Source organism: Paraburkholderia rhynchosiae (assembly GCF_002879865.1).
Taxonomy (GTDB): domain Bacteria; phylum Pseudomonadota; class Gammaproteobacteria; order Burkholderiales; family Burkholderiaceae; genus Paraburkholderia; species Paraburkholderia rhynchosiae.
In genome coordinates, this window is record NZ_PNXY01000010.1 from 56,534 (window position 1) to 171,641 (window position 115,108).

Sequence of the window (115,108 nt, forward strand, 5' to 3'; positions counted from 1 at the left end):
CGGCTGCCGTCTGCGCGCCGCGCAGCAGCAAGGTTGTGAGCAATGCAGCGGATTGGCTGGGCAAACCCAGCACGCGATTCATGTTGTGCTCGAAGCGCGGCACACGGCTGCTGCTGCCTTCCATCACGAGGCTTAGCCGTTTCAGACCGTCGACGGCGGTCAGCACTTCGGCCTCCGTTGCGTTGATGACCGGCGAGCGGCCGGTTTTCTGGTTACAGCCGAGGGTCAGCGCGTTCAACGAAAGCGGATAACTGTCCGGCACGGTGTGCTGCTTTTCGACGAGCACGCCAAGCACGCGCCCTTCAAGCAGCGTCAATGCACGGATGGAAGGACGGGACGGAGCGTCGGGAGTGGAGTTCATGTGATGTAGCGGTATGGGTCGCCGTGGTCGTGGATAACACGCCTTACCCTTGTTCGGCGAGGCGGCACGTTTGTGGTTATAGGCACTATGATAAACGGCCCGAGCCATCGCGGCGTGTGCATCGCGGCGACGCGCGCCGCACGCGAGCTTGCCGAGCGCATGTGGCCTGCCTGCGCGGCTGCTTTTCTACAAGGAGCAATTCAATGCTCGCGCGTATCAATCGGTCTTGCGCATAACGCAGCACGGCTAGCGTGCCAGAGAAAACACTTGCTGTAAAAATTGATGACCGGTATCGTCGTGGCGTTCTGCAAAGCAGCGCGGGAGAGATCGTCAGCCATTCGACGACGCCGACGGAGCAACCGCCCCGGAAACTCTCAGGCAAAAGGACCGCGCAGCAGGAACATCTGGAGAGCGGCGCCGCGCGCGCCCACCGAAGGGGATTCCCGCATACGGCCGCCACTTACGCCTCGCGCCGGGAAGAAACTCTCAGGTACATGGACAGATGGGGCATCGGCACCGGTTTCGCACGAAATCGAACCCGGTGATGCTCAACCTCTCTGGACCATGTCATGTCACGAATCGCCATTATCGGCGCCGGCATTACCGGCGTCACGACTGCTCACGCCCTCGCGCAACGCGGCCACCATGTCACGGTGTTCGAACGCCACCGTTATGCCGCGATGGAAACGTCGTTCGCCAACGGCGGCCAGCTTTCCGCCAGCAACGCAGAAGTCTGGAACAGCGCGGCCACCGTGCTGAAAGGCCTGCGCTGGATGCTCACGCGCGACGCGCCGCTGCTGCTCAATCCCCTGCCTACGTGGCACAAGTATTCGTGGATGGGCGAATTCCTGCGGCAGATTCCGCACTATCGTGCGAATACCGTCGAGACGGTGCGGCTTGCAATTGCCGCGCGGGAGCACTTGTTTTCGATTGCCGAGCGCGAGGCAATCGACTTCGATCTCGAACGGCGCGGCATCCTGCACGTCTACCCAACGCGCAAGGAGTTCGACGCGGCCAGCAAGGTCAACGAATTGCTGCGTGCAGGCGGACTCGACCGCAACCCGGTGACGTCGAGTGAAGTGCATCGCATCGAGCCCACGTTGCAGGGCGAGTTTTACGGCGGTTTCTTCACGCCGTCCGACTCGACCGGCGACATCCACAAGTTCACGCGCGGTCTCGCCGATGCATGCATGCGCCACGGCGTCGAGTTTCACTACGATGCGCAGATCACGTCCATCGAGCAACCGGCCGAAGGACGCTTCTCGCTAATGGTCAACCTCGAAGGCGAGACGCAACGTTTCGCCTTCGAGCGAATTGTCACTTGCGCCGGTGTGAAAAGCCGCGACTTTGCGGCAATGCTCGGCGATCACGTGAACGTCTATCCGGTGAAGGGCTATTCGATCACCGTCTGTCTCGACGATGAAATCAGCCGACAGCGCGCGCCGTGGGTGAGTCTGCTCGACGACAGCGCGAAGATCGTGACGAGCCGGCTCGGCGCCGACCGTTTCCGCGTGGCCGGCACCGCGGAAATCAACGGCTTCAATCGCGATATCCGTTCGGATCGGATCGCTCCGCTGGTGGACTGGACGCGACGGCATTTCCCCGATGTCTCGACCGCGCGCGTGATTCCCTGGGCGGGTTTGCGGCCAATGCTGCCAAGCATGCTGCCGAAGGTGGGCCGCGGAAAACGGCGCGGCGTGTTCTATAACACGGGACACGGGCACCTGGGTTGGACGCTGTCGGCGGCAACGGCGCAGGCGGTAGCGGCTGCAATTCAGTAGCCTGCCGCTACGAGGACGCGGCATCTGCTACTGTTGTGCAATCCGCGTCCTTCCTCCCGAACCATCATGGCTCAGTCGCGTTTCGCCAAGCCGGACACGGCGGTCTTGCACGACGCGGACAGCACACGTCTGAGCGATGCGCAAATTGCGGACGAAGCGACGCGGCGTCTAGCGTGGGATGCCGCGGTTCCCGAACACACGCTCACCGTAGAAGTCCACGACGGCCGCATCACGCTGCACGGCGAACTTCAATGCGATGCCCAAAGAATCGCGACGCTTGAAGACGTCACGCGCCTGTTCGGCGTGGCCGGCGTATCCGATCAACTGGTTGTCAAGGCAATGTGAGCGTCAGGCGCCGCCCGCACGCAACAACGCGCGGCAATGCCTCGCGATCTGCTTTTCCTCTTCCGTATGAAGCGCCCTCACCTTGCCCGCAGCGTCGCCTTCGTTGAGCCCAAGAAAGCCCAGCCCCTCGCAGACACGTTTGCGAATTTCCGCGCTGTGTTCGCCGATGCCGCCGGTAAATACCAGTAGATCGATGCCGCCCAGCAAAGCCGCATAACCGCCGATCGTTTTGCGCACGGCGGTGGCGAACGCGTCGAGCGCGAGCGACGCATTGGCATCGCCCGCTGCGGCGCGTTGTTCGAGCGCCTGCATGTCGCTCTCGCCATCTGCGTAACCGGCAAGGCCGCTGTGCCGGTTCAGGAGCGTCTCCAGTGCGTCGGCATCGAGCTTATCCACGCGCATCAGATAGAGCAGCACGCCCGGATCGAGGTCGCCGCAGCGGGTTCCCATTAGGACGCCGCCGGTAGGCGTCAGACCCATCGACGTATCGACGGATTGGCCGTCGCGCAAAGCGCAGACGCTCGAACCGTTGCCGAGATGCGCAAACACCGCGCGCGACGGCAGCTTTGCGCCGAGTTGCGCCACTAGCGATTCGTACGACAGTCCGTGAAATCCATAGCGAATCACGCCGGCGTCTGCATAGCGTCGCGGCAACGCGAACTGAGCTGCGCGCGGCGGCAGCGTCCCATGAAACGCGGTATCGAAGCAGGCGAAGTGCTGCGCGCCGCCGAAAATCTTCTGCGCTTCGTCGATCAATGCAAGCGCCGGCGGGATATGCAAGGGCGCGAAATGCACGGCATCCTGCAAGTGGCGGCGCACTTCGGGCGTCAAGCGCTGATGCGTGCGCAAATGCGGCCCCCCATGCACCACGCGATGCCCTACCGCCGCGGGCTGTGCATGATGCTGCTGCGGGAGTATCGCGCAGAGCTTCCGCAATGCATCGGTCTGCGACTCCAGCACGTGCGCCTGCTGTATCAGCACACGGCCGTCCGGCGACGCGATGCGCAAGCTGCCGTCGCCGCGGCCGATGCCTTGCGCGCTGCCTTCCAGCAGCAGCGCTTCGTCATCGACCGAATGCGTGAAGAGCCCAAACTTCAGCGACGACGACCCGCTGTTCAGCACGAAGATGGTTTGCGGCGAAGCGCCGTTCTGAGTGTTCATGAGCCACCTCGCTCAGCTTTTCCACGTCCAGTTGCGGATTTCTTCCTTGTCGATGCCCTCGGCATGCGCATAAGCCAGATGCTCGATAACCTGGCCGCGCAACCATTCCTTCGCGTGATCGCCGACACCGCGCAGCTTCGGCACGCGATCGATCACGTCGATAGCCAGCGAAAAACGGTCCACCTCATTGATGATTGCGAGTTCGAGCGGCGTGTTGATGTTGCCCTTCTCGTGGTAGCCGTGCACATGCAGATTGTCGTGATTGGTCCGGTTATAGGTCAGCTTGTGCACCAGCGACGCATACGAATGGAAGTTGAAAATCACCGGCTTGCTCGTCGTAAACAGCGAATCGAAGTCGCGACTCGACAGGCCATGCGGATGCGCGTGCTCGGGCATCAGCCGGAACAGATCGACCACATTGACGAAGCGGATCTTCAGATCGGCGAAACACTCCTTCAGAATCTGCACGGCGGCGAGCGCCTCCATGGTCGCAATGTCGCCCGCGCACGCGATCACCACGTCCGGCTCGGCGCCCTGATCGGTGGACGCCCAGTCCCAGATGCCGATGCCCTTGGTGCAATGCGTGACGGCCGCATCCATCTCGAGATACTGCAAATGCGGCTGCTTGTCGGCGACGATCACATTGACGTAGTCGCGCGAACGCAGGCAATGATCGGCCACGCTCAACAGACAGTTCGCGTCGGGCGGCAAATAAATGCGCACCACGTCAGGGCTCTTGTTGGTGACCACGTCGAGAAAACCGGGGTCCTGATGCGTGAAGCCGTTGTGATCCTGACGCCACACGAGCGAGGTGATCAGCAGATTGATCGACGGCACCGGCTGGCGCCAGCCCAGTTCGCGCTTCGCTTTTTCGAGCCACTTCGCGTGCTGGTTGAACATGGAATCGATCACGTGCACGAACGCTTCGTACGTGGCGAACAGACCATGGCGGCCAGTGAGCACATAACCTTCGAACCAGCCTTCGAGCGTGTGTTCGCTGAGCATTTCCATCACGCGGCCGTCGGATGAAAGCGCGCCGCCGTCCGCGTCGTTGGGCTCGGCTTGCGCGACCCAGGTTTTCGCCGATGCTTCATATACGGCGGTCAGTTTGTTGCTCGCCGTTTCGTCGGGGCCGAACACGCGAAAGTTGCTCATGTTGTTGCGCATCACATCGCGAAGGAATTTGCCGAGCACTTCGGTGGGCGACGTGTATGTGGCAGCCGGCTTTTTGATTTCGACCGCGTAGTTGCGAAACGGTGGCATGTCGAGCATCTTGCACAGCACACCGCCATTCGCATGCGGATTCGCGCTGATGCGGCGAGTGCCCTTCGGCGCAAGTTCGCGCAATTCTTCGACAAGCCGCCCCGCTTCGTCGAACAGCGACTCAGGCGCATAACTGCGCAGCCAGCCCTCGACGAGTTGCAAGCTCTTGCTGTTCGTCACTGGGTCGAGAACCGGCACCTGATGCGCGCGCCATGAGCCTTCCACCTTGTGACCCTCCACTTCCTTCGGACCGGTCCAGCCTTTCGGCGAACGCAGCACAATCATTGGCCAGCGCGGCCGCGACGTGTCGTTGTTCTCGCGCGCATGCTGCTGGATCGCGCGAATTTCGCCGACGCATTGTTCGAGCGTGGCGGCCATCTGCTGATGCATGGTCTCCGGATCGTCGCCTTCGACGAAATACGGCTTGTGGCCATAGCCGGTCAGCAGCGCTTCGAGTTCCTCGCGTGGAATTCGCGCGAGCACGGTCGGGTTCGCGATCTTGTAGCCGTTCAGATGCAGAACCGGCAGCACCGCGCCGTCGCGAATCGGATTCAGAAACTTGTTCGAGTGCCACGAGGTGGCGAGCGGGCCGGTTTCGGCTTCGCCGTCGCCGATCATCACCGCAACGATCAGGTCCGGGTTGTCGAACGCGGCGCCGTAGCCGTGCGACAGGCTGTAGCCGAGTTCGCCGCCTTCGTGAATCGAGCCGGGCGTTTCGGGCGTGCAATGCGAACCGACGCCGCCGGGAAACGAAAACTGGCGGAAGAAGCGCTGCATGCCGGCTTCGTCTTCACTGCGATCCGGATAGATTTCCGAGTAATGGCCTTCCAGATAACAATTGGCGAGCGTCGCGGGCGCACCGTGACCGGGGCCGGCAATGTAGATCACGTTCAGATCGAGCTTCTTGATCAGCCGGTTCAGATGCACGAGCAGGAAGCTCTGCCCAGGGTCCGAGCCCCAATGTCCGAGCAGACGATTCTTGATGTGCTCGGGTTTCAGCGGTTCGCGCAACAGCGGGTTGTCGCGCAGATAGATCATGCCGGCGGAAAGATAATTGCACGCGCGCCAGTAGCGGTCCATTTTGCGCAACGTGTCCGGGTCTAATGTTTGCGGCGGCGTGGGACGGGAGATTGCTTCAGCCATGGCGTCACTCCTCGTAAGGACTGTCAGGCGGGTTGACGGGTGTTGCGAAGGCGATGCGCGCATCAGGGTTCGAAAGCATCGACGAAGACTTGATCCTGCTCGCGACGATCCACGATCGCCGCGGCTGCGCTGCAAGTCTTACGCCAGGCTTCCAGCGGATATCGAGCGAAACGCTTAAGCTGTGAACAGCCGATGCGCGTACCGTCGTGCTCGCTCTTAACCATACACATTCATCATGTCGACATCCAACCGTCTGAAAGCGCCTCTTGTTCTTCTTCTCACGCTCGTGCTGTTGTGCGCGGGCGTCGCCGTTCTGGTTGGCGTGTTCGGCTTGCTGGTAAAAATCTTTGGCCACGTTTAGTGAGCCGCCCGCGCGGGCGTCGGCGGCTCAAACTGTGTACGCTGACCGAAGTTCAGGCGCCCCGCCGCCGTGCTTCATTGCAAGGAGATTTCATTGACGAACCCAGCCGATCATCAACCACCTTCTCAAGAGCAAATCGACCCGCAGTTGCTCGAACTCGCGCAGCAGGTGTTCGATCTTGCGCGCCGCGGCGACGCCGCGATGCTTGCCGCGGTGATCGAAAAAGGCGTGCCGCCCAATCTGCGCAACGACAACGGCGACAGCCTTCTGATGCTAGCCAGTTATCACGGACACGTGGATGCGGTGCGCACGCTGCTCGAACGCGGCGCCGATCCGGACCTGCGCAACAATAACGGCCAAACGCCTCTCGCGGGCGCTGCATTCAAGGGTTTCGACGCCGTTGTCGAGACCTTGCTCGCGCATGGGGCGGATGTGGAAGGCGCGTCGCCGGACGGACGCACGGCGCTGATGGTGGCCGCGATGTTCAACCGCACGGCGATCATGGACTTGCTGATTGCGCACGGCGCGAACCCGAATGCTCGCGATGCCAGCGGCGCAAGCGCCATGGATGCCGCCGGCCGAATGGGTGCCGCCGACGCGCAAGCCCGATTGAAAGCGCAAGACTCGTGACGGACGTCATTGCGTGGGCAGCGGCGCATTGCAGTATGCGCCGGGTCCTGACCACAACGCACCCGCAACGCATCGGCAATGCATCCGCAACGCACCGACAACGTCTACGGTTTTTCGACCAGCAGCGTTTCCACATCGAACTGCGCGAGCTCACCAATCCGTTCGATACTCACGTCCGCCGGCGGATTGCTCAGAATCTCCTTGGGGTCCAACGCGTAATGCCCCTGGCGCGGAAATACAGTGGTCAGCTTGCCGCCCCAGGCTTTCTTCATGGCCGTCAGAATCCGCAATTTGTCGTCGACCATCACATAGTGGCGCGCCGGGTAGCACTCCATCACCTGATCGAGCATGAGTTCCTTGTGGATGTAGATCAGCACCCGGCCCTCGACCTCTTCCCACAAGCCGGAGCGCGCGATCTTGCGCGGCTGGAACACCACGTCGCCATCCGACAGAATGACCGTGGGTCCATGTCTGGCCACGTGCCGCAGCGCGTCCAACGCGCCCGGATAGAGCCGGTTCGCGAACGGATAATCGATCAGGAACGACGACATCAACAACAGACGTGTGTCCCGCGGATGCTCCGTGCGATAGCGCTGCAACGCGCCGAGGTAGTCCGCATAGCCGAGTTCACTGCGCAACTGCTCGAAAATCTGCCAATAGCGTGTGCTGTTGTCCGTGCCGAACTCGCGCATCATGTGGGCGCGCAAATCCGATAGCACATGATCGTTGTCGAGCAAGGTGTTGTCGCAATCGAACAGGAAGACCACATCGTGCGGGGCGGTTTTAGCGGGTTGCGTGGCTTGCATATGCGGCTCCCTGGAATCAGCTCTGCTATCAGCCCTGCTGGCTGCCGGACGGCGCGGCCGGTTTTTCGACGTGACCGCCGAAGTCATGCCGCATCGCGGACATCACACGGTTCGCAAAGTCCGCTTCGCCGCGCGAACTGAAACGCTCAAACAGCGCCGCGCTCAGCACGGGCGTGGGCACGCCTTCGTCGATGGCCGCGGCCACTGTCCAGCGTCCTTCGCCTGAATCCGATACGCGTCCTGCGTAGTTTTTCAGATCGGCGTCGCTGACGAGCGAGCCCGCTATCAGGTCGAGCAGCCACGAGCCGATCACACTGCCGCGCCGCCATACTTCGGCGATATCGGCCAGATTCAGATCGTATTGATAGAACTCCGGACGGCGCAGCGGCGACGTTTCGGCATCGGCATCGCGGGCATGTTTGCCGGCGTCGGCGTGACGCAGAACATTAAGGCCCTCGGCATAGGCGGCCATCAAGCCGTATTCGATGCCGTTATGGACCATCTTCACGAAGTGCCCCGCGCCGAGCGGCCCGCAATGCAGAAAGCCCTGCTCGGCGGTGCTCTTGTCCGCTGTGCGGCCAGGCGTGGCGGGCGCGGCGGCCGCGCCTGGCGCGAGCGTCGAGAAGATCGGTTCCAGCCGCTTTACGATCTCCGCCTCGCCGCCGATCATCAGGCAATAGCCGCGCTCGCGCCCCGCTACGCCGCCGCTCGTGCCGACGTCGACATAGTGCAGCTTGCGCACAGCCAGCTCCGTGCCGCGGCGGATGTCGTCGTGGTAATAGGAATTTCCGCCGTCGATCACGACATCGCCCGGTTCAAGCAAGGGCACGAGCTTTTCGAGCGTGCCGTCGACCACGGCGGCGGGCACCATCAGCCACACCGCGCGCGGCTTGTCGAGTTGCGCGACGAGGTCTTCGAGCGAAGATGCGCCCGTCACGCCTTCCTGCTCGAGCCGCTCGACGGCTGCGGGCTGGACGTCGTAGACGATGCACTGCTGACCGCCCTTCGTCAGGCGCCGTACCATGTCGGCGCCCATGCGTCCCAATCCAATCATGCCTAGCTGCATTTCACCGCTCCCGAAAGTGCCTCGTGACGATGGTTCGCTCAGTTCGATGTTCAGGCTGCGTTCGTGGCGTTCGTTGCATTTGCCTCCACTGCCACGATCGCCGCGATCGCCGCTATTGCTCAACGCATTGCTCAACGCATTGCTCAACGCATTGCTCAACGCATTGCTCAACGCATTGCAAGAACGATACGCCTCATTGCAGAGGTTTTGTACGGCGTAAAGTTCCCGGCGTTCAGTTCAACGCAAGCTCTTGCCGTGCCGATTCAATGCGCCCAACCATCGCCTTACAGCTCGCGTCCACCGCGCAGCGAACGCCTTGCCTGAAGCTTGCCGTACTGCGTGCGAGCGAAACGCCGCATGGCTCGCCACATCAGCGGATAGCGATAGCCCGGCACGGCAAACAGCACGAGCGCGCACAGCGCCAGCAAGCCGCAGAAGAGAAAGGTGCCACGATAGCTGAACGCCTGCACGAGCAAACCGGATAACACGCCGGACAGAATCGAGCCGACGCGCGCCGCGTTGAAGAATAGCGCCGTGGCGCGCCCAGGCGAATGCGGCATCAGGTCCTGCACGTAGGTCATGCCGAGGCACGAGGTCACGGCAACCACGAATGCGTTCAGAATCTGCATTGGGATCAGCACGTGCACGGTTCCCGCCATCGACATCGCGACAAAATACACAGCGTGAACCGCCGCGCATGCCGCGAGCCAGTTCGGCTTGTGCAAGCTGGAAGATTTGGCGCCGAGCGCGAGCATCATCGGAATCTCGGTCAATGCGCCGAGGCCGAGCATGACCGACACATCCAGATGCGTCCCGTTCAGACCATGCACGATGTAAAGCGGCAACACGATCATCGTGGCGTTGGCGGCGAGCCCGAGCAAGGTCAGCGCGGCCACCGCGCGGCCGATATCGTTGGCCGATGCAACGCCCGGCAAATCCTCGTGCGCGTCTTCGCCGGGCTCTCTCAGCGGCGGCACGGTGATCGACGACGACGGCTCCGATGCCGTGTCCTGCACCGTATGGTCGCCGAGATGCCCCTGCGGCTCGCGCATGCGCCAGACAATGGCCGCGCACGCCGCGAAGCTCGCCGCGGCGAACAGGAAGAGCCCGTAGAAACTGCTCGCGGCCAGCACCAGGGCGCCCACCGACGGCCCGAACACCCACGCCGCCGACAGAATGGTCCGCAAGGTCGCGCTCGCAAACACACGCTCCGCCGGGTCGGGCACCGGCAGCGCGGCGCGGCTGAACGAAAACACCATCGAAATAGCAGAGCCGCCCGCGCCGATAAAGACGATGCCAATCACGAGCAACAGCCGGTAATCACGCACGACGCATAAACATAAGTAGCCGAGCGCGGCGAGCACCAGCGCGAGCAGCAGCAACGGCCGATGCCGGCCGCTTGCATCGCTCCAGCGGCCGGCAAACGTGCTGGCAAGCACGCCGCTTGCGGCAATCAGCGTCATGAACACGCCCAGCCGGAACGGCGTCATGCCGGCGCGTTCGACGCCGAACAGCGACAGATACGGAGCGGTGAACGACATTGCCACACCGAGCATCAGGGTGGCGGCGGCGAGCGGCTTGAAGCCGGGAATGTGCAACAGGCCAAAAAAACGTGAGTTTTTCAACACGGGCGGCTGTGGGCTCAGGAGAAGCGAGTCTGCCGTGCGCGACGCGAGCGGCATACTTCATGGCGGGAACGACGGGGCATTATCGGCCGCACGGGCGGGCGCGTAAACCCGCAGAGGTGCGTCCCAAAATTGTTGGGCGCGGGTTTGGCGACCGGGAGTGGGAATGAAGTGGCGAGCAGAGCGCCTTAGCCAAGCACGCTAGTTGCGCTCCGTCGAACGCATCTGCTGCGCCTGCACCCTCGTCACAGGGGCGATAGAACCCGGCTCCGGATGGATGCAGCAATCTCTGCTACCGCGCATGGTCGGAATCGTCCTCACAGCACGACGTAACCGCGTCTTTCGAGCGTCCGCCGATGCCACTCATTGCCGTACTTGCCGCAAACGATCCCAAACAGCGTCGACAGGATCAGGCCGACTATGCCGCGGTCATCGAACCAGAGGTCGGGCAAGCACAGCAGCAAGTCAACGGCCACCATCGCAAACGCGGCAAACCACATTCGCTTCGACAAAGCCCAGATGAAGCCGAGCAGCAGTGCGCCCCAACTGAAACCGGTGGCGACGCCGACGGTCTCGTCTGCGCCGGGACGGCTGAGATAGATCCTTTCCCCCATTTTCTTTCCTGGTATGCAGTCCGCCGCCATCTGATCGACGGCAAACGACAATGTTTAACACAGCCATCCTGCAACACTATGCTTTTGTGTGAAATCCCCCTCACTGACGATCCACGTCATAGCTGATACTCTTACCAGAACCACGTGCAGCGGGTTTCCACGGCAGCGGACCCCGCGTGCGCAAGTGCTTAGGACATAACTAAACCCGCAGCGGAGCATGCATGGCAACCCGGACAGCTTATTCCACCAAAGCCCCGTCACGAGCCGAGGTCGACGCCCTGCCGGGCGCTACCGTGATCGAATTCGGCACGGACTGGTGCGGCTATTGCCAGGGCGCGCAGGCGTCGATTGCACAGGCTTTTAACGCGCATTCCGGCGTCAGGCACCTGAAAATCGAAGACGGCCCCGGCCGGCCGTTAGGCCGCTCGTTCAGGATCAAGCTATGGCCCACGCTGATTTTCATGCGCGACGGCGCCGAAGTGGCGCGCGTGGTGCGCCCCACCAGCGCGCAGGAAATCGTGGACGCGTTCGCGTCGCTCTGAACCTACACGGGCGCTCCCCCTCATGCGGCAAGCCATCCACCATCTGAGCGTCAAGGCCCGCACTCGCGGACTGGTCGAATTCACCGACGAAGCACGCCGCTTCGTCGCGGCGCAGCAGATCGACACCGGAGTGCTGACGCTGTTTTGCCGTCACACGTCCGCGTCGTTGCTGATTCAGGAGAATGCCGACCCGTCGGTGCAGCGCGATCTGGAGCGCTACTTCGCGAGCCTCGCGCCCGAGGACGAGCAGCGCTACGAACACGACGCCGAAGGCCCGGACGACATGCCCGCGCATCTGCGCACAGCACTGACGCAAGTGCAGCTGAGTGTGCCGGTCGAGCATGGGCAGATGGTGCTCGGCACATGGCAAGGGCTGTATCTGTTCGAGCATCGACGTCATACGCAGCCTCGCGACATCGTGCTGCATCTGATCGGCGAATGAGCGGCGAAACATTGGCAAATGAGCAGCCAATGAGCGCCGCGTGTTGAAGTCGCTGCAGATTTTCTTCCGCAACCGGATCAAAGGGAGCACATCTCATGGACACCCGTAGCGAACTGCAAGCCACCGTCGACGCGATGGTTCTGCCCGGCAAGGGCCTACTCGCCGCCGACGAAAGCGGTCCGACCATCGCCAAACGCTTCAAGACGATCGGAGTCGAGTCCAGCGAGGAAAACCGCCGCGCGTATCGCAATCTGCTGCTCACCACGCCGGGCCTCGGCGAATTCGTGAGCGGCGTGATTCTCTATCAGGAAACGCTCGGCCAGAAAGCCGACGACGGTACGCCGTTTCCACAGCTCGCCGCTAAAAACGGCATCGTGCCGGGCATCAAGGTCGATCTCGGCAAGATTCCCCTCGCGCACGCTCCCGGCGATGAAATCACCGAAGGCCTCGACGGTCTCGCGCGGCGTTTCGTCGATTACAAACAGCGAGGCGCGCGTTTTGCCAAATGGCGCGCGGTCTACAACATCGCGGCCAATCTGCCGAGCCGTCTCGCGATCGAGGCGAACGCCGACTCGCTCGCACGCTATGCGGCGATCTCGCAGGAAGCGGGCATCGTGCCGATTGTCGAACCCGAAGTGCTGATGGACGGCGATCATTCGATCGAGCGCAGCGCCGAAGTCACCGAGGCCGTTCTGCACGAGGTGTTCAATGCACTGCACCGGCATCACGTGGTGCTCGAACATATTCTGCTGAAGCCGAGCATGGTGCTCGCCGGTTCTGAACACGCGCGGCAATCGTCGACGGCGGATATCGCCGCTTACACGGTGCGGATATTGAAGCGCACGGTGCCGTCGGCCGTGCCGGGCATCGTGTTTCTATCCGGCGGGCAATCGCCCGAGGATGCAACCGCGAACCTCGATGCAATGAATCGCCTCGGGCCTTTGCCCTGGAACCTGAGCTTCTCGTATGGGCGCGCGTTGCAGGAGCCGCCGCTGCAAGCATGGAAAGGCAATGCAGGCAACGTCGAAGACGCGCAGCAGGCGTTGCTCAAGCGCGCGCGTCTGAATAGCGCCGCCGCACTCGGCAAATACGACGCAGCGCAGGAAAAGAGCTAGGCGGCGTCGCGCAATGATTGCGCATCCGTGAGGCGCCTACAGCGCCTCCGGATGAAGGTGCGCGTTATTTGCCCTTCGTATCGCTGCTCGCGTCGGCGCCCGGCATATTCGTGGTATCGGTCGCGGGCTTCATGGTCTTCGACGACTTCATCGAGTGCTTCTTCGACTTCGAATGCGACATCGCGCCGGATGCCTGCATATCGCCGCCTTCGCGCGTGGAAGCATTCGCGCCGGTGTTCGGATCGTTACCGGCCGGCCCACCGCCCGCGCCGCCGGTGCCCTGCGCCATGGCAAGCGAGGAAGCCGCAAGCAGCGTGGAAATGAGCAATGCGTTCTTGACCTTCATAACTGTTCTCCTGTCGGGATGGAAGCGAAATAGAAGCGGATTGCGCACGCAAGCCAGCCACGCGCGCATGCCTCGTCAGAAGTTCAGCAAGGGGTGTGCCTCAGTGCCTGGGTGCCGCCGCTTCTCGGCCTCTCAGGATTCGCATGCCACGAGCGCGTGCAATTCCTCGATGTTGAACGGCTTGGCCAGTATTGCGACGCCGAGCCGTCGCGCGCGCTCGAGTTCATCGGCATAGCCAGTCATCAAGGCGATTTTCTGCGAAGGCCACGTACTGCGCACCCTTTCCGCAAGGTCGATGCCGTTAAGCTTGCCCGGCATCTGGATGTCGGAGAGCACGAGTTCGAAGCGCTCGCCGCCGGTGAGCACGTCGAACGCCTGATCGGCGGTTGGCTCGTGCCGCACTTCGCAACCGAAGGTCTCCAGCACGGCCGCTACGCCCGCCGCCACATCCTCGTTGTCTTCCACCAGCAGCACCATGCCGGCGTGCCGCAGCGCGGGCTGCTCCGCCGCTTCGGCGCTGGCGGGGCGCGCCTGGCGATGTTCACGATAGCGCGGCAAGTAAAGCCGTACCGTTGTGCCGCTGCCGGGCACGCTGTCGATTTTCGCGGTGCCGCCGGCCTGTTCGCACATCGACAGAACCTGCGCGAGGCCGAGGCCCGCGCCCGAGCCGCTGAGCTTCGTAGTAAAGAGCGGTTCAAAGGCGCGCCGCGCGACCGTTTCGGGCATGCCTTCGCCGTCGTCGGAACACGCGATCAAGACGTATTCCCCGTCGGGCAGCAAGGTATCGCTGCTGACCAGCCGGTTGTTCTGACAACGGATCACGAACCGTCCGCCGCGCGGCATTGCATCCCGCGCATTGACCGCGAGGTTCATGACCGCGAGTTCGAGATCGGTTGGATCGGCGAGCACCTGCCAGACATCGTCGACGATGCTCAACGCCAGCTCGATGTGATCGCCGAGCGCGGCCTCGAGGAGCGGCGCCGCGCCGGGCATCCACTTCTTGAGGTCGATCGGCTCCTGTTTCAGCGGCTGTTTCTTTGCAACGCTCAGTAGCCGCCGCGTCAGCGATTCGGCCGTCGCGGTGGCGCGCTGCACCGCGTGCATTTCCTTCTCGAGGTTGTTGTAGCGCTTCACGCGCGCAAGCTCGATATTCGCGGAGACGACCATCAGCAGATTGTTGAAATCGTGCGCTACATTGGCGACGAGATTGCCGAGCGCGCCCATGCGCTGCAATTGCCGGCTCGATGCTTCCGCCGAAAGCCGCATCGCTACCTCGCCTTGCCAGCGCTCCCATGCAATGCGCTCGCCGTCGAGTTGACGCAGCGAGTAAAGCACCAGTATCCAGATCGCGACGCACGGCACCGCGGTTAGCGCGGCGATCACCATGAAGTGCCGGCGCCACGCGTCGACAATCGTGCCGGTCCCATAAGCGCCCGACACGTATACCGGATAATCGCCGACGCGGCGAAACGCAACCAGCCGTTCTCCACCGTCCACCGCCGATTTGATCCGCACGTGGCCCGACAACTGCTTGTCGCGCAACGCCGCGGCAAAGGCGTCCGGCACAGCTGGCCTCGCTCCCGCGGGCCACGCTGGATAGCGCACCATCAGATTGCCGTCCTGGCGATACAGCGCCAACGCGAGCGAAGGGTCGCCGTTCGTCAGCTCACGATAAAAGCGTGAGAAGTACTCATTGCGCAACGCGACCGACACGGCGCCGAGGAACCGGCCGTCCACGTCCGAGCGCCCTAACGTCGTGTTGAAAACGTCGGTTTGCGAGAGCGGGCCGAGCATCGGCAGCGAGAAATAAGGCTGTGGGCGCATTGCTCGCGCGGCAACGAAATCCTCGCGCTGACCGATCGACAGACGGGGGCCGGGATAACTGCGGCTCGACACGAGCAGATCACCGTTCACGCCTAGCAGGTAGATGGACGCCACTTGCGGAAAGTCTCCGCCGATTTCACGCAGACGCTCGTGCAATTCGGCCTCACGCTCGCGAATTTGCGCGTCGCTCTGCGTACCGATCATCTCGACGATGCGTGAGGCCATCTGCTGATTCAGATCGAGCACCTTGACGGCCTGCTCTTCCGTCACGCGTACGAGCCGGTCGATCACGTCGTTTGAATCGGCAATGCGGCGCTGGTAATCGAAGTAGCCGTAACCCGCGAGACAGGCCAGTGGAAACAGAATGGACACGGCAAGAACGACGAGAAGCACACGCCGCGTCGCCGTAAAGTTGCGCGACGGCATAAGAAAATCGACTGCGACTCGCTCCGCACGCTGCACGGCCTACGTCTCCATAGAAAGTCACGAGAGGTAAGGGGAATGGATCGCACGTATCGTGCCTCGCGTGTTCGTGCGCTATTTCTACTGGCAATCTACCGCACTTTCCGGCCATTCACATAGCGACGCGTGAAGAACCGGCCTTGTCTGGCCGGGTCTTTGCGGGCGCGGGCTGGGCACACCAATTGCTGGTCCCCTTTCATCCACTGACCTCTTTGACATGCTGCACTGCGCCGTCATTCGCCGCTCGCAGCCTGCGTCCACCCCTGAGGAAAGATCATGCCCCCGACCGCGCGTCACGTCGCCCAGCTTTCACAACTGCGCGAGGACCGGGCGGTGCGTGTTGTCGTCGACGACGAGAAGATTCTGCTGGTCCGCGACGGCGACACCGTGCGCGCGTATTCCGCCGACTGTCCGCACGCGGGCGGTCCACTTGAGCAAGGCGCGCTGTGCCACGGCAGGATCATCTGCCCATGGCACAAAGGCACGTTCGACGTCTCCACCGGCAACGTGCTCGAACCGCCGCCGCTCGTGCCGCTTGAACGCTATACAGTGATCGTTGATGGCGACGACGTTATGGTGACGCCCGACAAGCTGCCGGGCGAAACTGAGCCTGCCCGCACGCAGGAGCCGCACTTCGCGGTGATCGGCGCAGGCGCGGCAGGCGCCGCGGCTTGTGCGGCGCTGCGCGAATCCGGCTTCACGGGCCACATCACGCTGATCGGCGACGAACCGCACGCGCCCTACGACCGTACTTCGCTCAGCAAGTTTGTACCGTCCGCTGAAATGGCGCCTGCCGACGTGCCGCCGCTGCTGGCACCCGAGTGGTTCGAGCAGCATGGCGTGGAGCGGATCGTGGCGAAGGTCGCACGCCTCGATGTGCCGAAGCGCACGATCCATTTCGAAACCGGCGGCGAGCTGACTTACGACACCGCATTGCTCGCCACGGGCAGCGTGCCGAAAGTACCTCCTATTCCCGGCTGCGAACTCGGCGGCGTATATGTGCTGCGCCATCTCGACGACGCGGCCGCGATTGTCGACGCGCTTGGCGAAGAAGCAGCCGCTACTGAAGTGGCCATTCTCGGCAGCAGTTTCATCGGACTCGAGACCGCTGCCGCGCTGCGCAAACGCGGCGTGCAAGTCACCGTGATTTCGCCGGATAAAGTCCCATTCGCGAAGCAGTTCGGCGAGCGCGTGGGCGCGATGTTTCGCGAGCTGCATGAACGCAACGGCGTGAAATTCCACCTGCAAGCAAAGGTCGTTTCGCTCGAAGGCGAAGAAGGTAATGTGCACGAAGTGATGCTGGAAAGCGGCGAGCACATTGCCGCCGATGTCGTGCTGTTAGGCACAGGCGTTGCGCCTGCTACCGGTTTTGTCGAAGGACTGCCGCTGCAAAAGGATGGTGGCGTGATCGTGAATGCAGGCATGCAGGCCGCGCCCGGTCTCTATGCCGCCGGCGATATCGCAGTATTTCCGTTATACGAGGACCAGGAACCGTTGCGCATCGAACATTGGCGTGTCGCGCAGCAACATGCGCGAATCGCGGCTGAAAACATGTGCGGCGCACGCAATCGCTATAGCGGTGTGCCGTTTTTCTGGACCTATCACTTCGGCAAGAACTTCGAATATCTCGGTCATGCGAGCGAGTGGGACGATCTGGTTGTCGATGGCGATCTCGATCGTCACGAGTTTGTTGCGTTGTATGTGAAGGACGACAAGGTTGTCGCTGTGCTTGCCTGCGAACGCGACGCGCAAACCGCGCACCTGATCGATGCAATGCGCCGCGGCCCCCTGTCGCCGGCCGAGGCATTGAAGATCGTCGCGAGAGAGTCGTGCGGGCTCGGCTGACCCAGGCTGACGGAAAACGATGGGACGTATCGTTCAACTCTACATGTCTATGTAAAAACCACCCCATGTGGGCCGCGTGAATCGCGCGCTTTTGGCATCACATTCATTCGCTCAAGGAGAAACGCCATGCCAGAACCCAAGGAACAACATCCGAACGCCGACAAGACCGAGAAGCAGATCGACAAGGAAGTTGAAGACACGTTTCCGGCGAGCGATCCGCCCTCCACCGGCGGCACTACGAAGATCGTCACCGACGACGAAGAGACTTCATCAGATGACGGGGCCACCGGCAAATAAGACCTGCCCATTATGAACACCGCCCGCACGCGCAAGCGTCGGGCGGTTTTTTTCGCTAGGCATTGACCACTGTGAGCGCTTCATCAGTTCTCTTGCTGCGCGGCATCCGGCAAGCGGCCAGCATCTCCTGCAACGAAGAGACATAGCACTCCGCGCCCATGGCGTTTTGCAGATCGACGCTCCACTTCTGAAGGTCTTCAGGCGTCCACAACCCGACCACAATCGACACGTTCGGCAAGCGCGCGCGAATGCGCCTGACCATATAGCGCAAATGCGAAGGAATTCCGTCGATCTGCAAATAGACGATGCAGACAATGCCCACGTCGTCGGCATCGAGTTGATCGATCGACGCGCGCGATGCCGCTTCGTGCGGCAGTGCGCGTGCCGCAAAGCCGTGCTTGCCGAGCAACTGCAACAGGATCGTCGTCGCAAGCGGATCAAGCGGCCCGCGTCCGGGAATGCACAAGACTCGCTGACTGGCGGCGGCGTGCGTGGAGGTTTCGCGAGCACGCTGCACCGAGTTTTCCGCGGCGTTTTCAGCCATGTTTTCAGGGGTTTTCTCCACCTCTTCAACGGCGTTGCGTGAATCGCGGGTCGCAAACACAGCATGTGTTTCCGTCGATCTGGCCGGCGCATGGCTCGACGGCGCCACCGGCCCCACATCGCTGCTGTTGTCCTGCAGTACGCGCCGCGCCGGTTCCTCGTCCGGATAGGCGTCGAGGCCATCGACGAGATCGTTGGTCGTCGACTCGATGCGCGCAAGCTGCGCCGCGGTAACGCTGCCGCGGATGACATCGTTCGCGGCGAGTTGGAGGCCCTTGATCGTGACCTCGTCGTAGTAAGCCGATAGCGAACGTTCGCGCAACAGCAACTCGGCTTGCTCGATCGCTTCGTCCGGATCGCCGGCCAGCGCGCGCTGATAAAAGTTTTCGACCGGTGTAAGCGCGGGCTGGTCGCCCAACATCACGTCGAGAAATTCCAGACGTCTGATATGCCGGCCGAGCACCAGCAGGCAGAGCGTCAACGGCGTCGACAGGATCAGGCCGATTGGCCCCCAGATCCAGCTCCAGAAGATCGCCGCGACCACCACGGAAAACGGCGAGAGTCCGGTACTGCGTCCATAAAGCAGCGGCTCCACGACCTGGCCCACCAGCAACTCGACCGTGACGAAGAGCGCGATAGACCAGATCGCCATGCTCCAGCCGGGACTCACCGCGGCGGCAAGCGCGGTGGCAAGCGCGCCGGCGATCCAGATGCCGACATACGGCACGAGCCGCAGCAAGGCCGCGAGAATGCCCCACAGAATTGGGCTTGGCACGCCGATGAAAAAGAGCCCCGCGCCTATCGCGACACCGAGCCCCGCGTTCATCCCAAGCTGGGAAACGAAGTAGCGGCTCAGGCGCCGCGCCGCTTCATCGATTACCGTGGTCGTGCGATGCAGGTCGCGCGAGCCGAACAGGCGAATCGCGCGGTCGCGCAGATCGTCGCGTTGCAGCAGGATCACCACCATCACGACGAACACGATGAACGCCGTCTCCAACGGACTGATTGCCGGCGACAACACACGGCGCGCGAGCTCCAACGGAGTCGGCACCGGCTCACGCACTTCGACGGGCACGGCAGCGGGTGCACGACCGCCGCCAGGAGAGGACGCGTCATGCTGCGGCGCAGGTTGCGTCGGTTCGACGGTGGCGCGTTGCAGGGCCTGCCCCGCGGCTTTGGCGAAGCGGTCGAGCTTGCCCACGGTCAGCGTATGCGCGGCTTCCATCTTCCGCTCGATGGTCGCCTGATAGCGCGGCATGCCCGCAGCCAGGTCGCTCAACTGCATCGCGATCACCGCGCCGAGCACACCGATCACCGATACGGAAATCATCACCGCCGCGAAAACCGACGCGACATGGCCAAGCTTGAGGCGGCCCAGCGATTTCACGAGCGGCGCGACAAGAAAGCTCAGCAGGATCGCAAGCGTGATAGGAATCAGAACGGCCCGCGCAAAGTACAGGCACGTGACGAGACCGGCGCCGACGGCGAGCGCGATCAGCGCATCGAGACCGAACGCGGCAGGCGGCGCATCGATGCGCGTGGGCGGCCTGCCGCTCGACGGTTCAGAATAGTCCTTCATCGCGCTGCGCGCTGCTCGTCGCTATTTATTGTCGTGCTCCCTGTCATACGCTTATTTTTTCGGTTCCTCAGCGATCGGCCCGCTCTCCACAGGCGGCGCTTCCTTTTCGATCTCACTGCGCGCCTGGTCCCAATACTCATCGGGCGTGCCTTTGGGCTCGGGCGCGTGCTCCCACAGGTAGTAAGCGCGCATGCGAATCTGATCCTCCTGAGAGGTTTGCTCCTGTTCCATTTGATCACCCATGGTTAAGGTCTTGCGGATGCCGGCATGGCAAAGGCCACGCGCGTCGCCAAAGCGAATGCGCGCGGCCATCAGCGAAAGAGCAAGCCATATTCCTGCTCACGTGGCTGGCGGAGCTTCGCTTTCGTCGGAGGTAAGTTGCTCTTCCAGCCGGTCAAACACGCGTTGCGTTGCGCGGCTCGGTGCTTCGAGCGCGAACAGCAGCAGTGAGCGCGCCGTGACCTGGTAGTCGTCGCCGGCGCTGAACTGAGGCAGCTCGGCGCGCACCGGCATGTTGGTATCGAGCAGGCAGGTCCACTGCCCGCCCTCCGGCACATCAGGCAACGTGAAATTGACGACGTCGTGATACGCGTTCAGCACCAGCAGCAACGTCGCGTCCGACGCCGGACGGCGAATGCCGCTCGCCTGCGCGCGGCCGTCGATCACGAGGCCGAAGCAGCGCATCGACGGATCGGCCCACTGCTCCGACGTGAGATCGGCGCCGTCAGGCGAGAGCCAGCGTGCGTCGGTGACGTCGAGCGCCTCGTTGTATTCGCCCGTGAGAAAGCGGCTGCGCCGCAGCACCGGCAAACGGTGGCGCAACGTCGTCAGATTTCTCACGAACTCGGTCAGCGCGCGGCCCTCGTCGTCGATACCTTGCCAATCGACCCAGCTAATCTCGTTGTCCTGGCAATACGCGTTGTTGTTGCCCTTCTGCGTGCGGCCGAATTCGTCGCCCGCGAGAATCATCGGTGTGCCTTGCGAAAGCAGCAACGTTGCCAGCAGATTGCGTTTTTGACGCTCGCGTTGCTGACGGATCTCGGGATCGTCGGTTGGACCTTCGACGCCCATATTCCACGACTTGTTGTCCGAGTGGCCGTCGTTGTTGTCCTCGCCGTTGGCCTCGTTGTGCTTGTCGTTGTAGGAGACGAGATCGTTTAGCGTAAAGCCGTCGTGCGCGGCGATAAAATTCACGCTGGCCCACGGGCGCCGTCCGCGATGATTGAACTTGTCGCCCGACCCGGTGAGACGTGCGGCGAGATCGGCGACCATGCCTTCATCACCCTTCCAGTAGGCGCGCACGGTGTCGCGGAAGCGGTCATTCCACTCGGCCCAGCCGGGCGGAAAGCCGCCGACCTGATAACCGCCGGGCCCGCAGTCCCACGGTTCCGCGATCAGCCGCACGCTGGAGAGAACCGGATCTTGCCGGCAACTGTCGAGGAAACCGCCGCCTTCGTCGAAGCCGTGCGGCTCGCGGCCGAGAATGGTCGCGAGATCGAAACGGAAACCGTCGACCTTCATCTCCGTCACCCAGTAGCGCAGGCTGTCGGTCACCATCTGCAGCACCCGTGGATGCGAGAGATTCAGCGTATTGCCGGTGCCGGTATCGTTGATGTAATAGCGCGGCTCATCGGGCATGAGGCGATAGTACGACGCGTTGTCGATGCCCTTGAACGAGAGCGTCGGCCCCCGTTCGTTGCCTTCGGCGGTGTGGTTATAGACCACGTCGAGAAGGACTTCGAGGTTCGCGTTGTGAAAGCCGTCCACCATTTCCTTGAACTCGCTCACGGACTCGGTCGGTGAAGCGAAGAAGCGTGGGTCCGCCGCGAAAAATCCGATAGTGTTGTAGCCCCAGTAGTTGGTGAGACCTTTTTCGAGCAGATAGCTGTCGTTGACGAAAGTCTGGATCGGCATCAGTTCAACGGAGGTTACGCCGAGGCTTTTGATGTAGTCGATCACCGCTTTCTGTCCGAGCCCCGCGAAAGTGCCGCGCAAAGTCTCCGGCACTTCCGGATGACGCTTCGTAAAACCGCGCACATGCGTTTCGTAGAAGATCACGCGGTCCCACGGCAGCGGATTGCGCTCGGGATGCGTCCATGAAAACGTGGCATCCACGACCTTGCACTTGGGCACGAAAGCGGCGCTGTCGCGCTCGTCGAATGACAGGTCCGCTTCTTCGGAATCCAGCGTATAGCCGAAAATTTCGGGCGCCCATTTCAATTCGCCGATATGCGCCTTCGCATAAGGGTCGAGCAACAGTTTGTTCGGATTGAAGCGGTGTCCGTTCTCGGGCTCGTACGGACCATGAACGCGATAGCCATAGACGGCGCCCGGTTTCAGATTCGGCACGAATACGTGCCAGACCTCGTCGGTATATTCCGGCAGTTCGATGCGCTCGATTTCATGCTGACCGGTTTCATCGAATAGACACAGTTCGACTTTCGTCGCGTGCGCCGAGAACAGCGCGAAGTTTACGCCGTTTCCATTCCATGTCGCGCCGAGCGGAAAAGGCGTGCCTTCCGCGATGCGCGTGGAGTAACTGGGCGGGGATGACATAGCGGTTCCTGTGAGGAGCAAGGGCGCTCACGCGCACTTCCAGTGTAGGCAATATGACTAGCGGGCTCGCTGCTGTAGCAATCAACGGACCCGAACTTCGCCACCGGGAGCCATGTACGCGGCACGGATTTTGCGGCAACGGGCTTGAAAGCTGGCCGGATGCGCCGCGACCGGCGCTACATAACAAGGAGAAACCATCATGCGAAGCACGCAAACCAGACCGCTGCTTGCGGCAGCACTGCTCGTCGGTACGTTCGTGTCGTACAGCAACGCTTATGCGCAAGGCGCCCCGCAGTCCATTACCGAACGGCGTACCGACGTAGTTCAGCTCGCGAGCGGTTATCGCGCGTCGAAGCTCGCCGGGGCCGACGTCTTCAACAAGAACAAGGACACCATTGGCACACTCGACGATCTGATCGTCTCGCCAAGCGGCGACCGCGGCACATACGCCATTCTGTCCGTGGGCGGTTTCCTCGGCATGGGCAAGCACCTCGTGGCGGTCCCCTTCAACGATCTGCAGATCACCAACCGCCGCGTGGTTCTGCCGGAAGCGACCAAGAAGTCGCTCGAAGCGCTGCCGGAATTCAAATACGCCGATTGATACGGTTCGTGGCGGTTCCCGGTTGGTCGCAGTGCGTTGTACAGGCCGCAAATGCATGAAGCGGAGCACGAGCAACATGCCCTGCTCCGCGTCTACCCGCTTCTGCCTGCTTCTATCCGCTCCTGCCTGCTTATCGACTTCACTCACGCGAACAGCTTGTCCAGCGTAATCGGCAAGTCCCGCACGCGTTTGCCGGTTGCATGCCAGATCGCATTGCTCACCGCCGCCGCCACGCCAACCACGCCGATCTCGCCCACGCCCTTCGCGCCGAGCGGATTGACGATCTCGTCGTGCTCCTCGACGAACAGCACGTCGATGTCATGAATGTCCGCGTTGACCGCAATGTGATATTCGGCGAGGTTGTGATTCATCTGGCGCCCAATGTCGTGATCGAACTGTCCCTCCTCGTGCAGCGCCATGCTGATGCCCCACACCACGCCGCCTGCGACCTGACTCGCCGCCGTCTTCGGATTGACGATGCGCCCCGCCGCGACCGCGCTTACCACGCGTGTCACGCGCACAGTGCCGAGTGCTTCGTCCACACGCGCTTCGACAAAAATCGCCGAATGCGTGCCCATTGAATACGCCTGCTGCTTTTCGTGCGGCTTCACGCTCGCCTGTTCTTCAAGCGCTTCGAGGCCGGCGCGTTCCAGCAGCGTGTCGATTGCGATGGTGGCGTCGGTTCCTGAACCGCACGCCAGTTGCTTACCCATGCGCTTGATATCTTCACGCCCGACGCCGGCGAAACGCGCACCGCCATATTGCCGCGCGAGTTCGACGAGCCGGATGTGCAACCGCCTGCACGCGACATCGACCGCGCTGCCCACGGACGACACCGTCCACGAGCCGCCTTCAATCGGCGCCTTCGGCATGCGCGTGTCACCGAGTTCGAACACGATGTCGTGCAGCGGCACGCCGAGTGCGTCCGCCGCGATCTGCGTCATCGCGGTGTAAGTGCCGGTGCCGATATCGGCGGTCGAACTCGACACGGTCACGAGCCCATCGCGCGTAAGCACGGCGCGCGCCGACGCTTCATTCTGCATGGCGTCCCACGCGCCAGTCGCCATGCCCCAGCCAATCAACTCATTGCCCTCGCGCCGCGCGCGCGGTGCGAGCGGCCGCTTGTCCCAACCGAAACGCGTCGCGCCTTCGCGATAGCATTCGCGCAGTGCCTTGCTTGAGAACGGCAGATTCTTGTTGGCGTCGCGTTCGGCGTAATTGATGAGGCGCAGCTCGAGCGGGTCCATCCGCAATGCTTCGGCTAGTTCGTCCATGGCCACTTCGAGCGGGAAAAGGCCTTGAGCAGCGCCCGGCGCACGCATGTCGGCGGGCGTCGGCACATCCAGTCTGACGACCTTGTAGCCGAGCGTGACGTTCTCGCATCGATACAGCTGACCGGCCCAGTTGACGACCACGTCGCAGTAGTCTTCGTATTGCGAGGTCTCCGAGACCGCTTCATGAATCACGGCCTGCAACCTGCCGTCGGCAGCGGCGCCGAGCGCGACGCGCTGAATGGTTTGCGGCCGATGCGCGAACGTGAACATCTGCTGACGGGTCAACGTCACGCGCACTGGCCGCTTCAGTTCGAGCGCCGCCATTACCGCAAGCGCGAGGTGATACTGCGGCCTCAACCCCGAACCGAACGCACCGCCGACGAACGGCGAAACCACCTGCACCTGATCGTCCTTCAAGCCGAACACGGCCGTCAGATACGACTTGGTGTTGACGACGCCCTGGGTTTTTTCATAGACGGTCAAGTGCCCATGCTCGCCGGGCACGACCGTGCAACCATGCATCTCCATCGGATTGTGATATTCGGCCGGTGTGCTGTAGAACGCATCCACCCGAGCCGCGGCGCTTGCCAATGCGGCATCGGCGTCGCCGCGCGGCGCAGGCGGCGGATCGAAACCGCCTTTTTCCGTCGACGGCGGCTCCGCGCTCATCAGCACTTCGCCCATATCCGTTCGATGCGGCGCGGATTCATAGCGCACGTCCACGAGCGAGGCCGCATGCCGCGCCAGTTCCAGCGACTCGGCCAGCACGAGCGCAACCGGCTGACCGCTGTACCACACGCGATCGTCCCACAGCGGCCTGAGCGGGCTGCCGCCGGGCGCGACCATGTCCTTGTAGGGCTTGTCCTCGCGAGGCAACTCGGGGCGGTTCTGGTAGGTCAGCACGTGCAACACGCCGGGCAACGCAAGCGCAGCGGACGAGTCGATCGACACGATGCGCCCCGCCGCGACCGTGCTGGATACGACGAAGCCATACGTGAGTCCGGTGGCGGAGAAGTCGGCCGCATACTGCGCGGCCCCGGTCACTTTCAGTTTGCCGTCGACGCGCTTGTGCGGCACGCCGGTAGCGCTCAGCGCGGGCAAAGTCTCAGTGCGGTTCATGGTGCCGACTCCTCGAATGAACGCTGCCTTGCCATCACGAATGCACGCTCGATGGCGCGCGCCGCCAGTTCAATCTTGAACGCGTTGCCGCGGCGGCCGCGCGCGTCGCGCAGCATATAGGTGGCGAACTCGCGCACGGTGTCCGCGTTCAGCGCCTTGCCGCGCAGTGACGCTTCGGCATCTACATTGCGCCACGGCTTGTGCGCGACGCCGCCGAGTGCGCAATGCGCATTCACGATGATGTCGCCGTCGAGTTCGAGCCCGAGCGCAACGGAAACCAGCGCGAACGCATACGAAGCCCTGTCACGCACTTTCACGTAAGCGTGATGTTCAGCGAAACCCTGTTTCGGCAGCTCCACCGCGGTAATCAGTTCGTCGTCGCGCAGATTCGTGTCGATGTGCGGTGTGTCGCCCGGCAAACGGTGGAACTCAGCGAACGGCAGAATGCGCGCGCCGTCGGGACCGGACAAGTGAACCGTTGCATCGAGCGCGGCCAACGCCACGCACATATCGGATGGATGCACCGCAATGCAGTGCTCACTCGCGCCGAGAATCGCGTGCATGCGATTGACGCCTTCGAGCGCCGGACAACCGGTGCCGGGCTCGCGCTTGTTGCAGCGTGTCCCCGCGTCGTAGAAATAGACGCAGCGAGTCCGCTGCAACAGATTGCCGCCGACGCTCGCCACATTGCGAATCTGCGGCGACGCCCCCGCCAGAATCGCTTTTGCGAGCAGCGGGTAGCGCGCCGTGATCGTTGGGTCGTAGGCGGCCGCGCTGTTGGTCACCAGCGCGCCGATCTTCAGCCCGCCCGCCGCAGTCGCCTCGATCTGTTTGAGCGGCAGACGGTTAATGTCGACCACGACCTCGGGGTGCGCCACGTTCTCGCGCCACAGGTCCACCAGATTCGTGCCGCCCGCGATAAACGCCGCGGCCGCATTGGCGCGATGCTGTTCGATCGCTTGCGGCACTTCGCTCGCGCGCGTATAGGAGAAGCGGTTCATGGTCGCGCTCCTTTATCCGCAAGCTTGGCGGCATCGAGAATCGCGGCGACGATGTTCGTATATGCGCCGCAGCGGCACAGGTTGCCGCTCATCAGTTCGCGCACCTCGTCGGCGGTTTTCGCGTGGCCTTCTTGCAGCATCGCGACCGCGGAGCAGATTTGCCCCGGCGTGCAGTAGCCGCACTGAAACGCGTCGTGATCGATGAAAGCCTGCTGAACGGAATGGAGCTCTTCACCGTTCGCGAGCCCTTCGATTGTCGTGACCGAGGCGCCGTCGTACACCACCGCGAGCGCGAGACACGTGTTGATGCGCTGGCCGTTGACAATCGCGGTGCAGGCGCCGCACTGCCCGTGATCGCAGCCCTTCTTGGTGCCGCTCAAATGGCAGTGCTCGCGCAGCATATCGAGGAGCGAGGTCCAGGCTTGAACTTCGAACTGGTGCTTTTTGCCGTTGATGTCGAAGCTCACCGGCACGCGCTGAACGTCGCTCGGTGCGACGTCCAGCGCCGTTTCGGCAGTGGGTGTGTTCATGGGGAATTTCTCCTGACGATGGCTCACGCACAGCGAGCGCAAAGAACGAACTAGATTCGCGCGCAAGCCATGTGCCCGCCAGGACCCGTATCAGGGCACGCAGCGGTTCCCCGACATTCCATCAATAGGCCTAAATGATCGGTGAGCCACCCGTCACGGCGATGGTCGCGCCTGAAATATAGCTGGCTTCATCGGATGCCAGCATCACATAGACCGGCGCGAGTTCGGCGGGTTGGCCCGGACGCTTCATCGGCACTTGCTGGCCGAATTTTTCGACCTTTTCCGCCGGCATCGTCGACGGAATCAACGGTGTCCAGATCGGCCCCGGCGCAACGCAATTCGCGCGAATGCCCTTTTCCGCCAGCAATTGCGCCAGGCCGCCGGTGAAATTCTGGATCGCGCCCTTGGTCGTCGCGTAGGCGATCAAGCCCGGATTCGGATGGTCCGCGTTGATCGATGTCGTATTCACAATGGCGGCGCCCGGCTTCATGTGTTTGACCGCCGCGCGCGTGAGCCTGAACATCGCGCCGATGTTGGTATCGAACGTCTTGTCCCATTCCTCGTCGGTGATCTCGTCGAGCGACGGATATGTCATCTGGTACGCGGCGTTGTTGACCAGCACGTCGAGCCGGCCGAATGCTTCAACCGCTTTGTCGACGATCGCATTGCAGTGCGCGGAGTTCGTAATGTCGCCCGGCACGAGCACCGCTTTGCGCCCTGCCTGTTCGACCCAGCGCGCCGTCTCGCGAGCATCGTCGTCTTCGTCCAGATAGGCGATCAGCACGTCCGCGCCTTCGCGCGCGAACGCAATGGCAACGGCGCGGCCAATGCCGCTGTCGCCGCCCGTGATGATCGCCGCCTTGCCGGCGAGACGTCCCGAGCCCTTATACGATTTCTCGCCGTGATCGGGCTGAGGCTGCATCACTGCCGTGCGGCCGGGCGTCTGATCCTGCTGTTGTCCGGGGAACGGTGGAGTGGGACGTTGTGTGTCGCTCATAACAAACCTCCAGAATACGAATGAACATGCGCGGCGTGCAAACAGCACGGCGTTGCAACGTAGCTAGCAACCTGCGGGCCCGCATGTCGTGGGGCTCCGTGGTGCATGCGTGTTGCACAGCGAGCATGCGTGGAGGATTGCGTGCGAATACGCGCTAAGAAATGCGCGGCAATGAGAGCGCGAGGAAGAAGCGGCACATGAGCGGAAAACAACGGTAGGTGTGAGACAAACGCACGGCAACGCGAAGCAAACCGAATATTTTTCAACCGCCGCGCAGGCTTTACGGCGGCCCCACTGCGTGCAGCGCTGCCGCCGATTCGAGCACGCGCAGCAGACGCTCAGGCGTCAACGGTTTCGCGCAATGCGCGTCGAAGCCGACAGCGCGAGCGCGCGCGCGGTCGTCGCGCGAGGCGAATGCAGTGCATGCAACCAGCAACATGTGCGCCGTCGACGGATGCGCACGCAGACGCCGCGCAAGTTCCAGGCCGTCAAGTCCCGGCATCTTGATGTCGAGAACGACTGCAAACGGCTGCCATTCCGACGCCATATCGCATACCGCATGCGGGTCTTCGAGCGCGCGGCATTCGAACCCGTCCGCGTTCAACAGCATTTGCAGCGCGTCCGCCGCTTCACGATAGTCGTCCACCACCAGCACGCGACGGTGAGAGGCCATCGCATACTGAATCGGTCGCCATACGACCACGTCTTCACTGTCGTCGAATCGGTTATCGAGCGTCACCATTTTCTCCGTTGCTTGTTGCGCGCGCCGCTTCCCGGCGCTCCGGGCAGACCCGGCGCACGTCCGCAAGATTCGCTCCCGCGTCGCGTCACTGTTTACATGCTTTCTGGACGAGCCGCTGTATGAAGCAGATACGGCCATCGTTATGAGTGTGTCGTTGTGGATACGTCGTTATTTATTCGTTATCCATTCGTCGCTGTGGGGTTATCCCGAACGATCGTCGATGAAACCCTTCAGCATCGCGAGTGTGTCCGCGTCGTCGATATGTTTGTCCGTGCGCCACCGTAGCATGCGCGGAAACCGCACGGCAACGCCGGACTTATGGCGCGTACTCGCCTGAATGCCTTCGAAGCCGATTTCGAATACGAGCGTCGGCGTCACGCTGCGCACCGGTCCGAATTTCTCGATCGTAGTCTTGCGCACGATGGCGTCAACCTGGCGCATTTCCTCATCGGTAAGACCCGAATACGCCTTCGCGAACGGCACGAGCGTGCGCACGCCGTTGGCTTCGTCCCACACGGCGAACGTGAAGTCAGTGTATAGACTTGCGCGGCGGCCGTGTCCGCGTTGCGCGTATACCAGTACGGCGTCGACCGCATACGGATCGATCTTCCATTTCCACCATGTGCCAGAAGCTTTGGTGCGGCCCACACCGTACATCGACTCGCGCTCTTTCAGCATCAACCCTTCGACGGCGCGCGCCCGGCTCTCTTCGCGCAACCCGGCGAGTGACCGCCAATCCGTTCCATGCACCAGCGGCGATACGCGAAAAAGGTCGCGTGCCAGCGTGCTGTCGAGCGATACGGCCAACGCATCGAGACGCGCCCGCCGTTGCGCGAGCGGCGTCATGCGCAAGTCTTCGCGGTGCGCTTCGAGCAGATCGTAAGCAAGCAGCGCGGCGGGCGAATCAGCGAGGATTTTTTTCGTCAGCGTCTTGCGAGCAATTCGCGGTTGCAAACGCGCGAACGGCAACGGCGCAACCGCGCCCGGTTCCCAGGCGAGAATTTCGCCGTCGATCACAAAGCCGTCAGGCAAGGCCTCACCCAACGCGGCCACTTCGGGAAAGCGATCGGTAATCAGATCCTCGCCGCGCGACCATAACCACACACGTCCGCCACGTTTGACGAGCTGCGCGCGAATGCCGTCCCACTTCCATTCGATCAGCCAATGCGACGGATCGCCGAGCGTCTCCGGTTCGGCCTGCAATGGATGCGCGAGAAAGAACGGATATGGCAAACCGAGATCGCTGTCGTGCCGCTCCGTCGATGGTTGCGCGTCTTGTTCCCTCGCCTGTGGCGCGATCAGACGCAAATAGCGCGCCGCGTCCGGCTTCTGCCGCGAGTCGGTCCATCCGACCATGCGTTGCGCAATCCGCTTATGGTCGACGCCCGCCACTTCCGCGAGCGCTCGCACCACCAGTTGCCGCGCGACGCCGACCCGAAAGCCGCCGCCAATCAGCTTCGTCAGCAGAAAACGGCCGCTCCAGTCGAGTTCGTCCCAATAGCTGAACAGACGCTCGCGCAATTCTTCCGGCGCGAGCCCGCGCAAGATCAGCACGCGTTGCTCGATCCATTGCGTGAGGCCGAGTTCGGAACTGCGTTGCGCTGGCGGCAGAATATGCGCGATGGTCTCGGCAAGATCGCCGACCGCGTGATACGACTCTTCGAAGAGCCATGCGGGCAGTCCGGCACGTTCGCGCGCGAACTCGGTGAGCAAACGCGTGGGTACCGATTGGCGCGGCTTGCCGCCGGCAAGAAAGTACGACGCCCATGCGGCGTCTTCAGGCGCGGCCACAGCGAAATAGCTCGTGAGCGCTTCGAGCTTGTCATGTGTGGACGTGGTCGCGTCGAGCGCGGTGTAAAGAGCGGCGAAGCGCTTCATGAGCGGCTCGCGGTATCGTCGAGTTCGTGTGTCTGCGCTTCGTTGTTCTGCACGCCCGCAGCACTGCTTTGCACGGCTATGTCGTCGCCGCCCAATGCGTCGGCTTCGACGGTATCGTCCCCGTATTGGGTCGCGAATGCTCCTGCTTCGAGCCCTTGCTCGCGCAGCCAGCGCACCATTGGTTCGACGTAGCCATGCGTGACGATCACGCGCTGCGCGCCCGTCGCGTGAATCGCAGTTTGCAGTGCGGGCCAATCGGCATGATCGGAAAGCACGAAGCCACGATCGACGCCGCGTCTGCGGCGCGCGCCGCGCAGACGCATCCAGCCGGAGGCGAACGCGTCGCTATAGTCGCCGAAACGTCGTAGCCATGCGCTGCCTTGCGCGGACGGCGGCGCGACAATGAGCGCCTGTTTGAACACCGCTTTGTCTTTCGGCGCAATTTCACTGACGAGCCGCACCGGCGGCAAATGCACGCCCGCATCGCGATAAGCGCGATTGAGCGGCTCGACCGCGCCATGACAGAAGATTGGGCCGATGCCCGCGTCGACGCTCGCCAGCACACGCTGCGCCTTGCCGAACGAATAGCAGAACAATACCGACGCGCGTCCTTGGGCGGCGTTATGACGCCACCATGAATCCACGCCGTCGAACACGGTTTGCGGCGGGTCCCATCTATAGATCGGCAGCCCGAAGGTCGATTCGGTGATGAACGTATCGCAACGCACGGGCTCGAACGCATCGCAGGTCGGGTCGGGGTCGAGCTTGTAATCGCCCGATGCGACCCACACGCGCCCGCAGTGCTCGATGCGCAATTGCGCGGAGCCCAGCACATGTCCCGCGGGATGCAGCGACACTGCGACGCCGTTGAGGTCGAGCCGTTCGCCGTATGCGAGCGTTTGCAGTGAGATGTCCGGCAGGCGCGAAAGCAGCACGCTCGCGCCCGCACGCGAGGCGAGGTAATGCCGATGCCCGAAGCGCGCGTGATCGGAATGCGCATGCGTGATGACCGCCCGTTCGACGGGCTGCCACGGATCGACAAAGAAGTTGCCGGCCGGGCAATACAAACCCTCAGGCCGCGCAACGACCAGGTCCGAAGGGGCGGCGCTTTGCGCTGCGATATTGAATGTCGATTCCGAAGCCATGTGGCACACCGTAAGCAAAGGCCATTCCTGGGCCGCCGCCGCGGCACTACCCGCGTCGCACAACGTGGCGACTTTCTTGCTTAACTACGCGTAAGCACATCGGCATGCGAGTGGCGAGGACCATGAATTCCATCATCGATAAGCACGCGCTGTACGTCGCGAAACATCCCGGCAGGTTTACGCTCGACACGCTCAAGGCGTTTCGCGCCAACCAGGGATTGCTGCTCGCCGGCGCGGTCGCGTATTACGCGTTGCTCTCCATCGTGCCGCTGATGATCCTCATCGTCATCGCACTGTCGCGCATCGTGCCGCAACACACTTTGCTCGCCGCGTTGGGGCATTTGCTGCGATGGCTCGTGCCGGGTCAATCGCGCGCGCTCGTGCATGAACTCGCCAATTTTCTTGAGCATCGCGCGGTGGTCGGCTGGGTGCTGTTCATCACGATGCTGTTCTTCAGTTCGCTCGCGTTTACCGTACTGGAAAACGCGATGTCGCTGATTTTTGTTCATCGTGTGGTCATACGGCGGCGGCATTTTTTGCTCTCGGCGCTGCTGCCGTATTGCTACATTCTGTTTCTCGGTGTCGGCGCGCTGCTTGTCACGCTGGTCTCGAGCGGACTCGAAGCCGTGGGCGCCGAAGGCGTCGATCTGTTGGGCACGCATATTTCGCTGCAAGGTCCATCGCGCGTGATGTTGTATCTGCTAGGTCTCGCGGGCGAGGTTTTCGTCCTGACGTCGATCTATATGGTGATGCCGGTCGGACGGCCATCGCTTAAGCATGCGCTGTTCGGCGGCGTCGTCGCTGCCGTGTTGTGGGAAATCACACGGCATGTGCTGGTCTGGTACTTCGCGACGCTTTCGCAGGTCAGCGTGGTCTACGGATCGCTCACCATGGCGATCGTCATTCTGTTCAGCCTCGAATGGCTTGCCACGTTGCTGCTGTTCGGCGCGCAGGTAATTGCCCAGTACGAGCGCTTCGGCCTCGAGCCGGGCGGCGCGCCAAAGCAGCCGATAAAGACCGGCTGATCCTTCGTCAGCGGTCCGGCAACGGCCGCGCCGCGAGACTGCGGTACCATTCTGTCTGATGCCGGACCGAGCGCATCCGCGGCTTCCATCCCGGCAGGCTCCAGGACTCGAGAATGAGCATCATCCAGCGCAATCACGTAAAGATTTCCGGCAACGGCTCCCGCACCATGGTGCTCGCGCATGGCTTCGGGTGCGACCAGAGCATGTGGCGCCGCCTCGCACCGTCGTTTCATGACGACTACCGCATCGTGCTGTTCGATCATGTTGGCAGCGGATCGTCTGATCTATCCGCGTACGACGCCGACAAATACGACTCGCTGCACGGCTATGCCGCCGACGTCATCGAGATCGTCCGCGAAGTGGCGGACGAACCCGTTGTATTCGTCGGGCATTCCGTGAGTTCGATGATCGGTCTGATTGCCGCTATCGAGGCGCCGCGGCTTTTTTCCGCGCAGGTGATGGTGAGCCCGTCGCCGTGCTATGTGAACGACGGCGACTACCACGGCGGCTTTACGCGCGAGGACATCGACGACCTGCTCATCACACTGGACAGCAACTATCTCGGCTGGTCGAGCGCAATGGCTCCCACCATCATGGGCGCGCCGGATCAGCCGGAACTCAGCGTTGAATTGACCAATAGCTTTTGCCGCACCGATCCGCGTATCGCCGCACAGTTCGCGCGCGTCACGTTTCTATCCGATCATCGCAAGATGCTGCCTTTTAACCCGACGCCCACGCTCATCCTGCAAGCAAGCGAGGACATCATTGCGCCGCGCGCGGTCGGCGAGTACATGCAGCGCACGATGCCCGACAGCACGCTGCGCGTCGTCGAGAATAACGGCCACTGTCCGCATCTGAGCGCGCCTCGCGCAAGCGCCGAGGCCATTGGCGATTTCCTCGCCACGGCAGGCCTTTAAAGCAATGCAAGGGACCGACCGCACCTTGCCCTTAGCCGATGCGCTGTTCGAGCACGCCGCCTGCGGGCTCGTCGTCACGGATCCCGACGGCCGCATCGTGCGCGCCAACGCGACCTTCTGCAAATGGCTCGGCTATGGCGCCGCAGAACTCTCGCAAGGCGTCGGTCTTCAGGACCTGCTCACCGCCGGCGGCAAGGTGTTCTTTCAGACGCATTGGGCGCCGCTTCTGCAGATGCAAGGCTCGGTCGCCGAAGTCAAGCTGAACATGATGCATCGCGACGGCCGTACGGTGCCGACGCTGCTCAATGCCGTGCGCCGCGTTCATGGCGAACAGAGCTACTTCGAAGTGGCGGTGCTGATCGTCGCGGATCGTCATAAGTACGAGCAGGAGCTATTGCTCGCGCGGCGTAATGCCGAGGCGTCCGTGGCCGCCCATCAGCGGGCGCAAAGAGAGTTGCAGGAAAGCCGCGACGTGTTGAGTCTCGCGATGCGCGGCGCGCGCATGGGCGCGTGGTCGCACGAACCGAAGACCGGCAAATTCTGGTGGAGCCGCGAATTGGAAGCGCTCGCGGGTTACGCTGAAGGACGTTTAGCCAACACGCCGCGCGGCTTTTTCGAACTGATCCACCCGGGCGATCTGCTTGCGCTGAACGAAGCCGTCGATCACGCGGTGCGAAGCCGGGAGGACTACGTCGCCGAGTTCCGCTTCCTGCATGCGAGCGGCGACTGGTGCTGGATGGAAGGCCGCGGCCGCGCCACCTACGACGACGAGGGCGAGCCGCTGATGATTTACGGCCTCGGCATCGACATTACCGAGGGCAAGCAGGCGCAGACCGTATTGCTGCGCCAGGCCGCGATTTTCGAGCATCTGAACGACGCAATCGTGATCACCGATTTGCGCGGCAATATCACCGACTTCAACGTCGGCGGCGAACGCATGCTGGGTTATCGCATGCGCGAGGTTCTCGGCAAGCCGGTCTCGATCTTCCTGCCGCCCGAAGACGCAGTGCGTATTCGCCGCGAAGTGCTCGCGGGTCTCGGCGCGTACGGCACCTGGCGCGGCGAGCTGCCGTTCGTGCGGCACGACGGTTCGCGCGGCGTCTGCGAAACCGTGGTCAAGCCGCTCGCCAACGCGCGTGGCGACATCTACGGCGCGGTCAGCATCAATCGTGACATTACCGAGCGGCGGCGCGCCGAACAGCAACTCACGCGGCTTAACCTCGAACTCTCGAAGGCCGATCGTCGCAAGGACGAATTTCTCGCCACGCTCGCGCATGAACTGCGCAATCCGCTTGCGCCGATGCGCAACGTCCTCGAAATTCTGCGTGCAAAAGAATTCGACGACCCGCAATTGAACTGGTCGCGCGACGTGTTCTCCCGCCAATTGCAACATATGACGCATCTCGTGGACGACCTGCTGGAAGTCTCGCGAATTACGCAGGGCAAGCTCGAATTGCGCAAGCAGCGCCTCGAACTCGCACGCGCGATGCAATCCGCGATGGAAGCCGCGCGTGCCACCGTGCAGGCCTCCGAGCATCATTTGAGCGTGACATTGCCCGGCGAGCCGCTGTTTCTCGACGCCGATCCCACGCGTCTTTCGCAAATGATCCTCAATCTGCTGAACAACGCGGCCAAGTACACGCCGCCTGGCGGCAGCATCTCGCTTGCCGCGCGACGCGAGGGCAACGAGGCCGTGATCGTGGTGCGCGATTCGGGCATCGGCATTCCTCGCGAACATCTGAACAGCGTGTTCGAAATGTTCTCGCAACTCGCGCCCGCGCTCGATCGCTCGCAAGGCGGACTCGGCATCGGCCTCGCGCTGGTGCGCGGCCTCGCGGAATTGCACGGCGGCACGGTCGCGGCATTCAGCGGCGGTCCGGGCGCGGGCAGCGAGTTTGTGATTCGCCTGCCGTTGTCGAGTGCCGCCGATGCGCCGGCTGACACGACGCAGCCAGAGAAGCCGCCGGCCACCGGCCTGCGGATTGTGATCGTCGACGACAACGCGGACGCCGCCGAGAGCCTCGCGATGGTGCTCGAACTCGAGGGCCACGACGTGCGCACGGCCAGCGACGGCATCGCGGGTCTCGAACTGATCGCCGAATTCGCCCCACAGGCGGTGATTCTCGACATCGGCCTGCCGCTGCTCAACGGCTACGAAGTGGCGCGCCGCGTTCGCCGCGATTATCCCGAGGCGGGCATCCGGCTGATCGCGGTGACAGGTTGGGGCCAGCAGCAGGACAAGCAGACTGCCGTGGAAGCCGGCTTCGATCATCACTTCACGAAGCCGGTCGATCCCAACGAACTGCAGCGGGTGCTGAGCGGACAGCAGAGCGGATGAACTCGCGCATGCTTGACGAAGCTCAGGTCACACGCAGCCTCGCCGCACGCAACATCATGCCTGATGCGAAGCAGCGCGATGCCATCGCGGCGCTGGTCGCCATGTTCAGCTCGGCGTTCGGCACGACGGTGGGCCGCGTTGGCTCGCAGCAATATCAGGGCGTCTACTGCCACGGAATGCCTGGGCGCGGCAAGAGTCTCGTAGTCGATACCGTGTTCGAACTGGCGAACTGCCGCAAGCGGCGCCTGCACTTCCACGAATTTCTACGTGAGATGAACCGGCGCCTCGTGAGCGAGCCGCGTGGCGACGACCGGCTCGGTTCGGTGTCGAAGCAATGGCTCCACGGAATCGAGCTGTTGTGCTTCGACGAATTTCATGTGCACGACATTGCCGATGCTTTTCTGATGGGCCGCTTTCTCGACACTGCGATCAAACTCGGCACACACATCATGCTGACGTCGAACTATGCGCCCGACGGTCTGCTGTCCGATCCCGAGTTTCACGAACGTTTCGCGCCGACCATCCAGCAGATCAAGCGGCATTTCCACGTGATTCATTTCGATGGTGCACGCGACTATCGTTTCGGCGGCGAAACGCATGAAACGCCGCGTTTCTTCTCGCCGCTCGACGCATCGACTAGCAACGCGCTGCGGCAAGTCTTCCTACGCCATGAAAGCAGCGGCGCATTGGAACCCGCGAAGGTCAGCGCCGCGGGCCGCCCGCTCGCCGCACGTGGGGTGGGCGCGGCAGTGTTGTGGGCCGACTTTGACAATCTGTGCGTGGCGAGCCGTTCGCATCTCGACTATCTCGATCTCGCCGAACGATGGCATGGGCTCATTGTCGATAACGTGCAGACAGAGTGGCTCACGAAATCGCACACGTTGCAGCGGTTCGTGTGGCTCGTCGATATTTTCTACGACCGTAAGCGCGCGCTGTTCATTGCGTCGGATCAGCCGATTCAGACTGCGTTGCGCGGACTCGAAGGCGCACATGATCTTTCGAGAACGCGGAGCCGGCTCGCCGAAATGCAATCGCGCGCTTATCGCAGCACGCTCGACAACGCGATGGACGCAAGTCACCCGGGACGATAAAAAAACCGGCGGCTTTGAAACACCGCCGGTTTGTTCAAAGCGCACGAATGCACTACTCCTGGCTGCGCTTGCCCTGAACCCGCGCGATCTGCTGTTTGGCCGCTTCGTATACACGCTCCGGTGTAAAGCCGAACTTCTTCTTCAGATCGGCAAGCGGCGCCGACGCGCCGAACGTATGCATGACCACTTGCGCACCGAGCCGGCCCACATAGCGGTCCCAGCCAAGCGTGGCTGCCTGCTCGACCGCCACGCGCGCGTCGACTTCGGGCGGCAGCACGGCGTCCCGATACGCGTCGTCCTGCCGCTCGAAAATATCCCATGACGGCATCGAGACTACGCGTGCAGCGATGCCCTCGCCCTTCAACTTCTCATAGACGTCGACGCATATTGACAACTCACTGCCCGTTGCGAGCAGGATCACTTGCGGCTTCTGTCCGTCGGGCGCATCGGCGAGCACATAAGCGCCCTTTTGCACGCCGGCCGCCGGCGCATAGCGGCTACGGTCCAGCGTGGGCAGCGGCTGCCGCGACACGACAATGCACGCCGGCCGCCGCCGCTGCGTGAGCGCGACGCGCCATGCTTCGGCCACTTCGTTCGCGTCGCCGGGACGCAGCACGGTAAGACCGGGCACGCCTCGCAGCGACGCCAGTTGCTCGATCGGCTGATGCGTCGGACCATCTTCGCCGACGCCGATCGAGTCGTGCGTGAACACATAGATCGCCTCGACTTCCATAATCGCCGACAGGCGGATCGGCGGCTTCATGTAGTCGCTAAAAATGAGGAACGTCGCACCGTACGGACGCAGATTCGACAACGCGAGGCCGTTGACCACGGCGCCCATTCCATGCTCGCGAATACCGAAATGCAGATTACGGCCGCCGTAGTTGTCGTATTCGAAACTGCCCGCACCTTCGAATTTCAGATTCGTTTTCGTGGATGGCGAGAGGTCGGCTGCGCCGCCGATTATCCACGGAACACGCGCGGCAATCGCGTTGAGCACTTTGCCCGACGACTCACGCGACGCCATGCCTTTCGGGTCCGCATCGAAAGTGGGAATGTCGGTGTCCCAGCCCACTGGCAATTCATGCGCCTCCATCTGCGCGAACTCGCGCGACAGTTCCGGATATTGCTTGCTGTACGTGTCGTATTTCGCCTGCCATTGCTCCCGCGCCGCTTTGCCGCGCGCGCCGATGCCCGCGGCGAAACGCTCATGTACGCCGTCGGGCACGTAGAAAAATTTGTCTTCGGGCCAACCATAGAACTTCTTCGCGAGCGCGACTTCCTCGACACCGAGCGCCTCGCCGTGCGCGGACGCCGTGTCCTGCTTGTGCGGCGCGCCCCAGCCGATGATGCTGTTGACCACGATTAGCGTCGGCCTGTCGGTAATGCTGTTCGCTTCGACGAGCGCGGCTTCGAACGCGGCGGCGTCGTTCGCATCGTTCACATGCAGCGTATGCCAGTTGTAGCCGCGAAAGCGGCTCTCCACGTCGTCGCTATAGGCGAGATCCGTGTGGCCTTCAATCGTCACGCGATTGCTGTCGTAGATCCAGATCAGATTGGACAGCTTCAGATGGCCCGCGAGTGAGGCCGCTTCGTGCGAGATGCCTTCCATCATGTCGCCGTCGCCGCACAGCGCGTAGACGCGGTAATCGAACAGCGGCGCGTCCGGCTTGTTGAAGCGGTTCTCGTACCAGCGCGCCGCCATCGCCATGCCGACGCTGTTGCCGAGGCCCTGGCCGAGCGGACCCGTGGTCGTTTCCACGCCGGTCGTCATCCGGTACTCGGGATGCCCCGGCGTTTTGCTGTCGATCTGGCGGAACCGCTCGATGTCCTCGAGCGAGACGGCGGGCTTGCCGGTCGGTTTGCCGTCTTCGTCAACGGCCTTCACGTTCGCCAGATGCAGCAGCGAATACAGCAGCATCGACGCATGTCCGACCGACAGCACGAAGCGGTCACGGTTCGGCCACAACGGCTCGTCCGGGTCGTAACGCAGATGGTTTTGCCACAGATGGTAGGCGACCGGCGCGAGCGCCATGGGCGTGCCGGGGTGGCCTGAATTCGCCTTTTGCACGGCGTCCATCGACAGCGTGCGGATCGTATTGATGCACAACTGATCGAGGGCGGGATCGTTTTGCATGGGACACTCCTTGTTCGGCCGTTGAGGATATGGCCGGCGCGCGCTGCCGCGACGTCGCCGGCGAACGGTGGTCATGGGAAACAACGCATGAAGAAGTCGGCAAGGTTTGTCGATGATGCGCCGATGCGCGCAAATGTGCACGCGGCGTGGCATCGCGGCTCTCATGCGCTGGCGCTGATGCGGGCGTGTCTTTCAGCGAGCTTGCGAATCGTCGTGGTTTCCGCGGCGCACTGCGAACGGCAATGGGCGCGAGCACGGCGTGCAAAACCGGCGCGACGCAGCCACTAAGCCGCGTTCAGCCAGTGCTCGCAAAGCGGCCCGTGCTTGCCGTCGACGGGGTCCATCGGCGGAAACGGCAGCGCGTGCATTGCCGCGAGTTCCTGCGGCGTGAGTGCGTCACGTCGAATATCCCACTGCTGCCCTGCCGGATAGGCTCCCACAACGCGAAAATGGCCCTCGAACGATTTCAGGCAATGACCAGTGCCGGCCGGCAGCAGCAACACGTCGCCAGCAGAAACGCTCACCACCTTCGCACCTGGACCGCCGACGATCACGTCAGCGGAACCCTCGGTGACGCCGAGCACTTCGTGCGCGGTCGAGTGGAAATGATGGTAGTCGAAGATGCCGTCGCGCCATTGCGGCGGCCATTGGTTGCGAGCGAATAGCAGTTCGAACGCGGCGGCAAGATCGCCGATGGCGGGATCGACAGCCTGCCGGTAAATCACGACCGGCAGCTTGCGGTTATTCGGTACCCAATCGTGCGGTTCCAGCATGAATGCTTCGTACTCGGTTTGAACCGCATCGAATGCGTGCTTCAACTCTTCCTGCATGGTTGGCTCCTGTGCGTAGCAATGGCGTCGAGTTTGCGGTGCGCGTCGGCGGGGCCCGCGTTGCACGAGCCGGTCGCGAGAGGCGCGTTTTGCACTGCCGCACAAACCGCGCCCGCCTCGCGCATTTCCACATGGTCGACACTCGATGCCGGACGCGCCTTTTGCCCCGCGTTCAACGCGCGCTGGGCAGCATGGGTTCAACCACCGCCGATGCCTTGCAGCACTTTGCCCGTGCCGCCACACACCGTGCATTGCGTGCCTTCGACCTTGCCGGTGCCGTGGCAAGCGCGGCAAATATCTTCACCGACGCCCGGTGCGTCGGGCGGCGCTTCATCGCCGGGGTTCAGGGGTTCGTTGTCCTGTTGCATGTGTCTCTCCGTTCAGTTTGACGGCATCAGTTCTGGTGCGACGCGCGGCCGCCGCCGCCCGCGGGTTCGCCGTGGGTGCCGGTGCCGAGCGGCACTTCGGCGGTCTGCTCGGGATGCTGGTCGGAGCGCCGCGGATTGGTTTCGTCCGCGACGCCGGTCTGTACGACAGGCTCGATGCCGAGCGGACTCGGTTCCACGTAGTGCGTGCCGCTCGGCTTGTTGCGCTCTTTCACTTCCGGCGAAACCTCGGGAGCGTCGGAATTCTCGCGGGGTGTGTCGGGCTGCATATCGCTCTCCTTTTATCGGCTACCTTTTTATTTCCAGCAACATACGGACCCTGCGTGTCCCGCGTGGGTCCGGTGCGTATGCACGCGTATTGGGCACATCCATTGCGGGAAAAAAGCTGAAGCTCCGGATTCATCTTTGTAAAAAGGAGAACCCCATGACGATCACGACAATTCGCGTATCCGACACCGAAGTGCAGGTCGAACGAACGCTGTACACGTTCGCGCAGAAGAGCGACGCGGATGCCTTCGCGCAGTGCGTAGTGAACGATTCGATCGACGCGTGTTATCGCAGCCATCCGCCCGTGTCGGCGCGGCCCACGGTGCCGGACGAACATCCTGACGATCCGAATCGCGGCAGCACGATCTCGCCGTCGCTCGGCGGAATGCCTTAAAACGTGGCTCGGGCACCGCTCGACGCAGCGTTCAACGTTCACTTCTCCGGCGACGCGCGGTCCGCCGCCACGATCTGCCTGCCATATTCGATGGCGGCGCGGCGCGCCTCGTCGGCGGTCTCGTACGGCCCGATTTCAGGCGCGCCATCGAATGGGAAAAGAATCCTCCTGTCCGCTTTTCTGACGACCTTGAGACCACCTACGTAACGGCCGTCGCCTGTTCCGTGATAGCTGGCGTAAATCTCGAACTCGTCGTCAGCGACGTCGGCCCTGTGTCGCGCCATTTGTATATTCCTTGTCCCTGTACTTTCAGTGTTCGATCGCACCCACGCTTTGCCGCGCAATGCCATTCGCATCGTGCGTCACGGAAGCGAGCAATAGGCGTTCCACACGGGAGAGGCGCTACGCAAAAGGCGATGGACGGATGGCGAGTGGCATGCGCATTGCACGCATGAAGACATAGGAGGTAACGATGACTCTGTCAGACACGCATGACGTGCCGCCGTTCGTCATGCATACGCCGATGCCGCCCGAGATTGATCCGGAGGCACCACCGCCTCCGAACATCGATCCGGATCCGCCCCCCACGCCCGACGACGAGCCTGGCGGCCCGCCGCCCGGCGCACCCGACGGCGACCCGCCAGCGAAACCGCCGCCGATGCGTGCGCGACAGCGCCTTGCATGACGGGCGTGCGATGACGCCGCTAACGACGACGCACTCGGGCGAATGCTCTTTAGCGATGCGCTATCGATGCCGCCGCCACACACTCACGCTGCGCATCAGAACTGATGCAGCATGCCGACATACGCGCCGGTTTGCGATTCGCCGACGAGTGGACTCGTGTTGCTAGTCGAATCGCGCGGCGATGCTTCGAGCGAGAAGTTCGCGTTGCTGCTGTTGCGCACGTAGCCGACGGTGCCGTAGACGAACGTGCGCTTCGAGAGGTTGTAGGTCGTGCCGAGCACATACATCATTGCGTGACCGGAGGGATCGTGCGCGGCGTTGCCGGTGCCGTCGCCGACTTTCACGTAGTAGCCGCCGGCGGTTACAGCCCAGCGTGGCTGGAAGTTGTAGGTCGCGCCTAGCCAGTAATGGTCGGCGCTATCCGGCACTCCCGCCGGCGAATCCGGCGCCGAGTAATGCGTATAGGCGCCCTGAATCTTCACCGCATCGAAATGGACGTTCGCACCGACGAAGTACTCGCGCGAGCTCTGAAAGATATTCGAGAACCGGCCATTGCTGTCGCGCAGTTCGTCGTAGATGCCGCGCACGTCGAAGCGTGGCGAATGATAGGTCAGCATGATGCCGTCGGAGCGGCCGAACTCGCCGCTCGCGCCGCTGTTGAACGCGCCGGGCTGATTGCCGAAGGCATATTGCGCCTGTACGTCGAAGCCCCAGAACACCGGGCTGTGATATTCGACGTTATTGCTGGTTTGCTGCCAGTTGCGCCCACGCACGAGCGATGCCGATGAAAAGGCCTGCTGCACGAACGGATCGAATTCCCACACGCCGTCGCTGTCGATAAACAGATTGCGGCCGGCTTGCAGCGTGCCCCAGTGCTGGCTGCTGAGACCCACGAATGCGCGCCGCGACCAGAGACGTCCACCGCTCGTCGTACCGTCCATCACTTGCAGGCCGGTTTCCAGGTTGAAGATTGCCTTCAGTCCGCCGCCCAGTTCTTCATTGCCTTTGAGGCCGAGCATACTGGTGCCCCAATCGCCGCCTTCCGCGCGCCAACGGCTCGCACTTCCGCCCGCGCCATTGTTAATGTGATTCATATACTCGACGCCGGCATCCAGACGGCCATAGAGCGTCACGCTCGTTTGACCGTATGCAAGAGGACTTGCCACCGCAAGAGCGGTCACCAGTTTTATGTGTAGTCTCATTGTCTTGCCGTGAGTTTCTTGTGACGCTGTACGGGGCAAAGCATGGGGCAAAGCACGGAGCAAAGCGAACTGCGGGGATGAGCCAAACGGGCGGCGAGCGCGATGCTGAAAGACTACACGCGTTGCCGCCGAACTATAGGCGATAGGCGCTTCACCGACTATTCGTTTCGCGCAATAGACTTTTGCGACGCGTGCACTCGATTTCACGCGCAGGCATTGCATCGGCGAATCGAAAGCCGGCCAAGTTAAGATAGCGGCTCAATCGGCATGAAGCCAGATGGAATGCGTTGCGGCTTTATAAGGTTTCACTTTCACCCATCAAATCCCCATGAATGCGCCCGATCTGATCGAAGACGAATACCTTGGCCATTATCGACGCGCGACAGAGACCGGTGCGCAGTGGTGGCGCGTGACTGTGGCGGACCGGCCCGAGACGTACCGGCTCGAACATGGCGTCGATGAAGGCGACCGACCGGGTGCCGTCGATATGGACCTGGTGGTCGATGCGGAAAATCTGCGAGCGAAGCTGAAGAAATGGCGCCGCGAGGGCTTCGCGATGCAATCCGCCGATGCCGCTGGCGAAACGTCCGCGTCTGCGGCTGATCGCCTCGCCTTCATGCCGGAGTTGCAGCGCGCCGCGGCGCTGGCCTCGGCGGCCAAACACCGGCAGCGTGAAGAGCATGAAACGAGCGTGCGCATCGGTCATGTCGACGTGCGTTGCGGTGTCGACAATCCGCTCGTGCCGCGCATCAATCCCGCGTATCTGTTTTCGATGCGCTTTAACGACATTCTCGAAGACATCGTGGAAAACCGGCGCGTGATGCTGATCGGTCACACGGGCGCGGGCAAGACCAGTCTGATCGAACAGGTCGCCGCGCGTTCGCATCACGGCGTGCTGCGCTCGAACATGAACGGCCAGACGACCGTCGGCGATTTTGTCGGCTTCTGGACGGTCAAGGGCGGCGAAACGCTATGGGTCGACGGCGTGCTGCCGACCGCGATGCGCGAGGGCCTGTGGCTGATCGTCGACGAAATCGATTTTGCGGAGCCGTCGATTCTCGCGGCACTGACCGCGGTGCTCGAACCGCACGGCCGTCTCGTGCTGAAAGAGAAAGGCAATGAGATCGTCGCACCGCATCCATCGTTTCGGCTGTTCGCCACCGCGAACGCGGTGGGCGCGATGAGTCAGTTCCGCCATTTGTACCAGGGCGCGAATCTGATGAACGAGGCGTTTCTCGATCGCTGGCGCGTGTATCTGCTCGACTATCTGTCGCCTGCTGAAGAAACCGATGTGTTGATCCGCACGCTGGCGCCGCACATGACGCGCGCGCTGGCCGCGACGCTCGCCGCGATTGCCGCCGACTGCCGCGCGGCCTTCGCACGCGAAGACCTGTCGAGCGCGTTCTCGACCCGGCGCCTGCTCGACTGGGCCGAGCTGATGCTGCGCACAGGCGACCCCGAACGCGCCGCGGGCCCGGCGATCTATGCGAAGGTGAGCCCCGAAGACGCCGCGTTGATTCGAGGCATCATTCGCCATCACATTGCGCCGGCGGGCTGACGCGCGCCATGAACGCAAGGCATGCTCCGAGGCAAACGCGGGACACGCGCGGCTTCGCGTTCGAATCCACGCTCGGCAAGATAGCCCGCGTGCTGACGGGACAATACGGCGTGACGGTCGCGTTCAGTCCGGATGGTCCGCGCGTCGAGCCTGGCCGCATCGTGATACCCGACTACGAGCTGAACGGCGGCATCGAGCGCGATGTGCTGATTGGCTATCTGGATCTGCTCGTGGCACGCGCGAAGCATGCGTCGCTCGCGCAACTTGACACGTTGCCGTCGGGCGTCGCGGCGAATCTCGCCCAAGTGATCGACGACCGTCGCGTGTGCGCTCAACTGCTCGACGAATATCCGGGCGCGCGCTGGTTCATCGGCAAATTGCGCGCGCATGCCGCCGAGCGCGCGCAGCAGCGTTGGCCAACGCTACATTGGCGCGACGGGCTCGTATGGCTGGTCGAGCGCACGCTGTGGGACGAAAAGCCCAGCGCGACCGAGGCAAGCCACTCACTGCTGGCTGCGTTGCATGCCGCGCAGGATATTCTCGTGCAGGCCCGCGCGAGCGTTTCGACCGCGCATAGCATAGCGACGGCGCAAGCCCTGGTGGACCGCGTGCGCGCGTTGTCCGCAGGCGATGTCAACACCATGACATTCACCGCCGGCCCCGTCGAGGATATCGAAACGGACACGGCAGCCGCATCGTTCGCGTCGTTCGATGACGACGCGATGCTCCCCAATCACGAGAGCGCTGCCTCGCCGCCGTCCGACCGAAGCGGCGGCTCGCAAGCGGAAAACGCGGTGGGCATGGGGCAATCTCTCGCCGACGCACGGCAGCCGTCCGCTAGTTCGGACAGCGCAGCGGGCACGCCGCGCGACTTCGCGCGGCCCCAACTTTCGATCCCGCTCGCCACCGAATTCGACGTGATCGCCGATCTCACCGGCCAGGGCGACAACGCCGCATGGCGCGAGCTGCGGGCGCAGGCCCGCGCGGACACGGCGCCGCTCAAGGAGAAGCTCGAACGCGCGCTGAGCGCCGACGAGCGCACCCGCTGGCGTCGCGAGCAGGAGCGCGGCGAGATCGACCACACGGCGCTGGCGCGGCTCGCGACTTCGCCGGGCTATCGCACGCCGTTCCGCACGCAGCGGCCGTCCAAGGGACGCGACGTTGCGATTACGCTGCTGATCGACCGCAGCGGTTCGATGGCGGGCCGCAAGATCGAACTCGCGCGGCTGTGTGCAAGCGCGCTCTGCGATGCGCTCACGCAGTTATCGTTCGATTGCGAAGTGCTCGGCTACTGCTCGCTCGAATCCGCGCCGATGAAGCAGTTATACGAGCGGCAGCGCGCGGCCGGCGCCGATTTGCGGCGCTATAACCGCTTCGTCGAGCGGCTCGATCTGAAGGTGTACAAGCGCTTTGGCGCGACCGATCTGAGCGGCATAGCCGCGATCGATTGCGGCCACGAGAATCCGGACGGCGAGGCGCTGGCATGGGCGGCCGCGCGGCTCGCCGATCATCCGGCCGAGCGGCGCATGCTGATCGTGTTCTCGGACGGCTATCCGTCGACCGGCGACGGCGACCCGCAGGTGCTGCGCAGCGATCTGCGCGAACGCGTCGCGGCGATCGGCAAGCGCGGCATCGAACTGGTGGGCATTGGCGTGCTGACCGACGCCGTCGAGGACTTCTATCCGCACAATGTGGAGGTCAGCCGTCTCGCAGAGTTGCCGTCCACGGTGTTCTCCGTGTTGAGTTCGATGCTGCTCGTGCGTTGATTTTCGCGCTGTACCTCGCTGGTACTTCACTGTCACCTATTTGGCTACCGGCTGCATCGTCGCGATAGGAATCAGGAATTCGGAGAAACCGGTAAGCATGATCTGCACGCCGATGCACAGCAGTAAAAACGACGACACGCGCATCGCCACCTTGGTGCCTTCCACGCCGAGATATCTCGCGAAGATGACCGCGCGGCTATAGATCACATAGACGGTGAGCGCAACCGTGAGTGAGATCACGACCGACGCGATGCTCGACAGCACGAACTCCGAGAGCTTATGCGTGCGGTTCGCCGTCAGCGCAATGGCCGTGGCAATCGAGCCGGGCCCAGTGGTCAGCGGAATCGTCAGCGGGAAAAACGCCTTCGCTTTCGCGTTCTCCGCATCCACACGCTTTACGGTCGGCTGTTCGGCCGGCTGCGTGTCGGGCGCATTCAGCATTTGCCAGCCGCCGACCGCGACAGCGAGTCCGCCGCCGATGCGCAGTGCCTCCATCGAAATGCCGAAGAAGTGCAGGATCGGCGTGCCGATAAAAAACGCCACCAGCAGCACGCACACGACGTTAATCGCGATCTTTCTCGCGAGCGCGTTGCGCTCTTCGATGGTCAACGAAGCAGTCCGGTCCAGGAAAACAAAAGCAATGCCAATAGGGTTGATGATGCTGATCAGCCCGGTAAAGCCAAACAGAATGTCCGAGATCAGACTTTCGACCATATGCGATCCGTGTCGAGCGGCGGCGGCCCAGGCATCCCGACTGCTGCACAGTAGGCACGCCGCATCATGTTGATAGAAACTGGAAGCGCCGAACCATCCGGACGATGCTCGCGTTGCGTGGCCAAAATCATATCGCGGCGCGATAGAGAACCGTGAAAAACGCCGGCAGCATGCATGTGCGCGGCGGCGGCGTCTTGCCATCGTGCGCTGCGGCGCAACAAGGAGTGAACCGCTGATGCAACGCTACACAAAAATGAAACGCTGATCGATGCGCCCACAACTTTCAGAAAGCCTACACTTTTTTGACTTACTTTACGCGACCGAAGCATCAGGCATACAGTCGCCAGCGAAGCTGAACTTTCAACGAGAGGTACTTACCGTTCGAGGAGTTGCCCAATGTTGCTTCGTGTACTCGCCGCGTTGCCGTTCATCGGCATTCTGCTCGGTGTCCCGTTTGTGAACCGTGTCGAGCCGCTCGTGTTCGGCATGCCGTTCGTGCTGGGCTGGATCGTCGCATGGGTGGTGCTGAGTTCGATCATCATGGCGATCATCTACCGTCTGGACCCGTCCAACCGACATATCGCCGCTGATGGCGAGGAGGTCCGCCCATGAGCGCACTCGTCATCATTGCGGCCATCACGCTGTTCGCGCTCTTTCTCGGCGTGCGCGCGAAGCATGGCCACGACATGAGCCTCGAGCAATGGACCGTGGGCGGCCGCAGCTTCGGCACGGCCTTCGTGTTCCTGCTGATGGCCGGCGAAATCTATACGACCTTCACGTTCCTCGGCGGTAGCGGCTTTGCATACGGCAAGGGCGCGCCCGTCTATTACATCCTCGCGTACGGCACGCTCGCGTACATTCTGTCGTACTGGATGCTCCCGCCAATCTGGCGTTACGCAAAACAGCAGCGTCTCGTTTCGCAGCCGCACTTTTTTACCCGCAAATACGAGAGCCCCGCGCTGGGAACGCTCGTCGCGCTCGTTGGCGTGGCCGCACTGATTCCCTACCTCGTGCTGCAACTGAAGGGCTTGGGCATCATCGTGGCGACCGCTTCATATGGCGCGATTCCGTCGACGGCCGCGATATGGATCGGCGCCGCGGTGGTCACCGTGTATGTGATTGTCTCCGGTGTGCGCGGCTCGGCCTGGAACTCGGTCGTGAAGGATTTGCTGATTCTTGCCATCGTGCTATTCCTCGGCATCTATCTGCCGCTGCACTACTACGGCGGCCTCGGCGAAATGTTCCATGCAATCGACGCCGCCCGCCCCGGCTTCCTGACCTTCCCCGCCAAGGGTTCGAGCGTGACGTGGTTCCAGTCCACCGTGCTGCTGACGGCGCTCGGCTTCTTTATGTGGCCGCACACGTTCGGGTCGATTTTCACCGCGAAGGACGAGCGCATTTTCCGCCGCAACGCGATGGTGCTGCCGCTGTACCAGCTGATCCTGCTGTTCGTGTTCTTCGTGGGCTTCGCGGCCACGTTGAAAGTGCCGGGCCTGAAGGGCGGCGACATCGATCTGTCTTTGTTCCGTCTGTCGTTGCAGACCTTCGACCCGTGGTTCGTCGGCGTGATCGGCGCAGCCGGCATTCTGACTGCGCTAGTGCCCGGCTCGATGATTCTCACGTCGGCCTCCACGCTACTCGCGAACGACGTCTATCGCGGCATGTTGAACCGCAACGCGTCTGACGCCGCCGTGGGGAACCTGGCGCGCATCCTCGTGCCGGTCGTCGCGCTGGTCGCGGTCGCCTTCACGCTGCACGGCGGCGAGACCATCGTGGCTTTGCTGCTGATGGGTTACAGCTTCGTGACGCAGCTCTTCCCTGCGGTGATCTGCAGCCTGTTCCCGCGTAACCGGGCGACGAAGCAAGGCGCGTTTTGCGGCATTGTCGCGGGCGTCGCGGTGGTCACGATCACCACGACGATGCACCTGACCATCGGGCAATTGATGCCGTTTCTGCCTGACGCGTTGAAGGACGTCAACATCGGTTTTATCGCGCTGGCAGTCAACGTGATCGTCTTCGTCATTGTTAGCGCGATGACGCAAAGCGGGCGCGTCGAGCGTACGCACGCATCGGCGCATTGAAGTCGACGCGCTTGGGCGCCCATTGGGGAAGCCGTCGCATCGCGCGCCGGCTTTTTCTGTTCTGCGCCTAGGTGCTTAGCGAGGGCGCGATGCGAACGCGTAGCCGTTCTTGCCGCGTCGCTTGACCTGATACATTGCTTCGTCGGCGGCGGCCACGAGGCGGCGATAATCGTCGACGAGATCGGGATAGCTCGCAATGCCGATGCTCGCGCGAACCATGCCCATGCCCATCTGCTCGTCCGTGCGAACCACGCAGGCAATCAGGCGCTGCGCGATCTCGCCCAGTTCTTCATCCGCGGAAAACTCGCGCACCAGCACTGCGAATTCGTCGCCGCCGATCCGCGCGACAATATCGTGCCGGCGCACCGATTGACGAAAGCGTTGCGAGACCGCGATCAGAAACTCGTCGCCCACGCGATGACCGAGCGAATCGTTGACCTGCTTGAAGCCGTCGAGATCCATGTACAGCACCGCCATTTTCACGGGCGTCGCATAAATTCGCGCTTGCGTCGCGGCATCTTCGAGCGCGGCAAAAAGTTTGCGCCGGTTCGCGAGACCGGTCATCGGATCGTGCAGCGCCGCGTGCTGGAATTCGTCCGACTGACCGGCCAACTGGCGGTTACGTTTGGCGTACATGCCGAGCGCGGTGATCAGCATGCAGAAGAGCAGCGCCGCCACCGCGATCAACACGCGCGCGACGTGGGTGATCCGCTTGCGCACGTCGGCGCTATCGGCGTCGCGTTGCGCGTGCCAATAGGATGACGCGTCGCTCAACAACGCATCCATGTCGGCGAGCGTGGCATCGGGCAATAACACTGACGACGGAATATGCGGCGCGTCAGCGGGGCTCGCATTCACCAGCGCCGCGAGCGACGCGAGACGCCGCGTGAGTTCGGCGCGCGCCTGCCGATAGCCGTCGGCCGCGCTCTCATGCGCGCCCGGCACCTGCTCCCACGCGCCGACACGCGCACGAGCGGTTTCCGCGCGCTCGACCGCTTCCAGCACGAGGGCTGCGTATTCCTGTTTGACCTGATCTGAAAACGCGGCTCTGATCTGCATCGCAAGATACAGGAGGCCGATCAGCAGGCACAGCAGCGACGCCACGGCGACCGTGGCGGGACCGTGCCTGAGGCGCCATCCGTTAGCGCGCGGTGGGCCCGGGCGCAAGGCTAAAAGCGGCTCAGGGATGCGAGTAGAGGTCTTGCTGGCTTCCACTGCCATGTTGTCGATAGCTCACGCGTCGAAAGAACGAACCCATCCTTGCAAACAGATTGCTTTTGCGCCGCGGGCTGGTCGCTGAAGCGCGCCGTTCCGGCTGCGCGTATCTCGCTTCCTTGACGGACCGCGTCGATGCGAGTTGCGGCGCGGCAGGTTCGGGGGTACTCGTCGCGCGCGGCATTGGGCGAAGTAAAGCGGCCGGCTCGGCTGCAGCGGCGGTGGCATCGGCGAGATTGTCCGCGAGCGCTTCGGCCTGCGGAGCGCGTGTGACTTGCCCTGACCACACTGACGGTTTCCGGTCCGCTTCAGCGGTCGAGGCTACGGATTCCGCGGGAAGCGCTGGAAGGTTCAGCAGCACAGGCGTGTCCGCTCGCGCGCTCGCGTCGATGCCCGGTCTTTCCGCCAAGGCGTTGATGGCTGACGTCGCAAGCGGCGCCGCGGATATTGCAGGCGTCGCGATTGGCGCCGTCGCTACCGTTGCTGAAGGCGGCGTTGTGAAGGGTGCCGTCGTGGCGATTGAACTACCGGCTTCAGGCGACGATTTCGCCAGCACGGCGGCCGTATTGCCCGATGCGGGCATTCTCAACGCCTGGCGCGCGCGGGCGATGGCCTCGGCGTATGTCTGCTGGTCGCTGTTGAACCAGACGCCGTACGCCACCGTGCCGACCACGCCGAACGCGAGTGCGCTCGCCGCCGCTACGCACAGCGCGAGACGTCCGAACCGGGCCGGCGCCGCGCTCGTTCCTTCGAGGTCGCCGCTTTCGAAGCCTGCATGGTCGCTATGTCCGCGGACATGAGGCAAGTCGGGATCGTTGTACATCGCAATACGCTCCGCAATTCTTCCGTCTGACGCTCCATCAGGCTTGGGTCACACAATTTCGCACGGTCGATGCAAACGCTGCTGGAAGAATGTAACGCTCTCGTCCGGTAGCGACAACACGACTACGTTCTGCTTACGACGTCTGTTCGGCACAACGCATTCAGGTCTGGAAAACGGGTAAAACGTTCAACGCTCCATGCATTTGCGACAACGCGCCGTCCGTCGAGTTCGGCCAGCGCGAGCGCAAAGCCCCGTCAGCCATGGCGGTGAAGCCGCCGGCAGGCTCGGGGCGGCCAACTACTATGCAATAAGCACGCCTGGGTAAGCAGGCCGCGATGGACGCTTCCGACCCTGCTAAAACCACCGCGGCCTTCTGCGCGGACATGGTTGCGCTATCCACTAAATCGAGGAATTTTTGCCGCCAGCTTGTGCGCGCCGAAGAGTGAGACTTGCTAGTGCGAGGCCGGCGAATTGCCGGCGCGCCGCTGCTCGGCGGCCCCGTCGCAGTGCTGGCGCGTGCCGACGATATTTCGGCGAAAAAGCGCTATGGCAACAATGGAACGCTCGCCAATTCATTAAGCGCGCATTCCCAATTATTGAACGGTGATGGTCTCTTTCATGTTCGGATGAATGCCACAAAACACGTTGTAGACTCCGGGTTTGTCGAATTTGAACTGATACGTGTCGTTCTGATCGAGCGCCGCGGAGCGGAACATGCCGGCGTCGTTGACCACGGTATGCGGCTCGCCATCGAGGTTTTTCCACGTCACCGTCGCTCCCGCTTTGACGGTGAGAGCCATTGGCGAAAACATGAAGTTCCTGATGACTACCGCGTTGGGGGCTTCCGCCCATGCCAACGAAAGCGCGCTTGCGCCTGCAAAAAAGGCGGCACTGGTAAGAAAGCCCGGCAGCACTCGGCGAATGAAATTATCTGGCATGACTGATCTCCTGTCGACCCGGCCGGCGCCTGGCGCTGACGCGGGTTCCATGAAAGTACTTGCTCCAGTTGAAAGCGCTTGCTACGAGACCAACGTCGCGTCGGCGAGCGTCGACTTCAGCGGATGACGCGCGATCGTCACGCTCGTCACGCCGAGCATCCTGGGAAGCTGATCGCTCGCGACGGTCAACGGGCCGGGGCCCGGACCATTGCCCGCCGCAGGCTGCGGATACGCGGTCGAACGTGCGGTGTGAAAAGTAATGTTGCCCTCCACCTTCGAAATAATCTGGTGGATATGGCCGTTCAACACAGTGACCGAGCCGAAGCGCTTCAGATAGCTCATGGCCTGGCCCGCGTCGCCGGTGCCCCATCCCCATGGCTCGTAGATCGTCCACATCGGCATATGCGCGAAAACGACGACCGGCGTGCTCGATGAGCGTCCCTTCAGATCGCTTTCGAGCCACTCGAGTTGTTCGTCGCCAAGACTGCCGAGGCCGTTCGGCTTGAAGTGCATCACGTTGACGAGGCCCACAAAGTGCACGCCGTTATGATCGAAGCTGTAATAACCCTTGTTATTAGACGGTTTACCGAAGCGGCTGAAGTATTCGATTCCCGGCCCGTCGGTTACGTCGTGCTCGCCGGGCACCGTATGTAGCTCCGTAATTTGCATACCCGACAGCAACTGCGCGGCGAGATCGAATTCAGACGCTTTCGAAAGATGCGTGATGTCGCCGGTATGAATGGCCAGCGCGGGTTTGACGGGCATTGCGTTGACGAACTCGATGGTCTGCTTCAACGTGCCTGCAACGTCAGGATTGGCTTCCTTGTTGAAGCCGATGTGCGTATCGCTGATTTGCAGGAAAAGCGGCACACCGTTTGCCGCGGACGATTTCGCGTCGGCGGCCAGCGCGAGGTGCACCGGCGTCAGAACGCCGCCCGCGAGAACGAACAGCGTGCCCGCGCCGCCGAACGCGAGACATTTCAGCGCGCCGCGCCGCGACAGATCGAATGAATGTGATGACATGTAGGCCTCCACGATAAAGAGCCGCCGACGGGCGCTGGCTTATCCAGCGTCCTTCGGGCTCGTTTCGTCAGGCATGACCGCCGTCGCGCGGGTTTTATTCCCGCTGCGGCGCGAGTTCACGGCAGACAAACGTGATGGCGTAATAGCGCAGTGGCCCGCATCCTGCGAAGAATGCGGGCCACGGTATTGTCGTTTAGAACTGGCGAACTTTGCTTGGTTCGCGCTTACTGCCCCTTCGGCTTCTGCCGGAGTTGGCCCTGATAACGGATCGCCGGACGCAGCGATTGCGTCGTCGGCGCGGTCGTCATCAACTGACGCGCAACGGTTGCATTGGCGGCGCTGAGCGAGCCGATGCTCGTCTCACGCGAGGGGTCCGCAAGGCCATTCGCGACCAGCAGCTTTGCTTCGAGTTGCAGGCTCGTCAGCAGAACCGGATCCTTCAGCGCATTGCTCTGCGCGAGCAACTGACTCCACGCGTTGTTGCTGTAGTTCGTCACGTAGTAGTCGAGACCGCTCGGATCCGCGAGCACCGCGGAACAGCCGTTCAGCCGCACCTGCGTTTGCAGGTCCTTCATCGCGACGGTCTTGCGCGAGGTCAGCCCGTCGCCATAAGCGAGCGTCAATGGAACGGTCCACTGCGTTCCCGGATACTGATTCTGATTCGGGAACGGCGCCTGTTTCAGTGTCACCACGGTCTGGTTCGACGTCAGATCGCATTGCGTATCGAGAGAAATCAACGGCACACCGGTTTGCCGCACGAAACTGTCGCCGATCGCGACCATCGGCTCGCCGCTCGCCTTCGCCAGCTCATCCCACAGACGCCTCGGCGTCACATTGCCAAGCGAATAGTCGGCGAGATACTGCTGCAAGCCGCGGCGCATTGTTTCTTCGCCGAGGTAGTTCTCAAGCATCTTCAGTACATGGCCGCCCTTGTCGTACGTGAAGGCGCTCGCGCTCAACACGAAGTCGTTCGACGCCCAGCCGTTGAAATTGGGCTGCACCGGAAACGCGGTCGACTTCAGATCGGCCTTGATCACAGCGTACTTGTTCTTCACGTCGTCAACCCAGCTAAAACGGTCGGGAAAGAAACGCACCTTGGTCTTGTTCTCGAAGAACGTGGCGAACGATTCGTTTAGCCACACATCGTCCCACCAGTCGAGTGTGACGAGATCGCCGAACCATTGGTGCGCCGCTTCGTGCGTGAGCACGGTCACGCCGTAATCGGACATGCTCGTGCCCGGCGCGGGCAGAATGTCGTCGGCGAATTCGAGAATCGCGCCCCAGTTCTCCATGCCGCCGAAGTTCAGGTCTTTCTGTTCCTTGAACGCGTCGTTCGCGGCGACCGTGTCGAACTTGGTGAGCGGCAGCGCGATGCCGGTATAGCGATAGTAGTAATCGAGCGCCTGCTTGGTCTGCTGCATCGCCGGCTTGGCCCAGTCACGCATGCCGGGCGGCGTGAAAATGCGCAGATGCAAGCCCTTGCCGTCAGGCAGCGGACTCGTGAAGTCGTCCTCGAGAATATCGAACTGACCGCCGCCGAAGAAGAGCAGATACGAAGGCATCGGCGGCGTCTTTTCGAACGACACGAGCTTGTAGCCGCTATCCACATTCACTGCGGGCTTCTCCGCCGCGTTGGAGACCACGTTCCAGTTCTGCGGCACTTCCGCGCTCACCTCATAGGTGGGCCGGAACGCCGGTTCGTCCCAGCCTGGGAACCACTGCCGCGCGAGATTCGACTCGCCTTGCGTGAGAATCGCGCCGCTCGTGGTGCCATCGGTCGCCTTCAGATCGACGCGGAATACACCTTCCGCAGCGGAGCATCCCGGATATTGATCTTCGCCGCAACTGCCGCCTGTCTTCGCGACCGGATCGTCATAGCTCTTGAAGTTGATGAAGCCGCTCCACTCCATGTGCAGCGAGTAGTTGCCGGCCGCGATCTGGCCGCTCACGGGCCGAAGCTGATAGAAGTCGCCGTCGTCTTGCGGCGTGGCGATCAACGGAATATTGCCAGGTTGAAGCGTGATTGTGCCGTTGGTGAACTTGATGCGGTGCCCGGCAATCGTGATCGCATTGACCGCCTTCAGCACCTTGATCTGCACATCCGCGCGGCCGTCGAACGACGACAGCGCCGGGTTCGGCCGGAACCACAGCTTGTAGTTGACCGGCATGACCGTGTCAGGCAATTCCACCGGCGACGCGGTCTTGTTGATCGACGTGTCCGCGAGCACCGGACTCGCCGGCGGCACCAGTGCGACTTCGGACGCCGCCGCCGGACCTTGCGCGGATCTGCTGGTCAATGAAGCGGAGCCGTCTCCTCCACCGCAGCCGGCCATTACCATTATTCCGGCTAACGCCAGGCACTGCACCTGCAATCGGAAATTTATACGCATTTTAATCCTCGACTGACAATATCGGTATAAAGAAAGCGCGTTGAGTCACTTCAGCCGTGTTTCTCTCTTTTCAGCGAAAAAGGTCTCCCGCACCAGCACCGAATTGCTAGCGAGAATATATGGACGGGTTAAACCATCAGCACTAGTGGCTGTTTTTTAAGCGCAATGACTGTTATTACAAAACTTTCAGAATGACGATTAAAGTCGTGTTTCCGATCGACTGGCAAAGCGCTGCCAGGCCGCATTTGCGGACAGAACGACAGAGCCATGATCAGTTTCGACGACAGTGCGTAGCCTAGTTTGGCAAACGTTATCGTGTCAACTTCCTTTCACAATCTTTCTCGAATAGAGGCGCAATGTATGCAACGCGAATGCCTTAAGTAATCCCATTGAGCTCATACTCTAAATACCGGCTTTCCCGCACTGGATTACGAAAAATCTTTTATTTCTTCGAAGCGGGATGTGTTAAAGGCGGGAGGCGAGGTTGTGGACTTCAAATGCAGGGATTTGATGTGCGTCAGCTTATTTATTTATCGAGTTCAACGAGCCGATGAGAATGCCGCCGCCACTGCGGACTCAGCCGCGGCACCGATAGCAAATATCACGATTGAGAGGCCGCGCAGTCGTCCCGCGCAGTCGTCCCGCGCGGCCGGCAAGCGTGCCCGAAAGCGTGTCCGATACGCTGCGCCAGCTCGCCAGCAAGGTCATCGTCAAAGCAACGATCGCGCAGCACATGAACATTCTCAGGCGGTCGCCGCAGCGTGCGCCGGCCTTGACGGAAACGGATTGCGCCACGCTTCGAGTGCGTTCAGCCTATCGTGCCAGCGCGTCACTTCAGGAAACTCTTCGAGCGGCATCGCTGCGCTTGCCGCATAAGGCAGCGGGACGGCGACCGAAAAGTCGGCGATGCTCAACTCATCGCCAAGCAGCCATTTGCGGTCCTTCAGGTGTCGATCCAGTACGCCCGCATGCTTGCGAAACCAGCCTTGCGCTTCGGCGACTTTCGCACTGTCCGGCGCTCCCAGACCGATTGCCGGTTTAATCAGATGTTCGAAATAAAGCGAACCGCTGTGGCGATACAGATGCTGGCTATTCCAGCTCAACCAGCGCACCACATCGGTCTGCTGTTGCATGCCGCGCGGCCACAGCGGCGATTCTGCGCGCTGTGCGAGATGGCAAATAATCGCGTCGGCCTCCCAGATGCTTCTTTCGCCGTCGACTAGACACGGCACCTTGCCGTTCGGATTGAGCGCGAGATAAGCCGGCGTAGTGTGTTCGCCTTTGCCCAGGTCGACATAGACGTATTCGATTGGCAAACCTAAATATTTTGCCACCGCACAAGCTTTGCGCGGCGCCAGCGTTTCGGAATAATAAAGCTTCATATGATGTCTCCATATCAGTTCACTTCAGTCCACGTCAGTTCACGTCATTCGAGGCGGCCTCTTCAAACGCCCTTGTTGCCCAGTTCGGCGATCAATGCATCCAGCTTCTCGAATGCGCCCTTCCAGCCGGCGTCATGACCGTCACGCGCGGCCTCGTCGAAGAACTGCGAATGCGTGAAGTTCATCTCAGTGCCGTTGTCGATTGGACGCAGCGTGATCGTCACGAGAGAGCGGCGCTCGGGCAACGTGACCCATTCCCACGTAAACACGAGTTTGCGGTCCGTCTCGACTTCCCGATATTCGCCGCGGCAGTCATGCGTTTCGCCATCGAGCGTCTGAAACACGACGCGAAAACGGCCACCCACTTGCGGATCGGCTTCGGCGCTCAAAACAGGTCCGGCGTCCGGTCCCCACCAACGCGCCATCAACTCAGGTTGGGTCCACGCTGCATACACTTTGTGCGGCGGCGCCTTGAGGCGGCGCACGATGGTCAAACTGTGCTTTTGCTGGATCATTCACTCTTCTCCTTCGACAAAACCGGCAAGCCGGTCGAGGCTCGCGGACCAGAACCGCTCATAGCGTTTCAACCACGCCATCGCCTCTTCCATCGGAGCGGCAACGAGCTCGACCGACACGGTTCGGCCGTGCTTTGCACGCGTTATCAGACCCGCGTCGCTCAGCACATCGAGGTGCTTCATGACGGCGGGCAACTTGAGCGGCAACGGGCGCGCGATCTCCGTGATGGAAAGCCCAGGCTCCCGCTCCAAACGAGCGAGGATGGCCCGCCTGGTCGGATCCACCAGCGCGGAAAATGTACGATCGAGTTGACTGACAGGACACTTCACCATGTGGTGAACTATAGAGGCTCGGCGAGCGGTGTCAAGACTTTTGTGCCATTCTTTTTTCCGCGGCCTGCTGTCAGAAGTTCGTCGTTCGCGCGACCAAGCCGAACGTCGAATTTAAAAAAGGAAATCCGGGTGGACGACATCGATTTCGAATGCACCGCGTGCGGCAAGTGCTGCCACGATTTACGCCTGCCCTTGACATTGGCTGAAGCGAGCGACTGGCTCGCGCGAGGCGGCCAGATGGAACTGATCTGCGAGGCCATTCCCTGGCCGGCCGAACCCGAACCGGGCAACGCGCAAGCGAGCTACAAGAGAGCGCGCTCAACACCGGCGATGAGCGGATCGCTGCCCGTTCGCGTCTCCGTCATTCTTGTGGCCGCGTTCGCAGGCGCGTGTCCCAATCTTCGCGCCGACATGCTGTGCGGCATCTATGACGAGAGACCGCTCGTGTGCCGCATCTATCCCGCGGAGATCAATCCGTTTGTTTCGCTGACGCCTGAAAACAAGGCGTGTCCTGTCGAAGCGTGGCAGCGCAAGCCGCTGCAACGGCAAGGCGTGCTCGTGGACGAAACGACACGGCGATGGATCGAAGAGTCGCGTCGCGCGACTGAACTCGAGGCGCCGTTGCGCATGCGTCTATGTCAGGAATTGGCGGTGACTCATGCCGCTCTTGCAAACGAGGGCTTCGTCATCCATGCGCCGGAAAGCAGTGCGCTGCGCACGGCGCTCGAGCGGATTGGCGCGACGCCGGATGCGCGTGACGCATCGCCGCAATGGACGTTCATGTCGAACCGCGGCGTGACGGTGGAGACGCTGCTATCAGTGGGCGCCGGCGTGTGCCTCGATGAACCGGCGAGCCCACGCAACTTCCGGTATCACGGTTTTTTCGAGGCGTCGCCGGCATAGCGCCGCGTACGCCTCGTACCTTGCCCGAGTCTGAGCGTTAAACGCCGCTGCCGCCTACGGTTTTCAGGCTCTTCCATTGACCTTGCTGAACCTGGAACAGCGTGTAGGGCGGCTTGATGAGATCGCCATAAGGATCGAACGTGATATGGCCCGTCACGCCCGTGACGGCGACCTTCGACAGACTTTCGACGATCTTCGCACGATCCAGAGAATCGGCGCTGTGGATCGCTTTTATCATGGCGAGCGCGGCGTCATAGGCAAACGGCGCATAGAGTTCGACATCCTGTTTGAAGCGGGCCTTGTAGCGCTTGCCGAACTCCTGCGCGGCGGGAAGCTTGTCGAGCGCGGGTCCCGGTTCCAGATCCTCGGTGCCGTCCCCAGCGCTTCCCGCGATTTGCAGGAACGCATTGCTCTTCAGCGCGCCGGCGCCGAACAGTTGCGCGTTCATGCCGAGCGAGCGCATCTGTTTGATCAGCATCGCACCTTGCTCATCCAGCCCGCCGAAGAAAATCAGGTCTACGTTCTTGCTCTTGAGCGTCGTGAGAATGGCGCGAAAATCGACGGCTTTGTCGTTGGTAAATTCACGGTCGACAATCGTGCCCTTCGCTTCCTTCACGCCTTTTTCAAACGCATCCGCGAGACCCTGGCCGAATGCAGTGCGGTCGTCGATAATCGCGATGCGCTTGGGCTTCATCTGCTCAACCACGAAATGCCCCGCCACCACGCCGCCAATGCCGTCGTGCCCCATGGTGCGAAACACGTTCTTGAAGCCCTGCTTGGTGAGTTGCGGATTGGTCGAGCCCGGCGTGATCATCGCGAGGTTCGCCTGGTGATACACCGTCGACGCCGGAATGCTGCAGCCCGAGTTGTAATGACCGATCACGCCGACCACGCCATCGTCGACGAGCTTCTGCGCGACCTGAATCGCGACGCGCGGATCGGCCTGGTCGTCCTGTACGTCGAGCACGAATTTAACGGGCTTTCCGCCGACCGTCGGATGCTTCGCGTTCTCTTCGTCGAGCGCCAGCTGAGCGCCGTACTGCAAATCTTTGCCGACGCGCGCAACGGGCCCCGTCAACGGTCCGACAAAACCTATCTTCACGACCTGAGCGTCGTCTGCCCATGAAGACGGCAGATATGCGGCGAGCGCACACACGGTGGCACTCAACAACCAATAGCGGCGATTCATGATGCACTCCTGGCGAGATATGACGTCGCGCGTCCGTATGGTTAGGCGATCCGATGCGCGACGCGTCGGGACCGTCCTGCTTTAGCGGCGGTGAAGCCAGCCTGTAAATTTGCGTATGCGATGCCTGTCCGTATCAAAAGCGCGTGGCCGCGTAGGGCGAAAGATCCAATGGCGGCGCACGCTGCGCAATCAGATCCGCGACGATGCGCCCGCTCACGCCGGCCAGCGTCACGCCGAGATGCTGATGCCCGAACGCGTAGATCACATGCGCACTCGCGCGCGACCTTGCCAGCACGGGCAAGCCGTCCGGCAGCGTCGGACGAAAGCCGAGCCAGCTGCTGTCCGGCGCATCGAGCGCGGGCAACGCGCGCCGCGAAGAAAACGTCAGCAAGTCGAGCAGCGAACGGTTCTTGGTATCGCCGAAACCGGCCAGTTCGACGGTGCCCGCCACGCGCAATCCGTCCGCCATCGGCGTCATATAGAAACCTCGCTCGGCCCAGCCGACCGGGCGCGAAATCAGTTGCTGCGCGCCGGGAAAGCGGACGTGATAGCCGCGCTCGGTATCGAGCGGCACAACATCGCCGCATTGGCGCGCAAACTGCGCAGACCGCGCTCCGGTCGCGACAACCACATGGCTAAACTGGCGCGTCACGCCGCCGGCGCTCAGCTTCGCGCCCTGCGCATCAGGCTCGATACCGTCGACGGCAACGCGCTCCAGCTTCAACCCTTGCGCGCCAAGCTGCTCATAAAGCGTCTGCAAGAAGCGCTGCGGATCGGAGAAGTGCCAACTATTGCTGAACAGCACGCCGCGCTCGAAAATCGGCGCGAGCGAAGGTTCGAGCGCTCTGATGGCCGCGCCGTCGAGCACGTCGAATGCGACGCCGAGCTTGCGCCGCAACGCAAGCGTGGCCTGCGCGGCATCAAAGGATGCCGCGCTCGAATAGAGGTAAAGACACTCGCGCGGCCGCACGAAGCGCGCGAGTTGCGGATCTTCGAGCAACAGTGCATAGCCGTCGTGCGCGCGATCGAGCAGCGCGGCGAGTGCGCCCGCGCTCGCTTCGTAACGGCGCGGCAACGAGCTCATCATGAAGCGCACGAGCCACGGCGCGAGATGCGGCAGATACGTCCAGCGCAAACGGAACGGGCTCTCGTTCGACAGCAGAAAGCGCGGCAAATCGCGAAACACCGATGGGTTGTTCACCGGAATGCACGCGTAGTGCGCAAAGGTTCCCGCGTTGCCGAACGACGCGCCCTGCCCCACGCCCGCGGGATCGAACAGCGTGACGCGGTGGCCGTCGCGCATCAACGCGGCGGCGCTCGCGAGTCCGATGAATCCCGCTCCGATGATCGCGATCTCCGGCATCACTCGCGACCCTTCGCAAGATGCCGCGTGCGCAATGCCGCCACGGACGGCGGCACGCATAGCCTCGCTGCGGACTGTGTAACGGACATCGAAAGCCTCTCCTGGTGACGCGCAATTGACGGGTGCAAACGGCTGGATGCAGGCGGAGAATCGAACGCTCCGCATCCCGGCCATAACACCAGAATCACACAATATTTTTTTGTGTGCAATTAAAACTCTTATTGTATGGCCCTAGCATTTTCCCTGGATGTCCCGGCAGGCGCACGGTTCCCGCACGCCGCACGCGATGAGCCGGCCGCCAAAACGCATCAATCAGCGCTCGCGGTCGCCATCTCTGGTATAGAATCGCCAAAACCCCGCACAATCGCGGACAAAGTAGTTTTGTATGGAGATGTCTGCTCTTATGGCTTCAGGCAAAGGCGCAACGCGTGGCGCCAACGGGTGGTCTGCGCAAGTGAAGCGCTCCACGTACATCGAGGTATCCAGTTCGATCGAGAGCGAGATTCGCAGCGGCGTCTATCCGCCGGGAAGCCGCCTGCCACCGCAACGGCAACTGGCGACCGAGTTGGGCATCAACGTGTCCACGGTGTCGCGCGCCTACAAGGAATTGCAGTTGCGCGGCCTTGTGATCGGCAGCAAGCGGCGCGGTTCGCTCGTAACGGGCGGCGCGATGCCGAGCGTCGAGCCCACGCAGGCCGCGAGCAACACTGCTATCGACCTGACCGTCAATCGCCCCGCCACCGGTGAATTTCTGCACTGCCTCGCGCGCACGCTGGCGGAATTGCCGCGCGATCCGCGCTATGCGCAACTACAGGAATATCAGCCGCCGCAAGGGCCCTCCTGGGCGCGCGCGGCCGGCGCGCAGTGGATGGCCGCGCCTGGCTTCACGCCGCAAGCCGAGAATGTGGTCGTGACGAGCGGCGCGCAGCATGGCCTGTACGCGGTGTTGAACAGCCTGATCGGTACGGACGGCGTGATCCTCGCCGATCAGCTCACCTATTACGGGCTGAAAGCGCTCGCGCCGGTGTTTCAGTTTGAGATCGTCGGCATTGCGAGCGACCGCGACGGGCTGCTCACCGACGAAGTGGAACGCGTGTGCAAGCGCATGCCGGTGAAGGCGATTTTCACCGTGCCGAATCTTCAGAATCCGACCGTGACGACGATGAGTCTCGAACGCCGCATGGCGCTCGTGGATATTGCGCGGCGGCATGACGTGGCCATCATCGAAGACGATGTGTATGGGCCGCTCGTGTCACAGCGTCTGCCGACCATCGCGAGTCTTTGTCCGGAGCGGACCTTTCATCTGGCGGCGACCTCGAAGATTCTGGCCCCCGGTTTGCGCCTCGGTTATCTGCTGAGTCCGCCCGATAGCGCCGCGCTGTGTGCGGAGGCCGTGCGCACCACGGCATGGATGCCCGCGCCGATGTCGATGCTGATTGCTTCCATCTGGATTGAAGACGGCACCGCGAGTCACATCATGGACGCGCAACTCGCCGAGATTCGCGCGCGCCACGACCTCGCGCGAGAACTGCTGCCGCAGGAGTTGTTGCAGACCGATCCCGCCTGCATGTTCGTATGGTTGAAATTGCCGCCGCCGTGGCGCGCCGACGATTTCGCCGCGAATGCGAAGGCGCGCGGCGTGGTGGTTATGCCGTCGTCGGCGTTTGCCGTGGACAGGTCTGAGATCGAGCACGGCGTGCGCATCAACCTCGCATGCGCGACGAGCCGCGATCAGCTCGTCAGCGCATTGCGGCTCCTGGCGGGCACGTTGAAGGATCGTCCGCGAGCGCTGTTCGGCACGATCTGACGTGCTATCGCCGCAGCGGTTTGAAGAACTTGCGGATCTCGGCGGCAAGCAAATCGGGCTTCTCCATTGCCGCGAAATGTCCGCCGCCCGGCATGTCCGTCCATTGCACGACGTTGAAGGTCCTTTCGAGCCAACTGCGCGGCGGACGATTGATCTCTTTCGGAAAGCGAGCGAAGCCGACGGGCGGCACGACGCGTTGGCCGCACGTAAAACGCATGGGCTGTAGACGGCTTTCCCAATACATCTGCATCGCCGGACCGATGCTTTGCGTGTACCAATAGAGGGATATGTTGGTCAGCAACTCGTCTTTCGAAAACACGCGCTCGACGTCGCCCTGGCAATCGCTCCATGCGCGAAACTTTTCGCCGATCCATGCGGCGAGTCCGACCGGCGAATCATTCAGCGAAGCCGCCAACGTCAGCGGCTTCGTACTATGCATATGCGCGTAGCCGCCTTCGAGTGCGGCCCACTCGTTTCTCTCGCGCAGGAAGTTCTCTTCTTCCGGTGTCAATGCCTGTTGCGCCGCGCCGATGGCGGGCTCATACAAACCCGGCAGGAAGTTAAGGTGAATGCCGTCGACAACTTGCGGATGGCGCGCCGCAAGCGCGATCGAAACGCCCGCGCCCAGATCGCCGCCTTGCGCGCCAAATCGCTGATAACCGAGGCCATGCATCAGCGACGCCCATAGATCCGCGACCTGAAACGCGGACATGCCGGCTTGCGCGGGCGCCGGCGAAAACGCGAAGCCCGGCAGCGAAGGCACGATCACGTCGAATGCATCGGCGGCATCGCCCTCGAACGCGGCCGGATCGCATAGCCGGTCGAGCAGCGCTTCGAACTCGAAGAAAGACCCCGGCCAGCCGTGCGTGATGACGAGCGGATAAGGCGCAGGCCCAGAGCCGCGCCGATGCACGAAATGCACGCGCTGTCCGTGCACGTCGGCAACGAATTGCGGCTGCCGGTTCAGACGGCGCTCCGCCGCGCGCCAGTCGAAGTGTTCCGCCCAATACCCCGCAAGCTCACGCAGCCATTGCGAATCGACGCCCTGCTGCCAGGCCGGTGACGGCGTGGCCGGCGTCCAACGCGTCGCGCGAATACGTTGGCGAAGATCGTCAATGTCATGCTCAGGCACGGCGATTTGAAACGGTTCTATTTGCATGGCATGTCACCCCACGGCCACAACGCAATCGGTAAAAGAATTATTTCTGGCGAGTTTCGCTGCGCTTCATTTGGCGCGGACCACGAAACTATCCGCATGGTACACAATGGCCGCATTTCCGTTTTGAGCCCTGGAGATCGTCATGCTTGGAGCGCTCGCTGCTCTGCTTACTTTTCAATGCCTCGGAGAAGGCGTCTCGTACGTGTTTCATTTGCCGGTGCCGGGTCCGGTGATCGGCATGCTGTTGCTATTCGGCTTCCTGATGATGCGTCCGCAAACGGCCGATGCAATCGAGCCCACGGCGCTCGAGTTGCTGCGGCATCTCTCGCTGCTGTTTGTTCCGGCTGGCGTCGGCATCATGGTGTCGGCAAGCCGCATTCGCGGCGACGCCATTGCGGTGATCGCCTCGATTGCCGTCAGCACCACAATGGCTATCGCGGTAGCCGCGCTCGTCACGCGCGCGTTGATGCGCCGGCAGCGCCGCGGTCCCGCTGACACGGAGACCGCATAATGACCGCGCTTCCCAAGCTCGGCGCGATCTGGGTCTACCTCGCCGCGAGTCCTCTGCTCGGTCTCACCATCACGCTAATCGCGTATCTGATCGCGCAGGCGCTGTACGCGAAGGCGCGTTTCAATCCGCTCGCCAACCCTGTGTTGATCGCTGTCGCGTTGCTCGTCGCGCTGCTCGAAATCACGGGAACGCCGTACGCAACATACTTCGAGGGCGCGCAATTCGTGCACTTTCTGCTCGGACCCGCGACGGTCGCGCTCGCGTTGCCGCTCTATCGCCAATGGCCGAAGCTGCGCCGCTCCGCGTTGCCGCTGATCGGCGGACTCGTCGCCGGTTCGTTGACAGCGATCGTGTCCGCAATTGGCGTGGCCGCACTGTTCGGCGCATCGCATCAGACACTCGCGTCGCTCGCACCCAAATCCGCGACGACACCTATCGCGATGGCCGTCGCTTCGGCGATCGGCGGCATTCCGTCGTTGACGGCGGTGCTCGTCATCTCGACCGGCGTATTCGGCGCCGTGTTCGCGCGCGCCATTCTGAACGCGCTGAAAATTGCCGAACCCGAAGTGCGCGGCTTCGCACTCGGCGTTGCGTCGCATGGCATCGGCACTGCGCGGGCCTTCCAGGTCAGCGAGCAGATGGGCGCATTCGCCGGGCTCGGCATGGGCCTCAATGGCGTGTTCACCGCCTTCGTCGTGCCTGTGCTCATGCCGCTCGTTGTGCGCTGGCTCGGGACGTGATCGCAAGCGCGGGTTCACGTTGATCATGCAGAAAAGCCCGCAAAATACGGGCTTTCCTACGCTTCTACAACGCGTAGTCGGTTTGAAGCGTGACCTGATGGTATTTCAGGCTCACGCCGTCCAGACGCGCGTCGGTGAACGTGTTGGCGTCTGGCTCCAAGTCGAGCCAGCGGTATGAGCGACCGTGCCTGCAGGCCACACGTTCTAATGGTTCGCCATACGAACCATTTTTTCGCGTTGGCGCGGCCCGGGAAAGTGTCTGTCGATGCTCGACCCTTATTCCCCGCGCATAGTTTGAAGCGCGTTCCGTTTTGTGCGATGCTAGCCACGCCCCAACGCAGTCACCAAAACAAGAGGGTGTGAGAGGCAGACCAATCCTGTTGTCCATTCCTCAGGAGGAGACATGATTGTGTCATCGCAAGTGCGCAGTAATCGCTGTGCCGGCAGCGCGCCCGGCATCCCATCACAGCCTTCCCGGGCCGCCACCCGTTTGAAATATCTGCATCGCGCGGCCGTTGTTTCGAGCTTCGCCTTTCTTATCGGCCTGTCATCCGTCTGTCACGCGGACACTCAGGTCGGCGGTACGCTGCCCCCCGCGCCAGACAAACTGTACGGCGAGCTCTTCGTTGCAGTGCAAACGGCGCAGATCTATCCGGACCAGAAGACCTTCGTCGATGCAACGCCGAATGCGGACCCCGCCGCCATCGTGCAGCTCTACCAGCAGCAGAAAAGCAATCCCGGTTTTTCGCTGGCGAACTTCGTCAACCAGTACTTCACGCCGCCGAGCGAGCCGGTCATCACGCCGCCCGCCAATCAGACGCTGCGTGAGCACATCAACTGGTTATGGCCCGCCCTCACCCGCACGACCACGAGCGCGCCGCCGAACAGTTCGCTGATTCCGTTGCCAAAGCCGTATGTCGTGCCCGGCGGCCGTTTCCGCGAGGGCTACTACTGGGACACCTACTTCACGATGCTGGGCTTGCAGGAAGCGGGCCGCGAAGATCTCGTCGACAACATGCTCGACAACTTCGCGTACATGATCGATACGTTCGGCCATATTCCAAACGGCAATCGCACTTACTACCTCGACCGTTCGCAGCCACCGTTCTTCTCGCACATGGTGGAACTCGCGGCAAAGGTCGAAGGACGCGGCGTCTATCAGAAGTATTTGCCGGCGCTGCGCAAGGAATACGGTTACTGGATGCAGGGTGAAAGCTCGACGCCAGCCGGCTCGGCGACGCGCAATGTCGTGGTGATGCCCGATCGCACGGTTCTCAACCGCTATTGGGACGAGCTCGACACGCCCCGCGACGAATCGTATCTGGAGGACATAAAGACCGCACAACAGGCCACCGGACGAAGCCCCAACGACGTCTACCGTGAACTGCGCGCGACCGCCGAAAGTGGCTGGGATTTCAGCTCGCGCTGGTTCGGCGACAACATGACTCTCGCGACGGTGCGCACCACGTCGATCGTTCCCGTCGATCTGAACAGCCTGATGTTCCACCTCGAAATCACCATTGCGAAAGGCTGCGGCGAGACGCGCGACTTCCGCTGTGTCGGCGAATTCGCCGGACGCGCCGCGAAGCGCGCGCTCGGCATCAACCGCTACCTGTGGAACCCGAACGGCTACTACGGCGACTACGACTGGCAGCTGGCGAAACCGCGCGACAACAAGACAGCTGCGATGGTGTTCCCGTTGTTTGTCGGTGCTGCGTGGCCGGATCGCGCGAAAAAAACCGCGCAGCAGGTGCAGTCGACGTTGCTACAACCCGGCGGTCTCGTCACGACGACCTATAACACCACGCAACAGTGGGACGCGCCGAACGGCTGGGCGCCGCTGCACTGGGTCGCAATTCAGGGCCTGAAACGCTATGGCCAGGACGCCCTCGCGCAGCAGATCGGCACGCGCTTCCTGACGGATGTGAAAGGTGTCTATGCGTCGGACAAGAAACTGGTCGAGAAATACGTGGTGGAGGGAGCGGGCACGGGCGGTGGTGGCGGCGGCGAGTATCCGCTCCAGGACGGCTTCGGCTGGACCAACGGTGTGACACTGAAACTGCTCGACCTGTATAACCCGGGCCAGTGAAGACGCCGGCCATTCACGGATAGACGCTCAACCCCGGAGCGGCTCGGAGGCAAGAACACTGTATAAAAACACAGTATAATACCTTGCATGAACCAGTCATTTGCAGGCCGGGCCGTTCGCTTCCGGCATTGAACCATGGCGTCCCAGCAAGGCTTGTTTGCCCCCGAGCCCGTCACTCTCTTCGACGACAAGGAGGGCGGGATACGTTACCTGCCCGACTCGGTCCCGCTCGACCTGTCGCAACAGTGGTTCGACGAGGCGCTGCACAACATCGGCTGGAGCAGCCATCAGCGCATGATGTACGAGCGCGAGGTGGCCGTGCCCCGCCTGATTGCCACTTTCATGCGCGAATCGGCGGATTTGCCGGCGCCGCTTGGCCAGGCATTCGAAGCGGTTCGCTCGCTCGTCGGTGCGCCGTTCAATCGCGTCGGACTCAACTTCTATCGCGACGAAAACGACAGCGTCGCGCCGCACAGCGACAAGACCGCGAAGCTGCTGCGCGGCCAGCCGATTGCGATCGTGTCGCTCGGCGCCAGCCGCCGCATGACGATCCGCCCCAAAAAAGGCCCGGGCCGCGCGGTGCATGTCGAACTCGAGCCAGGCAGCTGTCTCGTGATGAGCTACGCGTCGCAGTTCACGCACGAACACGGTATTCCAAAACTCGCGCAGAGCGTCGGGCCACGCATCAGCCTTGCGTTTCGCTGCTACAACGGCGCGCCGGGCTGAGCGCGCCGCCCCGCTGCAGACCATGAGACGGCACGAGATTGCCCGCGTTGCGGGATCGAGAAGACCGCGCCGGGCTCCGCTTGCGTCAGCCGTCGAGAAATAAATACTAGGGGCCCGTCTTGTCGAAGTCGCGCGTTTCGAGTTCCACCGACTGCCCGCCGTTCTTTTCGAGCACCCGCTTGGTGGCATTTTCGATCTGTGCGCGATTGGCCTCGAACGTGCCCACGAGGTCGTGAGCCGACGACCCGCCATTGCCGAAATGGTCGTTCAGCGCGTCGAGCGATACGCTACACCAGACGTCTTTTCCATCGACATTAGCTTCGAAGGCGACGCGCGCCGCCGCCACCACTTCACGGCGTCCGGTGAATTCGATCCTCATAATGACCCTCCATGTGTCGAAAGAACTTCGTAACCCGCAATCGCTGTGCCATGCGCCGAGCGCTCAAGGCACGCTCGCGTGCGGAGATTCAGCGCAAGGTGCATACTCGGGGTCGGCCGCCCTCCAACGGCCGTGCTCATGCGTCGCGGCGCGCAGGTTAGGCGCCACGCGGCCGGACGCAACCACTATTCTGATACCAACTTCGTTCCATGTCCCGCAATCCGCAATCGTCGCGTGCATTAGTCATTGCTGCCGTGATGGCTTCCATGGCAATGGTCGCCATCGAGGCCACCATTGTTTCCACCGCCATGCCGCAGATCGTCGCGCAACTCGGCGATCTGCATCTGTATAGCTGGGTCTTCTCGTCGTTCCTGCTCACGCAAACGGCGATGACCGTGGTCTTCGGCAAACTGGCCGATCTTTACGGCCGCAAGCCGATCATGCTGGCCGGCATCGCGATCTTTCTGATCGGCTCGGTGCTGGCGGGTTTTGCATGGTCGATGCCGGCCATGATCGCATTCCGGCTGATTCAAGGCATCGGCGCGGGCGCGATCCAGCCCGTCACGCTCACCATTGTCGCGGACCTCTACCCTGCGCGCGAACGCGGCAAGGTGCAAGGTTATCTCGCGAGCGTGTGGGCGATTTCAGCGGTCGTGGGGCCGATGGTCGGCGGCTTCATCATCCACAACGCGTCGTGGGCGTGGATTTTCTGGATGAACGTGCCCATCGGTCTCGCATCCGCAGCAGGGTTCATTGCGTTCCTGCGCGAATCGGAACGGCATGCACGCCCTTCGATCGACTTCGCGGGCGCCGCGCTCTTTATGGCCGCGATCGCCGCGCTCATGACCGCACTCACCTACGCCGGCGACGACGACATCGCGCATGCGTCGATGGCGGGCGGCGCATTCGTCGTGTGCCTGCTGCTGTTCGTGCTGCAGGAGCGCCGCGCGGCCGAACCGATGATCTCCTTCGCGCTGTGGAGCCGCCGCCCGATTGCCGCGTGCAACGGCGCAACCTTGCTGTCGGGCATGATCCTGATGGGCTCGACCACGTTCCTGCCGATGTACGTGCAAGGCGTGCTGAACCGCTCGCCGGTGATAGCCGGCCTCGCGCTCACGATGATGATGGTCGGCTGGCCGGTCGGCGCCACGCTCGCGGCAAAATCGTTTCACCGTATCGGCTTGCGGCGCATGCTGATCGGCGGCAGCGCATTCATTCCGGTCGGTGCCGTGCTGCTGCTGTTTCTTGCGCCGGGCGGCTCGCCGCTCATGGCCGCGTTCGGCTCGCTGATCATGGGCTTCGGCATGGGCACGTCGAGCGTCAGTTCGCTCATGCTGATCCAGGAAATCGTGAAGATGGACGAACGCGGCAGTGCAACGGCGTCGAATCTTTTCTCACGCAATCTCGGCAGTACGCTCGGCGCGACGCTGTTCGGCGCGGTGCTCAACTTCGGGCTGAGTCATTCGAAAGGCGTGGCCGTGGTGACGTCCGATCAACTGAAAGGCCTGTTGCAAAACCAGGCGGCGAGCCTCGGCGGCAGTGACGCGATCCGCATGGTGCTGCATCAATCGCTGCATCTCACGTTCATTTCGATCTTCGTGATTGCGATTTTTGTGGTCGCGCTGCTGACGCTCGTGCCGGCCATCAACATCGGTGCGGAAAAAAAGATGCCGCTCGAAGCGCTGTCGCCGGTGGAAGACTAGGCGGCTAGAGACCAGGCCGCTGCAAGACTAAACCGCTGTCAGCAACTCGATGCCGTCGAGTTGCGCCGCGCACGTGTCGCGCACAATCGTGACGAAGTCGCCGAAGTAAGGGCGGCTTGCGAAACTCTTGGCCGCCACCGCATAGAGTTCGCTCCACAAGCCTTGCGTGCCGACGCGTTTCGCCAGCACGTAATCGTGATCAACGTAGTTCTTCACGCCCCAGTTCGGCAGCGCCGCGATCCCGCGGCGGCTAGCCACCAGTTGCATGATCGCGATGGTCAACTCCGCCGTGCGCCGCTCCAGTTTAATGCGCGCCGGCTCGAGCACCTCGCGAATCAGATCGATGCGCGCCTCCGGCACGGGATACGTGATCAACGTCTCGTCGCGCAGATCTTCCGCCACCACACGGCGCTTGTTGCGCAGTCTGTGCTCGTTAGCCATCACCACCAGAATCTCGAAGCGGAACAGCGGCGCGATATGCAGGCTGCGCCGCTTTGCCGGCTGCGAGCCGATCACCACGTCGGCTTTGCCGTCGCTCAGGAGTCGCAGCGGGTCCGCATGAAAGCCCGCGACGAGATCGACCTCGACCTCGGGCCAACGGCGGCGAAATTCGTCCATGACCGGCATCAGCCAGTCGAAGCACGTATGACATTCGAGCACGATGCGCAATTCGCCGCGCGTGTCGCCCTTCAGGCGCTCAAGGTCGCGCTCCGCCGCGCTCACCGCTGCAGTGGTCTCGCGGCCTAACGCGAGCAGACGCTCGCCGGCCGCGGTGAAGCGCAAGCCCTGCTTCGTGCGTTCGAATAGCGACACCTCGTAATGCGCCTCGATATCGCGGATCTGATGCGAAAGTGCGGACTGGCTCAAGTGCACACGTTCGGCGGCCGCGATGAGCTTGCCCGAATCGGCAATGGCAATCAGCGAGCGCAAGTGGCGAAGCTCAAGCATGTAGCCCCTCCGTTGTGAACGATGTGGGGTGTGGGAATGGCATATGAATATGGCTCATACATTGTTGAAAACATGTCGCTTGATGAATCATAGCTCGACTTTCACACTAGGCGCCAATTCATACAACGCACAAAGGACTCACATGGCCCGCACGCATCTTTCCGGCTTTCCGCGCATCGGCGCGCGGCGCGAATTCAAATTCGCACAGGAATCGTTCTGGCGCGGCGAATCGAATGAAAGCGAATTGCGCCGCGTCGCCGCGCAATTGCGGGCGCGTCACTGGAAGTTGCAACACGACGCAGGACTCGACTTCGTCGCCGTCGGCGATTTCGCTTACTACGATCAGATGCTCAATCTGAGCGCGCTGCTCGGCGCATTGCCACCGCGTTTCGGTTTCGATCCGGCGACGCTGTCGCTCGCGCAATACTACGAACTCGCGCGCGGCAGTGCGGCGCAACCGGCCATGGAGATGACCAAGTGGTTCGATACCAACTACCACTACCTGGTGCCTGAAATGAGCCCTGATACGACGTTCGACGGCGGCGTGCAATGGCTGCTCGATGAAATCGACGAAGCGCTCGCGCTGAACCTGCCGGTCAAGCCGGTCTTGATTGGGCCGATCACGTACCTGTGGCTATCGAAAAGCCACGTCGCCGGGTTCGACCGTTTGTCGTTGCTGCCGAAGCTCGTGATTCGCTATCGCCTTCTGCTGGAACACCTCGCGCAACGCGGTATCGAGTGGGTGCAACTGGATGAACCCGCGCTCTGCGTGGATCTGCCGCACGAATGGCTCGAAGCATTTTCCGCGGCGTATGACGGGCTCGGCACAACGCGCGTGAACGTGCTGCTCGCCACTTACTTCGACACCGCAGCGGCCCACGCGCCGCGCCTCGCGAAGCTGCCCATCGCCGGCGTGCATGTCGATCTGGTGCGCGCGCCGCAACAACTCGACGCGTGGCGTGCGGCGTTGCCGGCGCATGCGGTGTTGTCGGCGGGGGTGATCGATGGACGCAATATCTGGCGCGGGGATCTGCGCGGCATCGTCGAAGCGTTGCGCGATGTGCATGCGGAGTTCGGCGAGCGTTTGTGGATTGCACCATCATGTTCGCTGCTGCATGTGCCCGTTTCGCTCCACGCCGAGAAGAAGCTCGATGCGGACCTGAAATCGTGGCTCGCCTTCGCGACAGAAAAGTTAGACGAAGTCGCCACTGTCGCGCTCGCATTGGGCGATCCCGCAGCGGCGCAAGCCACGCTCACCGCCGCCGATGTCGCACTCGAAGCACGCCGCAATTCGAGCGCGGTCGTGAACGCACTGGTGCAAAAACGCGTGGCCGCCGTCAGCGCTGAGATGGCCGAACGCAAAAGCCCATTTGCCAAACGCAATATCGTGCAACGCGAAGCGCTGGACCTGCCGCTGCTGCCGACCACGACCATCGGTTCGTTCCCGCAAACGGCGTCGATCCGCCAGGCACGCGCCGCCTACAAGCGCGGTGAACTGCGCGCACTCGACTATTTGCAGCGCATGCGCGCGGAAATCGAATTCGCGGTACGCAAACAGGAAGCATTGGACCTCGACGTGCTCGTGCATGGCGAAGCCGAGCGCAACGACATGGTCGAATATTTCGGCGAGCAGTTATGGGGCTATGCGTTCACCGAGAACGGCTGGGTGCAAAGCTATGGCTCACGCTGCGTGAAGCCGCCCATCATTTACGGCGACGTGTACCGTCCCGAGCCGATCACGGTCGAGACCGCGCGTTACGCACAATCGCTCACGCCGCGCGTGATGAAAGGCATGTTGACCGGCCCCGTGACCCTGCTGCAATGGTCGTTCGTTCGCGACGACCAGCCGCGTTCGGCCACCGCATTGCAACTCGCGCTCGCGATCCGCGACGAAGTCGTCGACCTCGAAAGAGCCGGCATCCGCATCATCCAGATCGACGAACCGGCGTTTCGCGAAGGCCTGCCGTTGCGCACGGCCGATTGGGCCGCGTATCTGGAATGGGCGACGCGCGCATTCCGAATTTCGGCGGCGGGCGTCGATGACCGAACGCAGATTCACACGCATATGTGCTATTCGGAGTTCAACGATATCCTGCCGTCGATTGCGGCAATGGATGCCGACGTGATCACGATCGAGACCTCGCGCTCGGCGATGGAACTGCTCGACGGCTTCGGCGCTTTCTCGTACCCGAATGAAATAGGCCCAGGCGTCTACGATATTCATTCGCCACGCGTGCCGTCCACCGAAGCGATGCAGCGCTTGCTCGAACGCGCGTGCGAAGTGATTCCGGCTGAGCGTCTGTGGGTCAATCCCGATTGCGGATTGAAGACGCGCGGCTGGCCCGAGACGGAAGCCGCATTGACCAACATGGTGCGAGCCGCGAAAGCATTACGTGCAAAGCTCGCCGCGCGCGAGTGCGATGAACTGAGCGTCTGAGCGATCAGGCTTTCGCGTACAACGTCGAGTCCGCGAAGCCTTCCGCGGCGAGCACCTGTCCGACAAGGATCAACGCAGTGCGCTCGATCTGCGTCGATTGCACTTTGCCGAGAATATCGTCGAGCGTGCCGGTGATTTTTTCCTCGTCGGGCCAGCTCGCACGATAGATCACCGCAATCGGACACGCGCCGCCGTAATGCGGCCGCAATTCATCGACGATGCGCGCGAGGTGCCGCACGCCGAGATGAATGGCCATCGTCGCGCGATGCTGTGCGAGATCGGCAAGCTGTTCTCCTTCGGGCATCGTCGTTTTGGTCGCGTAGCGCGTGAGGATCAGCGTCTGCGAAATATTGGGCAGCGTGAGTTCGCAGCCGAGCGCCGCCGCGCACGCCGCCGTTGCGGTCACGCCCGGCACGATCTCGTAGGGAATATCGAGTTCGCGTAACCGGCGAATCTGTTCGCCGATTGCCCCGTATAACGACGGGTCGCCCGAATGCACGCGCGCCACGTGCTGGCCTTTATCGTGTGCGCTCTTCAGTAGCGCGACGATCTGATCGAGGTCGAGTTCGGCCGTGTTGATAACGTCAACCGCCGAATGACCTTCGAGCACCGCGGGCGGCACGAGCGAACCCGCATACAGGATCACCGGGCAACTGCGCACGAGACGCTGCCCTTTCACCGTGATCAGTTCCGGGTCGCCAGGACCCGCGCCGATAAAAAACACCGTCATTCAAAACTCCATGATTCAAGCCGAGGACTCAATCTGACAGATGCAGTGCCTGGAGCAAATCCGCTACGCGTTCGAATTCGCGGTCCACTGCGGGCAATTGCGGACGACGCAGCAACACAACAGGCAAATGGCGGTCACGCGCGACTTCGAGTTTCGCTTCGGTCGCGCTGCCGCCGCTATTTTTGCTGACCACGACGTCGAAGCCTTGCAACGCGAACAGCGCGCGTTCGCCTTCGAGCGTGAATGGCCCGCGCGCCGCGAGTATGCGCGCGCGTGTCGTATCCGGGTGCGAGTCGAGACAGCGCACGAACCAGAACTGATGCGCGGGAATCTCGTCGAGATGCGCGAGCGGTTCGCGTCCGAGTGTGAAGAGTGGACGCCTGAATGGCGCGAGGGCGTCCGTCAATTCGCTCCAGTCATTGACCACGCGCCAATCGTCGCCGGCTTGCGGTTGCCACGCCGGCCTACGGAGCGCCCAGCAAGGCACCCGCGTCGAGCAGCTCGCCTGCGCTGCGTTCGCGCTGATCTGCGCGGCGTACGGATGCGTCGCGTCGATCACGAGGCCGATACCTTCGTGCTCGATATAACGGGCCATGCCTTCACTGCCGCCGAAGCCGCCCACGCGCACCGCGCAGGGCAAATCGTCGGGCACCTTGCCGAGTCCCGCGAGACTGTACACGTCGCCGGGGCGAAGTTCGCGCGCAATCCGCAATGCGTCGCCGGTGCCGCCGAGCAGCAGAACACGCGTCATCGCGCCATTCCAATCAGATTGCCTTGACGGTCGATCGCGAACGTCTCCACGTTCACTTGCGGTGGCACGATTTCGCGGGCCACCGCGAGCGCGTGGGCGCAGACGATATCGCCGAGCGGCACATGCTGCGCGTGCGCCAATGCGACCGCCTGCTGACTCGTATTGGCTGCACGAATGGCGCATTGCAGCGCGTGGTCCGCGCCGTGTTCGGCGGCCCAACCGGCGAGCCGTTCGAGATCGATGCTCGAATTGCGGCTATGCAGATCGAGATGGCCGGCCGCGAGCTTACTCAATTTGCCGAAGCCGCCGCAAATACTCAGGCGCTCGACCGGCGCGCGCTTCATGTGCTTGAGCACGGCGCCGACGAAGTCGCCCATTTCGATCAGCGCGATGTCCGGCAAGCCATAGTGAGCGCGCATCGCATCTTCGCTCGCATTGCCGGTGCACGCGGCAACATGCATGTAACCGTTCGCGCGCGCAACGTCGATACCCTGATGAATCGACGCGATATAAGCCGAGCACGAAAACGGCCGCACGATGCCGGTCGTGCCCAAGATCGACAGACCACCGACAATACCGAGCCGCGGGTTCATCGTTTTGAGCGCGAGCGCTTCACCGTCTTCCACGCCAATCGTCACTTCGAAGCCGCCGCGATAGGCATGCTCGGCCGCGAGTTCGGCGAGATGCTCCGTCATCATTTTGCGCGGCACCGGGTTGATCGCCGGTTCGCCGACCGCGAGCGTCAGTCCCGCGCGCGTCACCGTGCCCACGCCCGGCCCCGCACGGAACACCACGCCCGGTTCCGCGAGCAGCCGCACGCGCGCAAACACCACGGCGCCATGCGTGACGTCGGGATCGTCGCCTGCGTCCTTGATCGTGCCGGCTTCGGCGCCCTCGTCGGTCAGGCGGCAGAACACGAGCGGCATCGGCACATGCTGGCCTTTCGGCAACACGATCTCCGCGACCTCGCTGACGACACCCGCGAGCAGCAGACGCGCCGCCGCCAGCGACGTCGCCGTCGCGCAACTGCCGGTCGTGTAGCCGCTGCGCAGCGGCGCGGGTTGTTCGGGAGTTTCGTCGCGCATTACGGTTTCGCGGATAAGTCGGGGCCGGTGTGACCAGCGACGCCATTGCCAAGGGCAGGCTTGACCACATCCAGTAACGTTATCGGCAACGCCTGACGCCAGGTATCGAATCCGCCGAGCGGTTGTGCGTCGGCCAGCGCGATGCGCGTCAGCGTGCCGCCGTGGCGCTCGCGCCATGCGACGAGCGCGGCCTCGCCTTGCAACGTCACCGCGTTGGCGACCAGCCGGCCGCCCTCGCGCAGATTCGCCCAGCACGCTTCGAGCACACCGGGCACCGTCACCCCGCCGCCGATGAACACCGCGTCTGGCGCGGGCAATCCTTCGAGCGCTTGCGGCGCTCGGCCCGCGACGAGTTGCAGGCCCGGCACGCCCAACGCATCGCGATTGTGTTCAATGAAGCGTTGACGCTCCGCCTGTCCTTCGATAGCAATCGCCCGGCACGCCGGATCTGCGCGCATCCATTCGATGCCGATCGAGCCGCTGCCCGCGCCCACGTCCCACAGCAATTCCCCGGGCGTCGGCGCAAGGCGCGCGAGCGTGATCGCGCGCACATCGCGTTTGGTCAGCTGGCCGTCGTGACGAAACGCGTCGTCGGGCAAGCCGCAGGTGAGCGGCAGACGCGGCGCGCCTTCCGTTGCGCGGCATTCGAGCGCGACCAGATTGAGCGCGGCGACATCGCCCGCAGACCACTGATCCGCGCGGCCATCGATGCGCCGCTCCTCGTCGCCGCCGAGATGTTCGAGCACGGTCATGCGTGTTGCGCCGAAACCGCGCGCGTTCAGCAGATCGGCAAGCGCCGCGGGCGTACGACCGTCCGCGCTCAGCACGAAGAGGCGCGCGCCGTCGTGCAAATAGGCATTCAACGTTGGCAGCGGGCGGCCCACCAGCGACACGGCGGCGACGTCCTGCAACGGCCAGCCGAGCCGCGCGGCGGCGAGCGACAACGACGACGGGGCGGGCAGCACGCGCAACTCGCTGGCCGGCAACTGCCGCGCCAGCGTCGCGCCGACGCCGAACAGCATCGGATCGCCGCTCGCCAGCACGCATACGGAGCCGCCGCGCTCGGCGAGCAAGGGCGCGAGATCGAACGGACGCGGCCACGCGGCACGGCGCGCGGCAAGCCGCGCGGGCAGCATCGACAGATGGCGTTCGCCGCCGTAGATCACCGACGCTTCGAGCAACGCACGCCGCGCGGGCCGTCCCAAACCGGCGAAGCCGTCATCGCCTATGCCCACCACCGTCAGCCACGCCGGCATGCATCCTTCCTCATTGTGTGTCTTCAATCATTGCGCTGCGCCGCGCTGAACCAGCGCCGCGCTTCGTTGTGCCATTCGAAAAAAGGCATAATACAGCCGCCGGTGCCCTTCGGGGCCTAAGAGGGAACACAGCGGGCAACACAGTGCCGCTGCGGCTGCCCCCGCAACTGTATGCAGCGAGTCCGCCTGCGCTCCGCGCCACTGGTTAGACCGGGAAGGCCGCGACGGACGATGACCTGTGAGCCAGGAGACCTGCCGGCGAGACTGTTCGTGCCAGCCAACATCGGGCGGGGTGTACCGATGCCGCAGCATGCCGCTTCATCGCTTGCTCGGGCCGTCGCGCGACGCTAACCCGGTGTCCGTCTTGAATCCAGTTTCGCCCTCCACTGTCTTGCCTGATGCGGCGTCTGCGCCGTGGCCCTCGGCCTGTCCGGGGCTGTTGCGGATCGTCGCCGCGCGCGATGGCGGCATCTGCCGGATCAAGCTTCCAGGCGGCGAGTTGAGCGCGGCTCAGGCCGAGGCCATCGCACACGCGAGCGCGCGGCACGCGGCGGGCGTGATCGAGTTGACCAATCGCGCGAATTTGCAGGTGCGCGGCGTGCGGGATGGACATGAAGCGGCGCTTGTCAGCGCGCTGATCGATGCGGGGCTCGGGCCGACCGCTGCAATGGGCTCTACTGAAATCAACCGTTCAGCGCCGGCCAACGCCGCCGCGGGGCGCGATCACGATCACAACGCGTACGCACTTGAAGCCTCCGCTGCTGATGACGTGCGCAACGTCATGGTCAGCCCGACTGCCGGACGCGATCCCTCTGCGCCGTTCGACACACGGCCGATGTGCGCCGAACTGCTTACGCTGCTGCAAAGCGAAGCGCGTTTCGCGGCTCTGTCGCCGAAATTCGCGCTGTTGCTCGATGGCGGCGAGCGGCTCGCGCGGCCCGATCATCCACATGATATTTGGCTTGCGGCATCGCAAGGGGCTGATGGCGTGCGCTTTGTATTCGGTCTGGCGGGATGCCCGCCGGGGTCCGCGTCTGCCCAAAACGCCCGCAACGACTCGTCCGGTTCCGTGCGATGCAAGCCCGCCGATGGCACAGGCGCGTTAGCCTCGATCCTGCCCTCGCAAGTTCCAGCACTCGTGCGCGCGCTTCTGCACACGTTCATCGACCTCGCGGCCGCCGATGCCAGGCGTATGCGTCATCTGCTTGCCTCGTATTCTATTGACGCCGTATTGCAGCATGCCCAAACGTATGTTGATTTCCCATTGACACGCGACGCATCTCTCGCCGACTGGCGCCGCAGCACACCCGCCGACGCCTCGCTGCGGCTCGGCGCGCATGCGCAACGCGTCCCGGATACGTGGCACGTCGGCGGCCAGCCGCCGCTCGGCCGCATCGACGCAACCACGCTGCACGGCCTTGCCGCGCTCTCGCAACAACACGGCAACGGCACGCTTCGCATCACGCCGTGGCAAAGCGTGCTGCTGCCCGACGTCGCATCGCACGCGGTGGCCGCCGTGCTCGCCGCGCTCAACGCGCTGGGCCTCGCCAGCAATCCCGCGGATGCAATCACACGCCTGATCGCGTGCGCCGGTTCAAGCGGCTGCGCGAAGAGCCTCGCGGATACCAAAACCGACGCGCTAACGCTCGCCACGCGCTTGCCCGCCGGCGTCGACATGCATTTAAGCGGTTGCGAGCGCTCATGCGCCGCCGCGCATTGCGCGCCGTTCACGCTGCTCGCCGCGGCGCCCGGCATGTACGACCTTTATCGACGCGACGGACAGCCAGGCTTCGGCCAATGCGTCGCGCGCCAACTGACGATCGAACAGGCCGCCGACACGCTCGCGCGCCTCGCCGGAGTGACACAAACGAGTGACACAAACGAGCGACACAAATGAGTGACACAGATGCTTGATTACATTCGCGACGGTCAGGAGATCTATCGTCAATCCTTCGCGACGATCCGCGCGGAAGCCGACTTGTCGCGCATTCCTGCCGACCTCGAAAAGCTCGCAGTGCGCGTGATCCACGCATGCGGGATGGTCGACTTGATCGACGATCTCGCGTTCTCCGCGAACGCCGGCACCGCAGGCCGCACGGCGCTCGCGCAAGGCGCACCGATTCTCTGCGATGCCGGCATGGTCGCGCAAGGCATCACGCGCGCGCGGCTGCCCGCGAACAACGACGTGATCTGCACGCTCACACATGCGGACGTGCCCGCGCTCGCTCTTGAACTCGGCAATACCCGCTCGGCGGCCGCGCTCGAATTGTGGCGTCCGCATCTGGCCGGCAGCGTCGTCGTGATCGGCAATGCGCCCACAGCGCTGTTTCATCTGCTCGACATGCTCGATGCCGGCGCGCCGAAGCCCGCGTTGATTCTCGGCTTTCCCGTGGGGTTTGTCGGCGCCGCGGAATCGAAAGCGATGCTCGCGCAAGACAGCCGCGGCGTGCCGTTCGTCGTCGTGCACGGCCGGCGCGGCGGCAGCGCGATGGCCGCAGCGGCAGTCAACGCGCTGGCAACGGAGGTCGAATGATGGCCGCGCAACAAGGTGCAGGGCGACTCTTCGGGCTGGGCGTCGGTCCCGGCGACCCGGAACTCATCACGCTGAAAGCGTTGCGTCTGCTGAAGGCGGCGCCCGTGGTCGCCTACTTCGTCGCGAAGGGCAAGAAGGGTAACGCGTTCAGCATCATCGAGGCGCACTTGCACGACGCGCAGCAACACCTGCCCCTCGTCTACCCCGTCACCACGGAGGCACTCGAGCCGCCGCTTTCGTATGAAGCGATCATCGCGGACTTCTACGACACCGCGGCGGAAATAGTCGGCGCGCATCTCGATGCGGGGCGCGACGTTGCCGTGATCTGCGAAGGCGATCCGTTCTTCTACGGCTCGTATATGTACCTGCACGACCGGCTCGCGGCGCGCTACGAAAGCGAGGTGGTGCCGGGCGTCTGCTCGATGCTGGGCGGCGCAGCCGTGCTCGGTGCGCCGCTGGTGTATCGCAACCAGAGCCTGTCGGTGCTCTCGGGCGTGCTGCCGGAACACGAATTGCGCCGACGTCTCGCGGATGCCGACGCCGCCGTCGTGATGAAACTGGGCCGCAACTTCGACAAGGTGCGGCGCGTGCTCGGCGAACTCGGCCTTGCGCACCGCGCGCTATACGTTGAACGCGCGACGATGGGCAATCAGCGCATCGTGCCGCTCGCCGAAGTCGACCCCATGGCGTCGCCGTATTTTTCGCTGCTCGTCGTGCCGGGGGAAAAATGGCAAGGATGATGTCGCCGGCGATTGTGATTCTCGGCGCGGGCGCGCTGGACACCGCCCGGGGCATTCAGGCGCGGTATGCCGGTTCGCAGGTGCATGCGTTGCAAGGGCGCGTCGAAGCGGATGTCGCGTACAGCGAACTGGGCGCGCATCTGCGTGACCTGTATGCACGCGGCACACCGATTGTCGCCTTGTGCGCGGCCGGCATCGTGATCCGTTGCGTCGCGCCGCTGCTCTCGGACAAGGGCGTCGAACCGCCGGTGCTCGCCGTCGCCGAAGACGGCAGCGCGGTCGTGCCCTTGCTCGGCGGCCTCGCCGGCGTCAACGTGATGGCGCGCGAGATTGCCGCGGCGCTCTGCGTTTCGCCCGCGATTACCACGAGCGGCGAACTGAGATTCGGCACGTGTGTGCTGAATCCGCCCGACGGTTATACGCTCGCCGATATCGGCCAGGGCAAGCGCTTCGTGTCGGATTTGCTGGCGGGCGAAAGCACGCGCGTGGAAGGCGAGGCGCCGTGGCTCGACGACGCGCAACTGCCCCGCTCCGCATCCGCGCGGCTTGCGATTCGCGTGACGCCGCGCGCGTGGGATGAGCGTGAGGATGAGCTGGTGATTCATCCACGCAGTGTGGTCGTGGCGGTGACGTTTGGCGCTGTGAGTGCCGGTGCATGTGCGAAGGTAGATCCGAATGCGAAGACAGAGGTAGACGCAGAGGCAAATGCAGAGCCAGACGCGAAGCCAGAGACGAAGGCAGAGACGAAGGCAGCGGCGAACGCGAACGCAGAGGCAGGCGCAGACGCAAACACCGAGGCAAAGCCAAACGCAAACACAAACGCCGCCGCCGAAATCGCGGCCCGCGTCCGCGCTTTACTCGACGCCCACGGCCTCGCCGCGCTTTCGCTCGCGGCCTTGCTTGCATCGTCCGAGCGCATGACGGACGCGGCGCTTGCCGAAGCCGCAGCAATCCTTAACGTTCCGCTGCGTTTCGCCCAGCATCCCGCAGACGGCAACTCGCCCGCCAGCCTGTTGCATGCCGCACTGCGCATTCCCTATGAAACGCTGCACGGCGACCCGCAACAAGGCGTCGCGCTAGCACTCTCGCCTTTGGCAAACGACCCCGGCACGATAGGCCGCGCACGCGGCCGCCTGACGGTGATCGGTCTCGGTCCCGGCAGCGCGGAACTGATGGTGCCCGCCGCCCGCACGGCGCTCGACGAAGCCACCGATATCCTCGGCTACGACACGTACGTGAAGATGGCCGGCCCACTGCGCGCCGATCAGCGCGTGCACGGCACCGACAATCGCGAGGAAATGCAGCGCGCGCGCCACGCGTTCGAGCTCGCAAGCGAGGGACGTTCGGTGGTGATGGTGTCGTCCGGCGACCCCGGCGTGTTCGCGATGGCCGCAGCCGTGCTCGAAGCGCTCGACGCATCGGAGAACACGGCATGGGCCGCTGTCGAACTCAGCATGGTGCCGGGCGTGTCGGCGGCCATGGCGACCGCCGCGCAAGCCGGTGCGCCGCTCGGTCACGACTTCTGCATGCTGTCGCTGTCGGACAATCTGAAACCGTGGGACATCATCGAAAAACGCTTGCGGCATGCAGCGCAAGCCGATCTCGTGATGGCGTTCTACAACCCGATTTCGCGCGCGCGTCCGTGGCAACTGGACAAAGCGCTGGACATCGTGCGTACGTATCGCGCGGCGCATACGCAGGTCGTGCTCGGACGCGACATCGGCAGACCGGGCGGCACGCTGCGCACGGTGACGCTCGGCGAACTGCGCTCGACAGATGTCGACATGCGCACGATGGTGATCGTGGGCTCGTCGACCACGCGCCGATTTACCAAAGGCGCGCAATGGGTTTATACGCCGCGCTGGTACGAGTAAGTGTGGCGCGTTGATAGCTCAAGCCGCGGCTTTGATATCGTCGATCGCGCGCTGCCTCACGCCCAGGTCGTCCCACAGTTCCGGATGGCACGTGAACACCAGAATCTGATGCCGCGTGGCGGCGTCGATCAGCGCGCGCTTGATCGCGTCGCGCCGTCCCGCGTCGGTGTGCACGGCTGCGTCGTCGAGCATCAGCAAGGTGGGCCGGCCCGACGCCTTCAGCAAGTCCGCATACGCGAGCCGCGTGAGAATGCCGAGCTGTTCGCGCGTGCCGAAACTCAACGCATCGAGCGTATCGGCGCGGCCATAACGATCGAGCGTGGCGGGACTCAGATCGTCGCCGAGCGCGATGATCGACTGCGGAAAGATCCGCTTCAGGTAATGGCCAAGACGCTCGGTCAAAGGCGCACGCAGTTGCGCGACCGCCGCGTCGCGTTCGGCAACGAGCACTTCATCGAGCAGACTCAACGCCCCCGCACGCAAGCTGAGTTCGTCCTTGCGACGCGTGGCCTGTTCCACCTTGGCGTCGAGCGCCGCAAGACGCTCGCCTAGCCCCGACGCGCCGACCGTTTCCAGTTGACTGCGCAGATGCGCGATGCGTACTTGCCGCTCGTGCTGCTCCTGACGCGCGAGTTCCGCCGACGCGCGATAACGCTTCGCCTCCGCCGCCGGATCATCGAGACGCGCGGCATCGAGTTCGCGCTCGCGCCCTTCGCGCTGCTTCGTCAGCGCCTCGACCTGCACGCGCTGTTCGACGATTTTCGCCTGCCATCGCGCGCGGTTTTGGCAAAACGCTGCGTCGTTCAGTTGCGCTTCCTTGCGCTGCAATTGCGTGGCGAGCGATTCCGCCATCGCGATTCCGGTCGAGCGTTTTTCCGCTGCCTCGTTCAGCATCTTGCGGGCGCTTTCCAACGCGTCCCGCGCGATGTCGGCGCTGCGGCGAGCTTCGTCGAGCGGCACCGCCGCGGATACATCGGGCAGACTCGTCAGCCGCTCGTTCGCGGTCTGCAAACGCGCGGTGGCCGAAGCCAGCGCGGCGCGCAGCGCATCGATGCCCTGCGGCGCATGCGCCTCCAGCACCTTTGCGTGGCTCTTCTGCTGCGCGACGAGCGCCCTCCACTGCTCATGCCTCAGCTCAGCTTCGCCAAGCGAAGCCACGCCGAGCGCCTGCAACAACTGCCCATGCTGGGCTTCCAGCGATGCCAGCTCAGACAATCGCGCCGAGAGATCGGAAACGCCCGGAATCACGTGCAACTCGCCGAGCGCACCGAGACCGATCAGCTTTTCTTCGTCGAGCCGCAGCACGCCTTCGCCGCTGATCTGCGCATCGCCCACCATGATCGCGCCGTTCAGCCGATATTCGATTCGCGTCATCGCCGCTTCGGTGCGGGCGCGGAGCACGCTCAACGCGGCATCGAGCGAAGAGAGCCGCTTCAGCTTCGTCTCATCGATTTCGAGCGCCGCAGCAGCGCGCGCGGCTTCGAGAAGCGCGTCGTTGGCTTCGCTCGCCGCGCCGATCGCCGCTTCCAGCCGCTCACGTTCCACACGATGCAGGCCGAGCTGGCTGCGCAAATCAGCCGCCGTCACCGCCGCATTCGCCAGTTCGAGCGCGCGGTTGGCATCGGCGAAAGCCTGCTCGCATTGCGCGACGCGGCTCGCCGCTTGCGCATGTTCGGTCTCGACCGCCGACACGTTCGCGCGCGCCGCAACGAGTTGCTGACGCTCGCGAGCCACGGCGGTTTCGATTTCCACCGCGGCCTGTTCCTGTTGCAGCGACAGCGCCAGTTCCGCCTCGCTGACCTTTAGGGTTTGCGCAAGACTCTGAACGCTGCGCTCGAGTTCGGCCGCCGCATCGGCACGCTGTTGGGCGAGCACGGCTTTCTGCTCGTGGAGCTCCCAGGGGCGCTTGCGTTCGGTCTCTTCGAACGCTTCCTGCTGCGCGGCGAGTCGCGCGATGTTTTCCTCGAACTGCTCGCGTTGCCGGTTGAGATCATCGCGCTCGACGATCAGCGCGGCGAGCGCGACCTCGGCTTCCGCAAGCGGCCCGGTGGATTTCTGCGTGCGCGCGGTGAGCAGTTGCCGAAGCTCGCGTTGCACGGCGGCGATCAACGCATCCTCGCCGGCCGATTCGCGGCTGCCTGACAATTGCGACAACGCATCGCGCAGATACTGCGCCGCGTGGCCGGTCGAGTCGCGCATCTCCTGCGTGCCGCCCTGCTGCACCCACAACAAACCGGGAACGCCCGCGTTTTCCGCCTTCAGTGGCCCGCGCGCGGCGCGCGAAAACCCGAGCAATGCTGCGAGCTTGTCTTCCGCTTCGTCTTCGCCGAACACGGCCTGGCCAATCTTCAACTCACAGCGCTGACGCGTGACGAACTGCTTCGACAAACGGCAAGCGGCGCCGTCGAGATCGAAACTCACTTCCACCGAGGGCTGCCCGCTCGCCTTACCCCAAGGCAGCAGATCCTTCAGATGCGAGGCCTTATAGCGTTCGAGGAACACGGAGCGCACAGCTTCGGCAATCGTGCTTTTACCGGCTTCGTTCGGCCCGACGAACAGATTGAGCCCGGGCTGCAAGTCCTCGATAACGAGCCGCCCGGTGAACTGCTTGAATTCCTGAATCGCGATACTTTGAAGCTTCATGCGGACCTCGCGTCACGCGGTAATTCACGTTGAAAACGCGCCAATAGCAATAACGCCTCGGCTGCGCGCTTGATCTCTTGCGGGTCGGATTGCGGGTCCTCCTGCATATCACGCAGACGCGCGACGACCTTCGCGAGATAACCGCTCTGCGCGCCGAGCTCGGCCAGATCCTCGGCGGTAGGCAGCACTTGCAGACCGCTCAGATCGACGCGCAACGCGCGCACGCGCGCGCGGGCTTCTTCGACCGCAACCTGAATCGCTTCAGCATCGGCCAACGCGGCCGTGCCGCTCACGGATACACGCAGCACGTCGCTGCCGCTCAACATGGCGAGCCGCGCTTTCAGCGAGTCGACATCGGTCGGCACAGAAATCGTTTCATCCCAGCGATGCCATTGATACTGGCCAACGCGTACCGCTTCGACCGCCGGTTGTGCCCCTGGCTCGCTGAGTGTGACGTCGAGCATGAAGCCTGGATCGTTCGCGCGAAAACGGTCCTGCTCGTGCGTACCGGCATACCACGTTCGATCGTCGACGCGAAGATGGCCGTGCCAGTCGCCGAGCGCGAGATAGTCGAGACGGGCACTCGCGGCGCGCGTCGGTGAAATGGGATTGGACGAGTCGATGGCTTCCTGCAGAATGCCGCTCACGCTGCCGTGCGCAAGCCCGACGCGGTGATAACCCGGCGGCGTTTCAGCGGTATCGAAGAAGCCGGTGGTGTCGTCGTAAGTAATGCGTTGCGTGAGCGGCGCGCACAGCAACGCGCAGCGGCACGCGTCGAGCAACATCACGCCGGGTTTGAGCACCAGGCGCACATTCGGCGGCACGCAGTTCAAACGCTGCGCGCGGGTCCACACGCTTTCGACGAGCGCCGCGTCGTGATTGCCAGGCAGCATGATCCACGGGCCCGAAAAGGCTTGCAGCGCGGCGAACAGACGGCGGATCACCGTATCGGACACGGTCTGCAAGTCGAACACGTCGCCGGCCACGAGCACCGCGTCGACCTTGCGCGCGGCGGCTTCGTCGGCGATGCGGCGCACAGTGTCGAAACGAGCCTGCGCGAGATGCGCCGCTTCGTCCGGCTCGAACTGGCCGAATTGCGTGCCTATCTGCCAGTCCGCGGTGTGCAGAAACCTGATCACTGTGCCTCCCTTCCGTTCAATTACATTGCGCGCCCGGCGTGCCCTGTTCACGTGGGCCGTCGCGGTTCAACCGTGGATGTTACCGCGCCGGCGCGGCAAAGATAGCCCCACGGGGTTTGCGCCTGACTGGCCACGCTTGCCGCATTGCGCACCGCACGGCGCTAAACTCGCGTTTCCGGACTCTGGCTCTCCGCCGATGAACAAAGCACTCGAACTGAAACAGGCCAAACGCACGCCGTTGGCGCTCCTGCTGGCTGCGGCCTGCATCTTCGTCGCAACCGCGTTGATGCCGCGCGGCTTCTGGATCGACGGCATCAAGGCAGTGGCCGAAGCCGCGATGGTCGGCGCGCTCGCCGACTGGTTCGCGGTCGCCGCGCTGTTCAGGCGCGTGCCGATTCCGGTCGTGTCGGCGCACACGGCGATCATTCCGCGCAACAAGCACAAGATTGCCGACAACCTGGCCGTGTTCGTGCAGGACAAGTTTCTCGACGTGCCGTCGCTCGTCGGCCTGATCAAGAAGCACGATCCGGCGCAGAGCATCACGCGCTGGCTGACTGAGCCCGTCAACACCGCGCGCCTCGGCGACTACGTGGTGAAGCTGACCAGCGGCATTCTTGATCTGACCGACGACGTGCGCATCCAGGTCTTCATCAAGGACGCGTTGCGCGACCTGCTCGCGAAGGTCGATCTGTCGCAATCGATGGGCGCGATTCTCGACACACTCACCAGGGACGGCCGCCATCAGGAACTACTCGACGCCGGCATCGAACAGGTCGTGGCGCTGCTGCGCGAACAGCAGGCGCGCGAGTTTATCGCGGAACGCATCGTCGATTGGGTGAAAAGCGAGTATCCGAAGATGGAGAAAATCCTGCCGTCCGCGTGGCTGGGTGAAAAAGGCGCTGAGGCCATTGCGAACGCCGTGAACCGGATGCTCGAACAGATCAGCGAAAACCCGACGCATCAGCTTCGCCAGAAGTTCGACGACGCCGCGCATAAAATGATCGTCAAGCTGAAAAACGATCCCGCGTTCCTGCAAAAAGGCGAGGAACTGAAGCGTTACCTCGTGGAAGGGGAAGCGTTCGCCTCGTATGTGAAGGACATGTGGGGTGAATTGCGCGCGTGGCTCAAACGCGATCTGCAAAGCAGCGACTCGGCACTGCATGCGCGAGTCGTCGCGGCCGGTCAATGGGTGGGCCGCGAACTCGCGAACGACCCCGCGCTGCGCCAGTCGCTCAACGACCACCTCGAAGAGGCGGCGCGCGCGATGGCGCCCGAGTTCGCGCAATTCCTCACGCGGCATATCAGCGATACGGTGAAGAACTGGGACCCGCACGAGATGTCGCGGCAGATCGAATTGAACATCGGTAAGGACCTGCAATACATCCGCATCAACGGGACGGTTGTCGGCGGCTTTATCGGCTTGCTACTGTATGCGAGCTCGCAGCTCTTCGACTTGCTGCGCGTGCACATCGGATGAGCGACGCGATATCGCGTCACGCGACGCAAAGCGCCTACAATTCAGGCATATGCTTTGCTTCAGCGCCTTCGCCGCACGCCGCCGCTTCATCGCGCGCGGGTCGAGAAGCGACCGCGCCACTCAATCGAACAGTGTGCTCATGAAAATATCCTTACCGCCGCCTGGGCGGCCCAATCGCGTTTATCCGCCGGGCGCGCCGAGTTTGCATGGTCTTGCGTCGGTGATTACGGGCGTCGTCGTGGTCTGCGCGCTTTACTTCGGCCGGGCGGTGCTGATTCCAATCACGCTCTCCGTGTTGCTGAGTTTTTTGCTCGCGCCGCTCGTGCAGACGTTGCGCCGGCTGCACATGGGACAGTTGCCGTCGATTTTCATTGCCGTACTGTTCGCGTTGGCCGCGCTGCTGGCCATCGGTGGGCTCATCGGGGCGCAGCTCGTGCAACTGGCGGGCGACTTGCCGCAGTATCAATACGCGATTGAGCAGAAGATCGAGACAGTGCAGGAGAAAACAGTCGGTCGCGCCGATTCGCTGATGAGCCGCGCCGCCGCCGCGCTGCAACGCGTCGCGCCGTCGAAGCCGCCGCCGCCACGTCCCACCGGGCGCGCGGCTCGCAATGCGCCCGCTGTGCCACAGCCCGTCGAGGTGCACGAGCCGGCGCCGACGCCCTTGCAACTCGCGCAGCGTGCGTTGTCGCCGGCCATCGCGCCGATTGAAACCACGTTCATCGTACTGGTGGTGACGATTTTCATCCTGCTGCAGCGCGAGGATTTGCGCGACCGTCTGATCAGTCTGTTCGGCTCACGCGACCTGCATCGCACGACAACCGCGATCAATGACGCGGCCGTGCGCCTGAGCCGCTATTTCGTCGCGCAACTCGGCGTGAACCTGAGCGCGGGCGGCGTAATCGCGATCGGCCTCGCGATTATCGGCGTGCCTGGCGCGTTGCTGTTCGGCGTGATCGCGGCCCTGCTGCGCTTTGTGCCGTATATCGGCATCTGGATCGCGGCGATTCTCGCCGTGTTCCTTGCCGCCGCCATTCAGCCGCAATGGACCATGGCGGTGTACACGCTGATCCTTTTTATCGTCGTGGATGTGGTGGCCGGGCAGATCGCGGAGCCGCTGCTGTATGGACATCGCTCGGGGCTGTCGCCACTGGCGGTCGTCGTCGCGGCGATTTTCTGGAGCTGGCTGTGGGGGCCGGTCGGCCTCGTGCTGTCTACGCCGCTCACGCTATGCGTCGTGACGCTCGGGCGTTACGCCGACCGGCTGAACTTTCTCACGGTGCTGCTCGGCGACCAGCCGGCGCTCACGCCCGCACAGAACTTCTATCAACGGCTTCTCGCGGACGATCCGCATGAAGCGATCGTGCAGGCCGAGCGTCTCTTGCGCGAAATGTCGTTGATCGACTACTACGACAAGGTCGCGCTCGAAGGACTCAAGCTCGCGCGCAACGATGCGACGCGCGGCGTGCTGATGCCCGACCAGTTGGCCCGTGTGAACGAGGCACTGGTGGACATAGTCGAAAATCTTGAAATCGCCGATGGCCTGCCGGATCGGCTGAGTCGCACGGAATCCGCCGACACCGCCGCCGCGCTGCTCGCTTCGGCGTCGGCCGATCTCTCGGAGCGGCACGACAGTCACAAGCAGGCGCATTCGTCAGTGCATAACGACGCTGAAAGAACCGCGGTGCTGTGTGTGCCGGGACGCGGCCCGTTCGACGAAGTCACGACCGCGATTGCCGTGCAGTTGCTCAGCCGCCAGGGCTTCGCGCCGATCATGGCAACGCACTCCGGCTACCGCAGCGCCCGCGCCGACGAACCGAGCTATCAAAATGCGCCGATCATCTGCATCGTCACGCTCGACGCTCCTGACTCGCCGCCGTATCTGCGCAATATGCTTCGGCGCACGCGCGAATGGCGGCCCAGGGCGACGCTGGTGGTCGGCGTCGGCGGCACCGCGGAGAACGGGCAGGAAGCAGGAATGGGCGCAACCGGTGCATCGCATTCGGCGCCGACCTTCCGCACGATGATCGAGGAATGCCAGGTGGCCGTGAGCGCGCTCCACGCGCGTCAGCCTACGCACGTCGGCGGCGTTGCGGATTGAATCGTAGACCGCGGTGTAACTCGAAAAAGCCCTGCAAATAGCGGTAAAAAGCCGCCGCGAAAAAACACGCGGCGGCTTTCTCATTCATGCATCTTCACGCTGCATTCGCTGCGTTCAGTACAGGCCCAACGTTCTCGCATGCAAACGCGCGAGTCCGAGCAACGCATCCGTGTATGGCGTCTGAACGTCAGTGAGTTGTCCAAGCTCACGCACCGCGCCCACGAGCGCATCGAGTTCGACTGCCTTGCCCGCGTGCACGTCCTGCAACATCGACGTTTTCATCGCACCGAGTTTAAGTGTGACCGCGTGCCGGTCCTCGGGGTCCTGGTCGATTGGAATGCCGAAGCGCGCGCCGATTTCCTTCGCTTCGAGCATGATGCTCGTGATGAAGTTACGCGCCAGTTCATCGCCGAGAATGCGGTCGGTGGTCGCGCCGGTGATTGCGCTGACCGGATTCATCGTCATATTGCCCCACAGCTTGTACCAGACGTCGCGCTGAATCTGCTCCGACATCGTCGCATTGAAGCCGGCCGCAACCAGCGTGTCAGTCAGCGCCTTGACGCGCTCGCTCGGCCGCCCCGCAGCCTCGCCGATTATCAGCCCGTTGCCCTGATGATGCCGGATCACGCCTGGCGCCTCGACGAGACAGCTTGCGTGCACCACGCAGCCCGCCGTTTGCTCGCTCGGAATGGCGGCAGCGATTGCACCGTCCGGGTCGATCGACGTCAACCGCTTGCCTGCGAATTCGCCGCGCAGCCCGTCGCAGAACCACCACGGCACGCCGTTCATCGCCGTCAGCACGATGGTTTGCGGGCCGAGCAGCGGCGCGATATGCGCGGCCACCGACGCCATTGCCGGAGCCTTGACCGCCACTACCACGAGATCCTGAACGCCGAGATCCGCCGGATCTTCCGCCGCTTTCACCTGGACTGCACGCGTCTCGCCGCTTTCAATCAGACGCAAGCCTTGCTCGCGCAACGCAGCGAGCGTCGCGCCGCGCGCCACCACGCTCACGTCATGACCGGCTTGCGCAAGCCTCACGCCCATCCATCCGCCAATCGCGCCCGCGCCGTAAATTGCTGCTTTCATCGTTTCAGTCCTTGTTTCAGCCCTTGTTTCAGTCCTTGTAACTCGCGTCGATGCGCTCGACGCGCCGCACCAGCGCATCGAACACATCCTGTCCCGCGCCGTGACGCGGATCGAATTGCAGCGCGTCGCGCGAGCAGCAGATCGCCACTTCTTCGGGAACCGGTCGCGCCTTGCCCATCGAGAACGTGGCCATCTGGATTTCGCACGCGCGGTTCAGCGTCCACAGGATCGCGAAAGTTTGCGGCAACGTGCGGCCCCACGCAAGCAGTCCATGATTGCGCAGAATCACCGCCTGCCTGTCGCCGATATGCTCGACGAGGCGCGGCCCTTCTTCCGCATGCACGGTGATGCCCTCGAAATCGTGATACGCGATGCGCTCGTGCAACTGCGCGCTGTAGAAATTGGTCTGCTGCAAGCCGTCTTCCAGACAGGCCACCGCTACTCCCGCCGTGGTATGCGTGTGCATCACACAATGCGCGTCGGGCAAGCCTTCATGAATCGCCGCGTGCACGACAAAACCGGCCGGATTGACCGGATAACGCGAGTGATCGAGCACGCGCCCTTGCCCGTCGATCTTTACCAGATTGCTCGCCGTCACTTCGCTGTAGTGCAAGCCGAACGGATTAATCAGGAACTGTCGCTCGCCGCCGCTCACGCTCGCCGGCACGCGCAACGTGATGTGGTTGTAGATCATCTCCGTCCAGCCGAGCATGTCGAAGATGCGGTAGCACGCAGCCAGCTGAACGCGCGCCTGCCATTCGTCGGGATGCATGGCGGTGGTTGCCGGCGAACTCGCCGGTTGCATATCAAGTGTCGTCATCGACGTCTCCCCCTTGGTTATCTTGTGGCTGCGCGCGTTATCCACGCAAGCGCTGCTATGCGCCCGACACCACGGCCGCAATCGACGACGCCACATAATCGGCGTTGCGCGCATTCAGGCCTGCCACGCACATGCGCCCCGAACGCAACACATACACCGCATGTTCGTTGCGCAGGCGTTCGACCTGGCTCTCGTTCAAACCCGTATAGGTAAACATGCCGCGTTGTGCGACGTAACGCGCGCGCATCACTTCGTCGACGCGGCCGGCGAGCCCCGCGTGGATCATGCCGCGCATGGCGAGAATGCGCTCGCGCATGGTGGCCAGTTCCGCTTCCCACGAGGCGCGCAACGACGTATCGGAGAGCACGTTCGCGACGAGGCGTGCGCCGTGCGTCGGCGGATTGCTGTAGTTCGCGCGTACCGTGGACATCAACTGGCCGAGCACGCGGCTCGCTTCGCCGGCGTCCTTGCAGACGACACTCAGCGCGCCGCAACGCTCGCCGTACAGCGAAAAATTCTTCGAGAACGAATTGGCTGTAATCAACGGTATATCGGCGTCGGCCAGCATGCGCACGCAGGCAGCGTCTTCTTCCAGACCCGCGCCAAAGCCCTGATAAGCCATATCGACGAACGCGATCAGCCTGCGACGCTGCAATACCGGCACGAGTTCGGCCCATTGCGCGGTGCTCAGATCGACACCGGTCGGGTTGTGGCAGCAAGCATGCAACAGCACGATGCTGCGCTCGGGCAAGCGGCCGATCATGTCGATCATATCGGCGAAACGCAGGCCGCCCGTCTCTTCGTCGTAATACGGGTAAGTGTTGACCGTTAGGCCCGCGCCTTCGAACACCACGCGGTGATTTTCCCAACTCGGATCGCTGATCCAGATTTGCGAAGCGGGAAAATAGCGCCGCAGGAAATCGGCGCCGACCTTCAGCGCGCCCGAGCCGCCGATAGTCTGCAACGTCGCAATGCGGCCCGCGGCGCGCGCCTCGCTGTTCGCGCCGAACACTAGCGCTTGAGCGGTTTCACGATAGAGCGGCAGGCCCGACATCGGCAGATAGGAACGCGGGCCGATCGCGTCGAGCAACGCGGATTCGGCGCGGCGCACGGCGTCCATGACGGGGAGCTTGCCCGCGTCGTCGAAGTAGATGCCGATGCTCAGGTTGACCTTGTTCGGGCGCGGATCGAGCTGGAAATCTTCGTTCAGGCTGAGAATCGGATCGCCGGGATAGGCGGGAATATGTTCGAACATGGCATTTCCTTGAATGGAGCCCTGACGTCGTGCCGACGTTGCGTCGATGGCCGGGCTAGACTCAAAGTCTAAGCGCGTTTGTGTGCCTGCGTCGATTGGGACAAGTGTCGATGAACGCGCCCCAATCCACAATCAACGGATTTTTCACGATTCGTAAGTTTTTCTTTAGAATCGTGCCATGCCACTTAATCGCGTCACCATCCGCCAGTTCGAAGCGTTCCTCGCTATTGTCGATCTTCACAGCATCGGCGCGGCGGCGGAGCGGCTCGGGCTGACGTCCTCCGCGGTCAGTCAATTGCTGGCCGAACTCGAAACGGAGCTCGGCTTCCGCCTGTTTGACCGAACGACGCGGCGCGTGAATCTGTCGAGCGCGGGTCAGGACTTCCTCGCGTCGGCAGAATCCGTGTTACGCCACGTGCGTGCCGCCGCCCAATCCGCTGACGATATCCGCAACCGCGCCGCCGGCATCGTTCGTATTGGCGCGCCATTGGTGCTGGCGTCGACCGCGTTGCCCGCCGCGATTGCCGACTACGCGCGCGACAAACCGAAGGTGGTCGTGCGCATTTGCGATACCGTGGTCGAGCAACTGGTTGAGCGCGTCGAAAGCGGTGACGTGGACCTCGCGATCGGACCTGACCGGCAAACCGGCGCACGTGTGCGACGCGACTCGGCCTTTGCGAGCCCTTGGGTCATGTGGTGCTCGCCTTCGCATCCACTCAGCGCACGGCGGCGCGTGCTGTGGCAGCATTTGCGCGATGTACCGATCGTCGCGACCGGCCGCGACCACGAACGCGCGGTCGAGCGGATGCTCGCGAATCTGCCGGTCGAGGCGCGCATCATTCCGGTGGACGTGGTGGACAACGTCACCACTGCGTTCGGCATCGCATCGCAAGGACTGGCGGTGACGCTCGCGCCGGCTTACGTTGCGCCGCTTGCGCGCACCTTCGGCCTGGTGATGAAGCGAATCGTCGATCCGGAAACCATCCGCGAGGTTTGCGTATATCGCTCCACCGAACGCGCGCTGTCTCCGCCCGCCGACGGCTTCGCGGATTTCATCGTGCCGTGGCTGAAGCGCTGGGATCGCGAGACGCAAGCGGAGGCACGCGCAAAAACGTAGCTGAAGCGGGAGATGCGGTCATTTTTTCGACATTCAGCGAACCAGACCATTGCGCGCCGGAATATTTTTCAGGGTTTCGTGCGGTCTTCTCTGCGCTGCATCACCGGGTAATCGTGGAGGACGGGTCTTCTCTCCTGCTTCGACTACACAGCTCTAAAGACGCACGCAACTTTGGCGGACTTTGCCGTGTCAATGATGCGAAGAAAGCAGTTTCACTCTCTTATTCATGCCTCCAGGTCCATCCTTCAGCCGATGACTTATCACGCCCTCGCCGCTTTCTCTCGTCTCCGATTGCGTAGCGTGCTCGTTGCCGCGCTCATGTTGCATGCGTCGCTCGCGGGGGCGGCATATGCTGCCGACGCCACCACAACGCAAAGCGGCATCACACGTGTGGCCGTGCACGTCGAACCGCCCGCGCTAGCTTCGCCGGTTGTGCCCGTGCCGCCTTCGGAGCAATACCCCGAGCTGTATCGCGACGTGCAACTCGCGCACCTCTTTCCGGACAGCAAGACCTTCGCGGACATGGTTCCGCTTTCGCCGCCGGCCCGGATCGTCGCGAGCTATGAAACCGCGAAGCAGCAGCCGGGCCTCAATCTCGGCGACTTCGTGAAGCGCAATTTCACGCTGCCCGCGCGAGCAGCCAAAACGTATGTTTCCGATCCAAACGAGGATGTGGTCGGCCATATCGATACGCTCTGGAATGTGCTGCGCCGCGAACCCGACGCAACCGCAAGCGCCTGGTCCTCGCTGCTGCCGCTGCCCGATGCGTACATCGTGCCAGGCGACCGCTTCGACGAGATCTACTACTGGGACTCGTACTTCATCATGCTCGGTCTCGAAGCGAGCGGACATCATGCATGGGTCGTCGACGAACTGAAGAACTTCGCCACGCTGATCAATCGCTACGGTCATATTCCAAACGGCAATCGCACTTACTACCTGAGCCGCTCGCAACCGCCGTTCTTCGCGCAGATGGTGCGGCTCGTGGCCGAGCAAGATGGCGACGCCGTGTATGCGCAGTACCTGCCGGAGTTGCAGCGCGAATACGCATACTGGATGAACGGCAGCGACGGCCTGCCCGCAGGCCATGCGAGCCGCCACGTGGTGCGTCTCCCGGACGGCACGCTGCTCAACCGTTACTGGGACGAACAGGCAGCGCCGCGCGACGAGTCGTATCGCGAAGACCTGGCGACCGCGCAGCAAACGCCTCAACGCGATGCCGCGGATCTGTGGCGCAATCTTCGCGCGGGCGGCGAGACGGGTTGGGATTTCAGTTCCCGCTGGTTTGCCGACGGCAAGACGCTCGCCACCGTCGACGTCACGTCGCTTGCGCCCGTCGATCTGAATTGCCTGATCGTCGATCTCGAACGCACGCTCGCGAAGGCCTACCGCGTGCGTGGCGACGTCACGCATGCCGAGAACATGGAGCAGCGCGCCACCACGCGCGCCGATACGATTCGACGCGTCCTGTGGGACCCGCAACTTCAGGCATTCGGCGACTACGACTTCGTGCATCGCACGCTCACGCACCGGCTCACCGCCGCCACCGTGTATCCGCTCTATACCGGCGTTGCGAACCGGCAGGAGGCGAAGACCGTCGCCGCTACATTGCAGCGTGAATTGCTGCGCCCAGGCGGGCTCGCCACCACGAAGGTGACCAGCGGGCAGCAATGGGACGCGCCGAACGGCTGGGCGCCGTTGCAATACCTCGCGGTGATCGGCTTGCGCCGCTATAGCGAACCGGCGCTCGCGCAAACCATCGCAACGCGCTGGATTAAAACCAACGTCTCGTACTATCAGCGCACCGGCAAACTCGTGGAGAAATACGACGTGAATGCGGCCGCGTCCGGCGTGTCCGCGGGCGGTGGCGAATATCCGTTGCAGGACGGCTTCGGCTGGACCAACGGCGTATTGCGCAGGTTGCTCGCGCTTTATCCGCAGACGGTGAACGCGTCGCGTCCGAGCGATATACCCGCTGGTCCCGCGGGCGTGTCGGCGGCGGCCGCTTCCGCCGCTGCCGCGCCGAAAAACACGCACCGGTTGCAAAGCACACGCGTGAATCCGTAACCGCCCCGGTTACGTTTTACGTCAGAAGCGGTAGTTGATCGACACGTCGGCCACGCCATTGGCCTTGCGGTGCGTCACCGGACTATTGCCGGCGCTGCCGACGAGTTGCTGGAATGCGCCATCGGCGGTGGCAAACCAGTGCTTGTCGAACAGCCACACCACGCTGATGCCAAAGCCCACCGACTTGAAGCCTGCGCTCGCATGGTACTGCCGGTATTGCGAATGCGCGGCCTGATTCTGATTCACGCCGAACCAGCTATTCATATAGTTCGAATCCGCGAAGGTCACGTTCGGGCCGGCGAACCAGAAGAAGTTATTCGAGCTGCCCGGCATCGGCATGTAGGCGCCAAGATCGCCAGTCCATCCATCTGAGCCGCCGAAATAGCGCCGCACGTCCGCACGCAATACGAGCGGAAAGTCTTTCGATACGACGTATTCGCCGGAGAGCTTCAGACCCGGCGCCGGATTGATGTTGCCGAGTCCGTTCAATTCCTGCGGATCGTCGTGGCCGCGACGCCCGAGGTCGTACACCGCCGCGAGGGTCGCGCGCCAGTTCTGGCCTTGCGCAAAATTGACCCCGAGACCCTCGCCGCTCGAAAAGAAGAACAGGTCCTTGTAGCGCACGTCAATGCTGGGGCCCGCCATCAGGTGATACCGGTCCGAGCCTTCATAGCGCGGCTGGAACGACGTCGCCGCGCCGACGCGCAGCTGCCAGTCCGGAAGGGTTGGCTGCCAGATCTTTTGCAGCGGAATACCAGCGGAGTACTGCCATTCGCCCAACGGCGAAGGCGTTTGCGCCAACGCCGCCCCCGGCAGAACGACAAAGCCGCCGATGGTGACGGCGGCCAACGAAGTCGCCGCGATGCCTGTTTGTTTATTGCGGGTCTTGCCGATCCGCTTTCTACGGCTGTTCAACACCAAAGCCTCCAATCTCGCACATCGCGAGGAGGGTTATGTTCTCGCCTGGACTCACTGTGCATCATAACGAGTTCCGGGCGACCGCCGCGTTGCTACGCGCCGCATGTAAGTTTTTCATGAACCGGCATGCGTTGTCCGACAAAACGCGCTTCTTCGACCGTCTGCCAGCGGCAACGAATGACGCTTGCCGCTGCGGGTTTCTTCTGCGTAGACCGCGCGAAAGTTTTGCCGACGGACGTGCTAGTGCAAGATGCGGGCCCAGGTGTTGGAGGGGAAGTTCGATTAAGTTGAACTCAGGCAAGGTCCGTGGCTCTACTGGGCCGCCTGGACCAGCACCGGTTTGTCACGATAGAGATTGGGAAACAGACGCTTCAGGTTGGCGACCTTCGGCATGTCGTTGAGTGCGATATACGCCGAGTTCGGATGCTGCGTGAGGTAGTTCTGGTGATAGGACTCCGCCGGATAAAAGCCCTTGAACGGCTCGGCTTTGGTCACAATTGGCGCGGGGAACGCATGCGCCTTCTCGAGTTGCGCGATATAGCTTTCGGCGACGCGCCGCTGCGTATCGTTCAGTGGAAACACCGCCGAACGATATTGTGTGCCGCTGTCCGGCCCCTGGCGATTGAACTGCGTCGGGTCGTGAATCACCGAGAAGTACACCTGCAACAACTGGCCGTAGGTGACCTGGGCAGGGTCGAACGTGACCTGCACGGATTCGGCGTGACCGGTCTCCCCGCCGCTGACCGTTTCATAGTGTGCGGTGTCGCGCTGGCCGCCCGCATAGCCGGACACCGCCTGCTTCACGCCGCGCACATGCTGGAAGACGCCCTGCACGCCCCAGAAGCAGCCGCCCGCGAACACGGCCGTTTCTTCGTGGGCCGTGGCCGCGGATACAGGTTCGTCGAGCGCGGGCGGCGCGATCATCACCGCGGCCTCCGCTGAAAACGCTATGCGCTGTGCCAGAAGCAACGCGAGCGCGCCGAAGCCGACGGAGAGCGAAAGCGTGGCCACGCGCGAACGGGCCCGCTTGCTGTCGATACGTTTGTCGATGTTCATGATGTCTGTCCTGATTCCGCCTTCGAAAAGGCTATACGGTTCACTCACGGTGGCGCGGAGTGCGCGTGACTCTAGTGGTGATCGTGAAAGTTTGTCGCGCGAGCGGCGCATTAATGACAGCATGCGCGTGTTTACCGCTTCGCGCTGGCCATCGCCGCAATCACAGCGGAAATCTGGTGGTCGACAGGATTTCCTTCAGCACCATGAACGAGCGGATCTGCCGCACGCCCGGCAAATAGAGCAACTGTTCCGCGTGCAGACGATTGAAGCTGTCGCTATCGCGCGTGCGAATCGTCATGAAGTAATCGAATTCGCCGGTCACGACGTGGCACTCCATGCAGCCGGCCACTTTCTGCGCGGCTTTCTCGAACTCGGCGAACGACTCAGGCGTGGAGCGATCGAGCACCACGCCGATGATCACAAGCATGCCCGCTCCCGCCGCCTTCGGGTCGATCAGCGCGACGACGCCGCGGATCAGCCCCGATTCCTTGAGCCGCTCGACGCGCCGCAAGCACGCCGGCGCGCTTAGCTTCACCTTGGCCGCCAGCGCGACGTTCGAGATCGACGCGTCCGTTTGCAGTTGACGGAGGATCGCCCGGTCGATGCGGTCGAGCGATTGCAACGGATCGGCGTGGGCCGTTGTCGTGGCAGGCGCCACGGCTACACTGCGAACTTTTGTTTTGTCCATTGGCCTGTCGACGAATTTTCGTTAGATAGCTCTGCGTTATTCCTTTTCAAAAGTACGCAAAAACCATTTTGTTCGCAAGCTCATTTCCAGCGATTTTTCCTACCATGTGTTGAACGCGGCGGCCTGCGGCCGCGCCGAACCTACCGATCACGGAGATGCCATCAACCTGCAACGATTCCCCCGCTACCCCCTGACCTTCGGGCCGACGCCGATCCAGCCGCTCGAGCGCCTGAGCGATCACCTCGGCGGCAAGGTGCAGTTGTATGCAAAGCGTGAGGATTGCAACAGCGGCTTTGCGTTCGGCGGCAACAAGACGCGCAAGCTCGAATACCTGATCCCCGAAGCGCTCGCGCAAGGTTGCGATACGCTTGTGTCGATCGGCGGCATCCAGTCGAATCAGACGCGCCAGGTCGCGGCAGTAGCCGCGCATCTCGGCATGAAGTGCGTGCTCGTGCAGGAGAACTGGGTCAACTATTCGGACGCCGTGTACGACCGCGTCGGCAACATCCAGATGTCGCGCATTCTTGGCGCGGACGTGCGCCTCGTGCCGGACGGCTTCGACATCGGCTTTCGCAAGAGCTGGGAAGACGCGCTGGAAAGCGTGCGCGCCGCCGGCGGCAAGCCGTACGCGATTCCGGCCGGCTGCTCGGATCATCCGCTGGGCGGGCTCGGCTTTGTCGGCTTCGCGGAGGAAGTCCGCCAGCAGGAAGCGGAATTAGGCTTCAGGTTCGACTACATCGTGGTGTGCTCGGTGACGGGCAGCACGCAAGCCGGCATGGTGGTGGGTTTCGCCGCCGACGGTCGCGCCGATCGGGTGATCGGCATCGACGCATCGGCCAAGCCCGCGCAGACGCGTGAGCAGATCACGCGGATCGCGCGCCACACAGCGGAACAAGTCGGCTTGGGGCGCGACATCACCGCTCAGGACGTGGTGCTCGACGAACGCTTCGGCGGCCCGGAATACGGCCTGCCGAACGAGGGCACCCTGCAGGCGATCCGTTTGTGCGCGCGGCTCGAAGGCGTGCTCACGGATCCGGTGTATGAAGGCAAGTCGATGCACGGCATGATCGATATGGTGCGCAACGGCGAATTTCCCGAAGGCTCGCGCGTGCTGTATGCACATCTCGGTGGCGTGCCGGCGCTGAACGGCTATAGCTTTATTTTCCGCGACGGTTAAACGTAGAAGTGATGCAGCGGCCTGTTTTTTCGTTTTGAACCCATGGGCCGCTGCTTGAACGACCCCGCCCGAGCACACCCGATTACACCATCACGCGCTTCTTCAAATGCTTGCGCAGAAAATCGACGAAGGCGCGAATCGTCAGTGAACTCTGCCGGTGTTGCGGATAGACCGCATAGACTCCCGTCGGGCTCGGCAAGAATTCGTCGAGCACCGTAACGAGCTGGCCGCTTCTCAGCGCGTCGGCGACAATAAAATCAGGAAGCCGAACTATTCCTAGTCCAGCCACAGCAGCGTCGCGAATCAGATCGCCATTGTTGGCCCGCAGCGGCCCATGCACTTCGAAACCCTTCACCACGCCGTCGACGGCAAACTCCCACGTCACCACACCGCCGTGTCCATATAGCAGGCATGAATGGCGCGCGAGATCCTGGGGCGTGGCCGGTGCGCCGCGACGGCGCAAATAAGCCGGGCTGCAACACGCCACGAGATTCACGTCGATCAGCTTTTGCGCGATCAGCGTGGAATCCGGCAATACGCCGATCCGCACCGCCATATCGAAACCCTCGCCGACCACGTCGACGGTACGGTCGCTCAACTCCATGTCGAAGCGCACGTCCCCATGCTCGCGCAGAAATCGTGCGACGAGCGGCGACAGGTGCATCATGCCGAACGACATTGGCGCGCTTACTCGCAACAGGCCGCGCGGCCCCGCGCGCCGCAGCGACATCGCCTGTTCCGCGTCCTCTACTTCGCTCAGGATGCGTTTGGCGCGCTCATAGAATTCCTGGCCTAGCTCGGTGACTGCGAGCTTTCGGGTATTGCGGATCAGCAGCGGCACGCCGAGCGCTTCCTCGAGCGCCATCACCCGGCGGCTCACGAGTTGCTTCGAGAACGAAAGCCGCCTGGCCGCTGCGGTGAAGTTGTGGGCGTCGACCGTCGCGACGAATATCCGCATGTCATCAAGTTGCATTGATTGTCCACTCCAGCGTGACAGTGTTTCCATTTACAGCGCGATTATAAGCGTCCTGATTGACTACACTGTCATTCATGGATCGCGGACACACATTTGCCCGGATCGCACAACATGGAGAAAGAGATGCTTGAAATCAGACACGCCAATCAACGCGGCCGCGCGGAGCACGGCTGGCTCAGCTCGCGTCACACGTTTTCCTTCGCGAGCTATCACGATCCGAAGCAAAACGGCTTCTCCGACCTGCTGGTGATCAACGACGACCGCGTCGCGCCCGCTCAAGGTTTCGGCAAGCACCCGCACCGCGATATGGAAATTTTCTCGTACGTGCTGGAAGGCGCGCTGGAACATAAGGACACGATGGGCACCGGGTCGGTAATCGTGCCTGGCGACGTTCAGTTGATGAGCGCGGGAACCGGCGTTGCGCACAGCGAATACAACCATTCGAAGAGCGAGCCGGTCCACTTCCTGCAAATCTGGATCGCACCGGCACAAAAGGCCACGGCGCCGCGCTATCAACAACAGCATTTTGGCGCGGATGAAAAGCGCGGCGTGCTGCGCCTGGTTCTGTCGCCGGACGGCGCGGACGGTTCGCTGGTGCTGCAGCAAAACGCGCGCGTCTACGCTGGTCTTTTCAACGGCGATGAAACCGCGCGGCTCGAATTGGCGAGCAACCGTTACGCGTATGTACACGTAGCACGCGGCAGCATGACGGTAAATGGCCAGCAACTCGGCGAAGGCGACGGCGCGCGCGTGCGCGGTGAACAAGCGCTGACGTTCACACAAGGCAATGACGCAGAAGTGCTCGTGTTCGATCTGCGCGACATCGAAATGTCGGAATTGTGGACCTAAGCAGTCTGCAGCGTTGTATGAGTCAGGAAGGGCCGCCCGGTCTTGCACCGGGCGGCTTTTTTGCGCCTTTCGCTGCCCGTCGATTGGCATTCTAGCAACGCGTCCCGCGAATGCACGCCCAAATGAAAACGGCGGCCCGCAGGCCGCCGTGGTTCATTACTTACAATGACATGTCCATCAAACCGCTGCTTCGGCTTCTACCTCGCTGACAGCTTCCGCTTCAGTTTCTTCGCTGTTGCGGATCAGATAATCAAAAGCGGAGAGCGATGCCTTCGCGCCCTCGCCCACGGCAATCACGATCTGCTTGAAAGGCACCGTGGTCACGTCGCCGGCTGCAAACACGCCCGGCACCGACGTCGCGCCGCGTGCGTCGACTACGATCTCGCCATGCTTCGACAACTCCACCGTGCCCTTCAGCCATTCGGTGTTCGGCACGAGACCGATCTGCACGAACACGCCTTCCAGTTCGACCGTTTTCACTTCGCCCGAACGCAGATCCTTATAGACGAGACCGTTGACCTTCTTACCATCGCCGGTGATTTCAGTGGTCTGGGCCTGCGTGACGATGGTGACGTTGGCAAGGCTGCGCAGCTTGCGTTGCAACACTTCGTCGGCACGCAACGTAGCGCCGAATTCGAATAGCGTAACTTCGCGCACGATACCCGCGAGGTCGATCGCCGCTTCCACGCCCGAATTGCCGCCGCCGATCACCGCGACGCGCTTGCCTTTGAAGAGCGGACCGTCGCAGTGCGGGCAGTACGCCACGCCGTGATTGCGGTACTCACGTTCGCCCGGCACGTTGATTTCGCGCCAGCGGGCGCCCGTTGCGAGAATGATCGTTTTGGCCTTCAGCACCGCGCCATTGGCGAGACGCACTTCGTTGATGCGGCCGGGGATCAGTGCCTCGGCGCGCTGCACGTCCATGATGTCCACTTCATAGGTCTTCACGTGCTGTTCAAGCGCGGTGGCGAACTTCGGTCCTTCGGTTTCGGTGACGGAGACGAAGTTTTCGATGGCGAGCGTATCGAGCACCTGGCCGCCGAAGCGTTCCGCGACCACACCCGTCGCAATGCCCTTGCGCGCCGAATAGATCGCTGCAGCCGCGCCGGCAGGCCCGCCGCCGACGATCAGCGTATCGAACACCGACTTGTTTTCCAGTTCCTTCGCTGCACGCGCACCGGCGTTGGTGTCGAGCTTCGCGAGAATTTCCTTCACGCCGCTGCGGCCCTGGCCGAAGACTTCGCCGTTCAGGAACATCGTGGGCACGGCCATGATCTGGCGCGACTCGACTTCGTTCTGGAACAACGCGCCGTCGATCGCCACGTGGCGAATGCGCGGGTTGATCAGCGCCATCGCGTTCAGCGCCTGCACGACTTCCGGGCAGTTCTGGCATGACAGCGAGAAATACGTTTCGAATTGATAGTCGCCGTCGAGACCGCGGATCTGTTCGATCACCGCGTCGTCGAGTTTGACTGGATGGCCGCCGACCTGCAGCAGTGCGAGGACGAGCGACGTGAATTCATGCCCCATCGGAATGCCCGCGAAGCGGATGCCGATGTCCTTACCCGGCTCGCCAATCGAAAACGACGGCTTGCGCTCGCTGTCATCGCGACGTTCGATCACGGTGACGCGTTCCGACAACGTCGCGATATCGTTCAGCAATGCCAGCAGCTCTTGCGATTTTGCGCTGTCGTCGATCGACGCGACGATCTCGATAGGCCTGCTAACCTTTTCGAGGTACGATTTCAACTGGGTCTTGAGATTGGCATCAAGCATGGCTATTCGATTCCGTGACGATGGGGTGTTGGGTCCCGGCTCCGCACGCGTCTGGATAGAACGTGAGCGGCCCGGGGGCGTGCGAACCGCTGCATGAGCGGCCCGCACGGCGATGCGCCGCGAAGGCGCTACTGCTCTTGCTATTGCCTGAAGCTGCGAGACTTAGATCTTGCCGATCAGGTCGAGCGACGGGGTCAACGTCTCTGCGCCCGGCGTCCACTTGGCGGGGCAAACTTCACCCGGATGAGCCGCGATGTATTGCGCGGCTTGCACCTTGCGCAGCAGTTCGCCGGCGTCACGGCCGATGCCGTTGTCGTGGACTTCGCACAGCTTGATCTCGCCTTCCGGGTTGATCACGAACGTGCCACGCAGCGCCAGACCTTCTTCTTCGATCAGCACGTCGAAGTTGCGCGAGATCGCGAGAGTCGGGTCAGCGATCATCGGGTACTTGATCTTCTGGATCGTGTCCGACGTATCGTGCCATGCCTTGTGCGTGAAGTGCGTGTCGGTCGACACGCTGTAGATTTCAACGCCGAGCTTCTGGAAATCGGCGTAGCGATCGGCCAGGTCACCCAGTTCGGTCGGGCAAACAAACGTGAAGTCAGCCGGATAGAAAACGAAAACCGACCACTTGCCCTTCAGGCTTTCTTCGGTGACGGTCACGAATTCGCCGTTGTGATAAGCCTGTGCCTTGAACGGTTTGACTTGACTGTTGATGATCGGCATTTGCTGAGTCCTCTTTTCTGAGTGGTTGGAAAGTGGAGTCAGTATGTCAGACCGCGCTTAATAGGTAAAGCGGATTGTTTTAATGATGTCGATAGTGCGACGCTATTTGTCTGGCTAGCGCCGGCTATCGTCGCCGTCCGCTTTGAGAAGCCGCCATAGTGTCGTGCGGCCAATGCCCAGCGCCCGGCTCGCTGCGGCGCGGTTGCCGCCGGATTGCGCGAGCGCCTTGATGACGTCGTCGCGGGTCGGCGCGGCGCGGGCGGCGGGCGGTTCCGCGTGGGCTTCGGACGCTGTGGCAAGCGTCCTGCCGTTGCCGCCCTGCTTCATCCGGCCGAATTCGGGAAAAACCGCCTGGAGATCGCGTCCGATGTCGCGGGCCCGATCGCCGGCGGCGTCGCCAAGATAGATTGCCGCGCGCGCCAGCAGATTTTCCAGCTCCCGCACATTGCCGGGCCATGCGTAGTGGTCGAACAGAGGCGCGAGAAACGTCAGTACCCGCCCGATCGCCGGCTCCGACAACCCATATTGGAGCGCGCTGCGGCTTAACAAGTGCCGCGCGAGCGGCGCGATATCGGCACGCCGCTCGCGCAGCGGCGGCAATTCTATCTGAAGCAGATTCAGACGAAAATACAGATCCGCGCGAAACGCGCCCCGCTCGACGAGCGCGTGCAGGTCACGGTGCGTGGCCGCGATCACCCGCACATCGATTGGCGTGGCGCGGCCCGAGCCGAGTTTCATCACCTCGCGCTCCTGCAAGACGCGCAGCAGCCGGCTTTGCAGCGCGGCGGGCATTTCGCCGATTTCATCCAGAAAAATCGTCCCTGTATGGGCAATTTCGAACAGGCCGGGCTTGCCGCCGCGCCGGGCGCCGGTGAACGCGCCTTCCTCGTGACCGAACAGCTCGCTTTCGATCAGCCCTTCCGGCAGCGCTGCACAATTGAACGCGACAAACGGATTGCCGCGCCGCCGGCTCGCGTTGTGGATGCCCTGCGCGACCAGCTCCTTGCCGGTGCCGCTTTCGCCGCTCAATAACACCGTGGCGTCGTGCGCGGCGCCCGCGCGCGCCAGCCGCCGCACGCGTTCGAGCGCGGCCGAGCCGCCGATCAGATCGTCCAGCCGATGCCGCGCCACGAGATGCTTCGGCCGCTGGCTGGTGCGCAGCGACCGGTCGATGCGCTGCGCGACGAGCGCGTCCTGCACCGTCACGACGAAGCCCGAGCGCGCGCCCTGCTCGACAATCGGCACGCGGTTGACGATCAGCGAACGTTCGCCGATCTGCTCGATGCGTTCGTCGACGGCCGCGCCTCGTTCCTGCGTGTCGCGCAGCCATGGGCCGAGCGTCACGGCGAGCTGCGCGGGCACATCGCGGTCGCGCGCGAGGCCGAGCAGATCGAGCATCGCGGGATTGACGGCTTCGAGCTGACCGGCGTCGTCGAAAGCGGCCACGCCGTCCCGCAGATGCGCGACGATCGTATTCAGGCGCACGCGCTTCGACTCCTTCTGGCGGCTCACGCGCGCTAGCTCGACGGAACGCTCGAACGCTTCCTCGACCGCGCCCAGCGAGTAGAGGAACACGCTTTCGAGACCCGCCTGCTGGGCCAGATCGCAAGCCATGCCCGGCCCGATGATGACGCGGCAGCCCTCAGCGGCGAGGTTATCGACGGCGACTCTGACCTCGTCCATCGAGCGGTACGCGCGCTGTTTCAGGCTCACGTTCAGCCAACCGCCCAGGTCGGCGAGTTCGTGCGAGATGGTTTCATGGAGCACGAGCCCGATCGGCGCGCCCGGCCATGTGGTGGTGGCGCGGGTGATCGCGCTCAGCACATCGAAGCCGTTCACCTTGACCATCACGACCGGCACGCTCAGGTTGTCGCGCAAATAGGCGCCGTTCGAGCCGGCCGCGAGCACCACGTCGACGGAACCCGCATCCACGTAAGCCTGCAAAGCCGTGACCGCCGCTCCATAACCTTCGCGGACCGAGAAAAATCGGGCGCGGCCGGCGTAGCGCGGCGCGATTGTCTCGCAAAGCGACTCCAACCGGCTGATACTCACCAGGGCGACGCCCGGACGGCCCGGATCGGCATTGACGAAGGACGGCGCGAAAGGGGACACGTTAAAGACTCCGGTGGGACGCAGATGAAACGTTCCGCGAAACGTTTCATGGAACATCCGAGCATTCTGCCACGACCGCGTTCCCACCGCCTTCCGAGCCTCAGGCCATTGATCGAGCAGGACAATGTTGCCGAATCGACGCAATGGCATGCTTCCTGCACTTTGAAGCCCGCCCAGCAACACTCATTTTTCTCCGGAGATATACCGTCATGACCACATCCGCCACGCGCCGCGCCGCTTTCCGCGCCAAAGTCAACGAACGCCAGGGTCTGCTCGTGCCCGGCGCCTTCAACGCGATGAGCGCGCGCGTGATCGAGGACGCCGGCTTCGAGGCGCTCTACATCACCGGCGCGGGCGTCACCAATATGTCGCTCGGTTTGCCCGACCTGGGTTTTATCGGACTCGCCGAAGTCGCCGAGCACACGGCGCGGATTCGGGACGCGGTCGCGCTGCCGTTGATAGTCGACGCCGACACCGGGTTCGGCAACGCGTTGAATGTGCGCCAGACCGTGCGTGTGCTCGAACGCAGCGGCGCCGACGTGATCCAGTTCGAAGACCAGGTGATGCCCAAGAAATGCGGCCACTTTTCCGGCAAGGAAGTCGTCAGCGCGAGCGAGATGGCCGGCAAGATCCGCGCGGCCGTCGACGCCCGGGAAGACGGCAATCTGCAGATCATGGCGCGCACTGACGCAGCGGCCGTCCACGGTATCGAAGACGCGATCGAGCGCGGTCATCGTTTTATCGAAGCCGGCGCGGACATTCTCTTCATCGAGGCAACGGAATCGCTTGCGGATATCGAACGTCTGCCGTCGCTGTTCGACAAGCCGCAACTGATCAACCTCGTGATCGGCGGCAAGACGCCGGTGCAATCGCGTGAAGCGCTCGGCAAGCTCGGCTACGGCATCGTGCTGTATGCGAACGCGGCGCTGCAAGGCGCGGTGCTCGGCATGCAACGCGCGCTCGGCACCCTGAAAAGCAATGGCCGCCTCGACGAAGACGCGACTTTGGTCGCGCCGTTCAGCGAACGCCAGCGTCTCGTGAACAAGCCGTTGTACGACCGGCTGGATCGGGAATACGCGGCGAAAGACTGAAGCCGCGCGTCGCATCGAAACGTGTTCCCGGACGGCGGCGCACGGCACGCCCCGTGCTGAGCGGCAGTGGGCGCCGCCGCGGTCTTGCCCGGCACGCATTGGTGGCTGTCGTGCCCGCTGATGCCGCGGGTCTGATTGCGATAGGATTCAGGGCCGGCGATAGGTCACTGCCGAAACGTCACAGCGCGCGTCGTTCTGCCCGCGGCATGACTGACGCGTTCCACCGGCCTGCTCCTGTCGCTCGTCCGCTTGATATGGGACGACGGAAACACGTCTTCGAAAGGTAGTCGAAAACATGAAGTGCACACCATCGCGTAGCTCGCGTGGAATTCGCCCGCGCGTTCGCGGCATGGACGACGGGTTCGCGCGCGTCCTGCCGGGAGCCGTGCAATGAGCGCAAGCAGCACGCCTCTGAAGCACGCCGGCTGGCTGCCGTACATCGTTGCGGCCACGTTTTTCATGGAGTATCTCGACACCACGGTGATCGCGACCGCGCTGCCGCAGATGGCGCATTCGTTCGGCGTCGGGCCCAATAGCGTCAGTCTCGGCATGACCGCCTACATGCTGGCGCTGGCGATCTTCATCCCCGCGAGCGGCTGGGTCGCCGACCGCTACGGCTCGCGCACCGTGTTCTTCAGCGCGATCGGCGTATTCACCGTGGCTTCGGTGTTGTGCGGGCTGTCCCAGAACGTCGCGGAATTCACCGCCGCGCGTTTGCTGCAAGGCGTCGGCGGCGCGATGATGGTGCCGGTGGGCCGGCTGATCGTGGTTCGCAGCACCGAGAAAAGCCGCATGATGCAGGCGATCTCGACCATCACGTGGCCCGCGATTGCCGCGCCCGTGGTCGGCCCGCCGATCGGCGGCTTCATCACGACCTACGCGTCGTGGCGCTGGATTTTCCTGCTCAACGTGCCGTTCGGTCTTGCCGCGATGGCCGTCGCGCTCGCGCTGGTGCCGAACCTGCGCGGCAGCGAACGCAAGCCGCTCGACGTCGTCGGCCTGCTGCTGAGCGGCACGGCGCTCACCGCGATTCTGTACGGCGCGGAACTCGCGAGCCAGCCCGCCGAAAATCCGTGGATCGCCGGGGCGATCATCGTCGGTGGCTTGCTGGTCGGCGTGGTCGCGTTCCAGCATGCGAAGCGTCACCCGCATCCGCTAATCGACGTTTCCACGCTGAAAATCCCCACTTTTTCCGTGACAGTCGTGACCGGCTCGTTCACGCGGATCGGTATTGGCGCCGTGCCTTATCTGATGCCGCTGCTGTTCCAGGTCGGCTTCGGTTTGTCGGCGTTCAAGTCGGGGCTGCTGCTGCTCGCGAGCGCGCTCGGCAACCTCGGCATGAAAGCGCTGACCACGCGCATTCTGCAGCGCTACGGCTTCCGTATGGTGTCGATCGTCGACGTAACGGTGGCCGGCATCTTCATCATCGCGTGCGGGCTGTTGACGCCGAACGTGCCGCTCGCGCTCGTGCTGATCGTGGTGTTCGTGTACGGCGTCGCGCGCTCCATGCAGTTTTCGACGCTCGCGACACTCGCCTACGCCGACGTCGCGCAGCCGCAAATGAGCGCGGCGAGCACGCTGTGGAGCGCGGCCGCGCAAATGACGATTGGTCTCGGCATCGCGTTCGGCGCGGTGTCGCTGCGGGCTGCGGCGTTCTTCAACGGCGAGACGACTGGCCATGTATTTACGCTCGACGATTTCCGCCTCGCCTTTCTGCTCGCGGGCGCGTTGACGCTCGTATCCGTGATCGGCTATATGGGTTTGTCACGCGACGCCGGCCAGAGCATCGGGGGCGGTTCGCGCGGCGCGGAAGATCCAGCGAAGGGTTAAAAAACAGCAGGAGACGATGTGGCCCAAGCACACGACCTGAGAATTTCGAGTAACGAGGCCGAACTCGACATCGATCTGATCCATGCGTTTCTGTCGCGGGAAACGCCATGGGCCAAAGGCATGCCGCGCGAAACGCTGGAACGGGCCATCGCGGGGTCGCTATGTTTCGGGGGCTATATTGAAGGCAAACAAGTGGCGTTTGCGCGCGTCGTCACGGATGCGGCGTCGTTCGCCTACCTGTGCGACGTTTTCGTGCTGCCGCAGTATCGCGGCAAGGGCTACGCGTCCGCGTTGCTGACGCACCTGCTCGCGAGCCCATCGCTCCAGGGCTTGAGAAGAATCCTGCTAGCGACCACGGACGCGCATCACGTCTATCGACCGCACGGATTCAAGGCGCTGTCCAACCCCGGGATTTTCATGGAAGTGCATGATCCGGACGTCTACAAGACCGCCTGAGCACTCAGCCGATGCAGCGCGTGAATCAACCGTACGCGCGTTCGCGCATCCACTTCGTCATGATCCATTTGTCGCCGGCTAGCACCGGCGCGCCGCCGTGCAACGTCAGCGGATCGAGTTGACGCTGGCCGTTCATATAGCGGAAATAGACCGCGCCGCCCTGCTGCGCCGCCACTGACAAGCCTGCTTCCGGAAAGATCGTTTCGCCGCCATCGGGCACGTCGTTCAAATAGATGACGAGCGTGGCCACGCGCTGTCCGCCGCGTGCCGCATGTACCGCGCTGCCGGGCTGGTCGGGCGGGAAATAGTCGAAATGCGGCTGGTATTCGCCGGTCGGCCCATAGTGCAGAATCTGCAAGCCTTCGCCATTCTCGACCGGCCAGTTCATCAAGCTTGCAATGCGCCGGTCTATCCGCTCGATAAACGCGTCTTCTCCGCGTTGATACCAGATGCCCTCGCTGGTCCGGTTGCGGATCACGTCCTCCTGACCGGTCGCGGGATTGACGGTGGTCGACCGTTTCAGCCGATGCCGCGAACGCTCGATCATCTCGCCGCATTCCTCGGGCGAGAGCACGTTCGCGAACACAATCACCTGCGGCCGCTCGCAGCGCATCAACACTTGCACCTCGCGGTCATACGCATGAATCGTATTACCGCGCGCGACGGGCGCGTCGTCGTACCGGTACGCTTGCGGCGCTGTTTGCGGCAACGCTGCTTCCGCCGCGCTCGCAGCGGATGTCGGCGCAGCCGCAGTATCTGCCACGTTCGCCACCTTCGCCACCTTCGCCACGCTCGAGCCGAACGCGTTGTGCACCGCTTGCTGCGCGGCGTCCACGGCGAAACCCGCTTGCACCATGGCGTCGATCATCGAGCCCATCGCGCAGCCGCGCGCCGCGTTCGTGCTCAGCCACTCTTGCCATGCGGCATCCAAAACCGGCATACCTGTCCCCGCTGTTCGATAAAACAAGAATACTGCAACCTGCAGCGCATGCCTTCAGGTGTTGCGATCCTGACGCCGATAAAGCGCGAGTCCTCTTCTCGCCCGTGCGCGGATCGAACGCTGCACGAGAGGCGACCAGCCGAGCAGCGCGCCCCTCGCACCCAACGCCTGGCGCATCCACGCCCACAAATCGAACGTATCGCGATGCTCGACGATCAATCCGTCACGGAACGCAAAGCGCGCCTCGACATGATTGACCACGGGACGGCCGGTCTGACCGAACACATAACCCGCGGTCCAATGCGCGCGGCCGCTATGCTCGTCGGCTTCGATGCTGTCGAACGTCAGCGAAAAATCCTGCGCGCGCGTGACGAGCATGCGCCACATGTCGCGCACTTCGTCGCCGCGCAATTCGCCAAACGCGGGATCGCTGAAGACGGCGTCGTCGGCATAGCAGGCAATCATCGTGGCAGCGTCGCGTCGCTGGAACGCGGTGTAGAAGCGTTCGATCAGTTCGGTGTTGGAATGGCTCATTGTTCTGATAGTTGGGTTGCCCGTGTGCTGGTTTGCATGTGCTGGTTCGCCCGCGTTGAAGCGCCCGGCGGAAAACAGATCAAACCGCTCGCGACGGTCGAAACCGGCCGGATTGTACCGAATGATCGCGTGCCGGCTTGCATGTCGGGCCGCTATGTTTCATCGGCATGCGCGCGAGCCCGGATCTCGGACAACGACACGTCAACCAGCAGTTTGCCCGAATCGAACACCGTCACCATCGCATCTTCCCACTCGCCTTCGACAGCGCCCGCATCGTCCGATACGAGCGGCAACGTCGTCGTGCGGTACTCGCCCGATTGACGATTGCGCAACAGCGTAAGCCGTCCTTTCATCGAACGTTTGGTGGCGTCCGTGACCGGATCTTTCGACACGTCGCGCCATTCGTCGCCGAGGCGAATCGCCGAACACTTCATCGCGAAGCACTGCGTGTCGCGATTGATCTGCTGCAGCAACGCGCCGCCCATGCCGAACACGATGTTGTCCGCGGCGAAACCCGCATGGTCCATCGCCGCGAGAATCGCCTCGAGCGAGTCGGGATTCACGCCGTCGCCCTGAATCACGCGCACGTTATTGAGCACGCGCCGCCCTTTGCTGTTCACCGTCGATCCGAACGATGCCTCCAGCGCCCGCAGGGTTTGCAACACAATAGTCTGCGGATCGCCCGAATCCGGCCGGATCACGAGCATTCCGCCGGAATCGAGCACGGCCTGCTTCAGTTCCGTGCCCCAGACCTTCAACGCGGCGAACAGATCATACGAGTCCGATACCACCGAAACGATTGCGCCCGGCTTGCCGAACTTCGCGATCATGTTGCGATAGGCGTCGGTCTCACGCTCGCGGCCCCACGACGTGATCGTGCTGTGCTCGGCGGCCGGCACCGAAAACGCGGACATGCTCTCGTTGTAGTAATAATTCGCGGCCACCACGCCGAGTACGGTGTCGGAGCCCATGAAGCTCACCAGGTGCGCCGCGCCCCCGATCGCCGCCGATTCCGCACTCGATACGCCGCGCGCACCGAAATCGTGCAGCTTGAACGGCAACTGCGTGAGATCGTCGCTGCTCCTTGCCAGATACGCGCGAATCGTCTTGCGCAGATGCCAGCTTTGCGTGGCCACTGTGATCGGATACCACACGCGAAGCAGCATGGTCTCCATATATGAAGCGAGCCAGAACACCCGCGGATCGTCGCATTCGACGGTGACGAGCACGTTGTGCGTCGGCACCACCGAGCCTTCGGGCACCGCGCGAATCCGCACCGGCAGATAGCCGTTGTGACGCTCGACGATATAACGCCACCCGGCCTCGTTGAACGGCTCGCCATGCGCGGTGAAAAACGCCCTGGCCTGTTCGATCATCGCCGTTGTAATGGGCCGGCACAGGTACTCCTTGATCAGCATCTGCAAGCCGAAAAAGAGCGTGCGGTCGTAGCGCCCGCCGCGCGACTCGATGTACGAAAACATCCCTGACGCTTCGGGCGGGTACTGGAGATAGTGCGAGGCCTTGTACGAATCCGTGTTCAGAATCGGATTCGACAGAATCGAAGAAACACCGCTAAAACCGCTGGATTCATTGGGCATGGAAAACGCCGCGCTCGGCTCGCTGACTGTGGGCTGGCTTTACATGATGCCACGAGCATGATGCCGCCGGCAGGCGGCGCCGATCAGCGTCGGTCAAGCTTGCGCGGGCCGGCGCCGATCAGCGTCGGCGCTCATCGGCGTTTGCCGGCGCGTGCCGGACGTCAATCCATCTCGTCGAACTCCCGCCGACGGATATCCGCATCGCGCTCGCCGTTCCTGTCGCGCGAAACCGGCATTTCATACGCGTCGTGCAGCGCGGGGCGCTGAATCTCCGCCTGCGCCTTGCGCTTTATTGCGTCGGCGATCACGAGCGTCAACAGATCGACCGGCGCGGCAAACAACGCATGCGGCGCGCGGACATGTCTTTGATAACGGGGACGGGCAACGTTTGCGGCAGTTGCCGTGGTTGGCTGATTGTGGCGCGGCGCGCAGGCCGGACCGGTAATGTGCGCTTTCATGACATACCCCGTACGATGACCCGCTGACAGCTGCATCGCAGCCTCTCCAGGTCCGCCGTGCCCACGCGAAAGCGCGAACACGGCGCCCGGTCCACCTCGCTTATGCGCCTCTCTATGGAGGCTCTGGCCTTCTCCCCGTTCGTCGCGCCGGTTGGTCCGGACCGTGCGCTGCCCTTTCCCTGTTTTGCATGTCGCTCGCAAACGTTGCAGCGCGAGGTACCTGTCGTTATCTATTCACCGCTTGCGCCTCTACAGCCGAAAAAAACCGACGGGGTCAGAGCTCTGCGTCGTCCGGTGGCGAGCAACCGCTTCGCATCGGTTATTCGCCCCGTTTTCTTTGACGTCCGTTTTTCAATGGCCCCGCCGGAGCCTCGTATCACGCAATGGCTTTCCCCGGCCGCGTCTACGAAGTCCTTGTTGCCGCCAATCGATTCCGCCTTTCCTTCTCCCTCGACAGACTGGCAGCAACGCATTCGCTGTGAGTCGCTTATTGCAATGGCTATGCCATGCGCGCCGAAGTCCTGCTGCGCCGGGAATCCGCCAATGCACCCGCGTTAGCGCCGGGTTGGTCCGACATCCGGTGATTCGTATTCGAGACGCGTTCGAGCCTTCGTGTCACCCGCACCGTGCGGATTTAGCCCATCGCATACGTGCTTTATATGCGCGTGGCGTCTGGCGGCGCCGCGCGCCTTCGCTGTTTGCGTTGGACTTCGGTCAAATATGCCGTGATGCCAATGCATTGAAATTCGTCAAAATCGACGCCGCCGATTTTGTTGCATACCTGAAACATCGGAAATGGCGGAGCGCGTATGCGCGTGACATATTCGCCGCATTTTTTTCGACACAATTTGTGGGCCGCCGCGCACAAAGAGGCTTGACGTGTCCTATTTGAAGAGCTTCCAATTGCCACCGGATTCGACGGAATATGGGGCGAGTACTGAATAAATGCCGTGGAATCAACAAACATTTCGGCTACTGAATTGTTTGTATAGCATTCCAAAGCGCTTTCGCTTATGGTTAGGTCACACGCCAGTCAGAGCGCGACGAAAAAGCCAACGAGTTAAGAAACGGTACAAGTGATTCGGGGATGAAATACTCCGGCGGTTCAATGTTGCAGTTGTCCCGTCTGCCGCCAACGTGCGGCACCTCGCGGCTCACGCCGCCCGCTCCTTGCCCGGCTACAACGTTTACTGTGGATCGGCCATTGCCCGCGCGGCCCACGCAGCGCCCGACGATGGCATCGAGCTTCACGCCCGACCGTGCGAAACGGACCGGCTGGCTCGTTTAT

At 62.8% G+C, this 115,108-nt stretch carries 100 protein-coding genes and 2 riboswitches (1 of these 102 only partly in view); of the genes, 40 read left to right on the forward strand and 60 right to left on the reverse strand.

Annotation, left to right across the window (positions count from 1 at the left end; all coding sequences use genetic code 11):
* Positions 1–361: the 5' portion of a YceH family protein gene (locus tag C0Z16_RS15955; RefSeq protein ID WP_102633091.1), read on the reverse strand. It extends 341 nt beyond the left edge of the window; the window shows 361 of its 702 coding nt (coding positions 1–361); the start codon lies at positions 359–361; the stop codon falls past the left edge of the window.
* 308 nt (positions 362–669) lie between these two features.
* Positions 670–761, forward strand: a riboswitch (glycine riboswitch).
* Positions 762–930: 169 nt separating this feature from the next.
* Between C0Z16_RS15955 and C0Z16_RS15960 the strand changes: the two genes are divergently transcribed.
* Entirely contained in the window at positions 931–2,142 is a 1,212-nt protein-coding gene (locus tag C0Z16_RS15960; protein ID WP_102633092.1) for a D-amino acid dehydrogenase, read from the forward strand.
* 66 nt (positions 2,143–2,208) lie between these two features.
* Entirely contained in the window at positions 2,209–2,487 is a 279-nt protein-coding gene (locus C0Z16_RS15965; RefSeq protein WP_102633093.1) for a BON domain-containing protein, read from the forward strand.
* A gap of 3 nt (positions 2,488–2,490) precedes the next feature.
* Here the strand turns inward: C0Z16_RS15965 and C0Z16_RS15970 are convergent, their stop codons facing one another.
* From C0Z16_RS15970 to C0Z16_RS37755, 3 genes are read right to left on the reverse strand one after another with little or no spacing between them, the layout of a single operon-like run.
* The gene (locus C0Z16_RS15970) at positions 2,491–3,648 is read right to left on the reverse strand and encodes an acetate/propionate family kinase (RefSeq protein WP_102633094.1); all 1,158 of its coding nucleotides are present in this window, start codon (positions 3,646–3,648) and stop codon (positions 2,491–2,493) included.
* Positions 3,649–3,660: 12 nt separating this feature from the next.
* A complete protein-coding gene (locus C0Z16_RS15975) occupies positions 3,661–6,054 on the reverse strand; it encodes a phosphoketolase family protein (protein WP_102633095.1) in 2,394 nt (797 codons plus the stop codon).
* A gap of 4 nt (positions 6,055–6,058) precedes the next feature.
* Positions 6,059–6,409, reverse strand: a complete 351-nt coding sequence (locus C0Z16_RS37755) for a hypothetical protein (protein WP_158244492.1) — start codon at positions 6,407–6,409, stop codon at positions 6,059–6,061.
* Between the two features lie 99 nt (positions 6,410–6,508).
* Between C0Z16_RS37755 and C0Z16_RS15980 the strand changes: the two genes are divergently transcribed.
* Positions 6,509–7,045: an ankyrin repeat domain-containing protein gene (locus tag C0Z16_RS15980; protein WP_102633096.1), complete on the forward strand. Its 537-nt coding sequence runs from the start codon at positions 6,509–6,511 to the stop codon at positions 7,043–7,045.
* Between the two features lie 104 nt (positions 7,046–7,149).
* Here the strand turns inward: C0Z16_RS15980 and C0Z16_RS15985 are convergent, their stop codons facing one another.
* The 4 genes from C0Z16_RS15985 to C0Z16_RS16000 all read right to left on the reverse strand — a co-directional run bounded on the left by C0Z16_RS15985 (position 7,150) and on the right by C0Z16_RS16000 (position 11,156).
* Positions 7,150–7,851 (reverse strand): HAD family hydrolase, encoded by a 702-nt coding sequence (locus C0Z16_RS15985; RefSeq protein ID WP_102633097.1) that lies wholly within the window; start codon positions 7,849–7,851, stop codon positions 7,150–7,152.
* A 28-nt stretch (positions 7,852–7,879) separates the two neighbouring features.
* Positions 7,880–8,917 (reverse strand): phosphogluconate dehydrogenase (NAD(+)-dependent, decarboxylating), encoded by a 1,038-nt coding sequence (gene gnd, locus C0Z16_RS15990; protein WP_102633232.1) that lies wholly within the window; start codon positions 8,915–8,917, stop codon positions 7,880–7,882.
* A 284-nt stretch (positions 8,918–9,201) separates the two neighbouring features.
* Positions 9,202–10,545, reverse strand: a complete 1,344-nt coding sequence (locus tag C0Z16_RS15995) for a sugar efflux transporter (protein ID WP_102633233.1) — start codon at positions 10,543–10,545, stop codon at positions 9,202–9,204.
* Between the two features lie 314 nt (positions 10,546–10,859).
* Positions 10,860–11,156, reverse strand: coding sequence for a DUF2628 domain-containing protein (locus tag C0Z16_RS16000; protein ID WP_102633098.1), 297 nt, complete (start codon positions 11,154–11,156; stop codon positions 10,860–10,862).
* Between the two features lie 221 nt (positions 11,157–11,377).
* Here C0Z16_RS16000 and C0Z16_RS16005 point away from each other — a divergent pair, with 221 nt between their 5' ends.
* The 3 genes from C0Z16_RS16005 (at position 11,378) to C0Z16_RS16015 (ending at position 13,255) form a co-directional block, all read left to right on the forward strand.
* A complete protein-coding gene (locus tag C0Z16_RS16005; RefSeq protein ID WP_102633099.1) occupies positions 11,378–11,698 on the forward strand; it encodes a thioredoxin family protein in 321 nt (106 codons plus the stop codon).
* 22 nt (positions 11,699–11,720) lie between these two features.
* Positions 11,721–12,140, forward strand: coding sequence for a secondary thiamine-phosphate synthase enzyme YjbQ (locus C0Z16_RS16010; RefSeq protein WP_102633100.1), 420 nt, complete (start codon positions 11,721–11,723; stop codon positions 12,138–12,140).
* 95 nt (positions 12,141–12,235) lie between these two features.
* Entirely contained in the window at positions 12,236–13,255 is a 1,020-nt protein-coding gene (locus tag C0Z16_RS16015) for a class I fructose-bisphosphate aldolase (RefSeq protein ID WP_102633101.1), read from the forward strand.
* A 64-nt stretch (positions 13,256–13,319) separates the two neighbouring features.
* Here C0Z16_RS16015 and C0Z16_RS16020 read toward each other — a convergent pair whose 3' ends face one another.
* Both C0Z16_RS16020 and C0Z16_RS16025 read right to left on the reverse strand, forming a co-directional pair.
* Positions 13,320–13,601, reverse strand: coding sequence for a hypothetical protein (locus C0Z16_RS16020; RefSeq protein ID WP_102633102.1), 282 nt, complete (start codon positions 13,599–13,601; stop codon positions 13,320–13,322).
* Positions 13,602–13,733: 132 nt separating this feature from the next.
* A complete protein-coding gene (locus tag C0Z16_RS16025; RefSeq protein WP_102633103.1) occupies positions 13,734–15,887 on the reverse strand; it encodes a hybrid sensor histidine kinase/response regulator in 2,154 nt (717 codons plus the stop codon).
* Between the two features lie 276 nt (positions 15,888–16,163).
* Between C0Z16_RS16025 and C0Z16_RS16030 the strand changes: the two genes are divergently transcribed.
* The gene (locus tag C0Z16_RS16030; protein ID WP_102633104.1) at positions 16,164–17,732 is read left to right on the forward strand and encodes an FAD-dependent oxidoreductase; all 1,569 of its coding nucleotides are present in this window, start codon (positions 16,164–16,166) and stop codon (positions 17,730–17,732) included.
* A gap of 126 nt (positions 17,733–17,858) precedes the next feature.
* Positions 17,859–18,029 (forward strand): hypothetical protein, encoded by a 171-nt coding sequence (locus C0Z16_RS38165; protein WP_167403526.1) that lies wholly within the window; start codon positions 17,859–17,861, stop codon positions 18,027–18,029.
* 55 nt (positions 18,030–18,084) lie between these two features.
* Here the strand turns inward: C0Z16_RS38165 and C0Z16_RS16035 are convergent, their stop codons facing one another.
* The 3 genes from C0Z16_RS16035 to glgX all read right to left on the reverse strand — a co-directional run bounded on the left by C0Z16_RS16035 (position 18,085) and on the right by glgX (position 22,707).
* The gene (locus C0Z16_RS16035; RefSeq protein ID WP_102633105.1) at positions 18,085–20,151 is read right to left on the reverse strand and encodes an AI-2E family transporter; all 2,067 of its coding nucleotides are present in this window, start codon (positions 20,149–20,151) and stop codon (positions 18,085–18,087) included.
* A 51-nt stretch (positions 20,152–20,202) separates the two neighbouring features.
* Positions 20,203–20,382: a DUF2934 domain-containing protein gene (locus C0Z16_RS16040; protein ID WP_102633234.1), complete on the reverse strand. Its 180-nt coding sequence runs from the start codon at positions 20,380–20,382 to the stop codon at positions 20,203–20,205.
* Positions 20,383–20,490: 108 nt separating this feature from the next.
* Positions 20,491–22,707, reverse strand: a complete 2,217-nt coding sequence (glgX, locus tag C0Z16_RS16045) for a glycogen debranching protein GlgX (RefSeq protein WP_102633106.1) — start codon at positions 22,705–22,707, stop codon at positions 20,491–20,493.
* Between the two features lie 199 nt (positions 22,708–22,906).
* On the opposite strand from glgX, the gene C0Z16_RS16050 reads away from it, so the two are divergent.
* Positions 22,907–23,308, forward strand: a complete 402-nt coding sequence (locus C0Z16_RS16050) for a PRC-barrel domain-containing protein (protein ID WP_175130680.1) — start codon at positions 22,907–22,909, stop codon at positions 23,306–23,308.
* A 143-nt stretch (positions 23,309–23,451) separates the two neighbouring features.
* Here the strand turns inward: C0Z16_RS16050 and C0Z16_RS16055 are convergent, their stop codons facing one another.
* From C0Z16_RS16055 to C0Z16_RS16085, 7 genes are all read right to left on the reverse strand, one after another.
* Positions 23,452–25,701, reverse strand: a complete 2,250-nt coding sequence (locus tag C0Z16_RS16055) for a xanthine dehydrogenase family protein molybdopterin-binding subunit (RefSeq protein WP_102633108.1) — start codon at positions 25,699–25,701, stop codon at positions 23,452–23,454.
* Positions 25,698–26,702, reverse strand: a complete 1,005-nt coding sequence (locus C0Z16_RS16060) for an FAD binding domain-containing protein (protein WP_102633109.1) — start codon at positions 26,700–26,702, stop codon at positions 25,698–25,700. Before C0Z16_RS16060 ends, C0Z16_RS16055 begins: the two co-directional genes overlap by 4 nt.
* Positions 26,699–27,232, reverse strand: a complete 534-nt coding sequence (locus C0Z16_RS16065; RefSeq protein ID WP_102633110.1) for a (2Fe-2S)-binding protein — start codon at positions 27,230–27,232, stop codon at positions 26,699–26,701. The genes C0Z16_RS16060 and C0Z16_RS16065 overlap by 4 nt, the downstream gene beginning before the upstream one ends.
* A gap of 130 nt (positions 27,233–27,362) precedes the next feature.
* Positions 27,363–28,229, reverse strand: coding sequence for an SDR family oxidoreductase (locus tag C0Z16_RS16070; protein ID WP_102633111.1), 867 nt, complete (start codon positions 28,227–28,229; stop codon positions 27,363–27,365).
* A 280-nt stretch (positions 28,230–28,509) separates the two neighbouring features.
* The gene (locus C0Z16_RS16075) at positions 28,510–28,968 is read right to left on the reverse strand and encodes a response regulator (protein WP_102633235.1); all 459 of its coding nucleotides are present in this window, start codon (positions 28,966–28,968) and stop codon (positions 28,510–28,512) included.
* A 204-nt stretch (positions 28,969–29,172) separates the two neighbouring features.
* Positions 29,173–30,849, reverse strand: coding sequence for an ATP-dependent DNA ligase (locus C0Z16_RS16080; RefSeq protein ID WP_102633112.1), 1,677 nt, complete (start codon positions 30,847–30,849; stop codon positions 29,173–29,175).
* Complete coding sequence (locus tag C0Z16_RS16085; RefSeq protein WP_102633113.1) at positions 30,846–31,994, reverse strand: ligase-associated DNA damage response exonuclease; 1,149 nt, start codon at positions 31,992–31,994, stop codon at positions 30,846–30,848. Before C0Z16_RS16085 ends, C0Z16_RS16080 begins: the two co-directional genes overlap by 4 nt.
* A 122-nt stretch (positions 31,995–32,116) precedes the next feature.
* Here C0Z16_RS16085 and C0Z16_RS16090 point away from each other — a divergent pair, with 122 nt between their 5' ends.
* From C0Z16_RS16090 to zapE, 4 genes are all read left to right on the forward strand, one after another.
* Positions 32,117–33,019: a YihY/virulence factor BrkB family protein gene (locus C0Z16_RS16090; protein ID WP_102633114.1), complete on the forward strand. Its 903-nt coding sequence runs from the start codon at positions 32,117–32,119 to the stop codon at positions 33,017–33,019.
* Positions 33,020–33,132: 113 nt separating this feature from the next.
* Complete coding sequence (locus tag C0Z16_RS16095; RefSeq protein WP_102633115.1) at positions 33,133–33,936, forward strand: alpha/beta fold hydrolase; 804 nt, start codon at positions 33,133–33,135, stop codon at positions 33,934–33,936.
* A 4-nt stretch (positions 33,937–33,940) separates the two neighbouring features.
* Positions 33,941–36,274 carry a hybrid sensor histidine kinase/response regulator gene (locus tag C0Z16_RS16100; RefSeq protein ID WP_102633116.1) on the forward strand — a complete coding sequence of 778 codons (2,334 nt, stop codon included), beginning with the start codon at positions 33,941–33,943 and terminating at the stop codon, positions 36,272–36,274.
* Positions 36,275–36,282: 8 nt separating this feature from the next.
* The gene (gene zapE, locus C0Z16_RS16105) at positions 36,283–37,365 is read left to right on the forward strand and encodes a cell division protein ZapE (RefSeq protein WP_102633236.1); all 1,083 of its coding nucleotides are present in this window, start codon (positions 36,283–36,285) and stop codon (positions 37,363–37,365) included.
* Positions 37,366–37,417: 52 nt separating this feature from the next.
* Here the strand turns inward: zapE and tkt are convergent, their stop codons facing one another.
* From tkt to C0Z16_RS16125, 4 genes are all read right to left on the reverse strand, one after another.
* Positions 37,418–39,502: a transketolase gene (gene tkt, locus C0Z16_RS16110; RefSeq protein WP_102633117.1), complete on the reverse strand. Its 2,085-nt coding sequence runs from the start codon at positions 39,500–39,502 to the stop codon at positions 37,418–37,420.
* A gap of 284 nt (positions 39,503–39,786) precedes the next feature.
* Positions 39,787–40,332 carry a cupin domain-containing protein gene (locus tag C0Z16_RS16120; protein ID WP_102633119.1) on the reverse strand — a complete coding sequence of 182 codons (546 nt, stop codon included), beginning with the start codon at positions 40,330–40,332 and terminating at the stop codon, positions 39,787–39,789.
* 197 nt (positions 40,333–40,529) lie between these two features.
* Positions 40,530–40,700, reverse strand: coding sequence for a hypothetical protein (locus C0Z16_RS38170; protein WP_167403528.1), 171 nt, complete (start codon positions 40,698–40,700; stop codon positions 40,530–40,532).
* A 26-nt stretch (positions 40,701–40,726) separates the two neighbouring features.
* Positions 40,727–40,987, reverse strand: a complete 261-nt coding sequence (locus tag C0Z16_RS16125; RefSeq protein ID WP_102633120.1) for a hypothetical protein — start codon at positions 40,985–40,987, stop codon at positions 40,727–40,729.
* Between the two features lie 155 nt (positions 40,988–41,142).
* Here C0Z16_RS16125 and C0Z16_RS16130 point away from each other — a divergent pair, with 155 nt between their 5' ends.
* Positions 41,143–41,379, forward strand: a complete 237-nt coding sequence (locus C0Z16_RS16130; RefSeq protein WP_102633121.1) for a hypothetical protein — start codon at positions 41,143–41,145, stop codon at positions 41,377–41,379.
* Positions 41,380–41,417: 38 nt separating this feature from the next.
* On the opposite strand, the gene C0Z16_RS16135 is transcribed toward C0Z16_RS16130, so the two are convergent.
* Positions 41,418–41,663 carry a DUF6723 family protein gene (locus C0Z16_RS16135; RefSeq protein ID WP_102633122.1) on the reverse strand — a complete coding sequence of 82 codons (246 nt, stop codon included), beginning with the start codon at positions 41,661–41,663 and terminating at the stop codon, positions 41,418–41,420.
* A gap of 188 nt (positions 41,664–41,851) precedes the next feature.
* Here C0Z16_RS16135 and C0Z16_RS16140 point away from each other — a divergent pair, with 188 nt between their 5' ends.
* The gene (locus C0Z16_RS16140; protein WP_102633123.1) at positions 41,852–42,064 is read left to right on the forward strand and encodes a hypothetical protein; all 213 of its coding nucleotides are present in this window, start codon (positions 41,852–41,854) and stop codon (positions 42,062–42,064) included.
* Positions 42,065–42,159: 95 nt separating this feature from the next.
* On the opposite strand, the gene C0Z16_RS16145 is transcribed toward C0Z16_RS16140, so the two are convergent.
* Positions 42,160–43,266, reverse strand: a complete 1,107-nt coding sequence (locus tag C0Z16_RS16145; protein WP_102633124.1) for a porin — start codon at positions 43,264–43,266, stop codon at positions 42,160–42,162.
* Positions 43,267–43,594: 328 nt separating this feature from the next.
* Here C0Z16_RS16145 and C0Z16_RS16150 point away from each other — a divergent pair, with 328 nt between their 5' ends.
* The gene (locus C0Z16_RS16150) at positions 43,595–44,824 is read left to right on the forward strand and encodes an AAA family ATPase (protein WP_102633125.1); all 1,230 of its coding nucleotides are present in this window, start codon (positions 43,595–43,597) and stop codon (positions 44,822–44,824) included.
* A gap of 8 nt (positions 44,825–44,832) precedes the next feature.
* Positions 44,833–46,590, forward strand: coding sequence for a cobaltochelatase CobT-related protein (locus tag C0Z16_RS16155; protein WP_102633126.1), 1,758 nt, complete (start codon positions 44,833–44,835; stop codon positions 46,588–46,590).
* Positions 46,591–46,626: 36 nt separating this feature from the next.
* On the opposite strand, the gene C0Z16_RS16160 is transcribed toward C0Z16_RS16155, so the two are convergent.
* On the reverse strand, positions 46,627–47,304 hold the full coding sequence (locus C0Z16_RS16160; RefSeq protein WP_102633127.1) for a MarC family protein: 678 nt from the start codon (positions 47,302–47,304) through the stop codon (positions 46,627–46,629).
* A 396-nt stretch (positions 47,305–47,700) separates the two neighbouring features.
* Here C0Z16_RS16160 and C0Z16_RS16165 point away from each other — a divergent pair, with 396 nt between their 5' ends.
* Entirely contained in the window at positions 47,701–47,916 is a 216-nt protein-coding gene (locus C0Z16_RS16165) for a DUF3311 domain-containing protein (RefSeq protein WP_102633128.1), read from the forward strand.
* Positions 47,913–49,385: a sodium:solute symporter family protein gene (locus tag C0Z16_RS16170; RefSeq protein ID WP_102633129.1), complete on the forward strand. Its 1,473-nt coding sequence runs from the start codon at positions 47,913–47,915 to the stop codon at positions 49,383–49,385. The genes C0Z16_RS16165 and C0Z16_RS16170 overlap by 4 nt, the downstream gene beginning before the upstream one ends.
* Before the next feature lie 75 nt (positions 49,386–49,460).
* Here C0Z16_RS16170 and C0Z16_RS16175 read toward each other — a convergent pair whose 3' ends face one another.
* From C0Z16_RS16175 to C0Z16_RS16210, 8 genes are all read right to left on the reverse strand, one after another.
* Positions 49,461–50,606: a GGDEF domain-containing protein gene (locus tag C0Z16_RS16175; protein WP_102633130.1), complete on the reverse strand. Its 1,146-nt coding sequence runs from the start codon at positions 50,604–50,606 to the stop codon at positions 49,461–49,463.
* Positions 50,566–51,423 carry a hypothetical protein gene (locus tag C0Z16_RS16180; RefSeq protein WP_102633131.1) on the reverse strand — a complete coding sequence of 286 codons (858 nt, stop codon included), beginning with the start codon at positions 51,421–51,423 and terminating at the stop codon, positions 50,566–50,568. The genes C0Z16_RS16175 and C0Z16_RS16180 overlap by 41 nt, the downstream gene beginning before the upstream one ends.
* Before the next feature lie 593 nt (positions 51,424–52,016).
* Positions 52,017–52,361: a cupredoxin domain-containing protein gene (locus tag C0Z16_RS16185; protein ID WP_102633132.1), complete on the reverse strand. Its 345-nt coding sequence runs from the start codon at positions 52,359–52,361 to the stop codon at positions 52,017–52,019.
* Positions 52,362–52,442: 81 nt separating this feature from the next.
* On the reverse strand, positions 52,443–53,384 hold the full coding sequence (locus C0Z16_RS16190; protein WP_102633133.1) for a metallophosphoesterase family protein: 942 nt from the start codon (positions 53,382–53,384) through the stop codon (positions 52,443–52,445).
* 224 nt (positions 53,385–53,608) lie between these two features.
* Positions 53,609–55,774: a M1 family metallopeptidase gene (locus tag C0Z16_RS16195; protein WP_102633134.1), complete on the reverse strand. Its 2,166-nt coding sequence runs from the start codon at positions 55,772–55,774 to the stop codon at positions 53,609–53,611.
* A 743-nt stretch (positions 55,775–56,517) separates the two neighbouring features.
* Positions 56,518–57,156 carry a glutathione S-transferase family protein gene (locus tag C0Z16_RS16200; protein ID WP_102633135.1) on the reverse strand — a complete coding sequence of 213 codons (639 nt, stop codon included), beginning with the start codon at positions 57,154–57,156 and terminating at the stop codon, positions 56,518–56,520.
* 62 nt (positions 57,157–57,218) lie between these two features.
* A complete protein-coding gene (locus tag C0Z16_RS16205) occupies positions 57,219–57,671 on the reverse strand; it encodes an SRPBCC family protein (RefSeq protein WP_102633136.1) in 453 nt (150 codons plus the stop codon).
* On the reverse strand, positions 57,672–58,004 hold the full coding sequence (locus C0Z16_RS16210; RefSeq protein WP_102633137.1) for an ArsR/SmtB family transcription factor: 333 nt from the start codon (positions 58,002–58,004) through the stop codon (positions 57,672–57,674).
* 129 nt (positions 58,005–58,133) lie between these two features.
* Here C0Z16_RS16210 and C0Z16_RS16215 point away from each other — a divergent pair, with 129 nt between their 5' ends.
* A complete protein-coding gene (locus tag C0Z16_RS16215) occupies positions 58,134–58,907 on the forward strand; it encodes a YkgJ family cysteine cluster protein (protein ID WP_102633138.1) in 774 nt (257 codons plus the stop codon).
* Positions 58,908–58,944: 37 nt separating this feature from the next.
* Here C0Z16_RS16215 and C0Z16_RS16220 read toward each other — a convergent pair whose 3' ends face one another.
* Together C0Z16_RS16220 and C0Z16_RS16225 are read right to left on the reverse strand one after the other, a co-directional pair.
* Positions 58,945–60,096 (reverse strand): branched-chain amino acid ABC transporter substrate-binding protein, encoded by a 1,152-nt coding sequence (locus C0Z16_RS16220; protein ID WP_102633139.1) that lies wholly within the window; start codon positions 60,094–60,096, stop codon positions 58,945–58,947.
* A 133-nt stretch (positions 60,097–60,229) separates the two neighbouring features.
* Positions 60,230–61,459, reverse strand: a complete 1,230-nt coding sequence (locus C0Z16_RS16225; protein WP_102633237.1) for an NAD(P)/FAD-dependent oxidoreductase — start codon at positions 61,457–61,459, stop codon at positions 60,230–60,232.
* 403 nt (positions 61,460–61,862) lie between these two features.
* Between C0Z16_RS16225 and C0Z16_RS16230 the strand changes: the two genes are divergently transcribed.
* On the forward strand, positions 61,863–63,266 hold the full coding sequence (locus C0Z16_RS16230) for an aminotransferase-like domain-containing protein (RefSeq protein ID WP_102633140.1): 1,404 nt from the start codon (positions 61,863–61,865) through the stop codon (positions 63,264–63,266).
* 4 nt (positions 63,267–63,270) lie between these two features.
* On the opposite strand, the gene C0Z16_RS16235 is transcribed toward C0Z16_RS16230, so the two are convergent.
* Positions 63,271–64,425 (reverse strand): epoxide hydrolase family protein, encoded by a 1,155-nt coding sequence (locus tag C0Z16_RS16235; protein ID WP_102633141.1) that lies wholly within the window; start codon positions 64,423–64,425, stop codon positions 63,271–63,273.
* Positions 64,426–64,567: 142 nt separating this feature from the next.
* Between C0Z16_RS16235 and C0Z16_RS16240 the strand changes: the two genes are divergently transcribed.
* The 4 genes from C0Z16_RS16240 to C0Z16_RS16255 all read left to right on the forward strand — a co-directional run bounded on the left by C0Z16_RS16240 (position 64,568) and on the right by C0Z16_RS16255 (position 68,491).
* Positions 64,568–64,936, forward strand: a complete 369-nt coding sequence (locus C0Z16_RS16240) for a CidA/LrgA family protein (protein ID WP_102633142.1) — start codon at positions 64,568–64,570, stop codon at positions 64,934–64,936.
* Positions 64,936–65,676, forward strand: a complete 741-nt coding sequence (locus C0Z16_RS16245) for an LrgB family protein (protein WP_102633143.1) — start codon at positions 64,936–64,938, stop codon at positions 65,674–65,676. The genes C0Z16_RS16240 and C0Z16_RS16245 overlap by 1 nt, the downstream gene beginning before the upstream one ends.
* Positions 65,677–66,079: 403 nt before the next feature.
* Positions 66,080–67,765 (forward strand): alpha,alpha-trehalase TreA, encoded by a 1,686-nt coding sequence (gene treA, locus C0Z16_RS16250; protein WP_102633144.1) that lies wholly within the window; start codon positions 66,080–66,082, stop codon positions 67,763–67,765.
* Between the two features lie 135 nt (positions 67,766–67,900).
* Complete coding sequence (locus tag C0Z16_RS16255) at positions 67,901–68,491, forward strand: alpha-ketoglutarate-dependent dioxygenase AlkB (RefSeq protein WP_102633145.1); 591 nt, start codon at positions 67,901–67,903, stop codon at positions 68,489–68,491.
* A gap of 106 nt (positions 68,492–68,597) precedes the next feature.
* On the opposite strand, the gene C0Z16_RS16260 is transcribed toward C0Z16_RS16255, so the two are convergent.
* On the reverse strand, positions 68,598–68,870 hold the full coding sequence (locus tag C0Z16_RS16260) for a DUF1488 family protein (RefSeq protein WP_102633146.1): 273 nt from the start codon (positions 68,868–68,870) through the stop codon (positions 68,598–68,600).
* A gap of 209 nt (positions 68,871–69,079) precedes the next feature.
* Here C0Z16_RS16260 and C0Z16_RS16265 point away from each other — a divergent pair, with 209 nt between their 5' ends.
* Entirely contained in the window at positions 69,080–70,573 is a 1,494-nt protein-coding gene (locus tag C0Z16_RS16265) for an MDR family MFS transporter (protein ID WP_102633147.1), read from the forward strand.
* 27 nt (positions 70,574–70,600) lie between these two features.
* Here C0Z16_RS16265 and C0Z16_RS16270 read toward each other — a convergent pair whose 3' ends face one another.
* Complete coding sequence (locus tag C0Z16_RS16270) at positions 70,601–71,521, reverse strand: LysR family transcriptional regulator (protein WP_102633148.1); 921 nt, start codon at positions 71,519–71,521, stop codon at positions 70,601–70,603.
* 142 nt (positions 71,522–71,663) lie between these two features.
* Between C0Z16_RS16270 and metE the strand changes: the two genes are divergently transcribed.
* Positions 71,664–73,958, forward strand: a complete 2,295-nt coding sequence (gene metE, locus C0Z16_RS16275) for a 5-methyltetrahydropteroyltriglutamate--homocysteine S-methyltransferase (protein ID WP_102633149.1) — start codon at positions 71,664–71,666, stop codon at positions 73,956–73,958.
* Positions 73,959–73,962: 4 nt separating this feature from the next.
* Here metE and cobM read toward each other — a convergent pair whose 3' ends face one another.
* From cobM to cbiE, 4 genes are read right to left on the reverse strand one after another with little or no spacing between them, the layout of a single operon-like run.
* Positions 73,963–74,688, reverse strand: a complete 726-nt coding sequence (gene cobM, locus C0Z16_RS16280) for a precorrin-4 C(11)-methyltransferase (protein WP_102633150.1) — start codon at positions 74,686–74,688, stop codon at positions 73,963–73,965.
* 28 nt (positions 74,689–74,716) lie between these two features.
* Complete coding sequence (locus C0Z16_RS16285; RefSeq protein ID WP_102633151.1) at positions 74,717–75,439, reverse strand: cobalt-precorrin-6A reductase; 723 nt, start codon at positions 75,437–75,439, stop codon at positions 74,717–74,719.
* Positions 75,436–76,524, reverse strand: a complete 1,089-nt coding sequence (locus C0Z16_RS16290; protein ID WP_102633152.1) for a cobalt-precorrin-5B (C(1))-methyltransferase — start codon at positions 76,522–76,524, stop codon at positions 75,436–75,438. The genes C0Z16_RS16285 and C0Z16_RS16290 overlap by 4 nt, the downstream gene beginning before the upstream one ends.
* Positions 76,524–77,780 carry a precorrin-6y C5,15-methyltransferase (decarboxylating) subunit CbiE gene (cbiE, locus tag C0Z16_RS16295; protein ID WP_102633153.1) on the reverse strand — a complete coding sequence of 419 codons (1,257 nt, stop codon included), beginning with the start codon at positions 77,778–77,780 and terminating at the stop codon, positions 76,524–76,526. Before cbiE ends, C0Z16_RS16290 begins: the two co-directional genes overlap by 1 nt.
* Positions 77,781–77,863: 83 nt before the next feature.
* A riboswitch (cobalamin riboswitch) is annotated at positions 77,864–78,054 on the forward strand.
* Positions 78,055–78,135: 81 nt separating this feature from the next.
* On the opposite strand from cbiE, the gene cobG reads away from it, so the two are divergent.
* The 4 genes from cobG to cobJ are packed head-to-tail and all read left to right on the forward strand — an operon-like array spanning position 78,136 to position 82,927.
* The gene (cobG, locus tag C0Z16_RS16300) at positions 78,136–79,677 is read left to right on the forward strand and encodes a precorrin-3B synthase (protein WP_279635065.1); all 1,542 of its coding nucleotides are present in this window, start codon (positions 78,136–78,138) and stop codon (positions 79,675–79,677) included.
* Between the two features lie 9 nt (positions 79,678–79,686).
* On the forward strand, positions 79,687–80,313 hold the full coding sequence (locus C0Z16_RS16305) for a precorrin-8X methylmutase (protein WP_102633155.1): 627 nt from the start codon (positions 79,687–79,689) through the stop codon (positions 80,311–80,313).
* Positions 80,313–81,053 carry a precorrin-2 C(20)-methyltransferase gene (locus C0Z16_RS16310; RefSeq protein ID WP_102633156.1) on the forward strand — a complete coding sequence of 247 codons (741 nt, stop codon included), beginning with the start codon at positions 80,313–80,315 and terminating at the stop codon, positions 81,051–81,053. Before C0Z16_RS16305 ends, C0Z16_RS16310 begins: the two co-directional genes overlap by 1 nt.
* Entirely contained in the window at positions 81,050–82,927 is a 1,878-nt protein-coding gene (gene cobJ, locus C0Z16_RS16315) for a precorrin-3B C(17)-methyltransferase (RefSeq protein WP_102633157.1), read from the forward strand. Before C0Z16_RS16310 ends, cobJ begins: the two co-directional genes overlap by 4 nt.
* An 18-nt stretch (positions 82,928–82,945) precedes the next feature.
* Here the strand turns inward: cobJ and C0Z16_RS16320 are convergent, their stop codons facing one another.
* Together C0Z16_RS16320 and C0Z16_RS16325 are read right to left on the reverse strand one after the other, a co-directional pair.
* Positions 82,946–85,570, reverse strand: coding sequence for an AAA family ATPase (locus C0Z16_RS16320; protein ID WP_102633158.1), 2,625 nt, complete (start codon positions 85,568–85,570; stop codon positions 82,946–82,948).
* The gene (locus tag C0Z16_RS16325; RefSeq protein ID WP_102633159.1) at positions 85,567–86,709 is read right to left on the reverse strand and encodes a metallophosphoesterase family protein; all 1,143 of its coding nucleotides are present in this window, start codon (positions 86,707–86,709) and stop codon (positions 85,567–85,569) included. Before C0Z16_RS16325 ends, C0Z16_RS16320 begins: the two co-directional genes overlap by 4 nt.
* A 196-nt stretch (positions 86,710–86,905) precedes the next feature.
* Between C0Z16_RS16325 and C0Z16_RS16330 the strand changes: the two genes are divergently transcribed.
* Together C0Z16_RS16330 and C0Z16_RS16335 are read left to right on the forward strand one after the other, a co-directional pair.
* Positions 86,906–88,186, forward strand: coding sequence for a DUF445 domain-containing protein (locus C0Z16_RS16330; RefSeq protein WP_102633160.1), 1,281 nt, complete (start codon positions 86,906–86,908; stop codon positions 88,184–88,186).
* A 139-nt stretch (positions 88,187–88,325) separates the two neighbouring features.
* Positions 88,326–90,287, forward strand: coding sequence for an AI-2E family transporter (locus C0Z16_RS16335; RefSeq protein WP_102633238.1), 1,962 nt, complete (start codon positions 88,326–88,328; stop codon positions 90,285–90,287).
* 114 nt (positions 90,288–90,401) lie between these two features.
* Here C0Z16_RS16335 and C0Z16_RS16340 read toward each other — a convergent pair whose 3' ends face one another.
* The 3 genes from C0Z16_RS16340 to C0Z16_RS16350 are packed head-to-tail and all read right to left on the reverse strand — an operon-like array spanning position 90,402 to position 93,451.
* Positions 90,402–91,376, reverse strand: coding sequence for a 2-dehydropantoate 2-reductase (locus C0Z16_RS16340; RefSeq protein WP_102633161.1), 975 nt, complete (start codon positions 91,374–91,376; stop codon positions 90,402–90,404).
* A gap of 28 nt (positions 91,377–91,404) precedes the next feature.
* Positions 91,405–92,196: a class II aldolase/adducin family protein gene (locus C0Z16_RS16345; protein WP_102633162.1), complete on the reverse strand. Its 792-nt coding sequence runs from the start codon at positions 92,194–92,196 to the stop codon at positions 91,405–91,407.
* 55 nt (positions 92,197–92,251) lie between these two features.
* The gene (locus C0Z16_RS16350) at positions 92,252–93,451 is read right to left on the reverse strand and encodes an amino acid aminotransferase (RefSeq protein WP_102633163.1); all 1,200 of its coding nucleotides are present in this window, start codon (positions 93,449–93,451) and stop codon (positions 92,252–92,254) included.
* A gap of 178 nt (positions 93,452–93,629) precedes the next feature.
* Here C0Z16_RS16350 and C0Z16_RS16355 point away from each other — a divergent pair, with 178 nt between their 5' ends.
* A complete protein-coding gene (locus C0Z16_RS16355; protein ID WP_102633164.1) occupies positions 93,630–94,568 on the forward strand; it encodes a LysR family transcriptional regulator in 939 nt (312 codons plus the stop codon).
* Positions 94,569–94,820: 252 nt separating this feature from the next.
* Positions 94,821–96,635 carry an alpha,alpha-trehalase TreA gene (gene treA / locus C0Z16_RS16360; protein ID WP_102633165.1) on the forward strand — a complete coding sequence of 605 codons (1,815 nt, stop codon included), beginning with the start codon at positions 94,821–94,823 and terminating at the stop codon, positions 96,633–96,635.
* A 21-nt stretch (positions 96,636–96,656) separates the two neighbouring features.
* On the opposite strand, the gene C0Z16_RS16365 is transcribed toward treA (C0Z16_RS16360), so the two are convergent.
* The 3 genes from C0Z16_RS16365 to C0Z16_RS16375 form a co-directional block, all read right to left on the reverse strand.
* Entirely contained in the window at positions 96,657–97,553 is an 897-nt protein-coding gene (locus C0Z16_RS16365) for a MipA/OmpV family protein (RefSeq protein ID WP_102633166.1), read from the reverse strand.
* 312 nt (positions 97,554–97,865) lie between these two features.
* Positions 97,866–98,609 (reverse strand): peptide-methionine (S)-S-oxide reductase MsrA, encoded by a 744-nt coding sequence (gene msrA, locus C0Z16_RS16370; RefSeq protein ID WP_102633167.1) that lies wholly within the window; start codon positions 98,607–98,609, stop codon positions 97,866–97,868.
* 160 nt (positions 98,610–98,769) lie between these two features.
* On the reverse strand, positions 98,770–99,297 hold the full coding sequence (locus C0Z16_RS16375) for an Lrp/AsnC family transcriptional regulator (RefSeq protein WP_102633168.1): 528 nt from the start codon (positions 99,295–99,297) through the stop codon (positions 98,770–98,772).
* A 160-nt stretch (positions 99,298–99,457) separates the two neighbouring features.
* Here C0Z16_RS16375 and C0Z16_RS16380 point away from each other — a divergent pair, with 160 nt between their 5' ends.
* Positions 99,458–100,474: a 1-aminocyclopropane-1-carboxylate deaminase gene (locus C0Z16_RS16380; RefSeq protein WP_102633239.1), complete on the forward strand. Its 1,017-nt coding sequence runs from the start codon at positions 99,458–99,460 to the stop codon at positions 100,472–100,474.
* Positions 100,475–100,556: 82 nt separating this feature from the next.
* Here the strand turns inward: C0Z16_RS16380 and C0Z16_RS16385 are convergent, their stop codons facing one another.
* On the reverse strand, positions 100,557–101,447 hold the full coding sequence (locus C0Z16_RS16385) for a LysR family transcriptional regulator (protein ID WP_102633169.1): 891 nt from the start codon (positions 101,445–101,447) through the stop codon (positions 100,557–100,559).
* Positions 101,448–101,573: 126 nt separating this feature from the next.
* On the opposite strand from C0Z16_RS16385, the gene C0Z16_RS16390 reads away from it, so the two are divergent.
* Positions 101,574–102,299 carry a pirin family protein gene (locus C0Z16_RS16390; protein ID WP_102633170.1) on the forward strand — a complete coding sequence of 242 codons (726 nt, stop codon included), beginning with the start codon at positions 101,574–101,576 and terminating at the stop codon, positions 102,297–102,299.
* 177 nt (positions 102,300–102,476) lie between these two features.
* Here the strand turns inward: C0Z16_RS16390 and ahpF are convergent, their stop codons facing one another.
* The 3 genes from ahpF to prpR form a co-directional block, all read right to left on the reverse strand.
* Positions 102,477–104,075, reverse strand: a complete 1,599-nt coding sequence (ahpF, locus tag C0Z16_RS16395; protein ID WP_102633171.1) for an alkyl hydroperoxide reductase subunit F — start codon at positions 104,073–104,075, stop codon at positions 102,477–102,479.
* Between the two features lie 162 nt (positions 104,076–104,237).
* Positions 104,238–104,801: an alkyl hydroperoxide reductase subunit C gene (ahpC, locus tag C0Z16_RS16400; RefSeq protein WP_006046984.1), complete on the reverse strand. Its 564-nt coding sequence runs from the start codon at positions 104,799–104,801 to the stop codon at positions 104,238–104,240.
* A gap of 114 nt (positions 104,802–104,915) precedes the next feature.
* The gene (gene prpR, locus C0Z16_RS16405; protein ID WP_244201256.1) at positions 104,916–106,913 is read right to left on the reverse strand and encodes a propionate catabolism operon regulatory protein PrpR; all 1,998 of its coding nucleotides are present in this window, start codon (positions 106,911–106,913) and stop codon (positions 104,916–104,918) included.
* A 209-nt stretch (positions 106,914–107,122) separates the two neighbouring features.
* On the opposite strand from prpR, the gene C0Z16_RS16410 reads away from it, so the two are divergent.
* From C0Z16_RS16410 to C0Z16_RS16420, 3 genes are all read left to right on the forward strand, one after another.
* The gene (locus C0Z16_RS16410; protein WP_102633172.1) at positions 107,123–108,004 is read left to right on the forward strand and encodes an isocitrate lyase/PEP mutase family protein; all 882 of its coding nucleotides are present in this window, start codon (positions 107,123–107,125) and stop codon (positions 108,002–108,004) included.
* A gap of 390 nt (positions 108,005–108,394) precedes the next feature.
* Positions 108,395–109,834, forward strand: a complete 1,440-nt coding sequence (locus tag C0Z16_RS16415) for an MFS transporter (protein WP_102633173.1) — start codon at positions 108,395–108,397, stop codon at positions 109,832–109,834.
* An 18-nt stretch (positions 109,835–109,852) separates the two neighbouring features.
* Positions 109,853–110,290, forward strand: coding sequence for a GNAT family N-acetyltransferase (locus C0Z16_RS16420; RefSeq protein WP_102633174.1), 438 nt, complete (start codon positions 109,853–109,855; stop codon positions 110,288–110,290).
* Between the two features lie 25 nt (positions 110,291–110,315).
* Here the strand turns inward: C0Z16_RS16420 and C0Z16_RS16425 are convergent, their stop codons facing one another.
* From C0Z16_RS16425 to C0Z16_RS16440, 4 genes are all read right to left on the reverse strand, one after another.
* Positions 110,316–111,230: a 2OG-Fe(II) oxygenase gene (locus C0Z16_RS16425; RefSeq protein WP_102633175.1), complete on the reverse strand. Its 915-nt coding sequence runs from the start codon at positions 111,228–111,230 to the stop codon at positions 110,316–110,318.
* A 54-nt stretch (positions 111,231–111,284) separates the two neighbouring features.
* A complete protein-coding gene (locus C0Z16_RS16430) occupies positions 111,285–111,764 on the reverse strand; it encodes a nuclear transport factor 2 family protein (protein WP_102633176.1) in 480 nt (159 codons plus the stop codon).
* Positions 111,765–111,916: 152 nt separating this feature from the next.
* Positions 111,917–113,362: a nicotinate phosphoribosyltransferase gene (locus C0Z16_RS16435; protein ID WP_102633177.1), complete on the reverse strand. Its 1,446-nt coding sequence runs from the start codon at positions 113,360–113,362 to the stop codon at positions 111,917–111,919.
* A gap of 161 nt (positions 113,363–113,523) precedes the next feature.
* Positions 113,524–113,820 (reverse strand): hypothetical protein, encoded by a 297-nt coding sequence (locus C0Z16_RS16440; RefSeq protein ID WP_102633241.1) that lies wholly within the window; start codon positions 113,818–113,820, stop codon positions 113,524–113,526.
* Positions 113,821–115,108 lie beyond the last annotated feature (1,288 nt).

Bases quoted from the DNA above. Each gene is read 5' to 3' on its own strand.
- C0Z16_RS15960 (WP_102633092.1), top strand. From the start codon at position 931: ATGTCACGAATCGCCATTATCGGCGCCGGCATTACCGGCGTCACGACT.
- C0Z16_RS15965 (WP_102633093.1), top strand. From the start codon at position 2,209: ATGGCTCAGTCGCGTTTCGCCAAGCCGGACACGGCGGTCTTGCACGAC.
- C0Z16_RS15970 (WP_102633094.1), bottom strand. From the start codon at position 3,648: ATGAACACTCAGAACGGCGCTTCGCCGCAAACCATCTTCGTGCTGAAC.
- C0Z16_RS15975 (WP_102633095.1), bottom strand. From the start codon at position 6,054: ATGGCTGAAGCAATCTCCCGTCCCACGCCGCCGCAAACATTAGACCCG.
- C0Z16_RS15985 (WP_102633097.1), bottom strand. From the start codon at position 7,851: ATGCAAGCCACGCAACCCGCTAAAACCGCCCCGCACGATGTGGTCTTC.
- gnd (WP_102633232.1), bottom strand. From the start codon at position 8,917: ATGCAGCTAGGCATGATTGGATTGGGACGCATGGGCGCCGACATGGTA.
- C0Z16_RS16000 (WP_102633098.1), bottom strand. From the start codon at position 11,156: ATGGGGGAAAGGATCTATCTCAGCCGTCCCGGCGCAGACGAGACCGTC.
- C0Z16_RS16005 (WP_102633099.1), top strand. From the start codon at position 11,378: ATGGCAACCCGGACAGCTTATTCCACCAAAGCCCCGTCACGAGCCGAG.
- C0Z16_RS16010 (WP_102633100.1), top strand. From the start codon at position 11,721: ATGCGGCAAGCCATCCACCATCTGAGCGTCAAGGCCCGCACTCGCGGA.
- C0Z16_RS16015 (WP_102633101.1), top strand. From the start codon at position 12,236: ATGGACACCCGTAGCGAACTGCAAGCCACCGTCGACGCGATGGTTCTG.
- C0Z16_RS16020 (WP_102633102.1), bottom strand. From the start codon at position 13,601: ATGAAGGTCAAGAACGCATTGCTCATTTCCACGCTGCTTGCGGCTTCC.
- C0Z16_RS16030 (WP_102633104.1), top strand. From the start codon at position 16,164: ATGCCCCCGACCGCGCGTCACGTCGCCCAGCTTTCACAACTGCGCGAG.
- C0Z16_RS38165 (WP_167403526.1), top strand. From the start codon at position 17,859: ATGCCAGAACCCAAGGAACAACATCCGAACGCCGACAAGACCGAGAAG.
- C0Z16_RS16035 (WP_102633105.1), bottom strand. From the start codon at position 20,151: ATGAAGGACTATTCTGAACCGTCGAGCGGCAGGCCGCCCACGCGCATC.
- C0Z16_RS16040 (WP_102633234.1), bottom strand. From the start codon at position 20,382: ATGGAACAGGAGCAAACCTCTCAGGAGGATCAGATTCGCATGCGCGCT.
- glgX (WP_102633106.1), bottom strand. From the start codon at position 22,707: ATGTCATCCCCGCCCAGTTACTCCACGCGCATCGCGGAAGGCACGCCT.
- C0Z16_RS16050 (WP_175130680.1), top strand. From the start codon at position 22,907: ATGCGAAGCACGCAAACCAGACCGCTGCTTGCGGCAGCACTGCTCGTC.
- C0Z16_RS16055 (WP_102633108.1), bottom strand. From the start codon at position 25,701: ATGAACCGCACTGAGACTTTGCCCGCGCTGAGCGCTACCGGCGTGCCG.
- C0Z16_RS16060 (WP_102633109.1), bottom strand. From the start codon at position 26,702: ATGAACCGCTTCTCCTATACGCGCGCGAGCGAAGTGCCGCAAGCGATC.
- C0Z16_RS16065 (WP_102633110.1), bottom strand. From the start codon at position 27,232: ATGAACACACCCACTGCCGAAACGGCGCTGGACGTCGCACCGAGCGAC.
- C0Z16_RS16070 (WP_102633111.1), bottom strand. From the start codon at position 28,229: ATGAGCGACACACAACGTCCCACTCCACCGTTCCCCGGACAACAGCAG.
- C0Z16_RS16080 (WP_102633112.1), bottom strand. From the start codon at position 30,849: ATGAAGCGCTTCGCCGCTCTTTACACCGCGCTCGACGCGACCACGTCC.
- C0Z16_RS16085 (WP_102633113.1), bottom strand. From the start codon at position 31,994: ATGGCTTCGGAATCGACATTCAATATCGCAGCGCAAAGCGCCGCCCCT.
- C0Z16_RS16090 (WP_102633114.1), top strand. From the start codon at position 32,117: ATGAATTCCATCATCGATAAGCACGCGCTGTACGTCGCGAAACATCCC.
- C0Z16_RS16095 (WP_102633115.1), top strand. From the start codon at position 33,133: ATGAGCATCATCCAGCGCAATCACGTAAAGATTTCCGGCAACGGCTCC.
- C0Z16_RS16100 (WP_102633116.1), top strand. From the start codon at position 33,941: ATGCAAGGGACCGACCGCACCTTGCCCTTAGCCGATGCGCTGTTCGAG.
- zapE (WP_102633236.1), top strand. From the start codon at position 36,283: ATGCTTGACGAAGCTCAGGTCACACGCAGCCTCGCCGCACGCAACATC.
- tkt (WP_102633117.1), bottom strand. From the start codon at position 39,502: ATGCAAAACGATCCCGCCCTCGATCAGTTGTGCATCAATACGATCCGC.
- C0Z16_RS16120 (WP_102633119.1), bottom strand. From the start codon at position 40,332: ATGCAGGAAGAGTTGAAGCACGCATTCGATGCGGTTCAAACCGAGTAC.
- C0Z16_RS38170 (WP_167403528.1), bottom strand. From the start codon at position 40,700: ATGCAACAGGACAACGAACCCCTGAACCCCGGCGATGAAGCGCCGCCC.
- C0Z16_RS16125 (WP_102633120.1), bottom strand. From the start codon at position 40,987: ATGCAGCCCGACACACCCCGCGAGAATTCCGACGCTCCCGAGGTTTCG.
- C0Z16_RS16130 (WP_102633121.1), top strand. From the start codon at position 41,143: ATGACGATCACGACAATTCGCGTATCCGACACCGAAGTGCAGGTCGAA.
- C0Z16_RS16135 (WP_102633122.1), bottom strand. From the start codon at position 41,663: ATGGCGCGACACAGGGCCGACGTCGCTGACGACGAGTTCGAGATTTAC.
- C0Z16_RS16140 (WP_102633123.1), top strand. From the start codon at position 41,852: ATGACTCTGTCAGACACGCATGACGTGCCGCCGTTCGTCATGCATACG.
- C0Z16_RS16145 (WP_102633124.1), bottom strand. From the start codon at position 43,266: ATGAGACTACACATAAAACTGGTGACCGCTCTTGCGGTGGCAAGTCCT.
- C0Z16_RS16150 (WP_102633125.1), top strand. From the start codon at position 43,595: ATGAATGCGCCCGATCTGATCGAAGACGAATACCTTGGCCATTATCGA.
- C0Z16_RS16155 (WP_102633126.1), top strand. From the start codon at position 44,833: ATGAACGCAAGGCATGCTCCGAGGCAAACGCGGGACACGCGCGGCTTC.
- C0Z16_RS16160 (WP_102633127.1), bottom strand. From the start codon at position 47,304: ATGGTCGAAAGTCTGATCTCGGACATTCTGTTTGGCTTTACCGGGCTG.
- C0Z16_RS16165 (WP_102633128.1), top strand. From the start codon at position 47,701: ATGTTGCTTCGTGTACTCGCCGCGTTGCCGTTCATCGGCATTCTGCTC.
- C0Z16_RS16170 (WP_102633129.1), top strand. From the start codon at position 47,913: ATGAGCGCACTCGTCATCATTGCGGCCATCACGCTGTTCGCGCTCTTT.
- C0Z16_RS16175 (WP_102633130.1), bottom strand. From the start codon at position 50,606: ATGGCAGTGGAAGCCAGCAAGACCTCTACTCGCATCCCTGAGCCGCTT.
- C0Z16_RS16180 (WP_102633131.1), bottom strand. From the start codon at position 51,423: ATGTACAACGATCCCGACTTGCCTCATGTCCGCGGACATAGCGACCAT.
- C0Z16_RS16185 (WP_102633132.1), bottom strand. From the start codon at position 52,361: ATGCCAGATAATTTCATTCGCCGAGTGCTGCCGGGCTTTCTTACCAGT.
- C0Z16_RS16190 (WP_102633133.1), bottom strand. From the start codon at position 53,384: ATGTCATCACATTCATTCGATCTGTCGCGGCGCGGCGCGCTGAAATGT.
- C0Z16_RS16195 (WP_102633134.1), bottom strand. From the start codon at position 55,774: ATGCGTATAAATTTCCGATTGCAGGTGCAGTGCCTGGCGTTAGCCGGA.
- C0Z16_RS16200 (WP_102633135.1), bottom strand. From the start codon at position 57,156: ATGAAGCTTTATTATTCCGAAACGCTGGCGCCGCGCAAAGCTTGTGCG.
- C0Z16_RS16205 (WP_102633136.1), bottom strand. From the start codon at position 57,671: ATGATCCAGCAAAAGCACAGTTTGACCATCGTGCGCCGCCTCAAGGCG.
- C0Z16_RS16210 (WP_102633137.1), bottom strand. From the start codon at position 58,004: ATGGTGAAGTGTCCTGTCAGTCAACTCGATCGTACATTTTCCGCGCTG.
- C0Z16_RS16220 (WP_102633139.1), bottom strand. From the start codon at position 60,096: ATGAATCGCCGCTATTGGTTGTTGAGTGCCACCGTGTGTGCGCTCGCC.
- C0Z16_RS16225 (WP_102633237.1), bottom strand. From the start codon at position 61,459: ATGCCGGAGATCGCGATCATCGGAGCGGGATTCATCGGACTCGCGAGC.
- C0Z16_RS16230 (WP_102633140.1), top strand. From the start codon at position 61,863: ATGGCTTCAGGCAAAGGCGCAACGCGTGGCGCCAACGGGTGGTCTGCG.
- C0Z16_RS16235 (WP_102633141.1), bottom strand. From the start codon at position 64,425: ATGCAAATAGAACCGTTTCAAATCGCCGTGCCTGAGCATGACATTGAC.
- C0Z16_RS16240 (WP_102633142.1), top strand. From the start codon at position 64,568: ATGCTTGGAGCGCTCGCTGCTCTGCTTACTTTTCAATGCCTCGGAGAA.
- C0Z16_RS16245 (WP_102633143.1), top strand. From the start codon at position 64,936: ATGACCGCGCTTCCCAAGCTCGGCGCGATCTGGGTCTACCTCGCCGCG.
- treA (WP_102633144.1), top strand. From the start codon at position 66,080: ATGATTGTGTCATCGCAAGTGCGCAGTAATCGCTGTGCCGGCAGCGCG.
- C0Z16_RS16255 (WP_102633145.1), top strand. From the start codon at position 67,901: ATGGCGTCCCAGCAAGGCTTGTTTGCCCCCGAGCCCGTCACTCTCTTC.
- C0Z16_RS16260 (WP_102633146.1), bottom strand. From the start codon at position 68,870: ATGAGGATCGAATTCACCGGACGCCGTGAAGTGGTGGCGGCGGCGCGC.
- C0Z16_RS16265 (WP_102633147.1), top strand. From the start codon at position 69,080: ATGTCCCGCAATCCGCAATCGTCGCGTGCATTAGTCATTGCTGCCGTG.
- C0Z16_RS16270 (WP_102633148.1), bottom strand. From the start codon at position 71,521: ATGCTTGAGCTTCGCCACTTGCGCTCGCTGATTGCCATTGCCGATTCG.
- metE (WP_102633149.1), top strand. From the start codon at position 71,664: ATGGCCCGCACGCATCTTTCCGGCTTTCCGCGCATCGGCGCGCGGCGC.
- cobM (WP_102633150.1), bottom strand. From the start codon at position 74,688: ATGACGGTGTTTTTTATCGGCGCGGGTCCTGGCGACCCGGAACTGATC.
- C0Z16_RS16285 (WP_102633151.1), bottom strand. From the start codon at position 75,439: ATGACGCGTGTTCTGCTGCTCGGCGGCACCGGCGACGCATTGCGGATT.
- C0Z16_RS16290 (WP_102633152.1), bottom strand. From the start codon at position 76,524: ATGCGCGACGAAACTCCCGAACAACCCGCGCCGCTGCGCAGCGGCTAC.
- cbiE (WP_102633153.1), bottom strand. From the start codon at position 77,780: ATGCCGGCGTGGCTGACGGTGGTGGGCATAGGCGATGACGGCTTCGCC.
- C0Z16_RS16305 (WP_102633155.1), top strand. From the start codon at position 79,687: ATGCTTGATTACATTCGCGACGGTCAGGAGATCTATCGTCAATCCTTC.
- C0Z16_RS16310 (WP_102633156.1), top strand. From the start codon at position 80,313: ATGGCCGCGCAACAAGGTGCAGGGCGACTCTTCGGGCTGGGCGTCGGT.
- cobJ (WP_102633157.1), top strand. From the start codon at position 81,050: ATGATGTCGCCGGCGATTGTGATTCTCGGCGCGGGCGCGCTGGACACC.
- C0Z16_RS16320 (WP_102633158.1), bottom strand. From the start codon at position 85,570: ATGAAGCTTCAAAGTATCGCGATTCAGGAATTCAAGCAGTTCACCGGG.
- C0Z16_RS16330 (WP_102633160.1), top strand. From the start codon at position 86,906: ATGAACAAAGCACTCGAACTGAAACAGGCCAAACGCACGCCGTTGGCG.
- C0Z16_RS16335 (WP_102633238.1), top strand. From the start codon at position 88,326: ATGAAAATATCCTTACCGCCGCCTGGGCGGCCCAATCGCGTTTATCCG.
- C0Z16_RS16340 (WP_102633161.1), bottom strand. From the start codon at position 91,376: ATGAAAGCAGCAATTTACGGCGCGGGCGCGATTGGCGGATGGATGGGC.
- C0Z16_RS16345 (WP_102633162.1), bottom strand. From the start codon at position 92,196: ATGACGACACTTGATATGCAACCGGCGAGTTCGCCGGCAACCACCGCC.
- C0Z16_RS16350 (WP_102633163.1), bottom strand. From the start codon at position 93,451: ATGTTCGAACATATTCCCGCCTATCCCGGCGATCCGATTCTCAGCCTG.
- C0Z16_RS16355 (WP_102633164.1), top strand. From the start codon at position 93,630: ATGCCACTTAATCGCGTCACCATCCGCCAGTTCGAAGCGTTCCTCGCT.
- treA (WP_102633165.1), top strand. From the start codon at position 94,821: ATGACTTATCACGCCCTCGCCGCTTTCTCTCGTCTCCGATTGCGTAGC.
- msrA (WP_102633167.1), bottom strand. From the start codon at position 98,609: ATGAACATCGACAAACGTATCGACAGCAAGCGGGCCCGTTCGCGCGTG.
- C0Z16_RS16375 (WP_102633168.1), bottom strand. From the start codon at position 99,297: ATGGACAAAACAAAAGTTCGCAGTGTAGCCGTGGCGCCTGCCACGACA.
- C0Z16_RS16385 (WP_102633169.1), bottom strand. From the start codon at position 101,447: ATGCAACTTGATGACATGCGGATATTCGTCGCGACGGTCGACGCCCAC.
- C0Z16_RS16390 (WP_102633170.1), top strand. From the start codon at position 101,574: ATGCTTGAAATCAGACACGCCAATCAACGCGGCCGCGCGGAGCACGGC.
- ahpF (WP_102633171.1), bottom strand. From the start codon at position 104,075: ATGCTTGATGCCAATCTCAAGACCCAGTTGAAATCGTACCTCGAAAAG.
- ahpC (WP_006046984.1), bottom strand. From the start codon at position 104,801: ATGCCGATCATCAACAGTCAAGTCAAACCGTTCAAGGCACAGGCTTAT.
- C0Z16_RS16410 (WP_102633172.1), top strand. From the start codon at position 107,123: ATGACCACATCCGCCACGCGCCGCGCCGCTTTCCGCGCCAAAGTCAAC.
- C0Z16_RS16415 (WP_102633173.1), top strand. From the start codon at position 108,395: ATGAGCGCAAGCAGCACGCCTCTGAAGCACGCCGGCTGGCTGCCGTAC.
- C0Z16_RS16425 (WP_102633175.1), bottom strand. From the start codon at position 111,230: ATGCCGGTTTTGGATGCCGCATGGCAAGAGTGGCTGAGCACGAACGCG.
- C0Z16_RS16430 (WP_102633176.1), bottom strand. From the start codon at position 111,764: ATGAGCCATTCCAACACCGAACTGATCGAACGCTTCTACACCGCGTTC.
- C0Z16_RS16435 (WP_102633177.1), bottom strand. From the start codon at position 113,362: ATGCCCAATGAATCCAGCGGTTTTAGCGGTGTTTCTTCGATTCTGTCG.
- C0Z16_RS16440 (WP_102633241.1), bottom strand. From the start codon at position 113,820: ATGAAAGCGCACATTACCGGTCCGGCCTGCGCGCCGCGCCACAATCAG.